Genomic DNA, 115343 nt, shown 5'->3' with positions numbered 1-115343 from the left:
AGTGAATACTACGATTTTTTTATATTACAGTCACTATTCCCCTCATAGTTTTCTCTCTATATGTGGACAATGACCATAAGAACAAACAAGATAGTAAGATAATTAAGGGAATAAACGAACATTAAACGTGCCCATTTAATATCATCCTTCATCTTAAAACCTGCTATCCCCAAGATTAACCACCCTACACCAAGTGCAGCAGCTACTATTGTATATACGAGGCCAAACGGTGCTAACATTAATGAAACTGGAATTAAAATAGTTACATAAAGGACCATTTGACGTTTCGTCATCTCAAAACCTGCAACAACAGGCAACATTGGGATACCTGCAGCGCGATACTCCTCACACCTCTTCATAGCTAATGCTAGGAAATGTGGAGGTTGCCAAAAGAACATGATAAAGAATAACAGCCAAGCATACGTGTGAAGTCCTGGGTCAAGTGCTGCCCAACCAATTAATGGGGGTACTGCTCCAGAAATACTTCCAATCACTGTATTTAACGAATGGGTACGTTTAGACCACATTGTATATAAAACAACGTATACAAATAAACCAATAATTCCAATGACAGCTGCAACGGAGTTGGCAAATGCTAGAAGCATAATACCTATCCCTGACTGGATAAGACCTACCCAAAGAATGTGATTCGCTTGAAATCTTCCATTAACAGATGGTCGTGCTTTAGTACGTTCCATAATTGGATCAATATCTCTATCAATAAAATTATTAAGTGTACATCCTCCAGCCATAACCAAGGCGGCACCTACTATTGCAAAAAAAACGATATGGAGATTATCTGCCAAACTTATACCCGAGTACTTTGCTGCTAGAAATAGACCAGCAAATGTAGTGATAAGATTAGATGTCACTATACCTACTTTACCAAGTGTTAAATAATCTTTCCATGACTTTTGTTGATCGGTTATTATGACACTTGATTCATTAGGAAGAACATTCGTAGCTTCTATCACCGTGTTGGTCTTATTCATCTCCCTTTCACCCCCTTTTTCGAGAACGGCTCATAACATAAACAGAGTAAATCAATATTCTATCGAGTTATAACCACATTATATCTTAAAATCTACTTTGTTTCATCAAAATCCAAAGTTTCACACTATCTTCACATTTTTATGTATCCATAAAATGTTCATTCTCTAGAAATTGACTAAGCCGTTCTTTTTACTTAAGATCAATAATAGCCTCATATATTTTAATACATCTAACTCAAAATGAAAAGAAGGTGAATGAATTGCATAGGTATTTAAAAATATTTGGTGTGATCACGTCCATTGGGATGTTAATTGTTCTACTACAAGGTGCACTGGTTACTAAGACTGGATCTGGTGAAGGCTGCGGGGCAACATGGCCTTTATGTTTTGGAGAAGTTATACCAACATCTCCAGCAATAGAGACGATTATTGAATATAGTCACCGCATTGTTTCAGCACTTATGGGACTACTCATTATTATCTTTGCAATTTGGGCATGGAGAAAACTTTCTCATATGCGCGAAGCTAAGTTTTTGGCAATTATGGCAGTATTTTTTATCCTTTTCCAAGGTTTACTAGGAGCTGGAGCAGTAGTGTTCGGTCAATCAAAAGCTATACTTGCCTTACACTTTGGTATTTCAGCTATCTCATTAGCAACTGTTGTACTATTAACCGTTTTAGCATTTGAAGATGGAAAGTCGAAAGTACCTGTACCTAATGTGTCAAAAGGATTTAGGAATTATGTCTTTTTTACCATCATCTATTGTTATTTAGTTATTTATACAGGTGCATATGTAAAGCATACTCAAGCAACATTAGCATGTTCAGGGTTCCCACTCTGTAATGGACAAATCTTCCCTGGTTTTGCAGGTCCTATCGGTTCTCATTATTTTCACCGTATCGTAGGCATAGCTCTCTTCCTTGTTATTTTAGCAATGTTTGTTTGGGCAGTAAGGCGCTATCGACATGAACCTACTATTATTTGGGGCACTGGGCTGTCTTTATTATTTGTCACTGGTCAGTTCATTAGTGGTGTAGCTGTTGTGTTTACGGCAGCATCATTATTTACGGCTATGCTTCATGCTCTTATTATTTCTCTATTGTTCACAACACTATGTTATTTAACAATGGTCGTTACTAGAAAAAAATATTAATAGAATGAAGGAACCATTCAGTAGTTGTATCCTAACAAACATGTTACTCTTCAAAAAACGAAAGACGGGAATGTAAAGTCATTCTCGTCTTTTCTTTTTATACTTCATTTTTTTACAAAGCCCTTAGAAAAAGTCAATAAATCCTGTTGGCTTATTGACAATAAGTTGTTCTAGTATATCTATTTCTTCCTGAGACCCTTTAATTTGTTGTACCTGTAATAAATTACTAGGTCGTTGATAATTTAATAGCATAGTTGTGAGGTAATTTATATTACAAATAATCCCTCGCTTAGGTTCTTGCTGGCAGACACCTTTACTTCTCGGTTCATGCCTTTTAACTTTTACTTCTTTTTCTTTAACTGTAATTTGATAAGTTACATTATTCCAAGGACAAAATTCATCTAAAACATGTAGGAACAAATTTCCATTTGTAGCAGGTTTAAAAGGATACTTTTTAAGAAACTTTTCAACATCTACAATTCTTGCCATAAAATATGGAACAACTTCTTTTTGTATTTTAGGATCCGGCAGCCAATAAGGGTAAGGTTCACTATCAGGAAGTTGTTGAATAATATAATCATCAGCCATCGAATCGTGATTAGCTATAAAATTCCAAATCCCTCTTCTACTCTCTTCATCGAGACAGACAAATTCTTTGATAGTCATTTTCCTATCTTTTACTTCATAAATTATGTAACCTTTAGGCGTACCAGCAGGATCGATATAAGCTGCAATTCTTCCTTTCTTTCGAAAAAGGACCCAATCCGTCCACCAATCAATATCTCGTTTAAGCATCCCTGTATAGGATTGCGCATATTTATCATAGATTTCTTTTAGAATAATAATAGAAGTATCGTCTACCTTTTTCATATGGCCAGTGACAGTTTTAAACCTGGGTAACTGCTCTCTAGTTAGTGTTAGTTTCTGGTAATCAACAAAAATTTCCCATCCATATTTTCTATAAAAAGGAATTGAGAATGGAAATAAAAAGGCTAGTACTTGCCCTTTTTCTTTCATTTCTTTTAACTCGTGTTGTAATAAATTTTTTACCAAACCACTACGTCGATATTCTGGATAAGTAGCAACCCCGGAAACTCCACCCATATCAAAAGAGACTCCATCAATTAAGATTTGGAACGGAAACGTTGTCATTTTTGCTAATAACTCTCCATCAGAAAAATAGCCTAATGAATACTCTGGACGTAAGACATTGAGACGGTGTTCACGTTCCTCACTTGTCAACTGATATTGAAAAGCGAATTGAGATAATTTTAAGCTTTCATCGATATCATCTGTTGTGAGCCTTCTAACTTCCATCTATTCTCCTCCTTTAAATAATGCGATTGCCTTTTGCCTTTGCAGCTGATGATCTATTGTCGGTGCTGGATAATCACTATCAATCTTAAATTTATATTTCATAGCAAGTTCCGATGAAAGCTTCCAAGGTTCATGGATGTATTGCGTAGGCAGGTACTTAAGTTCTGGAACATACCTCTTTATGTACTCACCTAAAGGATCAAATCTTTCTGATTGACGGATGGGATTGAATACTCTAAAGTAAGGGACTGCATCAGCCCCTATAGAAGCCGCCCACTGCCACCCTCCAATGTTTGTTGCTTCCTCATAATCGATAAGCATCTTCTCAAAATATCGTTCCCCCAACCGCCAATCAATTAAATAATCTTTTGTTAAGAAAGATGCTGTAATCATTCGAAGACGATTATGCATCCAGCCATCTTGCCTTAATTGTCTCATTCCAGCATCTATAATTGGGAAACCTGTCATTCCTTCTTTCCATTTGTTTAATCGTTCTTGATCTGTTTCCCATTCAAGAGTACGGTATTCTCCACGTAAAGCTTGTTGTTTACTTTCAGGATAATAATAATAAAGCATGTTATAAAACTCTCGCCATGCTAGTTCTTTTATGAATACATGAGCTCCTTCTCCTATATCCATTTGACATTCAAGAATTTTATGATATATTGTCCGAATAGATATAACTCCTGTTCTTAGAAAAGGGGATAGCTGACTTGTTCCATATTCTGATGGTATGTCTCTTTTTGTGTGATATGTATGTAAGATAGTAGTAAATCGTTCTAATCGATTAGCAGCCTCACTCTCACCAAGTTTCCCCCAATTGCGTTTTGAATTCATAATTATATTCGAAAAATATCTTTCACCGTTTGGATCGATATCGCTGTCCATTTGATAATGATATTGCTGTAATTCATTTAGGCTTATGTGCAGAGGTATAGGTTTTGCTATTTTAGACCAAGCTCGAAAGTAAGGTGTAAAGACCTTATAGGGGTGACCATCAGCTTTCACTACTTGTGTTGCTGATGTTAAGTGTGTATCTATGAATGAAATTGTTGATATTCCCCATTCAGCAAGTCGTTTTTTTACCGCATCATCTCTAATCTTTCCACTTCCGGCTTCATCTTTGTTAAAATATATAGTCGTTAATTCAGGTATGGCCTCCAACGTTTTCTTTATAAATTCCTCGATGGTCCCATAAATGATATGTAATCGAATTCCTATCGCTGCACACTTTTCTTTAAATTCATAAACGGTTTGAAAAAAGTACTCATAATGAGGACATAGTTCTTCAGAAAACTTTGGATCTAAATGAAATAAAGCAACCCACTTTTCACCTGATTTCTTAGAGCGTTCTAAACATTGAAAAAGTGCGGTTTGGTCATTCAATCTAAAGTCTCTTCTGAACCAAACACCTACTATTTTTGACATAGATTTCACCTCAAATTAACTGTTCATGTAAAAAAGAGGCTGACCTAGTAGCCAACATCTTCTTCATAAAAACTGGATAGACCAGAAATTACAAAGAAGGTGAATGCTTAAGTCAGCCTTGTATTTTCTATTTTTTACTTTGATAGTTCAATTAATAAGTCACCCGTTTGAATGGCTTCACCATTTTTAACATACACATCAACGATCTCTCCATCAAATGGTGCTTGAACCGTTGTTTCCATCTTCATAGCCTCCGTGATCATTAGGTGGTCACCTTTTTTGACTTTATCCCCTTTTGTCACTAACGTTTTCACAACAGTACCTGGCATTGAAGCGCCAATTTGATTAGGATTTCCTTTATCAACTTTTGGACGAACGACTACAGATGTTTTTACACTTTGATCTTTTATCAACACTTCGCGCGGTTGACCATTTAATTCAAAGTATACGATCCGTGTTCCATCATCTTGCGGTTTAGAAATGGAAACAAGTTTTACAATTAGTGTCTTTCCTTGTTCAATTTCAACTTCGATCTCTTCCCCTAAACGTAAGCCATAGAAGAATGTCGGCGTATCTAATACAGATACATCACCAAACTGCTGACTGAATCTCTCATATTCCATGAAAACTTTTGGATACAGGGCATAAGAGATGGCGTCAAAATCTGTTACTTGGCGGCCGATTTCATTAAATAATGTTTCTTTTACTTTCGCAAAATCCACCGGTTCCAATAACTCTCCTGGACGACAAGTTATTGCTTCTCTTCCTTTTAGAATAATATCTTGTAACTTCTTTGGAAAACCTTGATATGGTTGACCCAGGTGGCCTTGGAAGAATTCTACGACTGAATCAGGGAAATCAAGTGAAGCCCCACGCTCGTATACATCTTCTTCTGTTAAATTGTTCTGAACCATATAAAGAGCCATATCACCAACTACTTTAGAAGATGGTGTTACTTTAACAACATCACCGAACATATCATTTACTGTTCGATACATTTTCTTTACTTCATCCCAACGGTTTTTCAAGCCAACTGCCTTCGCTTGTTGTTGTAAATTACTATATTGACCACCCGGCATTTCATGCTCGTATACTTCAGTATGCGGTGCATTCATACCACTTTCAAAGCCACTGTAATACTTTCTAGTCCCTTCCCAGAACTCACTTAGCTTTTCAAGCGACTCAATGTTTACATTCGGCTGTCTTTCAGAACCTGTTAGAGAGTAGTATAAGCTGTTCGCACTCGGCTGTGATGTTAACCCAGCCATAGAGCTAATCGCAACATCAACGATATCTACACCTGCTTCAATTGCACGTGAATACGTAAATACCCCGTTACCACTCGTATCATGTGTATGGAGGTGAATTGGGATATCAATTGACTCTTTCAATGTAGAAATTAATTGATATGCAGCTTCAGGCTTTAATAAACCAGCCATGTCTTTAATTCCTAAAATGTGAGCTCCTGATTGTTCTAACTCTTTCGCTAAATTTGTATAGTAGGTTAAGTCATACTTTGTTCTTGACGGGTCTAATATATCACCTGTGTAACACATTGTTGCTTCCGCAATTTTCCCTGAGTCTCTTACAGCATCAATCGCAAGTCTCATACCTTCTACCCAGTTCAAACTATCAAAGATACGGAAAACGTCAATTCCAGCATTTGCAGACTTCTCTACGAATTCACGAATTAAATTATCAGAGTAATTTGTATACCCTACTGCATTTGATGCACGCAGAAGCATTTGTAAGAGCACATTCGGCATTTGCTTTCTTAAGGTTAATAGACGCTCCCATGGATCTTCGTGTAAGAAACGCATTGCAACATCATATGTTGCCCCGCCCCACATCTCAGCAGAGAATAAATTCGGTACTAACCTTGCTGTCGGTTCTGCAATTTTCTTTAAATCATGCGTACGAACGCGAGTAGCTAATAAAGACTGATGAGCATCTCGGAACGTTGTATCAGTTAAGAGAACTTCTTTCTGCTCTTTTACCCACTTAGCCAGCCCTTCTGCTCCTCGTTCATCTAAAATTTGCTTTGTACCAGACGGCATAGGCTCTGAGTATTTGACAGATGGAACAATTGGTTGATCGAAAACTGGTTTCTTCTCTTTATCTAACCCTGGATAACCATTGACAATTGTTTCTCCAATAAACGTTAACATTTTCGTTCCACGGTCTTTTCGTACTGGGAACACAAATAGTTCTGGAGTCGAATCAATAAAAGAAGTATTATATTCACCTGAGATGAAATTTTCATGCTGAACTACATTTTCTAAGAAAGGAATATTTGTAATAATTCCACGGATACGAAACTCTCTTAAGTTCCTTAGCATCTTAGCAGCTGCTTGTTCAAATGTAAGTGCCCAAGTTGAAACCTTAACTAGTAAGGAATCATAATAAGGTGTGATAACAGCTCCTTGGAAGCCATTCCCTGCATCTAAACGTACCCCGAAACCACCACCTGAACGGTAAGCGTTAATACGTCCAGTATCAGGCATAAAATTATTACTAGGGTCTTCCGTTGTTACACGGGACTGAATAGCATAACCATTACAAGCAATTTTCTCTTGCGTTGGTATCCCTAATTTAGCTCCATGTAATTGCTCACCATCAGCAATTAAAATCTGAGATTGAACAATATCTATTCCGGTTACCATCTCTGTAATTGTATGCTCTACTTGAACACGAGGATTGACTTCAATAAAATAGAATTCACCATTTTCACTTACAAGAAACTCTACTGTACCCGCATTGACGTAGTTTACATTTTTCGTAAGCTGAACAGCAGCATCACAAATGGCTTCACGTAATTGTTCGCCAATTGAAACACTTGGTGCTACTTCTACTACTTTTTGGTGACGACGTTGTACAGAACAATCACGTTCATAAAGATGAACGATATTACCATGTGTATCAGCCAGAATTTGAACTTCAATATGTTTTGGGTTTTCTACAAATTTTTCCACATATACTTGGTCATTTCCAAAAGCTGACTTAGCTTCTGATTTGGCACGATCATAGGCCTCTCTTAATTCACCTTCATTACGGACAATACGCATCCCACGACCGCCACCGCCTAATGCAGCTTTAATAATAAAAGGATACCCATGTTTGCCTGCAAATTCCTCGACTTCCTTAACACTTTCTACAGGTCCATCACTACCTGGTATAACAGGAATATTTGCTAGAATAGCTTGCTGACGTGCTTGTACTTTATCACCAAACATCATAAGATGCTCTTGTTTTGGTCCGATAAAAATAATACCTTCTTCATCACATCGCTTTGCAAATTCAAGATTCTCAGATAGAAAACCATAACCTGGGTGAATTGCATCCACACCATTACGCTTTGCAATCTCAATTATTCCTTCAATGTCAAGGTAGGCATCAATTGGCTTTTTACCTTCTCCTACGAGGTAGGCTTCATCAGCTTTATAGCGATGAAAAGATCCTGTATCCTCTTTTGAGTAAATAGCAACCGTACGAATATGTAATTCAGTACACGCTCGAAAAATTCGAATTGCAATCTCTCCACGATTTGCTACTAGTACCTTCTTAATGTTCTTTAAACTGTTCATATAAACCCCCTTGGAAAAATGAAAGAATATTCAGTTTTATTTTTACTATTTTAAAAAGGTTTTCAGTATAAAGCAAGAAGAAAGTTCAGGTTCACAACTTCTTCAAACGTCTGATAACCAGATGACGAACTCAATTTCAGTATATAACTTGTATTCATATCTTTCAAACAATTTTTATTATTGTATCATACTTTGACTATCATGCATTCTTCTATCTAAATAACTTTTTAGCTATATTATTCCTTAACTTGCTTATGTAAATTGCGACTTTAACATCATACGTAGCTTTACGATTTATAACAACAATACACTCGAAAATTACATAATAAAAAGGAGACTGACTCTGAGAGTCAAGCCCCTCGCGCGAAACATAGAGCTACCTATTAGCTACTACTTTCACAATTGAGGTACCTGACACTTCACCTTTGAGCCAGCCTCTCTATTATTTCTCATTCGTTGTTGCTTCATGTAATGCAGCAAGTCGACGTTCTAAGTCAGATAAAAGCTGCCTGCCTGTTTCTTCATTAATTAATTCTAAGCGGATTGCAAAATCAATTTCTCTTGAAAGTCCAAACATTTGTGTATCTAAAACTTCCTCATAAAGAGGACATTGGGGCATTGTTAAATTCTCCATCTGTACTTCTATGAGTTTTTGGATTTTTTCTGCATCCGATTTAAGAAGGGCATATGCTTTTTCGCTATGTCCTGTCATCGTCTCCATAGAACGTTGGTCCCTCCTTTAAATAAAACTCTTAGGGTCGTTTTTAGTAACTTACCACTAATACTATATTCTAAATAAAAAAAATGCAATGTTTTTAATCGGTTTAATAGAAGGAAATTAACCTAGAATTAAAAAATACTTAAATTATATTGTTTTGAAAGCAACTCTAATAGTCTTAAACCACCGATACTATTTCCTTTTTCATCTAGTGCGGGGCCATAAATTCCAATCCCAACTCCGTGCGGCACAGAACCAAGAATTCCACCGGACACACCGCTTTTTGCTGGAATTCCAACTTTTATAGCAAATTCTCCAGATGCATTGTACATACCACATGTTACCATAAATGTCTTCACAATTCTCGCTATTTCAAGCGGAATAATCGTTTGCTCTGAATTTGGATCTCTTCCCTCGTTTCCGATAACGTAACCTAACTTCGCTAAATCATTACAGTTCATTTCTATTGCACAATGTTTCGTATATAGATCGATTAGCATTTCAACATTAGACTCAATAATGCCATGTTGTCTCATAAAATAGCAAAGTGATCGATTTAAGTCAGCGGTCTCAAACTCTGATTGGGCAACCACAGGATTATAAGAGATATTCTCGTTTCCTGTTAGCTGCCGGATAAATTTAAGTAATCTTTCTAACTTATCTTCTACTGTATTTCCTACTAACATATCTGTAACAGCTAATGCCCCTGCATTAATCATCGGATTTAGAGGTTTAGACGGGACACTCGTTTCTAATTTAGAAATTGAGTTAAAAGGATCACCGGTTGGTTCCATTCCTACTCTTTGAAAAACGTAGTCAGTTCCTCGGTCCATGAGGGCCAATGCTAAAGTTAACACTTTTGATATACTTTGCAGGGTAAATCCTTCTTCGATATTGCCTGCATACATACATTCCTGTTCTCCTGTATATATGGCTACCGCTAATGTAGATGGATCGGCTTCACCCAATGCTGGTATGTAATCAGCTACTTTTCCTTTATGAGTTAAGCGATTTGCCTCTTCGACCATTTTTATTAAATCTTCTTGTTTATAACAACTCACTAGTTTCACTCCTTTTTTCGCTGCAATGTGACAAATTGCAACTGGCGCTTTATACTTAGGATAGTCAAAAGCACAAGGAGGATACATATGGAATTTATAGTATTTATCAGCGGTAAAGTTTCTCACCCTTTAACAATTGACCCTTCGGTTTGGATTTTTGATGAGAGAAAGGTCGATCTAAATACATTTTTTGACCTGCCAAAAGATGAGGAAGATGAACTTACAAAATACACGAAAGCGATCTCAAAGCAATGGGATAAAGAAATTACAGAAGGCTCTGAACCCCCAAAACCAACAAACGATAATGTAATCAAATATAAACGCCAAGAGCTCGAAAACGGTACATTTGGTATGTCATTTCTTCCATTTATTATGAATGCACAACCAGATGAAGATGTTTCTGAAGTAATTGTTGAAACACATGATGGAAGAAAAGAAACTTTTTCTCTTGATTTGGCCAAGCAGTTTATTTTACAATTTTCACAAGTTGGTAAACCATTAAAAGAGGATGGTCCTGTACACATCCTGTTCGGTGATGGTTCAAACCGTAATAATCCTATAAAAAATGTTAAACAATTTACATTGAAATAAGGCTGACAGTTGTCAGCCTTATCCTAACTATATTCATCAATTAGAGTAAATCAGCTGCAAGCTGTGCTAACCCTGAACGCTCACCTTTTTGCAGTTTTACATGTCCACTTATCGTTTGATCCTTGAACTTCTCAACAACATACGTTAATCCATTATTATATTCATCTAAATATGGATGATCAATTTGTTTTGGGTCACCCATTAAAACAATTTTACTTCTTTCACCTACGCGAGTAAGGATTGTTTTTACTTCGTGTTTTGTCAAGTTTTGTGCTTCATCAATTATGATGTATTGGTCAGGAATACTTCTTCCTCTAATATACGTTAATGCTTCTACTTGAATAGAACCCATTCCAGCTAATATTTGATCTAACTCTCCAGGCTTTTTTGTATTAAAAAGATATTCTAAATTATCATAAATCGGTTGCATCCATGGTCTAAGTTTTTCTTCCTTTTCGCCCGGTAAATACCCGATATCTTTTCCTACAGGAATGACAGGTCGAGCTACCAATAGCTTCTTATATAGGCCTAAGTCTTCTGTTTGAAGTAAGCCAGCCGCTAAAGATAATAACGTTTTCCCTGTACCAGCTTTCCCGATTAATGTTACTAGGGGAATATCTTGTCTAAGAAGAAGCTCAAGAGCCATTTTTTGTTGTACATTTCTTGCTTTTATCCCCCAAACTTGGTCAGGTTCAATTTGAAATGGTTTTACTTTTTTACCATCAGGTTCAACTTTCCCTATCGCTGAACTGGAACCTCCGAGCGCATCTTTCATAATAATAAATTGGTGAGGATAAAAGGGGTGCTTGGCTAATTCAGAAATCGCAATTTCATTATCAACAAAAAACTGGTTAACAACATCTTTATCAACATAAACTTCAACATAACCGGGATATACGTCATTAAACTGAATAACACGGTCACTCAAATAATCTTCAGAAGGTATTTTCAATGCATCGGCTTTCACACGCACTAATGCATCTTTACTTACAAGTACCACTTCTCTCCCAAACTCTTTTTCCTGTTCCTCAAGCATTAAATTAAGAGCAACAGCGATAATCCGATTATCATTTGTCATTTCTGCAAATAAGTCTTTTAATTTTGAAAAAGAGCGATGGTTTAGTTCAACTCTTACAGTACCACCTGTCTCAATAGCAACTCCTTCATGTAATTTCCCTTTTCCTCTTAGGCTGTCCATCATCTTAGAAAATTGCCTAGCATTTCGGCCAATTTCATCCATGTAACGCTTCTTTGAATCTACTTCCTCTAAAACCACGGCTGGAATGACTACTTCATTGTCTTCAAAAGCATAAATTGCACGAGGATCTTGTAGTAATACATTCGTATCCAAGACGTAAACTTTATTCAATATTTGCGCCTCCTGACTAAAAGTTCATTTGTCAACATTTCTTATAATCATTCTATGCACATTCGAATGAATTCGTTATCTAAGCAAACATGGCTTATAGTATAGATGTATGATAAACAGGCCCAAGATAGAAGAAAATTCAGTTAATGATCTCGAAATTTCTTAGACATGTTTTTTCGTTATTGAGAATAGAATTGAAATCAAAAAATTTAATCTATTCTGTCACATTCTATCTAACTTAACAATTAATTATTAAAATCTTTACAAAAAAAGCTTAGTCAGAGACTAAGCTTTTTTCATTGAATCCATAACTTGGCTATCTAATTTTGCAGCTGCGTTTGCATCGTATGTTTTTTCATACTTTGGTTCTACAGCAATACGAGCTCCATAGAACATAACATCACGAACTTCTTTAATATTAATTTCAACTAACGCAAGCTTTAATGGAACGTCGTCCATTTTTTCTTTAATTACTGAAGCATCGCCTACAATAGAATATGTAGATCCATTACCGATTAGGTTTAATGTTACACCACTATGATTGTTAATGTTTTCGATAATTCTTGAACGATTGTCAACTGCGAAACGAACTTTTTCTTGAGACGGTGCAAACACCCATGAAATTGCATTTACGTTTGGAGTTCCAGTTTCATGATCGACTGTAGCTATAGTAACGAATCGTTCAGATTGCAGTAATGGTAATAATTCCTCTGTTAGTTTAGGCTCTACCTGGTTTCCCATTTATATCCCTCCACTTTTTATAATTACATCTATACTATACCTATTTTTAATCTTCGTTAAAACATATATGCCTTATTTTTATTTATTTTTTCAAGAAATACGATAAAATGATAAAATAGTACAACGAAGGCTTCAGAAACACTAATTAACCCCTTTATATTAGTGTAAATAAATGGTATTCTATAACAATTAGACAATGTACCTTCGTCAAGTGTGAGGTGAAAGAGTTGAGAGTCAAATGTGTAATTTGCGATAAAATCGATAAAATTGACGATTATAGCCCGTTAGCAAAAAAATTACGAAACCGCCCGATTCACACCTATATGTGTGATGAGTGTAACGAACGTATTTCAGGGCGAACCGAAGAAAGAAAAGCATCCGGTAACTTCCGTCTATACCGCCCCCAAAAAACCGAAAACGATTGGTAGATAGAAAAGCGGAAGCGACCGTTGAGCGGCGTATGGACTGGAGCCCTCCGTATGAGATAAAGGATACACGGTGAGGAAACGAACCGATGTTGACTTATCGCAAGGAGGAGAGCGAAGTCCACTAGACGCTGGGAGCTGCAGCTAGAAAGATAGAAAAGCTGCAGGCGCCTGACTATCGGCGACAAGCGCTGGAGGGCCAGCATGAGTGTCCCGTTTTTGGACACGGTGTTGGACCGAAGCGACCTCGAGCCGATGGCGACTGCTATTAGGCAGCCAGAAAAGCGGACGTCGTGTTTAATACACACAAAAAATAGGCTGGTGAGAAAATACTCACCAGCCTATTTTTTTAATTATATTTCGGTTCTGATTCGATTTGAACTAATAATGCTTCAATTAGCTCTATAGGAAATTGTTTTTGTTCATCATTACCGTCTTTAACATATCGAACGATGTACATAGGATCTACCACTTCAACAACAATTTGTTCAAGTTTGTGATCCTCTGTTAGGATCGTCGAGAAAAATTCGTACGTATCTAACGCTGCCTGATCATCAGGCCTAGCCTCATGAACAACCTTTATTGATAACCAATTGTATAATGCATCTTGAAGATTCATCGAAAATTACCCTTCCGCTTCTTCACGTTTTCTTTGCAACATTCTTAGCTTATAAACACCTAAAACAGCTGTTGAGATCAGAAGTACCTCAACGATTGGAGCTCCCATTAACGCTAAGAAAAACATGACAATGCATCCTATAAAAAGAGCAATGTATACAATGACTAGCTTTAATACAGGTAATTTTCGAGCGAAGCCCAAATTAAATACAAGGATAGATAAGGCAACAATTCCTAGATATACCCATATTCCCATATCTGGGTTTTCAGCGACAATCCGCGGTAACCAAGATAATGATTCAACATCAATTTCTGGTCTTCCTTCCATACTGATCCTCTCCCTCTCAAGATAAGTAGTATGTGATTAGTTTGACTGATTAGCCAGCTTTTTCTTCTTAATAATACGCTCACGCTCATTTTTATCTAAAATCTTCTTACGAAGGCGAATGGATTCTGGCGTGATTTCACAGTACTCATCTTCATTTAAATATTCTAATGCTTCTTCTAATGATAAGAGACGTGGCTTTTTCATACTTACCGTTTGTTCTTTATTGGCAGAACGAATATTTGTAGCTTGTTTCACTTTTGTGATGTTAACCGTTAAATCATTTTCACGATTATGTTCCCCAACAATCATTCCTTCGTAGATTTCAGTTGCAGGTTCAACGAAGATTGTACCACGATCTTCTACACCCATAATACCATATTGCGACGCTTTACCTGTTTCCATTGAAACAAGCACACCTTGGCGACGGCCACCTACTTGTCCTTGGATCATGGGTTGATAAGAGTCAAATGAATGGTTAATAATACCGTATCCGCGAGTTTGTGATAAAAACTCTGTTGTATATCCAATCAGACCACGTGCAGGAACCATGAACTCTAAACGAACTTGTCCTGAACCTGTGTTCGTCATATTGATCATCTCACCTTTACGTGCTCCAAGCGATTCCATAACAGCACCCGTATATTCCTCAGGAACATCAATTTGAACTCTTTCTACCGGCTCACTTTTCACGCCATCAATTTCACGGATGATTACTTCCGGTTTCGAAACTTGAAGCTCATATCCTTCTCTACGCATATTCTCAATTAAAATAGAAAGGTGAAGTTCACCACGACCGGAAACTGTCCATGCATCAGGAGAGTCTGTATCTTCAACACGTAAACTAACATCTGTTTCCAACTGAGATTTTAAACGTTCTTCTAACTTACGACTCGTGACATGTTTTCCTTCACGACCTGCAAACGGACTGTTATTAACTAAGAAAGTCATTTGTAATGTCGGCTCGTCAATACGTAAAATTGGCAGAGCTTCCTGTTGATCAACAGGACATACTGTTTCACCTACATTAATTTCTTCCATACCTGAAACAGCTATCAAGTCTCCAGCTTGTGCTTTTTGAATTTCAATTCGCTTAAGGCCTAAAAATCCAAAGATCTTAGTCACTCGGAATTGTTTAACGGAACCATCAAGTTTCATAAGTGCTACTTGCTGACCTACTTCCATCGTCCCGCGGAATACGCGACCAATCCCAATTCGGCCTAGATAATCGCTATAATCTAACATCGTAACTTGAAATTGAAGTGGTTCGTGACTATTATCTACAGGAGCAGGAGTATGCTCAATAATCGCTTCAAATAAAGCTGTCATATCTTCATCTTGCTTTTCAGCATCAGCACTCGCTGTTCCATTAATTGCAGATGCATAGACAACTGGAAATTCAAGTTGATCTTCATCTGCCCCTAGGTCGATTAGTAAATCAACGACTTCATCAACGACTTCAACCGGACGAGCAGAAGGTTTATCAATTTTATTAACAACAACGATTGGACTTAATTTTTGTTCTAACGCTTTCTTCAAAACAAACCTCGTTTGCGGCATCGTTCCTTCATAAGCGTCAACAACTAGTAATACACCGTCAACCATCTTCATAATACGCTCTACTTCACCACCGAAGTCGGCGTGACCTGGTGTATCTAATATATTAATTCGTTTGTCATTGTAATTAATCGCAGTGTTTTTTGCTAAAATTGTAATACCTCGTTCTTTTTCCAAGGCATTGGAATCCATTGCTCTCTCGTCAACTTGTTCATTTTCACGGAAAGTTCCTGACTGTTTTAATAATTGGTCTACTAAAGTTGTTTTTCCATGGTCAACGTGGGCAATAATGGCTATATTTCTAATATCTTCACGTAAATTCATTCTAATTGAACGCTCCTATCCTTTTACAGGTTATTATAACTGTCTAATTATATCATAAATCAAAAATAATCGATAACTTATCCGAAATTTTTTCCACTATTCCGATGATGTTTAACTATATTGTCATATTATTGGTCTTTTTCTTTTGTCCAATTCAAGGTAAAATAAAAGTAATTATTATTTGAAATGAACAATTCAGGGGGAAATAGTGTGAAGAAAGAGAATATACTGTTTTTGACGCTTGCTATTGTAACCGTGATCGGGATTATGGCTATTGGTGTTGCGATCGCAGAACGTAGTATTCTTATCGGAGTACTTTCATTACTTGGCATAACAGCTGCTTGTGGAATGGGTTTTTCTTTAAGAAAAAAGCTAAGGGAACCAGAGGAAATATAAAAAATAGAGTCGATGAGTAATGTACTCTCGGCTCTATTTTTTTATTCCTTATCTTATTTCAAGCGTCTTACCTCTACTCCTACTTGTTGTTCAAGAGGACGAATTATGGCACAAACATCATTTTTACCATAGTTTTCCTTTGCTCGACGGACTATATTTTCGGAATGCTCTACTAGCTCCACCGGTACACCTAGACTTTCTGCTAAGTCAATAGCAAGTCCCATATCCTTATGTAATAAATTAATACTAAATCGTTGTTCAAACTGTCTGTCCATAATCGCTTCAACAGACCAGTCCATACTTTTTGAAAAACCAGAGCTTCGTTTCACAATGTCGTACAATACCTGTGGGTTGATTCCTGCCTTAGTTCCCATAACATATGCCTCTGATAATGCAGCTGTATGAACACCAACTAACATATTATTTATTAGTTTAATAACACTTCCGCTTCCGGTTGGTCCGACATGTACGACATAATCACCTATGATTTTCAAAACTTCGTAAGAATTATTAAATGCTTCTTCATTTCCACCGCACATAATAGTTAATGACCCTGCTTTTGCTCCCATCGGACCACCGCTTACAGGTGCATCCATAAATAAAGCACCTTTTCTTGCTAATTGCTCGTTCATTTGCTGATTTAGTTGTGGACTGACAGTGGAATGATCAATAATAATTTTTTCATTTGTTGCACCAGCAATAATTCCATTTTCTCCTTCATATACGTCAATAACATTTTCGGGTAAAGGAAGACAGGTTAACACGATATCACAGATTTCTACCAATTCCTTTGGACTATTTGCTTCTTTTGCCCCTAACTCTAACGCCTGCTCAATGGGAGGGCGACTTCTGCTCACTACATACGTGTCGTAACCAGAAGCTAATATATTTTTCGCCATTGGAAGTCCCATTGTCCCAAGACCTATAAAACCTACCTTCATAAATTTCATCTCCTATGTACAAACTCACTTATGACCGCCTCATGGAACTGAGGTCTTCCTACAAATACAGAACTTGACTGTAACATTGCTAAAGGCTCTCCATAAATCGTAGAATAACATCCACCTACTTCATTTAGTAATACGAGTGCAGCAGCAAAATCCCAAGGTGATAACTTTAAACTTATGTACCCATCTAACCGTCCTGATGCAACATAAGCCATTTCTAAAGCAGCGGACCCGTAGGAACGAACCCCTCTAACCTTTTGAACTAGATGAACGAGAATCGGTTGATACGGCTTATCCTCATTCAACAGCCATCGTGCATTTAAGCCTATTATGGCTTTATTAATATCAACTTCCGTTAACATTTCTAAGCGCTCATCATTCTTATATGCTCCTTGCCCTGCCACAGCATGATACATCACATCATTCATTACATCATAAATTAAACCAATCTTACCTTCACCTTTATGATAAACAGCCACACTTATAGCGAAGTTATATTGCTGATGAACAAAGTTTGTCGTTCCATCAATAGGGTCAATGATCCAAATCGTATCCTCATTTACATATTCCTCTTCACTGATGCCTTCTTCACCTAAGAAAGCATGGCTTGGAAAATGAGTTTGAATTTTTTTTAGAAAATATTGTTCTATTTTTCTATCCATTTCAGTAACAAGATCATCTGGACTGGATTTTGTTTCAACATGTATGGTTTCTAATAATGAAGCCTTTAATTGATTACTTGCTTCTTTTACCCATATCATAGCCATTTGCTTTATTTTGAGCCAATCCAATTCATTCATCTATATGAGACCCCCTGTTTGAGTACAGCAAGTAAGCTTATTTTTGTTATGTTATATTATGACATAAATACTCATTTCAAGAAAAGTTAAAAATCATGAACACATTCCGAAAATTACGAATACTATAATTGGGTGTGAGAGCTTACTATAGGCTAAGTCCACTTTTCGTACGTAAAAATTAAAAAAGTGCGGAAAATACTCCGCACCGTAATCATATTTAAACTTCTAATAAAATTAACTCTTGACTCAATCTCTTCAGCTTCCTCTTACATTTGTTCATTGTTTCTAAGTCTTCTGCTAACATAGCATCGTGTAGAGTTGCTAATTCATAATCAATTTCTAAACGAAGGACTGGGATTCTTAGTTCGGCATCCCTTCTCTTGAAGGCTTGAATGACTTGTTCCACAGAAACTCACACCCCTTATATCCCTAATTTTAACCGTGTCCAAAATGACTTAACCGAATATTCAGATTATTGTTTTGTATTATAGCATATGTTAGTACACAGCAAAATGGCACAACCTATTTCATATTTGTGGTAAACTAATTGAAAAATAAAATTGAAGGTGATTGTTGTTATGTCATTTAATGGATTTACAGAAGAAGACTTTAACGTATTTACAGTTGAGGGATTAGAGCCGCGCATGGATCAACTAAAAGGAAGAATACGACCTAAACTAGAGGAATTGGGCCATCATTTTTCTCCTACCCTATCTTCTTTAGTTGGTGACGAGATGTATTACCATGTGGCTAAACATGCTAGAAGAAAGGTTAACCCACCTAAAGATACTTGGGTTGCTATCGCTAACAGTAATCGTGGATATAAAATGCTTCCTCATTTTCAAATTGGATTGTTTGAAACGCATTTATTTGTCTGGTTCGCCGTTATTTACGAATGTCCAATTAAACAACAATTTGCAGATCAACTATTGTCACAAATGAATATCATTAAGCAACAAATACCTTCTCATTTTGTCTGGTCTGGGGATCACACAAAACCTGAAGCAACATCCCATCAGGATGCAGACCTGCAAGCTTTATTTGAGCGCCTTCGCGACGTAAAAAAAGCTGAAATTTTATGTGGGATACATATTGATCGAAACGATCCGATTGTTTCAAATGGCCCAGAATTAATTAAACGGATCGATGAAACATTTACAACCTTAGCTCCCCTTTATCGATTAACCAGTCCAATTAACAATTAAAAAAAGGCAAGCATAATTGCTTGCCCTTTTTTGATTACGAGTGCATAAAATTCGAGGCTGTCTAGCTGCAGCTCCCAGCGTCTAGTGGACTTCGCTCTCCTCCTTACGATAAGTCAACATCGGTTCTTTACCTCACCGTGTATCCTTTATCTCATACGGAGGGCTCCAGTCCATACGCCGATAAACGGTCGCTTCCGCTTTTCTAACTGTCTAGCTGCAGGCGCCTTCCGCTTTTCTTCGTTACATTTTAATTTTTTGAACCTGTTCTTCTTCACGCGCTTTTTTTACTGCATGATAACAGGATACGCCTGCTTCCTCGTCAAATTGCTTAAATAATTGTTTCTCTTCACTCTTTGAAGGAACAATCTCCTTAAAACGACGGTATAAAGATAATAACTTAGCTCGCTCTACTCCATTATCATGAGCTTCTTCAACTGCTTGAAAAAAAGCCATTATATCTATTACCTCTTCTTTACTCCAGTCTAAGGAAATTGGCATGTTCATATGTTCTTATTCCACCTTTATGATTATTTAGTCCAAGTTGTTCTTATCTCTTCCCCTTCTTTAATCATTCGATTAAAGAGTTCCTGTACAGTTGGGATATCTTTAATTCTCCCCATTACTTGTCCAGCCCAACCAAAACCTTCAGACTCATTACCTTCATAAATATACTTTTTATTAGCTTCGCCGCTAATTAAGTTTTTTAATGAGGCAAAGGTCGGATTTTCTTCTTCAGCTTGGATTATTTTTTCAGTCCATTCATTTTTGATGGCACGGCCAGGGGCTCCGATTGAGCGCTTAATCACCACGGTATCAGCTTCACTAGCGGTAACTAATTTTTGTTTATAAGACTCATGTGCGTGAATACATTCCTTTGTTGCAATAAAGCGGGTACCCATCTCTATCCCTTCAGCACCTAAAGCAAGGGCTGCCATTAAACCTTTTCCATCACCAATACCACCAGAAGCTATTACAGGAATTTTTACAGACTCTACAACTTGAGGAATTAACACCATTGTACCTGTATCGGCTCTTCCTAAGTGCCCACCACCTTCTTGGCCAACGACCATTACAGCGTCTGCACCAAGTTCTTCTGCTTTTTCAGCTTGTCTTCTCGCAGCGACAAGAACAAGTTTTTTCGTATTAACTCCTTTTAGCATATCAAAAATAGGTGCAGGATTACCACCTGTCATAGTGATAACAGGAACTTCTTCCTCTATTGCAACTTCTAACATATGTTCAAACGACCTTCCATGTTGACCGATTGCGTAATTTACACCATATGATTTATTAGTTTTTTTCTTTACAGCTTGAATTTCTTTCCTTAATTCTTCAGGTGTACTTAGGGACATTGCTGTAATTTGACCTAAACCACCTGCATTTGACACTGCAGCTGCTAAATCTGAATAAGCTAAGTAAGCCAAGCCACCTTGAATGATAGGGTATTTAATGTTCAACATTTTTGTTACTCTAGTTTCCCAATTCATGAAATCCCTCCTTACCTTGTATATCATTGCTTTCATTAACCAAACTAATAAATGATGATAAATAATAAAGTACCATTAATTTCAATGAAAGCGGTCTCTTATCAATTCGACAAGAGCTACATAAAACCCTACAGCCGCTAACGATTTATCAATGTCGAAAAAAGTAAAAATTTTCATTGCTTTTCATTTATTTTTTGATATACTCAATCTTGTTTTATATGCAAGGTGACAACTTGCAATTAGAAAGTAGAAGAGGTGAATCGGTTGTCGCAACAACGCTTAACTCCGCTGTATACCGGCGTAAAAGAACATGCAAAAAAAGACCCTATACAATTTCATATTCCTGGTCACAAAAAAGGGAATGGGATAGATCCTGAATTTAGAGAGTTTATTGGTGAAAATGCCTTATCCATAGACCTAATTAATATCGGCCCACTCGATGACCTACATCACCCTCACGGCATCATTAAAGAAGCACAATCCCTTGCCGCTGAAGCATTTGGGGCAGATTACACTTTCTTTTCTGTACAAGGTACAAGCGGTGCAATTATGACTATGATTATGAGTGTTTGTGGTCCTGGGGATAAAATTATTGTACCTAGAAACGTTCATAAATCCATTATGTCTGCGATTATTTTTTCAGGTGCGAATCCAATTTTTATACATCCTGAAATTGATAAAGATCTTGGAATATCGCATGGCATTACTACAGATTCTGTAAAAAAAGCAATTGAACAACATCCGGATGCAAAAGGATTGCTCGTTATCAATCCAACATACTTCGGCATTTCTGCCAATTTAAAAGAAATAGTAGAAATTGCTCATCATGCTAATATACCTGTATTAGTTGATGAAGCTCACGGGGTTCACATTCATTTCCATGATGAACTACCCTTATCTGCAATGCAAGCAGGTGCAGATATGGCAGCTACAAGTGTGCATAAATTAGGCGGCTCAATGACACAAAGTTCCGTATTAAATGTTAAAGAAGGGTTGGTGTCTCCAAAACGAGTTCAAGCCATCATAAGTATGTTAACAACAACATCTACGTCTTATTTACTTCTATCTTCTCTTGATGTTGCACGAAAACAATTGGCGACTGTTGGAAAGAAAATGATCGACAATTCTATTCAATTAGCTCAGAGAACAAGGGAAGCCATCAATACGATTCCTGGTCTATATTGTGTTGGAAAAGAAATATTAGGTTCGAAAGCTGCATACGATTACGATCCTACAAAATTAATTATTTCAATCAAAAACTTAGGAATTACAGGATACGAAGTTGAAGTTTATTTGCGTGAAAAGCATAATATTGAAGTCGAGCTCTCAGATTTATACAATATCCTTTGTATCATTACATTTGGTGACTCTGAAAAGGAAACATCTGCATTAGTTAACGCTTTACGTGAGCTTTCAGATTTACATCAAGATAAAATTGAAACCCGTGAAGCAGTTTCTGTATATGTTCCTAACAGCCCAACTCTTGCTTTAACACCACGCGATGCCTTTTATTCTGATACGGAAGTGATTTCTTTTGATTATTCGGCTGGAAGAATTATTGCTGAATTCGTGATGGTTTACCCTCCAGGTATTCCTATACTTATTCCAGGAGAAGTTATTACTGAAGAAAATATAAATTATATCCAGGAAAATTTATATGCAGGCCTGCCAGTTCAAGGCCCAGAAGATGCAACATTTAAAAAGATTCGTGTAATAAAAGAAAGACGACCAATACGATAAGCGTGCGTTCAAAAAACAAGTGAAGTGCCAGCGCCCGTTCAGCCGCACGTCCATCTTTGAATTTTATAGTTTATTAACTTTTTAAAAAGTCCCAACCTGTTCTAGGTTCGGGATTTTTTATATGTTAACGGTATACCACAGTCATAAATATACAGACAGAAAAAGGAACCCCTAACAGGAGTTCCTTTCATAATTATTTTAGTTTACTAGCTTTCTCTTTACACTTTTCACAACCTGAGCATTTTGCATATAAAGTTGTAACCTTTTCGCCTTCGAAATGTTCAATTGTTGTGTTGCAAGTTTGACATACGATAATCCCCACAATATCCATCTCCCTTGTCATATCATTATAGTTTTTACTGAAAACGTTTTCTGATCTCTATGTATCAATAATAATATGTCACATTAATATTGTCAACAACAAATTGTATAACACATTTAATTCTTTTTTTCTCAATTTGCGTATTAAATGTTTCATATTTCTTTAATTTTTAATATATATTACGCATTAATAAACAAGAGGCTGAATTGAGTATCAGCCTCTTGTTGAACCAAGTATATTTCTTTAGTTTAATATCAATATTGTGGCTCTAGCGGCATTGTCGGCAAGGTCTTTTCAAAGAACGTTGCAAGATCCTCTGCCTCTTTAGCAGATCGAATATGAAATACTTTTTGAATATGATCTACATTCCTTACATCGTCAGCACAAAGTAGTGCAGAACGTCCTGTTTGCATGCAGATCACAAGAGGTTTACCAAAGAACATGTTTGTGTAGACAATGCCAAAATCATAACGAACATCGTCAGTAGTAAACCCAATAAATTGCACCTTCACATTTTCTTGCTCGTCGTATAAACGCTCAAACAAATTCATTTAGTCCACCTCCATAATTAATTCATATATGACAACAATAAACAAAAAGGAGACGTCTTTTTATCTATTGCTATGTCCAAAATAGAAAACAATTTTTAAAATTTTCTGATATTAATAGTATAACCTCTTCACCTTGATTAATCAACCTACTTTTAGCCTAAATTGTGTAAATATTGTGAAAATTAATTTCTGATTAATTACTATAATGACTTTGATTCAATTCTATATGCCTACAAACTTCGTGAACAAAAATTATATCTTCTTCGGTTACCTCATATCCACTTTTAGGTAAACTAAATACAATGATCCCAATTAAATGATGCCCCTCATAAAATGGAGCTAGTAGACGGATCGTATTTTCTAACTCTATTGTAGAAATGCTACCTCTGATAGCACATATACTTAATGGACCTTTCCCAAAAAGTTCTATAACATCGTATGCCTCATCCCCCACACTTGCAATTAGTTCAAAAAAACGATCATGCGATTTATACATACCAGTACTAAATCCTTGTTTTATGTACTTACCAAACACTTGTATAATTCCATTGAAAAATTCATTTTGTGAGTTTGCGTACTCTGAAACAAGTCCCACCTCGAGTCGAAGTTCATCTAAGAATGCTGACTTATCCATATTGCTTCCCCCATTTTTATTACGGTATTTTCTTTTTATTTGGCACTATAAATTATTGTTAAAGTTTATATGCCTTCTACCATTACCTCCACGTCAGTCCATTTTATCTATATTAGTATTCCAATATATACAACTTTAACTATAAATTCATACATTTTAATTATATTATTTATAATACGAGATAATGATTCTTATTACCTTCGTTCTTTAATACTAATTTTAATTATGTTGTCAGCTTTCATGACTAATGCTAAGATAGAAATGGAATTGAAAACGTTTTAAAGTTGGGAGTAGATGTCTATGTCCGACCATGCATACATAAAGCTAGTGAAAAAGTCTACACAACAAGACATAACACTAGAAGAATTGAAGGATATTTTCAAGTATTATCAAACCATAACCACTAAAACTGGAGATCAATTAGATTGGGGATATGGTGACGCAGCTTTCCCATATGTGATCTCGGAAGTACCTGACAGTGACGATGATAACTGGTTTTATTTGAAAAGTAATGGATCATCAACAAGATACAAATACATTGTTTTTGGTGTAGGGAAAGAAACGATTGAAGATAGTGAAGGAAATGAGACGTTACAATCGTACATACAAGTTATTCTTCCTGAAGGTGCGACACATGGTGATAAAGGGAAAGCAAATGAATTCTGTAAATTCTTAGGAAAGAAATTACAAGCTGAAGTTCATTTATTTAATGGAAGAATTATGTATTTCTATAAGAGATAAGCACAGGCAGCTGCCTGTGCTTTCTTCATTTTATTCTTTAAAGATACTTTTAAGTACAGTTAGTACTTCATCTTGGTCTAATGGTTTCCAGAACAACTCACCATATATTAATAGATCCTGATGTAAATGTAATTCTGTTGAATCTTGATTAACCGCACCGCTCGTCCCAGAATTCCCAACGTATCCGATGATCGTATTTTCATCAATTTCTTGCCCAACTCGAATGTCTTCCGGAATATCAGATAAATGGGCAAAACGACTCATAACCCCATTCGGGTATTGCACCCATACTTGTCTACCCCGTAACCTATCAAAAATATATTCAGGCGTTGCACCCAAACTAGAAGTAAACTTCAAATCTGTATTTCTTACCTCAGGAGAAGCGTACTCTTCATAATTATGATCTGCTCGCACAACTATACCTTTTGCCATTCCATAGATCGGTGTCTCAAAACTAATATCACCGCCAGAAGCAAAGTCATACCAGTCTAACCCTTCGTGATACCCATTACGGTACGGACGCTTTGCCCCTGGCAAATGACTAGGTATTGTACTTACTTGAGCTTCTTTTATAGGCTTCTTTAGAAATGAAAGGTAATCAATCATTTGTTCGGCATTCCATGTTTCAAAATTGAAATCTTTCGGTGGTCCTCCTACTTTTTCAACAGGTCCATACCATTCAAACGATATTGCATCTTTTGTATACGTTGTACTCATTCCAAGTCCTAATTCCAGAAAAGATGAAGGTAAATATACTTGATCATCTTCAATGATCAAATATATGTCATTTTCAGCTAAATACTCACCATTTCTTTCTAAAACAGGGACACCGTCTATTAAGTAGAAATGATCATCATCTATAGTCAATCTTAACGTTCGATGGATCGGATCATATTCATATGACCCATTCATTTCAGCGACTAAATCATCTACTGAAAATTTTGCTTCATTAGATTTTATTTCTATTGGTAATTGTACTAAGTTAGCTGGATGTTTATTTGTTTTCTTTTCTGTCATTTGTTGAAATTCTTCATTGTCAGATTGACAGGCGGTTAAGACTAATACGATCAACAATACCAAATTAATTAACTTTCGTTTGTACATCTTCATCTCTACTTTCTCGAACGTTTCATACCTATTGTATCTCCTCTCTAAAAATATGACAAGGTTCTACAAAAATTAACAATATTCTCGTTGCAGTTGACTTATTGTTTATAGCAAATTAAAAAGCGACTAAGCTACATATCAGCCTAGACGCTTTTATTATATTTTATTCGGATTTACTGTATTTTTTTAGGGTCAACAATTTCATACCCTTTTTCCCTTAAACCAGTCACAATATCTTCTAAGGCTTCTTTTGTCCACTTTCTGTCATGCATTAAAAGATTGGCACCATTCATCAATTCTGGTGCATTTACCATAATATCTGCTAAAGCTTCGGCATTCGTATATTGTTGAAAGTAATCATAACCATATGTCCAGTTCATCCACTGCATTCCTTCTTCCTCAACTACCTGTTTAGATATGTCCGTGTTTACACCGTATGGGGCTCTAAAAAAACGTGGCCGCTCCCCTATAACTTCTTCAATCAGATCATTTAGTTCCACAATTTCTTTTCTTTGTTCTTCTGCAGATAGTTCACCCAAATTCTTATGGCTCATCGTATGATTACCTATTTCAAAGCCTAATTCATGTATCCTTTTTAATTGTTCTTTACCATCATTTTTATTTATAAAAATACCATTTACGAAGAAGATGGCATTTGCATCCAAATCAAAAAGAATTTGGGCCATCTCAGCTCCGAATTGATCGGGGGCATCATCAATTGTTAAAAGGACAACTTTCTCATTAACACCTTCTTTTTTAGGTTGAATAAGAAAGTTTGTTTTGTTTAGTTTATACTGCGGTACGACAACCTCTTCTATTTGTTCATCCTGCTCCATTTCTCTTGTTTCATGACTACTTCCTTGCTCTTCTTCTAGTTTCTCTTCGATAACATTTTGATCTTTTATCCCCGCTTCTACAACTATATCTTCTACATTCTCATCAATCGCGGCATGCTCCTTCTCAGTACTTTCAGAATTACATCCAGCCATTATAATAAGGAAACTACACAATAATACAGCGAACCATTTCATATACACACCAACCTAACTATAGTTATGATTTAACCTTGTCGAGAGACATCTTCTACTAGTGAATATATTAGCAAATTATTTTTTTAAATACACCTTTGTTTGTATATCTAATAAATAGCAATCCAATACTATGGATGGATAGTCAGCTAAGAAGGTGGTTTTATGAAAAATACAAAATGGGTTGGTCGTAGAGTTATAAAAACTGGACTTTCAGTATTTGTAACAGCTTTTATTTGTAAGTTACTTGATTTACCGGTTGTTTTTGCTATTATCACTGCAATTGTCACAACAGAACCAACTGCCGCAGATTCATTAAAAAAGGGACTAGTTCGCCTGCCAGCAGCTGCGATAGGTGCTCTTTTTGCTGTTTTAATTGATTTTTTCCTAGGGCAATCTGCATTAACTTATTCATTAGTAGCCATGCTAACGATCGTTGCCTGCGCTCGCTTAAAGCTAGATACAGGCACACTTGTTGCGACTTTAACAGCAGTTGCAATGATACCTGGTACAACGGATAGTATGTTACACGATTTTATTTTTAGGTTATCTGGCACTTCAATTGGGATTATTGTATCAACCTGTGTGAATTATGTGATTTTACCGCCTAAGTTTGGACCTATCGTTGTACAACAAATAGAAACACTTTATACAGAAGCAGCAAATAAGTTAATGTTACTCATTGATAACTCTATAGAGGAACACCCCTCTGTAACATACCGACCACTTTCACAACAGATAGAAAAGATCTATCAATTTACTCAGTTTCAAACTGATGAATGGAAATATCGAAATTTTGAAGAAAATGAATTTCGCTCATTTCAATACTTAATTAAAAAGCTTCATTTTATCGAACAAATAAATTTAAGAATCGGAAACTTAACTTACCAACAAATAAAGAGAAGTCATTTCTCAGAATTTGAATGGGACCTATTAAAAAAGTCAATAACATCTCTTGCTGAAATTTATAAAGATCCGTTACATCAAATGCATGAAAGTCATTTTGAATGGATTAATAAAATTAAGGAAAACTTACAGTATATTGAACCCAATACTAATGATGAACTACAATTTGTTCATCGCGTTTTTTATGAGCTATCTATTATTCAACAGTTGACAATCGAATTAGCTGAAGTAACAGAAAACGAAAGACAGTATTCTTTAACTGAGCAATCTTACCCAAGCTATGTATTTCCAAAAATACAGTACGATTAGTACATGTTATTTGTTTAGGAAAATTGGGTATGGTAATGTGGAACAGGAAAAACTTAATAGGGATCAACAAAGGAGTATGATAACTTGAAAAAACTTACACCTGTTTTTACTATTTCACTATTTATTGCAATTGCCTTCATTCTTTGGGGTGTCATTGCTCCGAACCATCTAGATGCAACTACTGCAGCTGTTCAAAGTTTTATAACCGAGAAATTTGGATGGTTTTATTTATTAGCCACTACAGGTTTTCTTATTTTTGCTATTTACCTTATTTTTAGTCCTTATGGTAGGATTCGCTTAGGAAAACCTGAGGACCGACCAGAATACAATTATTTAACTTGGTTTTCCTTTTTATTTACAGCAGGTATGGGGATTGGACTTGTCTTCTGGGGCGTCGCTGAACCAATGTATCACTTTTATTATCCGCCCAATCCAAACCTAGATTCCTATCAAGCAGCAAGTCAAGCGATGCGTTATGCCTTCTTCCATTGGGGTTTACATCCGTGGGCCATTTATGCCATTGTTGCTTTAATTCTTGCTTATTTTCAGTTTAGAAAAAATGCACCTGGGGTAATTAGTGCAGCTTTTAGACCCCTACTGGGTGATCGCGTTAATGGACCGATCGGTACAACGATAAACGTCATTGTTGTTTTTGCAACTATCTTTGGGGTTGCAACATCACTTGGATTTGGAACATTACAAATTTCCGGGGGAGCTTCGCACATAATTCCTGGTGTAGACAATAATATATGGACACAATTGGTCATTATATTAATTATCACCATCCTTTACATGCTATCTTCTCAAACCGGTTTAAATAAAGGTATCCGTATCCTGAGTAAAACTAATATATATTTAGCTATAGGCTTAATGTTATTTTTATTATTCTTAGGACCTACTACTTATATTATGGGCGTATTTACCCAAACATTAGGAAGTTACCTTCAAAATCTCGCTGGCATGAGTTTTAGAATTGATCCGTATAACCCTGAAACAAATTGGGTTCAAGGCTGGACAATCTTCTATTGGGCTTGGTGGATTGCATGGGCACCATTTGTTGGGACCTTTATTGCTAGGGTATCTAAAGGGCGTACCATTCGAGAATTTGTAGTTGGAGTTTTACTAGTTCCTACGATCTTTGGTGCTTTATGGTTTTCTGTATTCGGCGGAACTGCCATATCACTTGATCTACATAGTGATATGGGAATTATGAACGTCATTGAAGACCAGGGAATGGAACTTGCCTTATTTGCAGTATTAGACCAATTTCCATTAAGCATCATCATGTCAACAATTGCGATTTTATTAATATGTTCTTTCTTTATTACGTCTGCAGATTCAGCAACATTCGTTCTTGGTATGCAGACGACAAATGGAAATTTAAATCCGGCAAACTCAGTTAAGTTTGTATGGGGATTAGTTCAGTCTGCAGCAGCAGCGATATTATTAACTTCGGGTGGTTTAGGAGCGTTGCAAACCGCCTCTATCATCGCCGCACTTCCTTTTGCCATTATCATGATCTTAATGATTGTTTCATTAATGAAATCGTTACGCCAAGAAAAGCCGATACTCTATCAAGATAAATTGCGTATGAAGGATGAAAAGTTAAGATTGCGTGAAGAAAAATTAAAGCTTAAAGAAGAAATCGCTGCACTAAAAAAGAAAGTAAATGAACTAGATAAGAAAAAGAATGAAGAGTAAGACGGTTATTTATAACCGTCTTTTTATCATTTTTTTCTATTTCATTACATTTATGTTACTTCACGTACAACCATATAATGGCATGGTAAAATAATATCAATTAATTTATCCTTTATAGGAAGTGAGGTCAAAGGATGAGACATCATTTATCTTACTTGCTCTTATCGACCTTTTTAATTACTACAGGGTGTTGGTCATCAGAAGCAACTACTAATCCACTAGCGACAGATAATACAGAATACATGACTGTGCTGTTTTCAAATGAAGAATCAATTTTGGAAGAAGCAAGTTTTTACGATGCTTTATTAGAGATGCAAAGATTATTTCCAGAGCATCAATTCCCGTTTCAAATTGTATACGCGAGCGAACGAAACGTAATTCGCTATTTTAATGTAAATACATACCCAACTTTAATGGTACTTAGCGGTGACGATGTTCGTTTAGTAATTGAGGGAAAACATTCTAAAGAGGAAATTATTAATTTACTCACGGTCACTTTAAAAATGGATGAGCCTGAATTGTCTTATCATCATATTAAACATTAAATCGTTTTACCCATATAAATACAAAGAGGCTGACATCAAGTCAGCCTCTTCTTTATATAATCAGGGGAGAGAAATTCAAACTATTTTACAATGTGAATTGGCATACCGAGAGCAACCTCAGCAGTCTCCATCGTGATCTCACCTAATGATGGATGTGCGTGAATGGTTAATGCAATATCCTCAGCTGTCATACCTGCTTCAATTGCAACACACGCTTCTGAAATCATGTCTGACGCATTAGTTCCAGCAATTTGTACTCCAAGAACCAAACCATCTTCTTTACGTGTTATCATTTTCATGAAGCCTTCTGTCTCATCCATTGATAATGCACGACCATTAGCTGCAAATGGGAATTTAGATACAACTACATCATATCCTTCCTCTTTTGCCTCTTTCTCATTTAGACCGACAGTTGCTAATTCTGGACCTGAGAAAACAACCGCAGGAATAGCTAAATAATCTACTTCAGCAGGGTGGCCTGCAATAGCTTCAGCAGCGACTTTCGCTTCATACGATGCTTTATGAGCAAGCATTGGTCCAGGAACAATATCACCAATTGCATAGATCCCTTCAACAGATGTTCTGCACTGTTTATCTACTTTAATAAATCCACGCTCATCAATTTCAACACCGATTTGTTCTAGACCAATTTCCTCCGTGTTAGGACGACGACCAACTGTTACTAAAACGTAATCCGCGTCAAACGTTTTCGTCTCACCTTTCACTTCAGCTGTCACTGTAACCCCATTTTCTGTCTCTTCTACACCTTGCGCTAATGCTTCTAGGTAGAATTCTACACCGTTCTTTTTCATACGTTTAGTTACAAGTTGACTCATTTGTTTTTCGAAGCCCGGTAGAATTTGCTTTCCACCTTCTAGTACAACAACTTCTGATCCAAGATTAGAATATGCTGCGCCTAGCTCTATACCAATGTAACCCCCACCGATAACAATTAACTTCTTAGGAAGTTCTGTTAAGTTAAGCGCCCCTGTTGAACTTAAGATACGCTTACTGAATTTGAAAGCAGGAATTTCAATTGGACGAGATCCTGTTGCAATAATACAATTTTTAAATTTATAAGTTTGAGCTTGTTTATCATCCATAATACGTACGGAATCTTTATCCGCGAAATAAGCTTCACCTGTAACAATCTCAACTTTATTTCCTTTTAATAGCCCTTCAACGCCACCAGTTAATTTATTTACAACAGATGACTTCCATTCTTGCATTTTTGTAAAGTCTAAATTTACTTTATCTACTGTAATCCCCATATTTTCTGATGAGTTAGCATCATGAAAACGGTGACCTGCTTGAATTAAAGCTTTTGAAGGAATACAACCGACGTTTAAACAAACTCCACCGAGGTTGCCCTTTTCAACGATTGTTACTTTTTGTCCTAGTTGTGCAGCACGAATAGCTGCTACATAACCGCCAGGGCCTGAACCAATGACGAGAGTATCTACTTCTGTTGCGAAATCTCCAACTACCATTTGTTTATCCCTCCATTAATAACAATTGTGGGTCGTTTAATAAACGTTTTACGTGATTTAAAGCATTTTGTGCCGTTACTCCATCAATTAAACGGTGGTCATAACTAATGGATAAGTTTAGGACTGGAGCAGCTACAATTTCGCCGTTTTTAACGATAGCTTTTTCTTCAATACGACCAATTCCTAAGATTGCAACTTCCGGATGATTAATAACCGGTGTAAACCATGCACCACGTGCTGAACCTAAGTTTGAGATTGTGCATGTTCCACCTTTCATTTCATTCGGACTTAACTTTCCGTCACGTGCTTTTACTGCTAATTCACTAATCTCTGCTGCAATTGTATAGATCGATTTTCGATCAGCATCTTTAACTACCGGTACAACTAAGCCTTGCTCTGTATCAGCTGCAATCCCGATATTAAAGTAGTTTTTATAGACAATCTCCTCATTTACATCATCAATTGATGCATTTAAAGCCGGATATTTACGTAGAGCCGCAGTTAAAGCTTTAACTACATAAGGTAAGTATGTTAATTTAACACCTTGCTCAGCCGCAGCTTCTTTATACTGCTTACGGTGTGCAACTAGTGCAGTAACATCAATTTCATCCATATGCGTTACATGCGGTGCAGTATGCTTAGAATTAACCATTGCTTTTGCAATTGCCTTACGAATCCCTTTAAGTGGAACTCTTTCTTCATTTGCACCTTCTGGAATAGCAACAGGTGTTGTTTTTGGTGCTTGCGGAGCTTTTACTGCTTCCTCAGTAGATACTTCTACTTGTTCTTCAACTGCAGTTGTTTGTGTTTGTCCACCTGCTAAATAACGGTCAATATCTTCTCTTACGATACGTCCATTAGTCCCAGTTCCTTGAACAGCACGAATGTTAACGCCTTTTTCACGTGCGTATTTTCGTACAGATGGCATAGCAACTACACGACGGTTTTCATCTACTTCTGTTTCTACAGCAACAGGTGCAGCCTCTTTCGTTTCTTCAGCTTTTGCTTCTTCTTTTGCAGGTGCAGGGGCTTCCTCTTCATGATCACCGTGCGCTGATTGAGGAGCCTCACCATCATAATCGATCGTTACTAGAACATCACCAACAACAGCAACTGTTCCTTCACTTACTTTAAGGTCTAAGATTTTACCTTCAACTGGTGATGGAATTTCTACAACAGCTTTATCGTTTTGTACTTCAAGTAAAATATCATCTTCTTTTACTTCGTCACCTGGTTTAACAAACCATTTAACGATTTCACCTTCATGGATACCTTCACCGATATCAGGAAGTTTGAATTCAAATGCCACGAAAAGCGCCTCCTTTTTGTCCGTTAATTTTTGTCACTAATTACAGTTTTTATGCCAAATAAAATTAGACGGGTTCATTATTTGACCTATGATTTAGGTTAAAATTCGTGAAAAAAGACTGAAAAAGAAACCTGTAAGACTTCTTTTTCAGTACTACTAATTAAAAGTTAACGACTTGCTTCGCTTTCTCAACGATATCTTTATAGTCCGGAAGCCATACATCTTCAGCTGCAGCAAACGGGTAGACCGTATCCGGAGCGGTTACACGTAATACTGGTGCCTCCAAATGAAGGATTGCACGTTCAGTAATTTCAGCCATAACATTTGCAGCAACTCCAGCTTGTTTTTGAGCTTCTTGTACAACGATCGCACGATTTGTTTTTTCAATCGAAGCAATGATTGTATCAATATCTAGTGGACTCACAGTACGAAGGTCGATAATTTCCGCATCAATACCTTCTTTTTCAAGTTCTTCTGCAGCTTTTAGTGAAGAGTGAACCATTGCACCATATGTAATGATTGAAATGTCTTTCCCTTCACGTTTAACGTCAGCTTTACCAAGTGGAATTGTATATTCTCCTTCAGGCACTTCTCCACGGAAAGAACGATACAATTTCATATGTTCAAGGAATATAACAGGGTCGTTATCACGAATTGCAGAAATTAATAAACCTTTAGCATCATACGGTGTTGAAGGATAAACTACTTTTAGACCTGGAGTTTGAGCAACTAATCCCTCTAAGTTATCTGCATGTAATTCTGGTGTTTTTACCCCGCCCCCTAATGGCGAACGAACTGTAATTGGTGAATGGTACTTACCACCAGAACGATAACGCATACGTGCCATTTGAGCTGCTACCGAGTCAAATACCTCAAATACGAAACCGAAAAATTGAATTTCCATTACAGGACGGAACCCTGTTAAACCTAGTCCAATTGCTAATCCACCGATACCAGATTCAGCTAATGGAGTATCGAATACGCGCTCTTCACCGAACTCAGCTTGTAACCCATCAGTAGCACGGAATACTCCACCGTTTTTTCCGACGTCTTCTCCAAATACGAGAACATTCTCATCTCTTTTCAGCTCATTACGCATTGCATCCGTAATGGCTTGAATCATCGTCATTTGCGCCATGGATTATTTCGACTCCTTTGCTTTGTATTCTTCCATTTGTTCTTGTAAATTGTGTGGAAGTTCTTCGTACATAAATTCAATTAAATCTGTCACCTTTTGTTTAGGAGCAGCATCTGCTTGCTTAATTGCTTCTTTAATATCTTCTTTTGCTTTATCTACCATTTCGTTTTCCATATCCTCAGTCCATAAACCTTTTCCTTCTAGGAATTTACGGAAACGAACTAATGGATCTTTCTTTTCCCACTCGTCATCTTGATCACTTGTACGGTAACGAGTTGGATCATCACCAGCCATTGTATGCGGTCCATAACGGTAGCACATTGTTTCAATTAGAGTCGGAACTCCTTCGTTAATCGCGCGTTCACGAGCTTGTGACGTAGCAGCATAAACTGCTAAAATGTCCATTCCATCTACTTGAATGCCTTCAATTCCAGCAGCAACTGCTTTTTGTGCAATTGTCTTTGCAGCAGATTGCTTTTCAACAGGTACCGAAATTGCAAAGCGGTTATTTTGTACAACAAAAATTGCAGGGGCTTGGAAGGCACCAGCAAAGTTCATTCCTTCGTAGAAATCCCCTTGAGATGCACCGCCATCACCAGTATAAGTGATCGCTACATTCTTTTTACCTTTACGTTTTAGTCCAAGAGCGACACCTGCTGTTTGAACGATTTGTGCACCGATAATAATTTGAGGCATTAACACGTTAACACCTTCAGGGAATCTTCCACCTTCATAATGCCCGCGTGAATATAAGAAAGCTTTATATAACGGGAAGCCGTGGAATACCATTTGAGGCATATCACGATATCCAGGAAGGATCCAATCTTCCTTATCTAAGGCATATTGTGAACCTAACATTGAAGCCTCTTGTCCTGACACAGGTGCATAAAACCCTAAACGCCCTTGACGATTTAATGAGATAGCACGCTGATCCCAAATACGTGTATAGACCATACGACGCATCATTTCTTGAAGTTGCTCATCAGAAAGTTCTGGCATAGCAGCCTCGTTAACAACCTTACCTTCTTCATTTAAGATTTGAAACATTTCAAACTGGTCTTCAATTTGTTTTACTACTGTTTTTGTACTCAAGTTCTTCACCTCTTCCTTTCTAATAAAAAGCCGTTAAGGCATATTTTGTGATCAAATTTTGCTATCCCAAGCCTTGAATCTAATTGTATTTAAAAATCTAAAAACTAACATGAATACCCACTATTAGGATACCCATTTTAACTTGATTCCAATACACTGTTTCCAACGCTAGTTATAAGCAAATTACCATTTCTTTTTTAGTTAAGTTTTTTAGGTTTTAAATAATTAAAAAACATAGTCTATTCAAGTTTAGGTTTGTAAATATGTAATATATTGAATACCCTATGTTGTTCTAGCTTAACCAAAAATTTTAGATAACTTAAAATCTGTACTAGTTTTATAGAAAATAAACTAATACAATTTCTCTTTCAGGCTATAGTCTACATCACAAAGTTTTCTCCCGTCAATCCTTTTGCTTAACAATTTTTAAAAAGATAAATTAAAAGGTATTCACATATAACAAAAACATCTGTGTTATATAATAACGATAAACTGATTAGTACAGATTTAACATCCTTTGTCATAGAACTCCTAAAAAACTCTTCCTAGTAAAGGGGTAATAATGAGGACCAAAGTTTACAGGTACTATTCAGAGTAAATATCTTGAGAAAACTACCCACAAAAAAAAAGGAAATGCCATAAAACGGACACTTCCTTCTTTTCGTTAATCTACAAATGTAATATCTAATTCGGCCAGCGTATAAAATTCTTTTTTCTCTTCATTGTAATCCTCAGTGTATTTATTAAATACATCTTTGGCTTCCATTACTCTTTCATACGCTTCATTGATTTCATCAATTTTTTCTTGTAATTCATCAATGGTTAAGTCTTCTTGTTGTAACATTGTATATAACTCTTCGTCTAAACTAAGTGCCATATCATACTCATTGTATAGCACCTGATAGCTTTCATATCTTTTGGTCATTGTTTCCTTTAACTGGAGAGCGAAATTTTTAAGTTCCTCGTCTTTCAATTCTTCAATTTCAGGTTCAATTTTTAAAAATTCTTCAAACCCTGCTTCAATACTCATTTTTTCTTTGTCCATTAATTGCTTTCTTTCTTGTACAATAGCAATAGCCTGTTGTGAAAGGTCTACAATTTCTTCGTATTCAGACATACCCAATTTAATGATTTGTTCATACAGTTCATGCTCTTTCTTTTCAGCTACAATAAGCGGTTCTTGTTGTTGTTCAAAAACTTCTTCTAGTACAACCGCTTTTTCCATATGGGTGTACATATTTTCTGCTGGATTGTTTCCACAGGCAGCGAGGAACATCACCATTGTCATACTTAAAATCAAACCAAAATGCTTCAGTTTCAAACTGAAAACCTCCTATCCCCATAATCCCAATAATACATCTTCATTAATAAAAACACTATACGAAAACACCTCAGTTGACAATATTTATTTCAACGCGCTTGTACTTTTATAGGTAGTATATTGAGTTTGAAGAAATATAGTACTTCAAACTACATGAAAAATTTAATAATGAAAATTGGGTATATGACCAAACACGATTATATTGGCCTGCATAGGTTATTAGTGAGTCGCAAGAAAGCGATGCATTTTTAAAAGGAGGTCATATAAAATGTACGGACACGGATTCGGATGCTATGATCCTTGTGGATATGGTTATGGACCACAAGTTGCAGGTGCTTATGCTGCACCAGTACACGGCTATGGACGCGGAAGAGGCTTCGCTTTAATCGTTGTTCTCTTCATTCTATTAATTATCGTTGGTGCGTCTAAATACGGCTGCTAATATTTTTATAAAAAAACGGAAGTCAATAATGACTTCCGTTTTTTCCGTTTTACCTTTTTGGTATACTATAAGTACGAAATAATATATGTTTATTAAGATACATATGTAAATGCAAATAAAGGGGTTGTAAGAAGAAATGATCACGATGAAAGATGTTATACGGGAAGGGCACCCTGTTTTAAGACAAATAGCAAAAGATGTACCACTTCCACCATCAAAGGAAGACAAAGAAACTTTAGAAGGAATGCTTCAATTTGTTATTAACAGTCAAGACCCTGAAATAGCCGAACGTTATAATTTAAGACCTGGAATCGGTATTGCTGCACCGCAAATTGGAATTAGTAAACGAATGATCGCTGTTCATGTATATGACGAAAATGAGGAATTAGTAAGTTGCGGGATGTTTAATCCGAAAATTATAAGCCACTCAGTTGAACTAAATCACTTAGAGAATGGTGAAGGTTGTCTTTCTGTTGATCGAGACGTTCCTGGACTCGTCCCACGATACTCTAGGATAACGGTAAAAGGTACTACACTTGAGGGTGAAGAAGTTACAATGCGTTTGAAAGGACTAGTTTCCATTGTGTTCCAACATGAAATTGATCACTTAAATGGAATTATGTTCTACGACCGTATAGAAGGTTACCAAGATAAATTTACCAAATCACTTCCTAAGCTATAACACAAAGACGTGACTACAAATCGTGTGTCACGTCTTTTTCTAATCGTATTTATCTCAAGAGTCCAACCTTTTGAAGACCAACTAAAATCCCGTCATCGTCTACATGGTTCGTTACTATATTTGCGACATCTTTCACCTCTTCGTGGCCATTCCCCATCGCTACACCCGTACCTACATAAGACAACATCTCTTTATCATTTAAACCATCACCAAAAGCATACGCGTTTTCCACAGGGATACCCATCTGCTTTAAAAGGATTTCAATTCCTTTCGCTTTGGAACCTCCATTGGGTAAGACATCAATCGAATAACGGTGCCACCTGACATAATCAAAGTGGTCATGTCCATGCATGTAAATCTCTTCATGATGATCTTCACAGAAGATTAACGCCTGATATACTTCTTGTGAATGGTAAAAGTCTGGATTGTAGTCAGGTAAGTTCAGCTTTAAGCTGCTAATACATTCATGAATATAAGGGTGCTCTTTATAATTAGAATAGTGATTATTGTTGTCTAAAAAGATCATTGGATGTTCATTTGCCAAGGCGTCCTTCTCTAGTACTTTAAGTTTGTCTGTTTCTAACGGTGATTTAGAAATAACTTCATTGTTAAATATCACATAGGAACCGTTGAAGCTAATATATGTATCAATTCCTAATTCATCCCGCAACTCTGTATACATAAAAGGCGCTCTGCCAGTCGCAATAGCGACATGAACTCCATTTCGTTTCAACTCTTTAATTGCAGCTACTGTTGAACTAGGAATCATTTTGTTATGGTCATATAAAGTTCCGTCAATATCAAAAAAAACAATCTTTTCTTCTCTTCCCTTCATCATTTACATAGCTTCCTCTCTATATTTTTTACTTTTTTATAAACCTTATTGTCGCTCATATACCGTTGCTAAGCGATACTTCGCTCTTATCACTCTGGTCAAAGACCTAAAACAAAAAGCGATAAAGTTTTAATCAAAGTATATTCCAACTTACTCTTATCAGTATGAAGGATTTTAAACTGAGTTTAAAGAAAAAATGTTAATAGCCATTTATTACCTTGAAGTTTTTTTATAAATTTCCACATACTAAGACAAAACAAAATGTTAGGACCGTATATTTATATCACTTCCTAAAAGGAGGCGGATGACATGTTAAAAAAATTGAAACGAAAATTGGTCAAGCACTGTCGAGGAATACTTCCCAAAAAAAGACTTGCGCAAAGCCCACATTAAAACGTATAACTAACAAAGGGAAGATTTTCAAAAAGCTTCCCCTTTTTACATAAAAAATGAATATTATTGAAATAAATTGGCAAAGAAGAATAAATGCATGAAAATCTAACCAATTTAATTTATAATATGATAATAAATAAAAGGTTCAACACTTATTAAAGGAGAGGTATTATGATTTATAAAGTATTCTATCAACCAAGACCCGACCAAGTTCCTGTTCGAGAAAATACAAGATCTTATTATGTTGAAGCGAACAGTGAAAGAGAAGCTCGAAAAAAACTTGCCGACAAAAACATCAGCATCGAATTTGTTCAACAAATATCAGGTGTGTTTCTTGAGTATGAAAAACAAAATCCTAACTTTCAGATAGAACAGGGGTAAGACATGAAACAAGCTAAACCAAATCAAGCATCTGTTTTTGCATTAGGAGGCTTAGGTGAGATCGGCAAGAACACCTATGCAGTCCAATATCAAGATGAAATCATATTAATTGATGCGGGAATTAAATTTCCAGAGGATGAGCTCCTTGGAATAGATTATGTCATTCCCGATTACACATATCTAGTTCGGAATGAAGAAAAAATTAAAGGTCTATTTATAACGCACGGACACGAGGACCACATCGGTGGAATTCCATTTTTAATGCGAGACGTAAATATTCCCATATACGGCGGAAAACTAGCTCTTGGTTTAATCAAAAATAAATTAGAAGAGCACGGACTACTTCGCAAAGTAAAAATGCACGAAATTCATGAAGATCAACCGATTAAATTTGCAAATACATCTGTTGAATTTTTTAGAACCACTCATAGTATCCCTGATGCATATGGAATTGTAGTAAAAACACCAGCTGGTAGCATCGTTCATACTGGTGATTTTAAATTTGATTTTACACCTGTTGGTGAACCAGCCAATTTAACAAAAATGGCCAAAATCGGTGAAGAAGGCGTACTATGCCTCCTTTCAGACAGTACCAATAGTGAGATCCCTGACTTTACCATGTCAGAGCGTAAAGTCGGTGAAAGTATTGACAATATATTTAGAAAAGTAGAGGGGCGCGTTATTTTTGCAACCTTCGCTTCCAATATTCATCGTTTACAACAAGTTGTTGAATCTGCAGTTCAGTACGGTAGAAAAATTGCCGTTTTCGGGAGAAGTATGGAATCGGCTTTAACAATTGGACAAGAGCTTGGTTATATTCGCGCACCTAAAGGTACGTTTATAGAACCATCCCAATTAAATAAACTTCCTGACAACCAAGTAACGATTTTATGTACAGGAAGCCAAGGTGAACCAATGGCTGCATTATCACGAATTGCCTTTGGTACGCATCGACAAATCCAAATTATTCCTGGAGATACGGTTGTATTTTCATCATCTCCAATACCAGGCAATACTTTAAGTGTGAGTAAGACCATTAATCAGCTTTATCGTGTTGGTGCGAATGTCATTCACGGTTCTTTGAGCAATATTCATACTTCTGGTCATGGTGGACAAGAAGAACAAAAGTTAATGCTACGACTCATTAAGCCCCAATACTTCTTACCTATTCACGGGGAGTATCGTATGTTAAAAATGCATACGAAGCTCGCACAAGATTGTGGTGTACCTGAGAAGAACTGCTTTATTATGGATAACGGTGAAGTCCTTTCAATGAATAAAGAAGAAGCCATAATTTCTGGTAAAGTTCCTTCTGGTTCAGTTTATGTAGACGGAAGCGGTATTGGCGATATCGGAAATATTGTTTTGCGGGACCGTCGTATCCTATCGGAAGAAGGATTAGTAGTTGTTGTTGTAAGCTTAAACATGAAAGAATTTAAAGTGTCTGCCGGACCAGATATTATTTCTCGAGGCTTTGTGTATATGCGTGAAGCTGGAGATTTAATACAAGAAGCACAACAAATGCTTGCTAAACACCTTGATGAGGTTATGGATAGAAAAACGACGCAATGGTCTGAAATCAAAAATGAAATAAGTGATATTCTTGGTCCTTTCCTTTACGAGCGTACGAAGAGAAAACCAATGATATTACCTATAATTATGGAAGTATAAAATTCATAATAAAAAGAGTAGCGGCAATAGTTGTATGACCTCTACTCTCTTTATTTTGGTTAAAAGGAACCTCAGATGTTGCTTTAATTTTATTAAAATCGGCGGCGCTCTTCATCTTTCTTTAAACTTATTCTATAATATAAACCGCATTATCCTTCATCTAACAACTGTTTTTCAAAGCGGTCAATATCTCTATCGGCGCCGATAACAATTAATATGTCTCCTCTACAAATTTTTTCATAAGCTTGCGGAGAAACATTGATTTCTTCTTTGCGTTTAATTGCCATAATATTAATCCCATACTTAGCACGAATATCTAGGTCTATTAATGTTTTTCCGTGTATTCTTTCACCGGCAATCAACTCAACTATACTATATTCATCAGAAAGTTCTAAGTAGTCCAAAACATTTTTGGAGACAATATGATGTGCAATGCGAATCCCGATATCTCGCTCTGGATGAACAATTTCATGTGCTCCAATTTTTTCAAGCACTTTTTCATGATAGTCATTTTGTGCTTTTACTGTAATATGCTTAACACCTAATTCATTTAACATTAATGTTGTCAAAATACTTGATTGAATGTCATCGCCGATCGCAACAATTACATGGTCAAAGTTTCGTATACCTAAATTTTTTAAGGCCGTTTCATCCGTGGAATTAGCTACTACTGCATGAGTGACAATGTCTTTAAATTCGTCTACTTTTTCTGGAGAATGATCAATTGCCATAACTTCCATTCCAAGTCTACTCAGCTCTTTACAAATGCTGCCTCCAAATCTTCCTAAACCAATTACAGCAAATTGCTTTTTCATGAAGCCCCTCCTCACTCAAGCCTTATTATTTTATTTTAATTTTATCATAGAAAGAATTTTGAATGCCCCTAAAAAAACAAAGTGCCAGGTACCTCAACCTCAATATAAGGAACCGTTTTATTAGTCCTTCATATCAGTTAGAGGAGAACTGGCACATTGTTGCTAACTGTAAATTGGTTATGAAAATAAACGTGACCAAGTTTGCGGCCCGACAATTCCGTCGATTGTTATACCTTCCCTTCGCTGAAAGTTTCTAACCGCCTGTTCAGTAATTGGGCCGTATAAACCATCTACGGTAACATTTAAAGCACGTTGAACCCTTCTCACATCGGCTCCTCTCATAAATGGTGTTTGCAGAGAGAGTAAACGTGTATAACCGGGATGTTCATTCGGGCTGACACGATCCAACGCTCTCCATGTTTGCGGTCCGACTATACCATCTACAGTAAGATTTTCTCTTCGTTGAAAGTCTCTCACTCTTTGTGCTGTTTCAGGACCATACAATCCATCAACCATCGCTCCCACTTTTTGTTGAACTTCACGTACATCTTCCCCACGCATCATAGGTGTAATATGACGTAACATCCTTCTTGATTCACTTGTAAATATTTCCTCTCGCTCGTCAGGTTCATCTGTTGGTGAGCCGTGTTCAACAATTTCCATATTCTCATCAAAATCTCTTAACGCTCTACGTGTTTGAGGTCCTACAATTCCATCTACAGCTATACCTGCAGCTCGTTGAAAACGAACAACTGCATCAAACGTCTGTGGTCCAAAAATTCCATCGATTGGTCCTGGCTTGAAATTCAATTCATTTAGACGTTCTTGGAGTGCCATAATATCATCCCCTTGATCGCCTCTAGACAAAATCGTACGTTGTCTAGCTCCAGCAACATACGTAGGGGAAGGAATAGCTGAACGGTCAGTTTGACCCGTTCTCTCAGCTAATTGAGAGCGGAATTGCGTCATACTGATTGAAGGGCATGGTTTCCAAGAATACCCAGGAAATTCAATGTGGCCCCACACGTTATCTACAGGTATATTGAGCTCATTCATTAAAAACTGTGTTAGTTCTAAAGCTGCTTCACGTTGTTGAGATGTAGGAGTCTGAGTACGGAAATCTCCGACCATACAAACGCCAACAGCCATTCCATTACTGTTACCTACATGGTAACTAACAACTTCTAGATCATGGCACCAGCTAATAGACCCATCTCGATCTACTACGTAGTGATACCCAATTCCTGGCCAACCTAAATTGTTTACATGGTACCTCGCAAAAGCTTCTGCACTTCCTGAAGTTGTGGCACTATGATGAATAGCAATATTTCTAATAGCACCTCTAGAACGACGACGGTATCTTCTACTCGCGTGTCTCGCTAATGAATTACGCTTGTCTATAATATTCATCAAATCACCTCATTACTTATATATGGTAATAAGTGAAAAATGGTGATATACCCATAGTCATTTTTCTAATATACAGCCTTTTGTTACCTTAGAACTGAAACACAAAACGTAGTTAACCTAAGAATCTCTTAACATTCATACTTCAAATACGAAAAAAGAGCAGGCGAATTTTACACATTCGACTGCTCATAAATAGGTTTATTTATTTATATTTAAGGTTAATCTTCTTTGATTCCTAACACTCGATTAACACGTTTAGTTAACATCTTCATACCACTTCCACCTGCTTGGAAGTGTCGAAGTTGACCTTCGGCATCAAACACATAGTAGGCAGGGACATACTGATTTTCGAACGCATCCGTAATTTTATGTTCGTTATCAACAGCAATTAGTTGTGATATGCCATGCTCCTCAGCTACTTGTTTGATCTGCTCAATATCTGTATCTTTTTCAGAACGTGGCATGTGAATAGCAATTACATTTAACTGGTCCGCATATTTATCACGGAATTCATTAATATTTGGCATCGCATCTTTACAAAGACCGCATGAAACGGACCAAAAGTGAAATAGTGTCGGTTTACTTCCTAGTAATTCTTCTTTACTTATCCCACTGCCGTTTAACCACTCAGTTGCACCGCTTAGGTCAGGCATTGGTGAGCGTAACTTTAGTGCCATCCCTTTCCCTCCTTGATATATTAAAATAGTTGAAAAAGGTCTAACATAAATGCTAGACCTTTATTTTTTTATCATATGTACTTAAATTAAGCGTTTAAAGTTTCTTGTCCTGGTTTCCAGTTTGCTGGACATAGTCCACCCGTTTGTAGTGCTTGAAGTACACGTAACGTTTCATCAACATCACGGCCAATGTTATTGTGGTTAACTACAGAGTACATTAGCTCACCTTCTGGACTAATAATGAATAATCCACGAAGTGCTACACCAGCATCTTCAATTAATACGCCATAATCACGGGAAACTTGGTGATTTGTATCAGCAGCTAATGGATACTTTAATTCACCTAATCCATTGTCATCACGAGAAGTGTTAATCCATGCTTTGTGCGTGTGAATGGTATCAGTAGAAACACCAATTACTTCTGCATCTAAATCTTCAAACTCATCATAACGATCGCTTAGTGCAGTAATTTCTGTCGGGCAAACGAAAGTAAAATCCATTGGATAAAAGAATAGAACGGTCCACTTATCGTTTTTCATATTATCCTCAAGACTAACTTTTCCAAATTCTTTGTCGGGTAAAACAGCTTCCATTTCAAAACGAGGTGCTTGCTTAGCTACCATACGCTTATCTGACATATGTACATACCTCCTAAGTGGTTTTACGTTGAGATTTAAGAGAAGGTTATTTTTATTATATTTAATCTAAATTACTATCATATCCCTTCCTCTTGTCACACTATTGCTATTATACCCACAGTTTAATGAACTAAACTTTAATTTTACGTAAACAATTATTAAAGTTTTTCTACAAAAAACTCTCGGAATACATTTAAAAAATACTCATTTATCTTGTTAAATTTCAAAAAATCTTCTCCTTTTTTCTACACTTATCGTTTTACATTCAAATTTTCTGGGAATAGAATAAGGGGAGGTTTTCTTTAAATAGGTGAACTTCATATCTCGATGAATTTTTACTTAGAATAAACCCGTATAAAAATAAATATAGGAGTGGTTATGTGAATCAGTGGTTTGAAAATATTAATTGGACGTCATTTTTAGAAGGAGGCATAGAGATCCTTGGGCAAGCAGTAATTGCTATCATTGCGTTTATTATCGCTAAGTCTATTGGAAATAAAATAATTAAGACAGGCTTTACAAAGATGCAAGAGCAAAGAGATATATCGTTAGGTCGAGTTAAAACATTAGAAAAGTTAGCATTGAATGCTTTTTCATACGTCCTTATCTTTGTATTTATTACGATTGTAATTAGTATATTCGGGCTTGATGCGACCGGGTTAATTGCGGGTGCTGGTATTATTGGTTTAGCAATTGGTTTTGGTGCTCAAGGCTTGGTTAGTGATGTCGTTACTGGCTTTTTCATTTTATTAGAAAGACAAATTGATGTTGGCGATTACGTAACAGCTTCAGGGTTAGATGGCATTGTGGAGGAGGTTGGATTACGCACAACTTTAATTAGAGGTTTTGACGGGACTTTGCACTTTATTCCTAACCGAAATATCTCAAGTGTTAGTAACCACTCTAGAGGCAATATGCGTGCATTAGTAGATATGAGCATCTCCTACGATGACAATATCGATAAAGCTGTGAAAGTGATGCAAGCAGTATGTGATCGGATTGCAACTGAGGATGAAAGAATTGTAGAAGGGCCTAACGTTGTTGGTGTCCAAAGTTTAGGAGATTCTGATGTTGTTCTTCGTATTGTTGCGAAGACTGTTAATATGGAACAATGGGCAGTTGAACGTACTTTGCGTAAGGAGCTAAAAGAAGCTCTAGATGCAAATGGTATTGAGATTCCATTCCCGCATCAAGTTTATATTGAAAAGAAAAATACTTGAGGCAATTATAAGGGCTCTTTCTCGAAGTTCTTAACTTGGCCTATCAGATGTTTTATTGTCTTGTAAGTAAAGTCCAAAAGTCAAAGCAGACGTAACAGAATAGATTGATTAACCTTGCAAAAAAGTGGCTGATAACTTGTTATCGGTCACTTTTTATATTTATATTAAGAGATTCTTTGGCTGCCTACACCATTTCGGCATATTACCCATATGTTATTAATATCTTGTACGTAAAGAAAGGGAGATTCAAGATGAGTGAAAACTTCAATCCAAATAACCAAAAGAAATTAATGGAGTTAGTTGTAGGTCAAGTATTAAAGAAGCACGATGTCAGTCCTACAGATATAGACTTGTCTAGAAAAGAGAGAAGTCAAATTAGAGAGATTGTTGCAGATATTGAAAGTGAGGTGCAACAATTTCTTGAAAACCAAAATAAACGACTAACAGAACAAGACTTTTCAACTGAAAGCACATCAACACCTCAAACACCACAAGTAAATCAAGCACCCCAGCCAAGTACACCAAAACGTCAAACCTTCCAATCTGCTAATGATGTTACATCCGTAAAAACCTTTTTCAATCAATATCGAAGAAAGTAAGCCTAGCAGCTCCAAATTTGTTGGAGCTGTTTTTTTACATTTGGACGATTTAATCAGGGTATTTGTCCAAACAAGGTTCACTTGTAGTACATAAGTTGAAGTAGATACACGAAAAGGAGGAATAACTGATTATGAGCAACCAAGAAGTTTTCTATTCAACTGATAAGAAAAAGTCAGATTGGTCAGCATTAGATCCTAAAAAGAAACACCCATTATGCCCACCGAAAAAAGAAGATGATGTTACACAAGTAGCTGAACAGACGAATAAAACAATTCAGTTATCTGAAGAGCTTATTATGATTAAGGATTCTTGTGATGTTTCTGTAAATAGTACTGATACTAAAGCTGCACTATCTCTTCAAGCTTCATTACAAGCAGCTATTGCAATTGTAATTAGTATTTCAATTGCAGACAGTTCAAAAGCAGAAATGATTACGCAAGAATTACTTCAATCTTCTAAGATCAAGCAAGTAACGCAACAAAAAACGATTATTGAAAACTCACGTAACGTCAAAGTTACAACAACTGATACTCAAGTGGCAGCAAACATTCAAGTGTTACTTCAACTATTACTAGCGTTACTAGTTCAAATCGACATTCTTTAATAAGAAAAGCGCAAGGCGCAAAAAAGACTCTCCCTGGTACCAGGCACCTTTAATAAATTAAAGAGGTGTCGTGGTAAAGGGAGAGTCTTATGTTTATGCCAAATGCGGCGGGATATTATGATGATGGCCTGGCAGCATCGTGTTATGCATATAAGGCGGAGCTGGTTTAAGTTTAGGCTTTCTACCAAATGGAACTGGTTGCGCCACATACTGAAATTGCCCCATACTATCCATACTTGGTCCACTTGCCCATCGTCCTCTACTACTTTCTTCACCACGTGATAAATTGAAGAAGGTATATGAAACTTCTTGTTTTTCCAAATGCCGAGGGAACGTACTCGGAACAACAATATTTTCTTGAGCTTCTAGCTCAGCGATAGCAGCTTTCCACATATTTTGGTGCATCGTATCACGAGCAATTAACCATGAAAGCATATCCTTAACTCCACGATCATTCGTCATTTCATAAAGCCTTACTGCTTGAAGTCGTCCCTGAGACTCATAAGTTAGGTTCATACGAAAATCAGCTAATAAGTTCCCACTCGCATTAATATAGCTTGCTGTCCATGGGTTACCCACACTGTCAGCAGGCATGGCACCTAAGCCAGAAACAATTGCATGCTGTGGATTCATACCACCTAAGATTGCTCCAATGACAGGATCTTTTGCGGCATCCTCTAAATCCCCCACTGGTGCACCATCAAGTAATCTTGCAATCATCGTTGCTAGCATTTCAATATGTGCCAACTCTTCTGTTCCAGTGTCCATAAGTAGATCTCGGTACTTTTCGTCTCCTCTAAATGACCACCCTTGAAATAAATATTGTAATGCTACTGATATTTCGCCAAATTGGCCTCCTAAAATCTCTTGCAATTTTTTTGCAAAGACTGGATCTGGACATTCAGGTTTAGCAGGATGTTGTAACTCCTTTACATGATAAAACATGTTAATCACCTCCATACTTATTACATTCGGTGACTAGAATGTCCTATTCCAAAAAAAGGTGAGGACACTATAACAAGTGTACCTCACCTTTTTTATCATTATTGATTCAATTTTTGCTCGACCTGTTGACAAACTTCTTCAGCCGTCATTCCTTGTGCTGAAATAACAGATCCAGCTGTAACCACATTTTGAATCCCCATCATATCTTGGTCTTGGCCTGTAATTACGCAGCAATCGCAACCATTTGCATCTTGCTCTTGCTTTAATTGAACGACATCATAGCCTCTTGATTGAAGTTCTTGTTGTACAGCAGTTAACGATTGTTCCACACCAATTTTTGGCATGACATACACCTCCAAAAACATTTCAATTATTTGTTTCACTGTTAGGTTGTACAAAAAAAGGATTTTTATTCTAATTTTGTTATTATCTAAAGTATCCAAAGTCTCTAATTTTTGCTTCTACGTTACATGTAACATGTATCGTTGGGAATACCTCTCTCCAATCCATCTGTTTCCAGTCATTATAACTCATACTATTTCTAACATATCTCCCTATTCCAATACTATCTGCATTTAATTGTTGCATAGTCTTAATAATATCTTCGACTTCGTTTTTTATATAATTCTCAATCTCTCTCTCTAATCGATGTTGCCCTTCCTCACTCGCAACCTCTAACTTGCCATTATACTCCAGTAATTGACCACGTACCCAGATGTTCAGTACAATCTCAATATCATTCGGCCCATGATGTATCACGTTAATCTTTTTTCGATTTACGACCGAAGAATATAATACTTGTACAGGTCGTTCGACACCTTCCTCTTTAAACGACATTTGTAAGGCACCGCCAGTGAATTTTCCGCTTAAAAAAAAGAAAATGCGCGCTTGTTTAGGCTCAATTTTTCCTACATAACGATCGTCTTGAAAAAGAGCAATTCCATCAACGATAATATCATCTATGCCTTTTTTTAGAATAGGGGCAACAGGATCAATACCTTTATCCATCCAGTCCCTCGTAAATTGATAAATCCTAACTTCAGGTATCATATTTAAATTTGCTTCTTTTTCGAGTAGTTGATCCACATACCTGCTTGTCCTCGGATGTTGCTTGTAATCTTTGATTAATAAATCATGCGCTTTGCCGTTTACAACTGCAATTTTAACTCTTGGACCAAAAATCGGATCTCTATTCATCGTTTCAATATTCTCACCGATTCCATGTTCCGAAAGTTCTAATCCAAAAAACAATGTCCTTAATTGACCACTTACAATTTGTCGATTTGATTTACGAGAAATAGCGAGCATTGCCTCTTTATCACTATTTGCTAATGTTGTTAAAACTTCTCGCTTCGCACCCATTTCTGGGTCTACTTGAGGAATAGACACAGTTACAAGTAATCGATTGTCAGCTTCATGTTGTTTTGGATCAGCGATATCCAATGACATCCCTTGAATGAAACCTACCTCTTCAATAATTCTCTGGTCGGTACAACCAACTAACAGAACGACTAATAGAAGCCATTGAATTATCTTCATAGCTGCACCTTCCTTCTTGCAATCGGTAGGAGTAACAAGACGAGCAGGGGCAAACCGAACGCCACACCGATTTCAATCACTGCTAAATACGTTAACAACGTCTCTAATTCTGTATAGGTAGTGAAAAAGTAAGTAATTATATAAGCAAAACCAACTATTATAATAATACTTTTCTTCTCTTTGACTTTTGTACCCATATAACGAAACGCCTCTATTGCTCCCCATATAAAGAAAACCCCCGTTACAATGATTTTTATGATAAAAACAGGCACAATTAAATTGTCTACTCTTTCTAAGAACGGGGCCTCAATGTATGCAAAAAGCTCCAGAGTCGGAAACTGAATTTTAACTAATTGTTGTAGACTGTAAAATCCAAAACAAATTAACGAGGTGTATCCGTAAACGAAGGTTGTCACTAAATTACCAAGTATCATAGAACGAACTAATTTGGCACTCTTTTTTACATATGGTGTTAATAAGAACATAATTTCAAAACCAAGAAAAGAGGTATAAACGGATGAAATTTGAAATAGGGAGAGATCTCCGTCCTTAAACAAAAAAGAAGTTAATCGAACGAAATCGAATTCCCTAAAAAAAATCAAACCTAATAACAACGTCCATATCGAAAAATAAAAAAAGATTGTTGTTGCTTTTATCATGTTCGTTATTCCTAAATTCAAAAAAACAAAAACTATAATAAACATAGTTGTAATAAACCAAAAAACATGCGTTGTTGGAAAAAAGATAATTTGAATAATAATCGCAAACTGCTTTAATACAAGGGCAGCGATTGCACACCACAAGACAATGATGATAAAGAACAGTAGATAGTAAATCCACTTTGGCAATGCAATTGAAATCACTTCAAACATAGAACGTTCGCCAATTCTCTTATATACAAATGAAAATAAGCAAATATTCAATATAACAAAGGCTGAAAGAGGAAAAATTGCAATCCAGCCATTGGTTCCAAACACCTCTCCTAGAATTCGAGGAAGAGCGAATATGACGACGCCAGACTGAATCATATACGTTAATACAATTAAGTGAAATTGATACTCTCTTCCTTCCATTCTCTTTCACACTACTTTCTTATTTTCGTTTTAATTTTGTTCTTAGGAACAGCTTCTGACGTCCTTTCTTTGTCCGCCCAGAACGGCGCCCTTAGTATAGATGTTTTTAAATCTGAAACTACTACTGGTGCTACGGGTGTTAGATAAGACATTTGCAGACTTGTAACTTTTACTAAGTGCAGGAGGATGAAAATGATACCAATTAACAGCCCGAAATTCCCCAATGCTCCCGCTAGAATAATGAGGCCAAATCGAGCAATTCGTATCGAAGCACTTAACATATAGCTCGGTAGAACAAACGAAGCAATTGCCGAGATAGCTACAGCAATAATTAATGTATTACTAACTAAACCCGCCTGTACCGCAGCTTGTCCGATAACGATCCCGCCAACAATACCGATGGTTTGTCCAATCTTAGTCGGTAACCTTGCTCCTGCTTCTCGTAAAAGCTCAATCGTAATTTCCATAATTAATGCTTCTAAAAGCGGCGGAAACGGTACCCGGTGGCGTGACTCCGCTAACGATAAAAGCAACGTTTCCGGTATCATTTCATAGTGGTACGTTGTAACAGCAACATAAAAAGCCGTAAACGTAATTGTGATAACGATAGACAAATATCGTAATAATTTAGTTGCTGTTCCGATGGCCCAACGTTGATTTTTATCATCTGGCGAATCAAAAAATTCAAAAAAATTCGTCGGCGCAATAAATGCTGTTGGACTATTATCCACCAGACCGACTACCTTACCATTAACAAGTTGATTGACAACCACATCAGGACGTTCCGTGGTAATAAATTGTGGGAAGATCGAGTTAGGATGTTCATCAATTAATTGAACAAACATATCCGTATCGTATATCGCATCAATTTCTATTGCTGAAATCCGATCTTTTAGTGTATTAACAAATACTTCATTGGCAATGTCTTCCATATACAATATCAAAAGATCCGTTTTTGTCACTTCGCCGGCACGTAGTTTTATAACTTTTAACTTTGAGCTTTTAATTCTTTTACGAATGAGAGATAAATTCGGCTCTAACCCTTCAATAAAAGCATCGTGAGCACCAGTAATTGTACTTTCTGTCTCTGTCTGTTCAATTGCACGATTTTTCGGTTCATAGGCATCTAATAAAAACACTTGTTGATTATAAAAAATCACTACATTGCCATCTAAAATTCCTTCAACCACTCTTTCAGTGCTTTTTCCTATTTCAAATTGTTGACTAGTAAAAAGCTCAGAAGGTTCAAGATTATGATTAAGTGGGTTTAATATTTCTCTTTCAAAAATGTCCTTACTAATTAGAGACTTGAAATATAAAAAATCAATTTGTAGTGAGGGCATTGAATAATGTTTAATATCTGAGCAATTTTCAAACTCTTTTTGAATTTCCTGCAATGTAATTGGGTTATTGATTAAGTCCCTGGGTTCTTCTTGCTTTTGTTCATGTTGCTCTGATAAAAGCTTGTTTTTAACTCCTAGAAGTTTTTTCATCGAACGAACACCTCGGTACAATATGTGTTCATATTTTTTTCATTTATTAGAAGTTTATTCTGATTTTACATTGAAATAAAAAAGACCCTCACATATAGTGAAGATCTAGTTTTCTGATTTATAGTGCAAGTAATTAATTAAGTGTGTGACAGCAACTTCTATCGCCTGTTCACTTGGCTCCAAGCGGTTATCATGAAGGCCATATGGACTGTTGACTCCAAGCCAGAACATAAAGCCCGGAATTTCTTCTAGAAAATACCCAAAATCCTCACCAGTCATTGCTTCTGTACATTCAATCAACTCAAAGTTTGAATGATCACGAGTGAAATTAATAAACTCACGGGTTAACTTTTCATTATTATAAACTTGACAATAGTTTGCACCGTAATCAATTGTTGCGCTACATTCAAACCCTGCTTCTATTCCTTTAACAAGTGCTTCAATTCGCTGTTTGACTTTTTGCATCGACTCAATGGACAGCGTTCGTATCGTTCCTTCAATACGTGCCTTTTCCGCAATAATGTTCTGCTTTGTCCCACCTGTGATTTTCCCAATAGTAACGACGGCTGAATCAAGTGGATCGACATTTCGCGATACAATAGACTGAAGTTGAGTTACTAAATGGGCTCCGGCAACGATCATATCCCTTGTTGTATGCGGATAAGCAGCATGCCCACCTTGCCCTTTTAAATCAATAAATAATTCAGACGTATTTGCAAAAAGCAGCCCTTCTCTTGTTGCAATTGTACCTACAGGATACTCTGGAGCGATGTGTAAGGCAACCATTTGATCCGGTCGCCACTCTTTTAAAATATCTGATGCCAGCATTGGCTGTGCCCCGCCTGGACCTTCTTCTGCAGGTTGGAAAATAAATAAAAGGTTATCTTTAGGTTGTACTTTTGAAAAATAAGTAAGCACTCCTAAAGCAATTGTCATGTGGAGATCATGACCACAAGCATGCATTTTCCCAGGATGAGTCGAACGAAATGAATAAGATGTCTCTTCATCCATAGGCAACCCATCAATATCAGCACGATAGCCAATCATCTTTGAAGGGTCACTGCCTTGAACCTTTACGACGACCCCTGTTTTCCACGTTTTAATTTCTAGATGCGTCTTCGGTAATTGGTTGATATATTCTAATAGAAAAGCTTGTGTTTTCACTTCTTCAAACCCTAACTCTGGAATTTGATGAAGTGCCCTTCTTACTTCTACTAATTTAGCTATATCAATCATTGGTTAAGCTCCTTCTCCTGCACAAGCTCGAGTTTTGCTTCTAAAACTTTGGTGAATTCATCTATTTCTTCTTCCGTGAGCGTGAGCGGCGGGAGTAGACGAATGATCGTTTGTTGGGTCACATCGACTAAATAGCCTTCTGCCAACAGGTCTCGTTGCAACTTCTTTGCATCTTCAGGAGCAAGGAGTGTTACTATACCAACCATCATTCCTTTACCACGAATTTTTTCTAATACTTTAGGATTTTTGTCTTTTAAACGATTTAGTTTTTCATGTAAGTATTTTGAACGAGCCACTGATTTCTCCAGCTCACCATCTTCTAGTAAAACCTTGAACACTGTATTACCAAGGGCAGCACTTAATGGTGAAGGTGCAAAAGTTGTCCCGTGATCACCAGGTTTAAATAGATGACTTAATTCGTTTGAAACGATAATACCTCCAAGCGGTAAGCCACCACCAATTCCTTTAGCAAATAAAATTAAATCTGGTGAAAAACCTGCGTGTTGATAAGCAAAGATTTTTCCAGTACGTCCAATCCCTGTTTGAATTTCATCCATACAACAAAGCACACCATATTTTTTCGTCAAGTGAGCAACCTCACGTAAATACTCTTCGTCTAATGGTAAAATACCACCTGATCCAAGTACCGGCTCCATTAATACAGCTGCAGGATTTTTTGTCTTAATGATTTCTTCTAGCTGGTCAAGATTATGAGGTTCAACTTCATAAACCGGCATATCCGTTACAGGAAAATCTTGATAAACACCCGGTTGCCGAGTTAATTTTATTGCACCTAATGTTCTGCCGTGAAAACTCTTTTCTAGAACAACGACACCACGATTATTCTTTTCTCCATCTTTCGTCCACTTATGAATTAACTTAATCGCAGCCTCTGTTGCTTCAGCCCCTGAATTCGTAAAGAAAACTTTTCCGTCAATTGACTGCTCAACTAACGTTTTCGCTAATTGAATAGCTGGTTGATTTAAAAACACGTTTGAAATATGTAAAAACTTTTCACCTTGCTCCTTAATCGTTTTAACTATCTCTGGATGAGAATGACCGAGTACATTAACCGCTAAGCCGGTAAATAAATCAAGGTAGGCTTTTCCTTCCGTATCAATAAGATGATTTCCTTCACCTTTTTCAATCGTAATCGGTAAACGATTATACGTGGACATCATATATTGTTGATCAAGGCTTTGCCAATCTGTCATGAGTGGCCCTCCTTTTAGATAGAATTGAGGCATCCATCAAGCGGGAAGCTCAATGAATGCCGTAGTTGATTAGTTATCTTCGTTTAAGCGACGTAATTCTTGTTTAATTTCAGTTTTCCCTTTAGTTTTTTCATCAATCTCTTTAATTACACGAGCTGGAGTTCCAGCAACAACCGTATTTGGAGGAACATCTTCCGTAACAATTGCCCCTGCAGCTACTACTGCACCTTTACCAACAGTAACACCTTCAAGAATTACTGCGTTAGCTCCAACAACTACATCATCTTCAACTACAACTGGTTTTGCAGAAGGTGGCTCAATTACACCTGCTAATACTGACCCTGCGCCAATATGACAATTTTTCCCAACTGTAGCACGTCCACCCATTACAACGTTCATATCGATCATCGTGCCTTCGCCGATAACTGAACCGATGTTAATGCTTGCACCCATCATAATGACTGCATTATTACCGATTTCAACTTGGTCACGAATGATTGCACCCGGCTCGATACGAGCTTGGATATTTTTCATGTCAAGTAATGGGATCGCTGAATTGCGACGATCATTTTCTACTACATAATCTTCAATTTTTGCTTCATTTTGCTGAATTGCAGCTTCGATCTCTTTCCACTCTCCGAAAAGAACCCCTACATTTCCTGTAATAAATGCTTTTGTTTCAGAACCAAAGTCGATTCCTTCTAAATCACCTTTAATATGTACTTTAACTGGTGTCTTTTTCACACTATTTGAGATAAAAGAGATAATTTCATTTGCATCCATCATTTTCATAGTTTAAGCCTCCAATAATTTTCTATCTTTTTAAATAAGTATGAGAAAAATGTCGTTCTGTATCATAAACACATGACGAATTTTTCCGATAGTATGATTGTACCAAAAAAGCTAACAGACCTCTATTATAACATCCCACATTAATAAAAAAATTCTCTACATGTTTGAAATTCTTTATCAAAAAAGCAGGAATTTTAATAGGATATGACGAATATTTATTCATCAATAGTCTAGGAGGAGAAATTATGTCAATACAAACTGCTGACTTACACGATGCACATGGAGATCAACTACTACTCGCTGAACCAATCTTTCAATTTTGGGGTCAGAAAAAAACGTTTGAAGGACCGATTTGTACTGTACGTGTTTTCGAAGACAATGTATTAGTCAAAAAAGCTCTTCAAGAAGTTCCTGAAGGAAGTGTCCTCGTAGTTGATGGTGGCGGATCTAAGAAATGCGCTTTAATGGGTGATAACCTAGCTGAAATTGCTGTTTTACGAAATTTAGCGGGAGTTATTATTAATGGCTGCATTCGCGATTCTGCACAAATTAAAGAAATGAATATTGGAGTGTTTGCAATTGGAACAAATCCTATTCGCAGTATCAAAAAAGGTCTAGGCGATACAAACGTCCCTGTACAATTTGCAGGAGTGAACTGGGAACCTAACCATTATGTTTACGCAGACAGCGACGGCATATTAATAGCGGAAAAGAAAATTGACTAAACTTTGGTACAAAATTAATAACAGAACGAGCACATGGCATGTGCTCGTTTTTTTACGCCTTTAGAAGAAAAAAAAGAAGGCTGACTACAATTTGCAGCCAGCCTTTCAAAATTATATTTAAATTGATGAGAGAGTTTTGTTAGAAAACCGCTATATAACTTATTACTTTTGGAATTGTGCTTCTTCAGTTGAACCTTTAAGAGCTGTAGTTGAAGAAGTACCACCAAATACAGTTTGAGATACTTGGTCGAAGTAACCAGTACCAACTTCACGTTGGTGACGAGTAGCTGTGTAACCATGCTCTTCAGCAGCAAATTCAGCTTGTTGAAGCTCAGAGTAAGCACCCATACCACGAGTCTTATAGCCACGAGCAAGTTCAAACATGCTGTAGTTAAGAGAGTGGAAACCAGCAAGTGTAACGAATTGGAATTTGTATCCCATTTTCCCAAGTTCTTGTTGGTAAGTTTCGATTGTATCTTTGTCAAGGTTAGCTTCCCAGTTGAATGAAGGCGAGCAGTTATATGCAAGCATTTTCCCAGGGAATTTTGCATGAATAGCATCAGCAAATTGCTTCGCTTCTTCAAGGCTTGGTTTAGAAGTTTCGCACCAGATAAGGTCAGCATATGGAGCATAAGCAAGACCACGTGCGATCGCTTGATCGATACCAGCATTTGTACGGAAGAAACCTTCTGGAGTACGCTCACCAGTAATGAATGGAGCATCTAATGGATCGATGTCGCTTGTAATTAAGTCAGCTGCATCAGCATCTGTACGAGCAATTACTAGTGTTGGTACACCAGAAACGTCTGCTGCAAGACGAGCTGATACTAAGTTACGTACAGCTGTTTGTGTAGGGATAAGTACTTTACCACCTAAGTGACCACATTTTTTCTCTGAAGCTAATTGGTCTTCAAAGTGAACACCAGATGCACCAGCTTCAATCATACCTTTCATAAGTTCAAATACGTTTAACTGTCCACCAAATCCAGCTTCAGCGTCAGCTACGATTGGTGCGAAATAATCAACTTCGCCTTCGCCTTCCATATGTTGGATTTGATCAGCACGTTGTAAAGAGTTGTTGATACGCTTAACAACTTGTGGTACTGAGTTTGCAGGATATAAACTTTGGTCAGGATACATGTGACCTGCAAGGTTAGCATCAGCAGCTACTTGCCATCCACTTAAGTAGATTGCTTTTAGACCAGCTTTAACTTGTTGTACCGCTTGACCACCAGTAAGTGCACCAAGTGCATTTACATAAGGCTCTTCATTTACAAGCTTCCATAATTTTTGTGAACCTAAACGTGCTAATGTATGATCAATTTGAACAGAACCGCGTAAACGAACTACTTCTTCAGCTGAATAAGGACGCTCGATACCAGTCCAACGTGGATCATTATCCCACTGTTCTTGTAATTTCTTAGCTTCTTCTTGAATGTTTACTTTTGCCATAATCTCCATCTCCCTTTTCTTAAGAAAATTTTAATTTATGATTGAGGTATTATTTCTAGTTGATCAATGCTATGTAAGTTTGATTATAGAGAATAGTTGATTACTAGTTGACCAAAATCTTAGATAATAATAGGTCTCAATCACTGACCCCAACTTCTTTACTTCTTTTCTGTATTACTACAGTTTGTTGTTTACAGTTTTATAATATAACAGATAATTAGAAAACTCAACCACTTTTTTTCATTTTTTAAATCTTTTATAAATAGTCGTAATATTCAATCTTTTAACTTGTTAGTTAAAATACATATTGTCCTGAAATACTCTTATATTCCTGATGAACGCCTTAACTATAAGCAACTTTCTTAAAAACCATAAAACAATTACTCAAGATAAAGCCCGTCTAGTAAAAAATAATAATTTTAGGTCACTAATGCTCTCCTCATACTCGGATTTTCATCATAACTGTTACATAAATAAACTAACCTACAAAACTGTTATGAGACAGATATTCTTCATAAGACTTTATAGTTTCAATACTTTCAGATTTTTCGGTTGAGTTTCTACTGTAAGTGTGTTAATTTTGTACTCAGAATAGCAATATAAATAATTTTATTATGAAATATCCACTAGGGGTGCTTTTTAAAAGCTGAGACTGGCAAATGCCTAAACCCTTGTACCTGATCTAGATAATACTAGCGGAGGGAAGTGGATAGTCGGAACAGCGAATGAGCAATGTTGAACCATTAGTTCGTAACTGACTATTCAACCACTTCCCTTTTATAGGAAGTGGTTTTTTTATGCTATTTTGGAGTACGGTCAGTGTTTCATTTTAATATTGAAAGGAGTGAGTCTGTTGACTAAAACATCTATTGATCTACTACTTCATCAAATCGATGAGCGAAAAGAGGAACTTGTTGGTCTAGCCAAAACATTAATTCGCTATAAAACACCAAGCCCACCTGCTCGAAATACTGCTGATGCACAAGAATTCATTGCTACATATCTACAGGAATTAGGGTTCACGATTGATAAGTGGGATGTGTATGAAGGTGATCCAAATGTAGTTGGAGTTTTAGCTGGAACAAATTCTACAGAATTTAATAGCCTCCTTATTAATGGTCATATTGATGTCGCCTCTATTGAAGAAGGTGAAAACTGGGATCAAGATCCTTTCACCCCAGTTGTAAAAGATAATATCTTATACGGGCGTGGAGCTGCTGATATGAAAGGCGGCCTCGCTGGCGCTTTATTCGCTATCAAGCTATTAAAAGAAGCTGGGGTTGACCTTCCTGGAGACCTTACTTTCCAATCGGTCATCGGTGAAGAAGTTGGTGAGGCAGGAACACTTGAGTGTTGTAAAAAAGGGTATGATGCCGATTTCGCTGTCGTAGTCGATACGAGTGACTGCCAAATCCAAGGACAAGGCGGAGTCATTACTGGCTGGATTACAATACAAAGTGCACAAACGTTTCATGATGCAAACCGCCGAAGTATGATACATGCCGGTGGTGGTTTATTTGGAGCAAGTGCCATTGAAAAAATGACAAAAATTATTGAAGGGTTAAAAGATCTTGAGCAATATTGGGCAGTTACAAAATCATTCCCTGGATTCCCAGCTGGAATGACAACGATTAATCCAGCTGTTATTGAAGGTGGACGTCATGCAGCATTCATTGCTGATCGATGCTCCTTATGGATTACTGTACATTTTTATCCAAATGAAAACCATGAAGAGATTGCAAAAGAAATTGAGGAACATATCCTTAATGTCGCAAAAGCTGACCCGTGGCTTCGAGATAACCTCCCAACATTTCGTTGGGGTGGAACATCAATGATTGAAGATCGCGGTGAAATCTTCCCTTCTCTTGCAATTGATGAAGAGCACGCCGGCCTTCAAACATTGGCACATGTTCATCAGTCTGTCCTTCATGAAAAAGCGACAGTCGGAATGTCCCCCACAGTAACAGATGGAGGCTGGCTTGGAGAAGCAGGCATTCCTACCGTTATTTATGGACCTGGAAAGCTCGAGCATGCCCATGCCGTAAACGAACAACTTTCAATTGATCAACTCGTTCATTTTACAAAAGTAATGACACTATTCATTTACGAATGGTGTCATACCAGAAAGATGGAAGTACCTGTTTAGTGGCGTATACGAACAAAAAAATCAAGGAGTGATTTTAATGCAATTTACAGATCGTTTATACGAAAAAGCAAAACCGATTTGGAGAAAAAGCCATGACCATCCGTTTGTTCAAGGAATTGGCCACGGTACGTTAGATATTGAAAAGTTTAAGTTTTTTATGCAACAAGACTACTTGTATCTCATTGAGTATGCACGTTTATTTGCATTAGGAAGCCTTAAAGGAACTGACCTTAAAACGATGTCAACCTTTGCAAAATTACTAGACTCTACATTAAATGTAGAAATGGATTTACATCGTCAATATGCACGTCGTCTTGGAATTAGTGAGGCAGAACTTGAAGCAACAAAAGCCGCTCCAACTACTCTAGCTTACAGTGGTTATATGCTAAATGTTTCCCAACGCGGTTCATTAGCAGACCTCGTTGCCGCTGTCCTGCCGTGCACTTGGAGTTATTATGAGATTGGAACTGAGTTAAGTAAAATTCCTGGAGCACTTGAAAATGAAACATACGGTGAATGGGTAAAGATGTACGCCTCTGAGGAGTTTGGGGAACTAGCTGATTGGCTTATCAATTTAATGAATGAACTAGCAGGAGGAAGAACAGAAGCCGAACTAACGGCTCTTGAAGAAATTTTTCTAAATACAAGTCGCTATGAGTATATGTTCTGGGATATGTCTTACAAATTACAGATGTGGCCAACAGATGATGAGCAATAATGTCTTATCGTTTGACGGTGTTTCATTTTCCTATAAAGGAAAAAAGAAAGAAAAGGTAACACCCATTCTTGACCAATTATCTTTAAGCATCCAAGGTGGCGAATTTGTTAGTTTATTAGGACCGAGTGGATCTGGCAAGAGCACTATTTTCAGATTGATAACAGGGCTGGAACAACCGACAAAAGGCTCAATTTCTCTGTATGGAGAAGTGGAAAAGAAACGCTTAGGCAAAGTCGGTTACATGCCCCAACAAGATATGCTACTCGATTGGCGTAATATCCTTGATAATGCGTTTCTACCACTTGAAATTAATGGATTTACTAAAAAAGACAAAAAAGAACAGGTTTTGGAGTTACTTGAAGAATTCGGGCTCAAAGGACATGAATATGACTATCCCCATCAGCTGTCTGGAGGAATGAGACAACGAGTCTCTTTTTTGCGGGCCATGCTTGGCGGAGGGAACCTGTTACTTCTTGATGAACCTTTTAGTGCACTAGATGCAGTAACACGTCTATCCATGCAAGAATGGCTTCTAGATCAATGGCAGAAGCTTGAAAAAACAGTTATTTTTATTACTCACGATGTAGATGAAGCATTATTTTTATCAGACCGTGTGTTTCTTTTCTCGCAATCGCCACTATCTACTTTTAAAGAAATACAAGTGCCACTGTCGCGTCCTAGAAAAATAGAAGACTTACTTTCGCCTGAACTCGCAACAATTAAAAGTGAATTACTAAGGGAATTACGGCAGCAGGTGAAACTATGAAACAATTAAAGCATTATACAAGTTCAGTCGTCCTTTTACTCCTGCTGCTTATCGGTTGGGAAATAGGTGCAAATCAGGTGAATAAACCTTTTATATTACCATCACCTACATTAATACTAGCGAAGATGGTTGAATTGCATGACGTTCTTTTTAAAGTCCATTTACTTGCAACACTAGAAGTCATACTGATTGGCCTGTTTATCTCGATTGTTTTTGGGGTTAGCTTAGCCGTATGGATGAACATGAGCACACTTGCTGAAAAAACATTTTTTCCTATTGTGATTGCTTCTCAAACCATACCCATTATTGCTCTAGCACCTATTTTCGTGTTGTGGTTTGGCTATACCATTTGGAGTAAAGTGGTTGTTACTGTTCTTATTACATTCTTTCCAATAACGATTGGCGTATTTGACGGTCTTCGATCTACAAGTAAAGATCATATCGATTTATTACGAACAATGGGAGCTAGGCGCTGGCAAACTTTTTTTAAAATTCAAGTTCCAACTGCTCTGCCGTATTTCTTCTCTGGCTTAAAAGTAGCTGTTACTTTAAGCGTTATTGGAGCAGCAATCGGTGAATGGTTAGGAGCTAATGCAGGTTTAGGTTATTTTAGCCGCAGAATGATGACCCAATTTGATGGCGCCGGCGTTTTTGCCCCGATTGTCTGGTTATCAATTCTTGGCATTACTTTATTTTTAATCGTTAAAGCACTCGAAACTTATTTACTTAAATGGAGGAAAAAATCATGAAAAAACTATCGATGTTTGTTCTTTCTCTTGCAACCGCATTAAGCTTAGCAGCGTGTGGTGCTGGTGATCAACAACAAGAAGAAACCGAAGAGGCAACTGCTGGAGATCCAACAGGCACAACTGAAACAGAAGAATTGACTAGTATTGATATTATGCTCGATTGGTATCCAAATGCTGTCCACTCTTATTTATACGCGGCATTAGAGGAAGGTTACTTTGAAGAAGAAGGATTAGATGTAAAGATTGTGTTCCCTGCCAACCCAACAGATCCTATAAATTTGGCTGCTTCTGGGGGGGTGACACTAGGGATTACATATCAGCCTGATGTCATTATGGCCCGTACAAAAGATGTTCCAGTCGTTTCTATCGCTGCTATCGTTCGTTCACCTTTAAACCATATGATGGTAATGGCTGACAGTGACATTGAGTCTCCAGCAGATTTGGAAGGCAAAACGGTTGGTTACCCAGGGATTCCTGTTAATGAACCAATTTTAAAGACAATGGTCGAAGCTGATGGCGGTGATTACAATCAAGTAAATTTAATGGATGTCGGCTTCGAACTAGGTTCGTCGATAGTAAGTGAGCGCGTAGATGCTGTGATCGGAACTTACATTAACCATGAATATCCTGTGTTAAAGCACCAAGGACATGAAATCCGTTACTTCAATCCTATAGATTACGGTGTTCCTGCATATTACGAGTTAGTTATTGTAACCAATGAAGATCAATTAGAAGAAAAACGTGAAGAGATTGAGGCCTTCTGGCGCGCAGCTGTAAAAGGGTATGAGAAAATGAAAAATAACCCTGCAGAAAGTTTAGATATCCTATTTGCAAATCAAGACCAAGCCAATTTCCCTCTTATTCGTGAAGTTGAAGATCAAAGCTTAGAAATTCTGCTTTCTAAGATGGAAACTGAAAATGAAAGTTTTGGAAGTCAAACCAAAGATTCTTGGCAAGAAGTCATTGACTGGTTATTATCTGCTGGACTTATTGAAGAGGCTCCTGAAGTAACTACAATTTTTGAAAATATTACTGAATAACCATTTAGAAAAGTGCAAGCACCCGGTCAGTGATGTACGGACGACAGCCCAACGATAAGATAAAGGAAACACGGTGATCATTAGTGAGCCGATGTTGACTTATCGTAAGTAGGTAAGTGAAGTCTAGCTAGTCGCTGGGCGCTTCTTGCGCTAGACATCCCAAAAAGCGCAAGGTGCTTACGGTGACAAGCGCTGGAGGGCCAGCAATACGTGTCTTGCTCTTTAGACACGGTTGGTGGACCGAAGCGACCTCGAGCCGATGGCGCCTGGAGCTAGACTTCTTCGAATTTTATAGTTTTTCTTACAAAAAAGCTGCACTGTCGATGTGCAGCTTTTTCATTTCTTAATTTTTTTTTAAAAACTACGAACGTCACCTGTCCTATAACCTTTCTCTTAACCATGCAAATAATATTCTTCCATCCTCTTCTTCAGCTTCAAACATGAGAGAATATTTATCTAAATAGTATTCATACATCCATAGTCCTTCCATTTCATTGCGTTCACTTACATCTGGGTTCCCCAATACTTCTTTTAACTTTGCTGCATCTAGCTCATACCCTTCTGTAGAGAGTGCAATGGCTACTAAGCGGTCCGTCTCAGGATTTATAAAAAAGGTCGCATCATCATACCGAAAAAACTCTCCCCCTTCATAAAAGCCTGTATCAATGGCATCTCCTCTGCTCGTTAAAATGGTTTCTTTAGGAGTGCCTAGTTGGAACTCAATATGATCGAGGTGACCTTCCAATCCTTTTTCAATCCAGTTACTATTGATAATTTGTTTATCCGCAGCAAATACCGTCCCTGCTTCGCTGCTCTTTTCAATTGTCTCCTCAATATTGTAACCCCCATTACTATTAGAGAGTTGATCATTTAGAAAATCAATCGAAAAAATTGTCATAATCACAAACAAAGTCACAAGTGATAATTTAAAGGTAATCTGCTTCATAATCCGTACTCCTCCAAACTTAAAAAGTAAAATAACCATTCTTAAAAAGTCTCTAATTTTGGACTTTATTAAAGCCTGATTTTTAAAGGTTAACTACGTAACTTTTCAACTCCAAATAAATAACGTTCTATGAAATTTATAGCTTGTCCATATAACTGTTTGTTACATGTTTACCCTATGTAATTTAAAAATATGCATCATTTTCATATCAGTTTAATTAGAACAAATACGGTTTGAAAATTTACAAATTGTTATAGGCTAGCAATTATGTATATAATAGGTTTGAAAATATTAAAGTTTTTGAAAGGATTGAAACATTGTGAGTTGGAATGCTGAAGCAACATCTTTATTAGAAGAATTATTAGCACCAGTACCTGTATTTGTAAGACCAATGGCCAAAAAAGGCATAGAAGCAAAAATTAATGAATTAGCAAATGGTGAAGAAGTAACGAAAGACCATGTGATCCGCGGTTATATTTTAGCTTCTCCTGGTCCAATGCAAAAACGAGCTGTAGCTTTATTAAAAAGCAAAAATATTGATTTAACTCCATATGAAGATTTACTAAACTAAAGTATTATAGTTTAACTAAGGGAGAACGGTCTGCTTCTCCCTTTTTATTATAAAGGACCTTTCTCCCTTATCCGTTTATTTTATAAGTATATAATTCCTCATTGAAATCGAATTCCCTTCTTCCTATCCAAATTATTACCAGAAACTTTTTTACCTCTATGTTTTTTCTGAAAATTCCATTACAATATTTAGTATGAATTTTCAAAATAAATACTTAAAGGTTGGTTGGAAATGAAACAGTCTTCTTCTTTTCATAAAGGATGGTTCATGCTCATCCTTATCGTCCTCAGTGTATTAGCTTGTCTTGGCTTTGGCCGTTTTTCATTTGGAGCGATTCTTCCATTTATGAAAGAAGGTTTACTGCTAGATTATCGAGAGACAGGGTTAATCGCTTCATCTATTTTTTTAGGCTATTTAGTCGCAGTCTTGCTTTCTGGTTTTTTTGTCTTGAAATTCACAGCAAAAAGAGTCATTGTTGCTTCACTAATCGTCATTGCTATAGGAATGCTAATTACAGCAAATTCTTCTTCCTTTTTTATAGCCTACATAGGATGCTTTCTCACAGGCCTTGGGACTGGCGGATCCTACGTTCCATCATTAGGTCTTATAAGTCAATGGTTTTCACCTAAAAAAAGGGGAATGGCTATGGGGACAGCTATGGCAGGGTCGGGTATTGGTATGGTATTTAGTGGGTTCGTGGTTCCCACTTTAGTTGTCATCAATATTGATCAAGGCTGGCGCTTAAGCTGGTATTTACTAGCTTTTTTAGTCATAATTATCGCGCTTCTTAATTGGATATTTCTGAAAAATAAACCAGAGGATGTTGGACTACACCCAATAGGAGCAACTGACAGCCGAGTATCACAAATTCACTCACATGGACCATCAGTTGCTAAACCTAAAAATGTATATCGTAACAAAACACTTTGGTTTATTGGGTCGATCTATTTTTTATGGGGAGTAAGTTACTTAATTTTTTCAACATTCCTTGTAGACTACTTAATTACAGACGTTAAATTCACAAGTCAACAAGCTGGTAACTTTTTTGCAGCAGCAGGGATTGCTAGCATCATTAGCGGATTTGTTTGGGGAAGTGTCTCTGATAAAGTTGGGAGAATGGTCGCATTAATGATTGTGTTTTTTACGCAATTTTTAATGTTAATGGGTCTTAGTTTTTCCACAGACAGCTTTTTCATTTTTATGCAAGTGATTATTTACGGTTCAACGCTATGGGGCGTACCGACTATAATGAATGCAAGTGTAGGAGACTATATTGACGCGAAATACATTCCAGTCGCAATGGGCTTTGTAACGATATTTTTTAGTGCTGGGCAGCTCGTTTCTCCGATAGTAACCGGTATTCTAATTGATTATACTAATTCCTATTTAAGCGCTCACTTTTTATCAGCGATTACATGTTTAATTTGTGGAATTGGCTGCTACGGTCTATTTTACAACGAACGGAAAAAAGCTACTCTATTAAAAGTAGAATTATAATGTTATATCTCTTTTTTACCTGGCTTTAAATACGATTGAGCTACTGAACGAACAGAAGAATTCCAAAAGGAAATCGATTGGCACATCGCTTCTTGAACGGTTTCAGCGCCCTCCTCCTCCCAGTAGCTCAATGTTGTTTTTCCGTGAATTTCACTTACAAATTTGGTCCAAAATTGAATTACCTTCTCAGCATCTTCACCTTCAACCGAAATCATATATGACTCTCCAATTGTCGTCATTAACATAAACGACATTAATCCTAGCATACTCTTTCCATTGCATTGATGACTTTTCGTTTGAAAGTAGATCTTGCTGGAAAAACGTTCATTTACTGTTACAAGTTCGATTACTTTTCTTACCGTAAACCCTTTTGGAAAGATCAATTCCTTTTCAAGTTTCATGTAAATCCCTCCACACTTGTTGTATTGAGGGTTATTATAATAATAAACCAACAGATCTAACTACAATTATGTAACATTTGATAACAGAGAAAATGAAACATCTACAAAGCTGGTTATCTTATAGTAATCTCATGAGGGCTCTTCTTTACACATCTTCTACTGGTAAACGAAGTGCTTTTCTAAATTTCTTCTCTCGGAATCCTAGAATTAAGTTCCCATTAACTAAGGTTGCTGGTGTACCTATAATCTGTTTTTCTTTTAATTGATCATAATACTCTTTTACAACCGATACATTTCTTTCTTCGTATTCGATCCCCCACTCTTGTAACGACGTTTTTACCTTCTCGCAATAAGGACACCCTTTACTTGTATAAACAATAACTTCCATTCACTACCCCTCCACTTTTAAATTGTTACTCATTATAATCTGATTGACCTAGAAATAACTTCATGGGTAAGTAACGTTATATTGAAATCCAGGACTTTATTATTGTCTTTTTATATTATCATGGACAATTGCATGAAAAATTAGGAAATCAAGAATTAAATCGCACAAATTATTGGTAGAGTTATTATGGTACCAGGTACCTTTAGTTTACTAAAGCGTTTATTAATATAAAAAAAGAGGCTGACCTAGTGTCAGCCTCTTTTTTGTTGCTAGCTTTCTGTAGTAACTTCTTTACCTTTTGTTTCTTTCTCTACTGTTTCAACATATAAGGAACGGCTTGGGTAGGCAATAGATGCTCCTTCTTCCTCTAAAATCTCCATTATTTTTAAATTGATATCTTCTTTTACTTCTAAATACTCGCTCCAAATCGTTGTTTTCGTATAAAAATAAATAAACACATCTAAGCTGCTTTCATTAAATTTATCAAAACGAACCATAATCGTTTCAGGGTGAACCTCTTCATGATTTTGGATTAATTCATTTATACGGTCGACACATTTACGCATTTGTTCTCTAGTCGTTTGATAAGTTAAACCTAAGTTAAACATAATTCTCCGTTTACCCATGTTACTAAAGTTTTCAATTTCTTGATTGGCTAATGTTGAGTTTGGGACTATAATAACGGAATTAGCAAACGTACGAATTTTTGTACTTCTAAAACCAATGTCTTCAACAACACCTTCTACTGAAGGTGTCTTAACCCAGTCCCCAAGTGAGAATGGTTTTTCTGTTATAATTACGACCCCGCCAAAAAGGTTTCCTAATGTACTTTGGGCTGCAAGAGCAACAGCCAGTCCACCAATCCCTAAACCTGCAACTAAGTTGTTAATATTATGTCCCCACGCTTGGGCCACTAGACTTAAGATAACAGCGATAACTACAACTTGTACGACCTTTGAGAAAAATGGAATTAAAATATCATCAAATTCTACATCGAGCTTCTCTTTTAGTTTTTCAAACACTGCTGAACTCTTACTTGACAGCTTAACTAAACCCGATCCAATAACTAAAATAACAATCGTATTAAAAATACGGTCCACTAATAACTCGGTACCAATTGGAAGATCATGCGTTTTTATTCCAATATAGATCGGTAAAAAGATAAAAAAGGTCCGAAGCGGCTTTTCAAACGCATTTAAAACCGAAATGAAAAATTCATTATTCGTTTTATTAATCAATTTTGAAAGTAAATAGATTACAAGCTTTGATAACCATCGATTGATAAAAACAAAGAAAACGACAATGATAATCGTTGTAATTTCCCGATATTGCATAAAAAGTGCAATCAGTTGATTCATTAATTCAGGCAACGTATTATTCCCCCAATCAATCTTCCTTCACTTCAGTTCCCTGTGGTAATACTATAGTAAAAATTGTACCAAACCCTGGCTTACTTTCAACCGTAATTGTTCCACCATGAAGTTCGACAATATGTTTTACAATTGCTAGACCTAAACCACTTCCACCATTTTTAGATGTTCTCGATTTATCAACTCGATAGAACCTTTCCCAAATAAAAGGTAATTCACTTTCTGGAATGCCTTGTCCGTTATCTTCAATTGAAATCTCGAGATGTTGCAACTGTTCATTTTTTTCAATTCGTACTTGAATCTCACCATTTGGAGTATAACGAATACTATTTTCAATTAAATTTTTTACTACTTGTTTCATCTTTTCTTTATCAAAAAATGCAGACCACTCGTTATTCTCTATCTCTAGCTTTAATCTAATATTTTCCTGCTGCAGTTTCAAATCAAAATCTAGCTGTAAATCATGGAACCAAGAATATAAGTTTACAACATCCTTATGAAGTTGTATATTCCCCTCCTCGTATTTTGCCAGTTCAAACAAATCATTTACGAGTACCTCCATACTCTTAGCCTGCTTGTAGATCATCTCTGCTTGTTTTTTACACAATGTGTCGTTCTCTTCTCGATCCTTTAACAGTGCAGCATACGCTTTAACATACGTTAGCGGGGTACGTAAATCATGTGAAATATGAGATAGAAACTCTTTTCTTGTTTTATTATAACGCTTTAATTGATTTGACATTTGTTGAATATCTTGCGCTAGCCGGCCCACTTCATCATTAGCCGTCGTTTGAATTTCATACTCAAAGTTCCCTTGAGCAATTTGATTAGTTGCTTCCCCCATCTTTTGCAGTGGTTTTGTTAGTACTCTTGTTAAATATAAAACAAATAAAAGACCAACTATGAAAATGATAATACTCATAATAAATACAAGTTGGAGGATACTATTTTTTGTTGTTTCGAATTCCCTCATGTCTTGATCAATAAACAAATATCCTTTAACTCTTTCGTTTACGTAGATAGGTTTCATCGACCATATGTGCTGAATAGGATGTTCTCGTATTGAGACATAATCTGTAATCGGTTGTTTAATACTTGGGTGAAGCGTTGTTGTATTAATTATTTGTTCGATCCATAAATGGTACGCCTCAATTAGATCCGCATCAATGGGCTGTGCCATTACTAAGGGAGTTAAATGTTCATCAAAAAGAAGAAAGTTAACAGTATCTTCTTTTTCCATTTTTAATACATGCAATATCGTATCAATCACAAAGTGATTCTCAATACTTTCTGCATGAGCTACTAGTCGATGTTCTAACTGTTTCGTTAGGTGATCTCGATAAAATTCTTTGGACTGAATATAAAACGTAAAGCTCATCGTTAATATTGTGACTAATAGGGTAATTACTAAGAGCATCGCTAGTTTTGAAGAGAGCTTCATTTTGTCCTCCAATCATCAGGAAAGGTCTTCAACGACTTGATAACCAATCCCCCATACCGTTTCAATTACTTTTTGTGTGTATCCTGTTTTCTTTAACTTTTCACGAATGTTTTTAATGTGAGCATCAACATTTCTAGCATCGCCATCAAAAGAAAAATCCCATTCCAATTCAACTAATTGTTCACGTGAATAAACTCTGCCTGGATGACTAGCCAGCCGAAAAAATAATTGATATTCTTTTTTCGTTAGTGGAACAACTTGTCCATTGTAGGATACTTGATATTTTTCTTGATCAAATAGTAACCCATGAATTTCAAATATTTGTTCAGTAATTGTTGATCGTCTTATAACCGATTGGATTCTTGCAACCATTTCACGCGGTTCAAATGGTTTAACGATATAATCGTCTGCGCCTTTATTTAACCCTTTTACGATATCATCTGTATCGCCAAGTGCAGTTAATAATATGACCGGAATCTCTTTCATTTTCTCAATCTGTTTCATTTCAGTCAGTACGGAAAAACCGTCCATTATTGGCATCATTACATCAAGGAGCACAAGATCTATACTTTGTGAGTCAAGGATTTCTAATGCTGCTTCCCCGTTTTCTGCTTCTACAGTTTCATAGTCATTTTGTAAACATATACTAATCAATTCACGCATATCGCTTTCATCATCTACAATAAGAATGATCTTTTTTTTCATTGATTTGTCCTCCAATTTAATTTGTAACTATGTTTTATTTTTTGACGTCTATATAATGACAATTAAAAGGATGTGAATCATTTGGAACGAGAAGTTGAACAATATTTTAATGATGATATTTTACTTCAAGCAGCTGCTGTCTATCAAATCCCTTACTCCTCATTAAAAAAATTAGGAAGCTTTGAAAACTACGTGTTTCAAGGAATCAATTCTTACGGTGAAGAGGTCATCTTAAGGTTAACCCATAGCAGTCATAGAACGAAAGAACAAGTTGAATCTGAGCTTCACTGGGTATCCTACTTACATAAAAATAAGGCTCCCGTATGCGGCTGCTTACCTTCTGTTAACAATAGCTTTGTTGAAATGATCAAATCTGAAGATACAGCTTTTTTCGTTAGTCTATTTGAAAAAGCTATAGGTTGCCCCGTTAAAGTGACTGACGAAATATTTGATCAAACATTATTTTATAAATGGGGGAAAACGATTGGCCACTTTCATCGATTAACAGTCAACTATACGCGACCAGGTTTCATTACAAAACGTCCGGATCTAGTCGAAGAGTATGACAAACAGTTTGCACCTTTTTTACCTGAAAATCAAAGGTTGCTATCCAAGGTAAATGAAGTTTTACAGACGGTCAAGCAATTACCAAAGTCTCCGGTACGTTATGGGTTAATTCATTCTGATGTTCATTCAGGGAACTTCTTTTATGATGAAGCTACAGATAAGATTACTGTATTTGATTTTGATGATTGTTCTTATCATCATTTTATTAGTGATATCGCAATCCCCTTATACTATTCTGCTTGGTTAAAATACGACAACCAACAAGACAGAAATAATTTTGGTCATGAATTTCTTATGCATTTTGTTAAGGGGTATCAAACCGAACGTTCTATACACTTAGAAAGCCTTAAAGAAATTTCATTATTCTTTAAATTAAGGGACTGCGAACTATATGGTGTTTTTCATAAAAAATGGGATACACCTAACTTAGATGATCGTCAAAAAAGTCTTTTAAATGAAATTTATCAACGAATAATGAACGATCAGCCACTTATTCAACTAAACTTAGAGAAGATCATTCAATCCCTATAATTATAATTAACATACATCTAACAACTATAGACTAAAAGTATGTAGAAAATATAAAGAGATTGTTGAGAAAGCACAAAGAGGCTGACTTAAATGTCAACCTCTTTGTTCTCCTTCTATATTTTCAAGCATATCGTGGACGACATACCCTACATCACCGCCACCTTGATCCTCTTGCTTTAAAGTCGCCTGTTCTTCTTCTATTTCAAATAAATCCTGAGCCCATTCGCTGCCCATTTCTAAAATCATATGAGATAGCGGTTTATTTTCAGATGGTGTAACGTTCATTTTTTCAAAAAGATCTTGCCTCATCTCTTCTCCCCGTTTTGGTGTCAGTAAAAGTGCGCTCGTAGCGCCGATCATTCCACCAACAAGAGTTCCAATGACAAAACCTGGTCCTAAATTACTTTTTTTACCCACGACACCAACTCCTCCTAAGGCACTTTTGTTTTACGATTGTTATTACTTACCTTTTTTCCTTAAAGTTAACATACCCGTTTTTAATTCATATATGCCTTTTCCGATCTGAATGAGAATAAAGTCATATTCATTATTTTCACTTTCTTTTTGAACTTATAGCCACACATCGTTACAATAGAAGTATTCATTATTGAAAGGGCGTTGATGTAATGATTATTAGAGAAACTGAAGATGCATTTATAATGATTAAACAACATGACCACGCCTTTCTCTCAGGAAGAGTCGTTGAGCACTTCTCACCGGAATTACTCCAATCCAATCTTTTCATGGAAGATGTACGTTATGCTGCTTATGAGCATGACCGGAGTTGGATTGGTTTAGACGAAACTCCTATATGGAATGACCAAGCTCAAGTGCCCTACTCGTTTTCAGATTTTCCCCTTATTCCGAAGCTGGCATTTTACAAGATTGGACTAGATGAAATTGAACAAGTCAATCCATATGCAAGCTTATTATGTAGTCTCCACTATTGCTCGTTCTTTTCGAGATCTACTGATGAACGTACAGTTCAATTTCTAAATCATGAACGAAAGAGACAAACAAAAATTAAACAAAATATAAAAACTCTTAACCATGAATTACTTTTGGAGCATTTCCGCTTACTGCAACTTTCAGATGACCTATCATTGTATATTTGCCTTAACGAACCAGGAGTCGAAAAAAACATAGAACATCCTTGGTTTGTTGCTGGGTTTGCAAACTCGGAAATTTTTACAGGTAATAATAATCCTTTTGTAGCAAATTGGATTAATCAAAACGAAATAAGGGTTAGTTCATTTCCATTTGATACTGAATTTGAGTTAACATTAAAGTACAAGACTGTATTAAAAAGTGCTATAAAAGTCATGGGTATTGTAAAAGCCTATGAAAATAGTTTGTCAGAAGAGCATCAAGTCTTCATTCGGCAATAATATTGAAAGTTACACTTAAATTTAAATATGGAAAGAGGATCATTATGGAAAACATAGCAGAAAAGTTAGCACAGAAACAATTAGACTCTTATAATAATCAAAACCTCGAAGAATTCTTATCCGTTTATAGTGAAGATGTGGAAATTTATGAATTTCCTTCAACATTAGTTTATAAGGGGATTGAAAAAATGAGAGAACGTTATGACCAGCTATTTCAATCAAACCCAAATCAACACGCTGTCCTTCTTTCACGAATGGTTAATAACAATAGGGTCATTGATCATGAACATGTAACAGGTAGAGCAAATGGAGTTGACGTCTATGCAATCGCGATCTATGAAGTGGAAAACGACAAAATTACAAAAGTTTGGTTTATAAAGTAAAACTTTTCAGTAGGGATTTTCTCATCCCCACTGAAAATTAGTTGAACCAATCGGGTTGTTAATGGCGCTTATCTCCCACTTAGCCTTTTTTGCTTCCTTAAAGACTTGAAGTGGAAGTCTTAGTTTCAGTTAAACGGGATAAAATAAGAATAAAAAAACATCGTGAAACGAATGGCTTTCACGATGTTTTCATTTCCTATTTTAATTTGATTCCATAGATTTGACCACCACGAGAAGCGACGACTAATGTGTCATGAAAAACCGCCGGTGACGCTTCAATATTAGCCCCGACATTCATTTTACTAATCAACTCACCAGTTGCCCCGGATAGCAGATGGAGGTTACCAACAGAATCGGCTTGTACAATATATGACGTTCCAGACTTGCTATAAACATCAACTGGAGATGACCAAGCATAATTTGTCATTTCCCAACGCCAAACTTCTTCACCTGTTTGCTTATCTAAAGCAACCATAACACCACCGCTCATCGTTTTATAACGAGCCACTGTAAAAATAACTAGGTCTTGAATATCCTTTTTCCCCATAATCGGTGTAGCTAATAAACCACCATTCACACCGTCAAAGAAAAATGCTGGATAGTCTTTCTGCCAAACAATTTCTCCTGAAAGACCATTTATTTTTCTAAGCATCGCTTTCCCGTTATGACCTTGTTTATCAACTTCTGTTCCTGTATACAAATATGGGACATCTTCTTCAATTTCGAGGATGATCGTAGCATCGGTATCATCCGATCTACCTAAGGCCCATACTGGTTTATTTTTGGTTAAATCCATTGCTAGAACACTACCGCCATTATCGGCAAAGTAGGCTAGATTCCTATATATAGCTAAAGAATTTTCAATTCCTTGATATTGATTTCCATTGACTTTATATCTTAGCTTTATCGTTTCTGGCTGAATTGATATTTTTCCATTCTGCCTATCAAAATTCGTATGCAAATTCAGAGAATAAAACAAACCATTTTCTCCACCAACATATAGCGTATCCGTCATACGGTTAACGACAGCAGAACTATCAAACGCTCCCCAGTTTCTATAGGCAAATGGATCGATCCCAGGTATAAAATGAAGTAATTCTCCATCTATTAAACTATAAATCGAAAATCCAATTTTCCCAGATTGTGGGATGCCATGCCCGACATAAAGAAGTGGATATCCTCTAGGATCAACAGAGACACTTCCTTTAATGGGATTTCGAACATTTATCGGTTTTCTAGTGGACTCTCCAGTTTCTAAATCTAAAAAATAAACATGACCATCTAAAGAGCCTTGAATCACTTCTACAAACTCTTCTCTTTCCTTAAATGGATGTGACAAATTCATCACTTGTCTAACGTCATCTTCCCACTGGATCACTACAGGTTGGCCAGTCCAACCCGCTCCGCCTCCCCAATTTGGACTTGAAGATGTTTGGAAGTTCCAACTAATATCAAAAAAAGAAAGCCCTTCATTGACATTACCGAAAGTTGGAGCATTTCTTAAATGATTCCCCCTAAATGTTAATACACCTTTAATTTCTGAGTAAGTCTCTGGAAAAGTCATTGGCATTGCTTCGGTATGAAATGTCGTCTTTTGACTCGGCCCCATAAGATTAAAACTAATATTGTGATGATCATAATTCGGTAAATCAATTAGTACTGGATATTCAATCGGTTTCCTAAATCGAATATTTGAGTCAATTGATTTTTTAAAATTCTCTTTTTCCTTCATAGTATGGGAATTCATAAGATGGGTTTCGTCCATCAGTCTAAGAGTTGCCTCACTTTTTTCAAATGTAAGGAAATAGAAGAGAATACAAGCTGATAAAACAATCGTGAAAACTGTAAGACTTGAATAGATTATTTTTTTCATAACATTTCCTCTACTATTCATTTGTTTTCTTTATTCTATCAGACTTTTATCACAGACTGTCACACTTATTTTTTGTTACTTTTTTACACACACTACAACAAATTGACCTTATTTTTAACTAGTTAGTTTACTTTTGAATTTAGTTTTTCTAGAGTTTCTCTTTTTTTGCACTACATTAGTAAAATCAAATAAAGACCCTTAATATGATCCATAAATATATAAAACCACATAAGTTTTTCTATTGAAAATCTCATGTGGTTCACCTTTTTTATTTATTGTAAGTTTTTATTAATTTTATCGAGTACACGTAAGAAAACAACTAAATCATCTTTCGGTATTCCATCTGAAATTTGTTGTATTGTTTTTTGTGCCTGCTCAATGAGACCAATTTGCATCTTTTTTCCTTCAGAAGTCAAAAAGATAAGGTTGGTTCTTCCATCAACAGGGTGCTGCACTCGTTTAACTAATCCTCGCTTTACCAGGTTATTAATCAACCTTGAAACACTCGGTTGATCTTTACCGGTTAATGTCGCAAGTTGTTGTTGTGTCAGCCCGTCTTCTTCCCATAAGCGGATCATAATCGACCACTGGTCATGTGTAACAGGAAAATCGTTATCTTTAAAATTTTTATTTAATCGATTAATAACGAGTCGACCTGTGTTAGCAATTCTGTATCCAATCGATTCTTGCAAAACGTACTTTCGATAGTCCATATTGATCCCCTATTCATTCGCTCATTTAATACTTTGATCGTACAATAAGGGCACGTGTTGTTCAAGTTTTTCTTCAACGTCGTCCCGTTATAACAGTTCGACCACTTGATTAAGTAATTGTTGACCAGTTATTACGGCTTCACCGCCGCCCTGAGCTAATGCTTCGTTTCCACCACCCTTACCATTAACTAATGGTAACGTTTGTCTAATTATGCTATTCATACTTACTTCACTCGCAGCTCCTCGGCCAAATACGAATTGAAGCTTGTCTTCATTTTCTGCAACTAGGAACACATTAATGTCATTTCTTTCAGATGTCAGCAGTCGAACTAATTTTTGCAACTCTTGAATGGTGCGCCCTTGAAAAACGCTAGTTAAAATGGGAAGCCCATGTTGAAGGTTCGTCTTTTCAAGAAGTTCCCTCACCTCGTACTTCAGTAGAAGTTCTTGAGACTCTTCTAACGTTTTTTGAAGTTCTTTTTCATGATCTAGTAAACGATTAACAGCGAATACGATATCTTGTTCAGGTGCACTCAGCAATTGAGTTAACTGATTAACTACATTGTGCTTCGCTCGAAATTGAGTCAATACACGTTCTCCACAAACAAACTGAACTCTAATCTTCTTTTTTTGACGTTCCCAATTTAAAATTTGGATCGCTCGTACTTCTCCTGTTGATTTCGGATGCGTTCCACCACACCCGTTGTAATCCAATTCAGGTATGATGACAAGGCGGATATCATTTTGAACGCTTGGTACTTTCCGTAATGGGTATTGCCTTAACTCCGATTCAGTTACCCATTTTGTTTCAACCGAACGATTTTCAAGAATGACTTGATTAGCTAGAAACTCCACTTCACTCACTTGTTCTTCTAGAAGTTGATCAATGTCTAAATCAATCGTGACAAATTCTGATCCTAAATGAAAGCTTATGGTTGAAATATTGAACAACTCTTCAAAACAAGCAGATAAAATATGTTGGCCCAAATGTTGCTGCATATGATCAAAACGACGCTGCCAATTAATGACACCGAAGACTTCATCGACACCATCTAAAGGCTTTTCTATATAATGACGAACTTCTCCATCGATTTCTTCAACATTTATAACAGATACATCATTTAACGTTCCTACATCATGTGGCTGTCCCCCGCCTGTAGGATAAAATGCAGTTTCAGTTAAAACGGCATAAACGTTTCCTGTCTCATCTTTTTCTTGCTTTATAAGCTGTGTAGTAAATGATTGAATATACGCATCACTGTAATATAATCGTTCTATCAAACAAAACACTCCTTATGAACTCTTTACTTCATACACTTCTTTTGGTTAGTCTTTCTTGTTATTATACTATACTAAAAAACAGTGCGGCCGAATATGCCACACTGTTTTAAAAACTGCTTATTTTGTTTGAGCAGCAAATTTTGCTTTCGCTTCGATACGACGACGGTGCAAAATTGGTTCTGTATAACCACTTGGTTGCTCAATTCCTTTAAAGACAAGCTCGCACGCTGCTTGGAATGCAACCGAGTTATCAAAATCAGGTGCCATTGGACGATACTCTGCATCTCCTGCGTTTTGCTCATCCACAACTGCAGCCATACGCTTCATTGTTTCTAATACTTGTTCTTCTGTACAAATGCCGTGGTGAAGCCAGTTCGCCACATGCTGACTTGAAATACGTAATGTCGCACGGTCTTCCATTAATCCAACATTATTAATGTCAGGAACTTTCGAACAACCGACACCTTGCTCTACCCAGCGTACAACATAACCTAAAATACCTTGTGCGTTATTATCAAGTTCTTTTTGGACTTCTTCAGCACTCCATTGCGGATTGGACTCTACAGGGATTTGTAAAATTTGATCCTGTAAGTTTGTAATGCTATTTTTCAGTTCGTTCTGAATAGAAGTCACTTCAACTTGGTGGTAATGTAAAGCGTGTAATGTTGCAGCTGTTGGTGACGGTACCCAAGCTGTATTGGCACCCGCTTTAAGTTGACCGCCTTTTTGCTTTAACATTTCTGCCATTAAATCTGGCATTGCCCACATTCCTTTACCAATTTGCGCACGTCCTTGCAAGCCACACGCAAGACCTACATTTACATTTGACTTTTCATACGATTGTAACCATGTAGAAGACTTCATATCGTTTTTACGAATCATTGGACCTGCTTCCATTGATGTATGCATTTCATCTCCCGTACGATCAAGGAAACCTGTATTAATGAACACAACGCGTTCTTTTACTTCATTAATACAATTTTTTAAGTTTAGAGATGTACGACGTTCTTCATCCATAACCCCAATTTTTAATGTATGGCGCTCAAGACCAAGTAAGTCTTCGATACGGTTAAATAGTTTGTTAGAGAATGCAACCTCTTTAGAACCGTGCATCTTTGGTTTAACGATATAAATTGAACCTTTAGTTGAATTCGAGAGTTTCCCATTTTTCAACAAGTCATGCTTTGCTATTAAACTAGTAACTAACCCATCTAAAATACCTTCTGGAACTTCTTGACCATTCGCATCAAGTACTGCGTTGTTTGTCATTAGATGACCAACGTTACGAACGAACATAAGCGAACGACCACGTAAAGTTAATGTATTCCCAGAAAGAGCTGTATACTCACGATCTGAATTCAACTCTCGAGTAACCGTTTGATTACCTTTTGCGAATGTTACTGATAAATTACCTTTCATTAGCCCTAACCAGTTACGGTACACTTCAACTTTGTCTTCTGCGTCTACTGCAGCTACGGAGTCTTCACAATCCATAATTGTTGTAAGTGCCGATTCCATTAGGATATCTTTTACACCAGCTTGATCTGACTTACCGATTGGATGGTCACGATCAATTTGGATTTCAAAGTGCAAGCCATTATTCACTAACAAAATAGTTGATGGATCTTCAGGATGTCCCTGATAACCTACTAACTTTGTTTCATCTTGAAGTTCAGATGTTTTTCCACCACTATGTATAACAACTAATTTATTATTTTTGATTGAATAATTTTCAACATCTTTATGAGATGCACCTTCTAATGGCGCAGATTGATCAAGAAAGTCTTTAGCAAACGAAATAACTTTTTCACCACGAACTGGGTTATAGCCTTTTCCTTTCTCAGCTCCATTTTCTTCCGAAATAGAATCCGTTCCATAAAGTGCATCATATAAACTGCCCCAACGTGCATTTGCTGCATTTAATGCATACCTTGCATTATTAACTGGCACAACTAATTGCGGCCCCGCTTGAAGCGTGATCTCATCATCAACGTTTTCCGTTGTAATCTCGAAATCATTCACTTCAGTTTCAAGATATCCAATCTCTTGTAAAAATGATTTATATGCATCAAAAGAAAAGTCTTTATTTTCTTTATGCCAAGTACTGATTGCTGATTGCAATTCCTCACGACGTTGTAATAATTCCTTGTTTTCTGGAGCTAATTCAGTGATTAACGTTTCTAAATTTGACCAAAATTGCTCACTTGTAAGCCCGCTTTCTGGCAGCGCTTCGGAATTAATAAAGTCATAGAGTACAGAAGCCACTTGAAGATTTCCTACTTGTAAATAGTCTTTCATATTTATTGCCTCCTTCATAAGATCACATTGTACAATTAGTCAAAACAGCTATAAAACTGTTATATAACATTATGAACTTATTATATAACATACAGACCAAAAAAGAAACAATTCTGAAAAAACTAACCGAGAATTTTCAAAATGTACCTTACGAAAAATATATGTAAACTAGGTTGCCCCATTGCTCTAATACAAAAAATATTTGAAACAATTTATTATTATGAAAATAGAGCTACAAATAATGAGCTTTAGAGCTCCAATCTACCTTTTTATGGAATTATTTGATCCTAAGTCTGGCTTTAGAACATTATTCTACCTTTATATGGTAACATTCCATTCTAAGTCTGGCTTTAGAGCATTATTCTACCTTTATATGGTAATATTCCATTCTAAGTCTGGCTTTAGAGCATTATTCTACCTTTATATGGTAATATTCTATTCTAAGTCTGGCTTTAGAACCCTATTCTACCTTTATTTGATAATATTTCATTCTAAATCTAGCTTTAGAACATTATTCTACCTTTATATAGTAATATTTCACTCTAAATCTGGCTTTAGAACCCTATTCTACCTTTATTTGGTAATATCCCATTCTAAATCTGGCTTTAGAACCTTATTCTACCTTTATTTGGTAATATTTCATTCTAAATCTAGATTTAGAACCTTATTCTACCTTTATATGGTAATATTTCATTCTAAGTCTGGCTTTAGAACCTCAATCTACCTTTATATGTAAATATCACATTCTATTATTACCTTTAGGAGCTTACGGTGATTAAAAAACCAACACACTCGAAATCTCGTTTAAACCCTTCTCATCGACAGCTGATTTCAACCCTTCTTTTTAAGCGTTGTTACGACTTCGTTTTCGTACCTTTTACTTTATAAGACTAAAAATAATATTTATCCATTACGAAAAACCGTCTTTAGACCAGACGGTTTTTCTTTGAGTTAATGTCTTTTTCTATGCTTTTTCTTTCATTACCTGTTGTTGAAGCACTTTAATTGCCAGGCGATATTCTTTTACCTGTTCCTTAGAAATCTCGTTATGTCCGTACCTTACTCTTTGGTAGGTTGTAGTTATGATCTCTTTAATATCTTTATCTACCTCAAAAGGACGAAGCCATTCCTCAATCGTTTGGCCTTGGTTTCTTCCCATCCCTTTTTTAGCAAGATTCCTATCTAAATCAAATAGCATGCGCCTAATCTCGTTTTTAGGCTTTTTTCGTCGCCAAAATCGATTAGAATGGTTATTACCTTCTGATTTTAAACTGTCAACTACCAAAGTGTTCGAACCCTCTTGCACTATTGGTCGTAACTTTTTCTTAACGATTATAGAAATGATCCAAATGACAAGACCAATCCCAACAAGTGCCAAAAAGACATTTCCAATAATTGAAGCTAAATCAAAAATAGGAAACTCTCTTATGTCCTCTAGAGGGTCCACGAGTTCACTACTTCCTGCTTCTCCTTCTTGTTCGATCATATTTGGATCATAAAAGCTTAGTAAATAAAAAAATGGATAGGCAATCAAATAAAACAAATAGGCAATAGCTCGGATGATAAAAGATAAAATGATGTTTAATACAGGGAATCCAAACCATCCTAAAGCAGCTACCGCACCTAAAAGAAGTAGAACTCCTATCTGCCAAAAAACCTCTCCAGTAGTTTTTATATCTGCTCCTTTACTTTCAAAGGAGAACTTAAATAACTTAATTGAAACCACTAAGAGAAATTGGATGACAATGATTAAAATAAAAACATCTCTATTCTCCAACGTAAAAAAGTGTAGAAAATAAAGTAATCCAATAACAAACGTACTCAAAAAGATATTCCATGGCTCATTCGTTTCTTCTACGACTGAGAGAACCCGCCAAAATATATAGCCTGCTAGTAAAAAAGCCAATAGATAATGAAAACCGAGAACAATTGCTAATATCGAAACTAGCGGAATACAAAGCATCCCTAACTTTTTATTTTTTGTTTTAAACAACACAAGTATGTAAGTGACAACAGCTAGTATCATTAAGACAGCAGAAGTCAACGGCGGATATTCACCGTGAATGATATAGAGGGGAAGAATAATCAAATATAGCAAAAGTACTTCGATACTAAATTGAAGAAAATGAATGACTTTACGTTCCTTGAGCTTCATCTACTTCACCCCCCATAGATAAAACTTGACCAGCATCTTCATGAGAAGCAACACGGTAAACGGTCGCTCCCGCTAGTTCCCACTGCTTGTAATTAACCTTTACTTTTTGATTTACAGCTCCAAAGTGAAGATAAAACATTTGATTTTTTGTATTCGATTGAATATAGTGAAGCATCTCTTGACAGTCAGTAAGTACCGTACTCTTACTCACTCTTGCTAATAATTCAAGTGCTTTTAAGAGATGATCCTTTCCTGTTCCGGTTGGTAAATGAATAAATGGTCCGCTTGGCCCTCTCATATTAATAAACAACTCAAACGAGATTTGATTTTCAATGGCAAATTGACACGTATATGCGACATGGCTTAGGACTTGTTCTAGTTTTTCAATGGTTTGATGCTTAATTTCTGTACTTTGGATATTTACAATTAGACACCATTTCGAAATCGTCGTTCTTTCATATACTTTGGTTTGTAGTGATTGGGTCCTTGCGCTAGCTTTCCAATTAATCTGGTTAAATGGGTCGCCTGAAGTGTAGTCTCGAGTCCCCATGGCCATCATCATATCTTCATGGAGTGAATGATTTCTCGGGTGTTCTCCTTGGTAATGTTGTAAAATTTGCTGTAGACCACGGACAGGAACTAAGGAAGGATATACGATAAGCTCTCCCCTAAATTGACCTCGATACCCTAGTCGAACTTTCCCTAGATGCATCATATCTGAAATTGTGTATTCGATTGTTCTTAACTGAACAATCCCTCGTTTACGTGCTTTTACATTCGTACGGTGAATGACTGTTTGCTGACCTAATACAACGATTGAAAACGAATAGACCCCTTGCTTATTCGTTGGTTGATCAATCATTGTTATCGCATCATCCCGGTCATAAAGGAAAAGGGTTAACTCCCCTTGAGTTATTGGCAATTTCGTTATGTTTACGATCGGAATTTTAAGAACCCCTTCGTCTTCTGGAAACATCCGAACAGTAACTTTCTCACTAGGTATCGATAGATTATTACTTATATATTTTAAATAATAATGGTTAAGCAGCAGAAGCATGATAAACAGCAAAAAAACACCAAATAGAATGGCTGATTTTGAATAAATTAAAATGACAAATAAGATAGGCAATGACCATAACAAGTAATTATATAGCTTAGGAACAATATATTGCTCGGTCCAACTCATGATCGATCAGATCCTGCTTCAACAGGAACATCGACTTTAGCTAATATCTCTTCTAGTGCCTCTTGTTTCGTTTTTCGCATCGAACCTTCTATTGAAAGAACTAGTCGATGAGCGAGAACATACCGAGCCATTTCTTTGATGTCTTGTGGTGTCACATAATCACGACCAGATACATAAGCTTTAGCTTGTGATGCTCGCATTAAAGCAATGGTTCCACGTGGACTTACACCAACTTCAACATATGGTGAACTTCTCGTTTCCTTAATGATATGTAAAATATACATTTCTACTTCATCTGTTATCTTCACCTTTTTAATGTTTTCTTGCATTACCTTAATATCATCTAACGTTAAAACGACCTCAAGTGAATCAATCGGTTCATTTTCACGATACATCTTCAGCATTTTCTGTTCTTCTTGTAAATTCGGATAGCCGACTTTTATTTGAAGTAAAAAGCGATCCATTTGGGCTTCTGGCAGGGCGAATGTTCCTTGTTGGGAGTCAATCGGATTTTGGGTAGCTATTACAATAAATGGAAAAGGTAATTGAAGGGTTTCTCCATCAATCGTTACTTGCCTTTCTTCCATTACTTCAAGTAAGCTCGCTTGTGTTCTCGGCGTTGCTCGATTGATTTCATCAGCTAATAAAATATTTGTCATGACAGGACCAGGTCTTAATTCAAAAGCTTGTTCCTTTGGATTGAAAAATTGGATTCCTGTCACATCACTAGGTAACACGTCTGGTGTAAATTGAACTCGTCGGAAGGTAGCATCAAGACATTTTGCCATCGACTTCGCAAGCATCGTTTTTCCTGTACCAGGTACATCCTCTAGTAGTACATGCCCTCTACTTAATATAGCGATCACCATTAATTCAGTCATTTCTTCTTTCCCAACCAACACTTTGCCAATTGAGGATTTTAGCTCGTTTATTTTTTCTAATCTATTCATTTAGCTTCCTCCTTTTAGTAAAAACATTACAATACTTCCTTCTATTAAAAAAACGTGGTGATAACATCATCATTTCCACCTAGCTCATATTATACTAATCCTTCGTTCTATAGTTTCATTTTTTTCATCTTTTCGACATATTTTAAAAAAATTTATAAAATTTCTTACAACTCCTCAATAGTTACAGTTCTATACTACCCCTCCTTTATTACCATTAATTTCAAAAGTTTATTTTCGAAATCTTTTAATTGTAGTAGTTTTTGTCCTAAATTATCCTCAAATATTTCGAATTCCGAATATATAACTCAAATAATAAGTTTCACCATCAATTTCGACATGGAAATCTTAAGTCTTTTGCACTAACTTTCTTTACTAGAATGTTAAATAATATGTCATTTAGGAATATTCTCTCGTTTTAGAAAATTAAAAAGGTTATTAACTGAATGTAACGAATTTTTAAAAATATTGTGGGAAATCGTGTGAAATTCGGAGGTGAACATAAGAAAAATAGCTACTATCCACTAAAAAACTCAATAAGGGGTGTTTTATTAAATGTGTCGTAAATTTAAAACGCTTGTCGTTTATTCACTAATTTTCGTATTGGCACTTTCAAGTTTTAGCACTTTTGGTTCATCTGTTAATGCTAATCAATCTTCATCAAATTTTGCAAATATCCAACTTGACTTTGATGGAAGCTCTTCTGAAATAACAACAGTAATCGTAGAGTTAGAAGAAGAGTCAATCGTTGAAGCAAAACATAAAGGAAAAAAACAAACAAAACAAAAATTAGAAGCTGAGCGTAAGGCAGTGATTGCAGATATTAAAAACGCTGTAAGTTCTGTAGAAGTAAACCAAGAATATGATTATGTTTTCTCTGGTTTTTCAATTGAAATTGCAGAAAACGAGATTGCTAATCTTGCTGCAGTACCTGGCGTAAAAGCGGTCTATGCAAACCAAACGTATCAAGTGACTTCAGTAGATGAAGGTGAACTGTTAGAACCTGAAACATTCAGTCCTGCAATGATGGATAGTGCACCACATATTCAATCGGACCTGGCTTGGGATGCTGGTTTCACTGGTAAAGGTGTGACTGTAGCTATCATTGATACGGGTGTTGACTATACTCACCCAGACTTAGTTGATAACTTTGGTGATTATAAAGGGTGGGACTTCGTAGATAACAATGATGATCCACAAGAAACACCTCCAGGCGACTCTCGCGGTGGCGCAACTAACCACGGTACACACGTTGCGGGTACAGTTGCAGCAAACGGTGCTATTAAAGGAGTAGCTCCTGAAGCAACACTTCTTGCTTATCGTGTATTAGGTCCTGGTGGTAGCGGAACGACTGAAAATGTTATCGCAGGTATTGAAAGGGCTGTTCAAGATGGTGCTGATATCATGAACCTATCATTAGGTAACAGAACGAACGACCCTGATTTCGCTACAAGTATTGCACTTGACTGGGCAATGGCTGAAGGTGTAGTTGCTGTTACTTCTAACGGTAATAGTGGTCCAAACAACTGGACAGTTGGTTCACCTGGTACTTCTCGTGAGGCGATTTCTGTAGGTGCAACACAACTTCCTTACAACTTATTTAGTGCAGAAATCTTTACTTCTGAAGGGGTAAACTATCCTAGTGCTGAAGTAATGGGGCACCCAAGTGAAGAAGAACTTATTAAATTAGATGGGCAAACATTAGAATTTGTAGATGTTGGTCTTGGTGCAGTTGCTGATTTTGAAGGAAAAGATGTTCAAGGAAAAATCGCTTTAATTAGCCGTGGTGAATTTGCATTTGTTGACAAAGCACAAAATGCTAAAAATGCAGGTGCAGTCGGTGCGATTATTTATAACAATGTAGCTGGTGTTCAACCTCAAATCCCTGGAATGGCTGTTCCTACGATTATGACAACACAAGCAGATGGTCAAAATCTTTTAGCTGAGCTTGCTAAAGGTAACAACGAAGTTACATTTTCAATCGCATTTGATAAAGCTGTTGGCGAAACAATGGCTAATTTCTCATCTCGTGGTCCAGTTATGAATACGTGGATGATTAAGCCAGATGTTTCAGCTCCTGGTGTAGCGATCGTAAGTACAGTTCCTACACATAACCCAGCTAATCCTCATGGTTATGCTTCTTTACAAGGAACCAGCATGTCGGCTCCACACGTTGCAGGTGCAGCTGCTTTAATTTTACAAGCAAATCCAGACTGGAGTGTAGAATTTGTTAAAGCTGCGTTAATGAACACTGCGGAAGACTTATATGATGCAAACGGAAACCTTTATCCACATAATAGCCAAGGTGCAGGAAGTATCCGTGTACTTGATGCTATTAATGCTGAAGTATTAGCCACACCTGGAAGTCATTCTTTTGGTATCTTCTCAAATGAGGAAGACAAAGAAGTAAGACGTCAAAGTTTTACCATTCATAACCTTTCTAATGAAAGAAAAAGATTTACAATTGAATTTACAGGTCATGAAGGAATTAAAGTACAAACAAGCAATAACTTACAAGTACAAGCTGGGCAAACACAAAACTTAAACTTTGGGGTTCAAGTTGATGTAGCTAATCTTAAACCTGGCTACCACGAAGGTACTTTCCTAATCAGTGACGGAAAAGAAACAATTAAAGTTCCGACAATCATTTTTGTACAAGAGCCTGATTATCCGATGCTTTCCGGATTATCTCTTGGTCTTTCAGGTGGTAACTTAGTTGGAACAGTTAATGTCCCTGGTGGCGCTGCAGAATTTAACTTAAGAATTCGTAATGCCGATACAGGTGAATTGCTAGCTGAGCCTGCAAAAGCAACAAACATCTCACCTGGAATCCATAGCTTTAGCTGGAATATGACGATCAATGGCCAACCACTTACACCAGGTCGTTATCAAATTAACGCTTATGCTAAGACTGGTCCAAATGAAATGGAATTAGTAGGTGGCGTATTAACAATTACATCTGAAGAAGAATAAAATTTATGAACAAAAACGATGTGCCTATAGCAGACACATCGTTTTTGTCATTTAAGAATGGTTTCATTCTGGTGCTTTATTTCCGAATAACCTCTCCCATAATCACTGCTAACAACTCAACATTGGCGCCTTCATTATATAGATTTCCTTCAATGGGACCTCGGATTGAAGCTTGAGAGTGCTTTTTTAAGTTTATATCACCTTTTACTCTAGCTAGTAAATCCAGTTTCGCACCTGCTAATACCGTTACATTCCCCACAACCTCACCTAGCAACATCGTGTCTACTTCGATGATTACCTCTCCAAATTGTTTTTCACTCACAATTTTCAATCGTACTCCCCCCTTTTGGTTTCTATTACTTATACGACTTATTCTTTTAGAAAGTTTCAATATTTTCTCATTGATCTTCTCCTCTGGTCTCTTAATTTCTCTCTACTTTCTAAAAATCAATCAACTAATCGACTAGACTTTGATTTTTCATACGTATTTTGAATTCTTGCAGCCAGCTTCGGTTTTAACAAGAAACCGATCGTAAGTGCGAGCAACCAGAACCCTCCTAGTATTAATAAATTCTTCCAAACAAGGATGGCAATTGCACCACCTACGGCTTCACGTAACAGATTTATAGCGTAGGAAAACGGCATGAATGGATGTACCATTTGGAAAAACGGTGGAGCTACTTCAATTGGAAAAGTCCCTCCTCCACTTGATAGCTGTAGTACAAGTAAAACGATTGCTAATGCTTTTCCGATATTTCCAAGAATGGAAGCAAGTGTATAAACCATCGTCATAAAAACGACCGCAATAATGACCGAAAATAAGATTAATAACCCAGGATGAGCTGCGTAAATTCCTAGTATTGTTAAATTCCCGATACTAACAATTAGTCCTTGTAACACGCCAACAATTAAAAATAAAAACATTCTTCCAAAGTAAATTTGACGCAATGTATAATCTTCTCTTCGATCAGCAGCATGTAAGTTTGTGCTAATCAAATTCGATAATAGTAATGCTCCAACCCAAAGACTTAAAGTTGTATAGAAGGGAGCATTTGCTGATCCATAGTTAGGGATCGGGAACAACTCCTCTTCAATTAAATCCACAGGACTCGCGAAAAATTCACTCTCTTCATCTAAATCATTTCGAAGTAACATGATCATTTCATTCATTCTGTCGTCTTTTTCAATCGTACGAAGTCGATCTGCGGCCTCAATAATGTTCTCTTCAACTCCCGGAAGCTGCATGCGTCCGAATTCAGCTAGTTCACCTATTGACCGCTGAATATCTGGTAAGTGTTCTTCAATAGAATGAGCTATCCTTAAATAATCTTCTTCTACACCCGGCAAGTCTTCTCTAATTAACCTCGACATACGAATTACGTTCTTTTCAAGTGCGGGTAAATCATTTCGGATAAAATGACTTAAAGTTTCTATAACATCAATGACGAGTGGTAGATCACTTTGGATTTTTTCCGTTAATTCATTTATTCTTCGTTCTACTTCAGGTAACCGATCAATCAATTGAGCAATATTTTCTTCCCCTTCAACTGCTATGATTTCAGCATGGATTAATACCTCTTCAACCGACTTGAGATCAGCGTATACTTTATCCAATGAATGAATATTATCGTTCAATTTAGTTTCAATGCTACTTATTGCATGTTCAATACGATAAGCTCCGTCCCCCTTTAATGAGTGATGGAGTTCTTTAGATAGACGTTCTACTTCTTGTACACTTTCTCTAGTCGATGTTATTTTATCAATTCCAATACTTTCTCCTGCTTCCATTCTTTCAATAACTATTTGTACATCTTTTTGAAGTGATTCCATTGCTTCTTTCGTTCGAGTCAATTGATCGATAACAGTAAGAAGCCCGTCATCTTGTGAAGACTCGTATAAAAGAGTGTACATCGTAATACTGTTTTCTAGCAATCTAATATGAGTATTTAACTCATCATTTAGTGCATTTAATCTTTCTAGTACTTGTTGTTCTGCTTGTTCGTCTTCAAGCATAGCTAATGCTTGGTCAATAGAAGCCGTCGTTTGACTGAAGAAAAGTACCTGTTGCGCAAGTACATCTATTACAAAAATAGAAGATTTTTGTGCTTCATCTAAATAGTTATCGAGTGCAACCATATATTCTTCTATCGATGAAGCTCTTTGTTCAACGCTAGGAACTACCTCTTGTGCATTTTTTATAGTTTTTTGTGCTAACCTCACAGCTTCTAATGCTTCTTCTAAGTAGTCCGCTATATTAGAATAATGAGCATTGATACTATCCAATTCATTTACTGCATTTTCAATTTCTGGAATAACTGCTTCTAACTGAAGTATTCCTTCTCCTAATTTATAGATTTGAGGAAATTCATTTTCAATCCGAACAATGTGCTCCGCGCTCTCTTTAATTTGAGGAATAAACTCTTCTAAGACTAAAAATTGATCGACATGCTCCTCAACCTTAAACCAATTATCATCGATATCAATTATCCACTGAGCAAATTCATTCACTTCAGGAAAACGTTGCTCTAAATCATAGATCACTTGTTTAACTCTTCGCAGTGTTGGGAGTTCTTCTTCTAACCTCAAGCCCAACCTATCAAACTCTTGAAATAATGTTTTTGATGTTTCAGCAACAAACTGATCATTAATTTCTTTTACGATCGTAGACGCTCCAGCTGAAGTCATCTTAGGAGCAATTGCATTTATTTTTTCATTAACTTGATAATAGACTTGAGCCTGAATTGGTTCTCCTGTAAGAACATGGGCTAGATCTTCTGAAAAATGAGGATCAATAAAAATACTTGCATAATAGTCGCCGTATTCAACCCCTTTTTCTGCTTGTTCCCTTGAAATAAAAGCCCACCCTAAATTATCGTTACCCTTTAAATTATCAACTAATTCTTCTCCTATATTTATAGCTTCACCGTCAATCTCAGTTCCTTGATCCTCATTGACAACAGCCACCTGTATTCCTTGAGTATTTGCATAAGGATCCCAAGCAGCGCCTAAGTTAAACCACGCATAAAGAGACGGTAAAATAGCTAATCCAATTAAAAGAATGCCGACAAGCGGGACCCGCTTAATATTTCGAAGGTCCTGCTTGAAAATACTCCATATATTCCCCATTAACTTCCTCCTTTATTGCTGCGTATCAATCACTCATTAATCCTCACTTAAACAAAAGGCAATTCTGGATCTATCACTCATTAGTTCCTTAAAACGTCCTTATTATAAAAGATCAGTATGAACTGTCTATGAACTGATTGCTCAATACGGGTTGTACAAGAGATCATTAAAAACTATATGAGAATAACAGTTTTAACATTCCATATTAGTATGGAAAACCTGAACCAAAATAGATGGTATGAATATTATGTATAATGAACGATCCATTACTTACTTCAAATGACTGAAACTTGTAGAAAAGAACATCCACTAACACAATAAAAAAATAAGGGGAATAAACATAGATTTTCAGGTTATTCCCTGATAAATTTGTAGACTTGGCCCATGTTATGATGTATCCAAGGGAGTAAATCTAATATAGAGAACTAGACTACTGTACTAGGCAACAAGAAAAGGCTTTAAAGAAAAAATAGAGAATGGAGCCTTATATTCGGCTCCTGTTCTGTTACCTAGTACAGAAAAAAAAATAGGGAGAGAAGTTTTGAACTTATAGAATACACCTCATCTTCACTTTCAATTTTGAGGTGATAACAAGCTGGATTTATGAGATCTAGCGAAAAGAGGAGATAAATATGTTAAAAGAAACTATTTTAGTTTGTATTAGTCACCCAATTCATGCAGAAAAATTAATCCAACGAGGAAAGGCATTAGCTAAAGCATTTGATGGGGAATGTTTAGTCCTTTCTGTTGATACGAAAGCTTATGACGAACTTAATTTTAGTCAATTACAAACAAAATATCTTTTTGAGAGCTTAGCAAAAAAATATGAGGTAAAATTAATTACTCGAAATACAGACGCTAAAAATATTGCCACGGCTATTGCGGAAACTGCACTAGAAAAGAATGTTACACAAATTGTAATTGGTCAATCTATACAAACGAAAATCCAATTATGGACAAACGAACCTATTATTAATAATTTATTAAAGAAGATTGCTGGAATAGATATTCATATTGTAGAAGTAAACAGGGATTTTTATTATGAGGGCGACTCATACGAAAAAGGAAATCATGCTCACTTAATAGAGGAAGACGGGCACTACATTCTCTCTTTTGATAGTTTAACTAATGATCATTTAAAAGGGATTTTCTTTAAAGAACATTCTACTGATTTCTCAAACGGCTTCTTCGTTATCGTAGAACCTAATGAACTCAAAGTTATTCGTATACACGAGGGGATTGCGCAAAAAGATGATGTACTTGCTAATACTAAAATCTAATTGTGCTACATACAACCAGCCTAGGTTTTATATAACCTAAGTTGGTTGTTTTTATATGCTTTACACTTTAAAGACCTATTATCGATTAATAACTTCGCCTCTTACACCACGGATAAGTTCAATTCTAGCTCCTTCATTATAAAGATTGCCATTGATTTGACCTCTTATGGATGCTACTGAGAACTTCTTCAATGTAACATCTCCTGTGACCTTTGCTTCTAGATCTAACTTAGCTCCAGGTAACACAATCACATTGCCATTCACTTCTCCCATTAGCATCGTATCGGTTTCGATAACGACTGTTCCTGTTTGATGGACCGTAGATAAATTCATAAAAAGTTCCCCCTCAAAGATCCTTATTTATACTAGTTGATTTTTCGATTTCTTTTGTAGTTAATTGTTTTGTATATCATTAACTGCATCCTTTTTGTATACCTAGCTGTTAGAAACTTCCTAAAACTCTGTCTTTAATGTAATAATACTTTTATAACCAGTTTATTGTTATCAGGAGAAATCCTGAATTAACTATAAAAACTCCCTGAACTATTGTTAGAAAAATCAGGTGAAAGGTTATAAAATTTGGTGCCACCGGTGAAAACAGACAATGGAACTATTGTTAACCAAAGGATCAAAATAAAAAGACGACCTAGATTCAGATCGTCTTTCCCAGTACCTTCAAACATAGTCCTTCTATTTTTTCTGCTTAGTAGATTGCTAATCTTATATTCCAAGTAAATCTAATTGGGCATAACCCAAATGATTTCTTGAATCCTAACAAAAAAAGATGAATCATTAGTTGATAACACTATGTGATCAGGCTTCACATCGGTTAAATTTCCACGAATACTCCCGCGACTTGTTTCAACAATAAGTTCTTTACCCTTTACGGATTGTAACACTTGAACGACGTATGGATCATAAAGCGTAACCATTTGTTGTTGCACAGTTTGGTGGTTTTGATGCTGGTGATTTCTAGTATAGTCTATCCCATTGTAATACATTGCTTCCCCTCCAAATCGGTTTAAACAATGTATCATATGCCTAGAGTAGGTTTTGTTGTGGGCTAATGTCATAACCGGTTTTGATATTCATAAAAGGTCTTTATAAATGAAGGAAGAGTCAATCTAAAGCTTTTACCTATATCCATTTTAATTTTTTCTAATTGTAAATTTACTGTAGCTTTTAGTATTTTGTTGCTGTATTACTTCTAAACGTTTCACTTTTGATCTATGTGTTCCTTCTAGTTACTTTCTCTAAAAATTATTCATATTTTCATGCAAGCCTTGTGCAATAATTTCAACTGTACCATCTTCTTTATTACACACCCACCCTTTTATTTCATTTAAAATAGCATACTTTTTTGTATGTCGCCGGAAGCCTACACCCTGAACTTTTCCATATAGTTTAATATAATAATCTATCAAACTCTGTAGCTCCTTTTTGTTCTTTCGATATCTTTCTTTTTAAATAGTAAATGGAAATAAAGAGCTACTTGTGACTAGTTCTTCAATTTTGTTGAAAATAAGTAAACCGTTAGTGTCGTTTATGGGTTAACATTTTGAATAAAAATTAAATCAAAAAAGGTCTAGAACTAGACCTTTTAACCATTATGCTCCACTTATCTTTACTTACATTCGCCCAAGCAAATCAAAATGCTAAATACTTTCTATAAAAGCAAAAAGCTCTTCCAACAATAATTCAGGTACTTCTTCTGGAATAAAGTGACCACAAGGCAGGGATTTTCCTTTTACATTGTTGGCAAACTTCTTCCACTCTTCTAAAGGCTCAAAGCATTTATCGACAACACCGTTCTCTCCCCACAGCACTAATGTCTCACATTCTATCTTTCGATTTGCCACAAGATCTTCACGTTCATGAACAAGGTCTATACTTGCCCCTGCTCGGTAATCTTCACACATCGCGTGAATTGCATTAGGTTTCTTGAAACAACGGAGATATTCTTCGTATGCTTCCATACTAAAAGGTGACTCACTAATGGATGGATATCGTGCAAGTTTAATTAAATTTGTCTCTAGGAAATAGGATGAATTTTGAGAGATTAGTTCTTCCGGATACGGAGCGTCTTGAATTAAGAAAAACCAATGATAGTAATATCGTGCAAAGATCATATCCGTTTTTTCGTACATGAGAAGTGTCGGGATCACATCTAATGCGACAAACTTTTTTACTCGTTCGGGGTGATCTAAAGCTAGACGATACCCTACCCTCGCTCCGCGATCATGGCCAACTAAATAAAATTCATCAAAACCTAACTCTCTCATCACTTCGACCTGATCCTCGGCCATTACTCTCTTCGAATAATTACTATGATCTGAATTTCCTTTAGGCTTACTACTATCACCATATCCACGGAGATCGGTAGCCACTACAGTAAATCGCTCAGCTAATTGATCAATCACTTTATGCCACATCACGTGCGTTTGAGGATAACCGTGCAGTAATAAGAGCGGTGGACCTGAACCCCCTTTGACTCCATTAATCGTAACACTGTTCGTATGTACCTTAAACTTTTCGTATTGGTTTAGCATAAGAACCCCCTATTTATTTTTGATGCTTATGTACAAGTGCTTAGAAGTTGGAAAAAGCATAGTGATCACGTACCTTGCGAAAATACTTAAATACTAGAAAAATATAAGAAACTAGAAATTCAGTAATGCAAGATACGTGGACACCTCACCTACTATTTAATTAATTACTAGTTGCATAACGTAAAGGATCATATACTCGATAACCTCTAGTAAACTGACTTCCGAATAATGGATGAGCGACAGCTTCAGGGTTTAGGATGTCATCACCTAATGGTCGAACACCTTCTTCAACCCATTTTACAAGACCATCAAATGCTTCCTGCTCTTCAGAAGGAGTGAAACCACAATGTTCTACTGAACGACTTACTCTTGTGACAAGTAAGTCATCGTTTCCGTTAGCTTGTGCTCTTTCCGCGTGAAGTTGTTGCATATGGAAAGGAACAAATAGGTCTCCAATATTATGGATAGAAACCATTGGTATCTTGTGATTACCTTTTACTTTTGGAACTCCTGTTAACCCTTGTTGTTTCGTTTGAGGATCAGCTGAAATCCGACGTACAGCATCATTTAACGCTTGCTCTTCATCGGAAATGGTGCTCATGTCTTCATCAAATTGATATACTGACTTTGTCGTATCAATGACGTTACCTGCTGCCACCATAAACGTTGGGTCAGGAGTTAATTGACCAAATAAAAAGTTTTTATAACTTTCAAATGCTACATCATACAAAGGACGTTCTCCGCCTGATAAATTCATTGTAACCGCTTTCAGTATTTCACCTTCTGTAGTCAGGTTTTTCTGGTTAATGCCCAATGTACCTATAATATAAGGAACAGTATTATTCGTGTAAATGTCATCACCAGGAAACTTCTGGTCTTCTTTATTAATCCCTACTAAAGCCTGTGCTACTAAGTTATAATCTGTAAAATAATCAAATAAAGCGGTATCTCCAGTTACACCACACATTGGTAATGCGCCGTCATATGCATTTCTGTATTGCTCTGCAAGCACTGCTGTAATATGTCCTCCCATCGAATGGCCTGTGATATACGTCCGCTTTGGTTTTTTCACAATACCGTTGAATAGAGTTCCTAAAGCATGTGTATCTTTTACTCCTTGTGCGACATCATAACCATTCGTACTATAAGAAGACGCTGCCCAAGCATAGCCATTTTTAAGTAAATATTCTCTTAAACTTGGATTACTAACAGTTAATTCAAGGCCTGTCCCACGATACCCATGAGCATAAAGAACAAGTTCACCGTTCCAATTCTTTGGAACTTCAATACGGTACCCAGCTCCTTTATGTACACCCCAATAGCGGTCTGTTTCAAAACCAGCTACAGCATCAAAAGGTAACTTTGACTCATCGACATAGTATGGTATCGTCGCTTGATTTTGTAGTTGATTTGAATTTCCTTTACTATTTTGCCCTGGCGCAGCCCCAACTGCAGAAGAAGAAAAAACTAATGCTGCCCCCAACGTAACTGCAAGAATTGCTTTTTTTGTCCGTTTCATTAAATCCCCCCTAAAATAAATTGAACTACACTTCAATTATTGAATTTTCTGTCATTTTAATCAACTATTACTTGTACACAAATAACAGCAATCTTAGACAAGTTTTGCATTTATATAGGACAGTTTTAAAATAAATTAAAAATATTGAAATAGTAATTTGCTAGATTTTTTCCCTAGGCTGGACTAATTATTAATATTACTGTTCCCTCCTAGTTCTTTCCTCTAGCGTACACCATTCTCTCCCTTTGGTTTCTACTTCCTCTTTTTTTCCTAATAAATTCAGCAAAGGAACTTGCACAAAAACGAACACATCTAATTTTAATAAATAAAAAGAACAAAGAACAAGCCTAAACTTGTTCATACCGAATACATATGTTTTTGCTGAGCAACACACTCACCTTTGGTTTTAGCGAGATTGAAAGTTCCCTTATTGAAATAAGAGTTAAGAATGAACTTCTGGACTCGCTCATGGTCATTGTCTAAATAAGTTATATTAAAGTAACCTGTCTCCTTGACTTTACAAGGGTTCAGTTTCTTTTTACAAAATGATTAAGTTTGTACATAAATGTCTCGCGTTTTATCTCTGTTTTTAACAATAATCTGTTCCATGTATAACGCCCATTTCATGAGGTCAACCTAACTTCGTGTCAATTACACTTATTAATTAAGTGTTTCTATTGATCTAAATATAGGAGTGGACATGGTGGATAATGTTTTTGATTATGAGGATATACAATTAATTCCGGCTAAAAGTGTGGTAAAAAGCCGGTCGGAATGTGATACGTCCGTAACCTTTGGTAACCGCACTTTCAAATTACCTGTAGTACCTGCTAATATGCAAACCATTATTGACGAGAAGATTGCGATATACTTAGCACAAAATGGCTATTTTTATATCATGCACCGTTTTCAACCTGAAAAGCGTGTAGATTTTATTAAAGATATGAAATCAAAGAATTTATACGCATCCATAAGTGTAGGCGTCAAAGAGGAAGAATATCGTTTCGTACAACAACTAGCTGACGAGCGGTTAGTACCTGAATACATTACGATTGATATTGCACACGGTCATTCTAACGCTGTCATTGAGATGATTCAGAATATCAAGAAGCTTATACCTGAAAGCTTTGTGATTGCTGGAAATGTCGGTACACCTGAAGCTGTTAGAGAGCTGGAACACGCCGGTGCAGATGCAACCAAAGTAGGTATTGGCCCCGGGAAAGTTTGTATTACGAAAATTAAAACGGGGTTTGGGACAGGCGGTTGGCAATTAGCTGCCCTGCGTTGGTGCGCAAAAGCTGCCACTAAACCGGTAATTGCAGATGGTGGAATTCGCACACATGGTGATATTGCTAAGTCCATTCGCTTTGGAGCTACAATGGTTATGATTGGCTCTCTCTTTGCCGGCCATGAAGAATCTCCGGGAGAAACAACGGAAATAGAAGGAAAGCTATGCAAGGAATACTTTGGATCAGCTTCAGAGTTCCAAAAAGGCGAAAAGAAAAATGTAGAAGGTAAGAAAATGTACGTTGAACATAAAGGTTCTCTCGGTGACACCTTAAAAGAAATGGAAGAAGATCTTCAATCTTCTATTTCTTATGCGGGCGGCAACAAATTAGACGCCATTCGCCATGTTGATTACGTTGTAGTAAAGAACTCCATTTTTAATGGGGATAAAATTTACTAAAAATATCTAATATTCGCTTCATTTCATTTCAAAACGCCATAAATTTTACAATTTGTGTCTATAATAAAATAAATAGGTGTTTTCTCTTGACTAGAAAAGATTTCTTATATAATAATATTTACTGTATTAGAATTATTATAGATAACTTTTTATCCTATTAATAATTCGTAAAAATCATATATTAAATTTTAGGAGGAAGATTAATTATGTCATTAATCGGAACTGAAGTTAAACCATTTAGCGCAAAGGCATTCAAAGATGGAGAATTTATCGATGTAACAAACGAAAGTATTAAAGGTAAATGGAGCGTATTCTGCTTCTACCCAGCAGACTTTACATTCGTATGTCCTACAGAGCTTGAAGACCTTCAAAACGAATATGCTACTCTAAAAGAGCTTGGTGCAGAAGTATACTCTGTATCTACAGACACACACTTTACACATAAAGGCTGGCACGACAGCTCAGAAACAATCGGAAAAATTACTTACGCAATGATCGGTGACCCTTCTCAAGCGATCTCTCGTAACTTTGAAGTTTTAGACGAGGAGTCTGGTCTTGCTGATCGTGGTACTTTCATCATCGATCCAGACGGTGTTATCCAAACAGTTGAAATCAATGCTGGTGGTATCGGCCGTGATGCAAGTATCCTTGTTAATAAAATTAAAGCTGCACAATATGTTCGCAACAATCCAGGTGAAGTTTGCCCGGCTAAATGGCAAGAAGGCGGCGAAACGCTTAAGCCTAGCCTAGACCTTGTTGGAAAAATCTAAGGAGTGTCCTAAATGGTACTTGATGCTGAAATTAAGTCACAGTTAAATCAATACCTACAACTAATGGAAGGCGATATTTTGCTTAAAGTTAGTTTAGGTTCCGATAAAGTATCAAATGAGATGGAAGCATTAGTCAACGAACTTACTTCTATGTCATCTAAAATCAGTGTCCGTAAAACAGACTTGGAAAGAACACCAAGCTTCAGCGTCAATCGTGTCGGCCAAGAAACAGGCGTCACATTTGCAGGTGTTCCTCTAGGGCACGAATTCACTTCATTAGTGCTGGCACTTCTCCAAGTTAGTGGAAGACCACCAAAAGTGGACCAAAGCGTCATTGAGCAAGTAAAAAATATAAGTGGGGAATACCACTTTGAAACGTATGTCAGCTTAAGTTGCCATAACTGCCCTGATGTTGTACAAGCTCTTAACATGATGAGTGTACTAAATCCTGGCATTACTCACACAATGATTGATGGTGCAGCTTTTAAAGATGAAGTTGAAAGTAAAAATGTCATGTCTGTCCCGGCTATTTTCCTAAACGGTGAGTTCTTCGGCGGCGGTCGTATGACACTCGAAGAAATTCTTGCGAAAATGGGCAGTGGTCCAGATGCATCTGAGTTTTCTGATAAAGATCCTTATGATGTACTTGTTGTTGGGGGCGGTCCAGCGGGTGCCAGTGCTGCCATTTATGCGGCTCGTAAAGGAATCCGCACAGGTATCGTTGCTGAACGTTTCGGTGGACAAGTCTTAGATACAATGAGTATTGAAAACTTTATCAGTGTAAAACACACCGAAGGACCTAAGCTTGTAGCAAGTCTTGAAGAGCACGTGAAAGAATACGGAATTGATATCATGAATTTACAACGTGCTAAAGGCTTAGAGAAAAAAGATCTCTTTGAACTAGAACTAGAAAACGGAGCTGTTCTTAAGAGTAAGACTGTCATTATTTCAACGGGTGCTCGTTGGCGTAATGTTGGCGTTCCTGGTGAACAAGAATTCAAAAACAAGGGTGTAGCATACTGCCCTCATTGTGACGGTCCATTGTTCGAAGGGAGAGACGTAGCGGTTATTGGCGGCGGAAACTCTGGTATTGAGGCAGCGATTGATCTCGCAGGTATTGTTAATCATGTAACTGTCCTTGAGTTTAACCCAGAGTTAAAAGCAGATGCTGTCTTACAAGACCGTCTATACAGCCTTCCTAACGTAACGGTGTTAACGAACGTTCAAACGAAAGAAATTACAGGTACAGACACTGTCAACGGTATTACTTATATGGACCGTGAGACAGAAGAAGAAAAACATGTTGAATTACAAGGTGTTTTTGTTCAAATCGGACTTGTACCAAATACCGATTGGTTAGAAGGCATGGTTGAACGCAACCGCATTGGTGAAATCGTCACTGATAAGCATGGAGCTACAACATTACCAGGTTTATTTGCAGCTGGTGATTGTACAGATAATCCATACAACCAGATCATCATTTCAATGGGATCAGGTGCTAATGCCGCTTTAGGTGCGTTCGACTATTTAATTCGTAATTAAAATTGTTTGTAGTAGTATGATTTCACGTTTGAATTATACTGCCTGCACTAAGAAAGTCGCTTACTACTTTAATAGTAGTTAAGCGACTTTTTTCAAGCTCTAAATGATTTTAACTTTTTATCTACCTTTTTTCTTTCCGATACTCGATTTTGAAGCTTCATTTCTTATAATTTGTGCATCTTCCTTTACAATAAAACCTGATTGTAAATTTTCGTTCACTGATTTGTTAACTGCAGAAACGTATATGCCATGATTAGGATATAGAGTATTTAGAGTTTTTTGATCAAAAGGCTCATGCGATCCGAAAAGAAAACAAAATCCTTCACCAAAATTTATCCCTGTGTTAGTAGCAGTAGGAACAGCATGTTCTGGTAAGCGAATACCTCCAAGTGCGTTTCCGTAGATATCACGTTCCGCATCTTGAGAGATTGAATTAAGTTTAATTGGTTCTGCTTTTGGAGGCTCAGTACCATCCTTCACCCAGCGAACAAGGTGCTCATAGGCTGCATTTACTGCATATCCAGTTTGTACTAAACTTAATGCTGGTCTTGTACAAACAGTGGTATCTGCAATTGGCAAACTGTCTCGAATTAATATCTCAGTACGCGGGTTTATCCCTCTTGAACCACCAACATGCGATGTACCAGCTACTTCCCAAGTGCGAAGACGATTTGAGTCAAGTTGACGTGCTGCAGCTTCACCTAATAACAACACATCTGTTTCTGTATTAACTTTAAAAACTTTTGGACTAAGGTCTTCACGTAATTTATCGCCAATTCCAATGTAGATCATATAGGCATCAAACATTTCCGTCAAAGGATGAATTGAGTTATGGTACCTTACAAGAAACCTTGCAGATTGGGATGCACCTGCTGCAATGACTTGATCTGGACTTAGGTTTCCAAGAGGTTTCACTTCCCCTGGGTTGATAACCACTTGAGTTGCTTGGGAAAAAATATCATAAGATAGTGAATCATCCATAATCGTTCCACCGTCCGTTACATCAAGCGTCCCATACCTTGTTGGGCTCCAGCTGATAAGGCCTGTCCCTGGTGCGTGAACTCCTACTCTTTGAGCAGACACTCCAACATAAGCATACCCTTCACGTAAGAAATGATCACTTGAAGTCAACCACATTGCATCAAGATTGTAACCACTTGTTACATTTAACCACTCAACAATAACAGTACCATTAAAGTCCTTATCTGATACAGGTCGACGAACGACCATGCGGGTCTTATATGGATGATCTGTTGAAGTAACAGTCGCATCGGCCATTTCTGGTGTACTATAGCTTGTTGCTGTTCCTTCGAAAAAGAACTCCTCTTCAATGTAACCATGCTTTCCCAAATCATTAACTGATGCAAACTGTGGATAGTCACGTGATGGGTCTCCCAAAGGCTCAGAAGGTACTGGTCCTGTAACTATTGGATTGGTCACAGTATATTCATTGCTACCCTCTTCGTTTGCTTGAACAACATTACTTGAATATAAACTCCCTAGAACTAAAGCTGTAGCCATCGTGAGACCGAAGATACCTTTGTAAAGCTTCTTCAATAGATATTCCTCCTCTATTTTAATAGATTTGATTGTATTATTTTAAAAAGTCTACCTCTGTTTGAATGTAAAATTGTTATTAACACAAAATTATTTACCAACTTGTGATTGAGCAGCTTTTTCACGAGTGATTTGGGCATCTTTCTCCAAGATAAATCCTTGTTTTAAAGCGTTATTTGTAGCACGATTAATAGCCGACACATAAGAACCATGGTTACGATACAATTTTTTTAATGTAGCTTCATCAAATGGTTCATGTGATCCAAACAAGAATTCAAATCCAGGACCTGTGTTATCTCCCGTATTTACAGCTGTTGGCACCTCATGTTCTGGTAAGCGAATCCCACCTAATGCATTTCCAAACTCATCTCTAGCTTTCACTGTATTAGATGCCCACTCTAATCGAGGTGCAATTGGTGGGGCTTGTCCTGTCTTGATCCAATTCACAATATGTTCATAGGCCGCATTTTGAACGTGATGGAACGGAATGTGACTAAACGGTGGTCGTACCGCATGTACAGGAGTGACTCCACCGATATCTCTCGTTAATGTCGAAACATAAGCTTCTCTTTGTTTCAAGTCAACATGTGATGTTCCTGCCACTTCCCAACGTCTAAAATGATTGGTATCTCCCTCATCGCTGTTATAAGCACTAGCCGTGCTCGAATATTGGCGAACGTCTCCTTCGGCCATGGTTCTGATTATGTTGACATCTAAGTCTTTACGAACCGGTGTAGCCGCTCCACGGATCACGTAACCATCGATAAGCTCATGAAGGAGATGAATGGAATTATAATAGTTTGCTAGATATCTCGCAGATTGAGAGTGACCTGTTGCCACAATGAGTTCTGGGGTTAACGCCCCTAATACATTCACTGCTTCTGGTTCGCGTATTGCCTTTGCTACTTGCGAATAAATGTCATAGGAAATATCATTATTGGCAACATTTAATGTGTGGTATCTGGAACTCCACCCCTTTAGGTAATCGACACCAACTGGTTGAGCAGATACTCCGACCCAAGCATAACCTTCACGTACAATATAATCATGTGACAAAAGCCAATCAAATTCTAGATCTAATGATGAGGTTACGTTATACCATTCCAATAGGACCGTTCCATTAAAGTCTTTTTCCTTAGCAGGACGCCGGACAACTATTCGTGTTTTATATGGTGTAGAACCTTCCTTTATTACTCCTGTTCTCAATAATGGCATTACAAATTCTCGAGCAACACCTTTAATAAAAAACTCTTCTTCTATATATCCGTTACTGTCGAGATCAACGTCTGTGGCTCCAAAGACATAATCTCTAGAGAAATCACCCGTAGGTGCAGATTCAAGCGGACCAACTACTTTTGGAGAGGGCACAGTTCTATTTGTTTCTGCTGAAACTGTTGATAAAATTGAGAGAGACAATACGCATACAGCTAAAAGTGAAACGGATTTTTTGAATACGCTCATAATAACCTCCTTTTTTAGATGCATCATTTTGGACTCTTCATAAACCACAACCTTTATACCATTGAACTATGATGTTTCTACAACTTTCTCCCCTCCCCTAATTGTTCTGACCCTGTTGAAAGCACCTAAGAAGGACTATTTTGTTTACCCGAAGAGATTAGTATAATACAGGAAAATAGTTAGTATTCTAACCGGTCAGTATTTTGAAATCGCTTACAGTATTTATGTTAGTGGATTTTTCTGGTCAAATCGATTCCTAAATCTGTAGGGGGGAGAAATGTCGATGCTTGATGAAAAAGTACAGCTATATTTAAATAGAATGAGTAAAACGGATAAACAAAGCAGTAATATAAACTTCATATTACACGGATTTATTAAATTCTTTCCTTTTCAGCGTGTATCTTTCTTTTCATACTCTCCTTTCAATAAAGTTATTCACGGTGTTCTACAAATTAATAATGGACAAGTTACTTCAATTGAATCAATTTTTGGTAAGGTACTAAACATTCCAGTAATTAATAAGGCAATTCAACATAATAAGCCGCAGTACATTTACTTTAAAGATGAAAATGAAATGTTTTTTCCAGGTTGTTATATTGAAAAATATAATTTGACTTCTTTATTTATCATTCCTGTGAGTATTTCCAATACAGTGCTAGGTGTAGTCTTCATCGATAGATTTACCGGTAAACATTTATTTAACGTTCAAGAAATGAAAAGTTATTTTGATATCGCGATTGACTCAATGCTCTCTAAATATGACCAGCGAGTACTAAGTCAACGTGAGTTACAAACATTGAAACCTCTTTCTAATGGGTATAGTACAAAAGAAATTGCAGTCATGCTTAATATCAGTGAATTTACAGTTAGAGACTATATTAGTACCGTGATGAGAAAATTAGGAGCAAAAAACCGAACTGAAGCTGTTTCTATTGCAATACGTACAGGAATAATAGAATAATACTTGAATGCGCCTTGAGGAAGACTTTATGGTAGCATTTAAATAAAGTTCTTCGAGGGGAGGTCCACTTTAAAGGGTTAGTTATTAACCATCATTTAAATCCCATTAGATTAGACTTAGAAAATGGTTTTGCCTGTGAAAATAATTTGTACTTACTACATTGGGCAACATGTCCTTTTTTAACATCTTCCTCTTTTACCTTCTTAATTAAGCCTTATGGACACCACGGTCAACAATTACGCCATCTTGGCTCCGTTCAAGACCTACTAGTTCAATAAGCTTTTCATTCTCCAAAAACGACTTTCACCTGTATTCTATTTAACAAAAATGAGAAGTTAGATTTCTGTTTATTAGAAAACGCATTATTTCCAGTGTTTTTTATAAATCCCTTTATTTTTTCTGTATAAAAACGAACAATAATCATTTACATACAATTAAAGTTCGGTTATAATCATTTTTGTGTTGAAGTAAATAATTTATTAGCATTCGTATATTCTTAGAAATATGGTCTAAGAGTTTCTACTAGGAGCCGTAAAATCCTAACTACGAATGGGTGAACTCGTCTACCCATTTATAGTTAGGATTTTTTTGTTTTTTAGTTTAGAGAACAATACATTAAAAATTATCGTTTAGGAGTGTACATCATGGAAAATGTTTTTGATTATGAAGATATTCAGTTAATTCCTAATAAATGTGTCGTTAACAGCCGTTCTGAGTGTGATACGACAGTGACACTAGGAGGTCGTGAGTTTAAACTTCCTGTTGTTCCTGCTAATATGCAAACCATCATTGATGAAAAAATAGCGCTTTATCTTGCTGAAAATAATTATTTTTACATTATGCATCGTTTTGAGCCAGAAAAACGTCTGTCATTTATCAAGGAGATGCAGGCAAGAGGTCTCTACGCATCCATTAGTGTTGGAGTGAAGGAAGAAGAATATCAGTTCATCGAAGAGCTGGCAGCGGCAAATCTTATCCCTGAATTCATCACCATTGACATTGCACATGGTCATTCAAATCCGGTCATTCATATGATTCAGCACATAAAAAAGTACCTACCTAACAGCTTTGTCATTGCTGGTAATGTAGGAACCCCTGAAGCTGTACGTGAACTTGAACATGCCGGTGCTGACGCAACAAAGGTTGGGATTGGGCCTGGTAAAGTATGTATCACAAAAATTAAAACCGGATTCGGTACTGGAGGCTGGCAACTGGCTGCCCTTCGTTGGTGTGCAAAGGCTGCAAGTAAACCGGTAATTGCAGATGGTGGAATTCGAACACACGGTGACATCGCGAAATCGATTCGTTTCGGTGCAACGATGGTCATGATTGGCTCCCTATTTGCCGGGCATGAAGAATCACCAGGAGAAACGATTGAAATTGATGGAAAGGTAGTGAAAGAATATTTCGGATCTGCCTCTGAATTTCAAAAAGGAGAAAAGAAGAACGTCGAAGGTAAGAAAATGTACGTTGAGCATAAAGGTTCCTTACAGGATACACTGACTGAAATGGAGCAAGATCTGCAATCATCTATTTCATATGCTGGTGGAACTACGCTAGATTCCATTCGTCATGTAGATTATGTCATTGTGAAAAACTCTATTTTTAATGGGGATAAGGTATATTAAGGTAGGTCTTAACAAAGAGCTCTCCTTTTATGGAGAGAGTTAAAGAGACAAGCTTGACAGCATACGTAATCGACAGTGATTACGTATGCTGTTTTTTCATTAAACTAACCATCGTTTATGACAAATACTTTCATAATATTATTTTCTCCTTTCACTAATCTCCTCTCCAACAACAGGAATTGCCAGTACAACAGCTTCTCTACTAGCCACCTGTTAGCTTAAGTTCTACGCCCTCACAATTTTTCTAAATTCAGAAAAACTTTAATGCACGTTATCATCTTCAACCTCTTGTTCATTATTGTTAACTTTGTCTGCTTGAACTTCTTCGCCCTCAGATCCACAAGCTGTTAATAAAAGAATAAGAACTATTAAACTTACAAAGAACTTATTTTTTTCATAATAACCTAATTCCACTTCCATATATTATCAACAAAAATATCAGGTATTTTGTTCTATACTATGGAAATTTAGAGAAGAAAAATAATAAGCCCTCACATTCTGATTACAGTCATCGAAATATACCATCTCTGACATAGCATTTACCACCAAGTAACAAAAAGTGCACCAAAGAATGACAGCCTGTTTACCACACAATTGCAATCGTGCTAGTAATAGGAGATACGTAGTAGACTAAATACTGTGCAGCAATATAAATTCGTATAATTAACCTATGCTTTTGGTATTATTTCTTTAAGAAGATTCGTTAATTTTTGGAGTTTTTCTCTTAAACGAGCAGAAGACTTTAAGAAAGTAATTATTTGGAGGTGAAAAAGTTATGAAAATATATTATAAAGCTAACTCTTTATTTTTAGTTTTATCTGCTTTAATGATTGCATGTAGTGATAAGGAGGTATTGTATACTATATAAGAAGCTTTTGAAACATATAATCAGGTATATACAAAAATAAAGGAATAATAGAAATCACAAAATTTGATATAGAAGCACATAACTTAAAAACTCAACATGCACATATATTTTTTATTTGGGATTATAGGGAGTGGAGAAAAGGAAAATCTGGGAGTTGCTGAATTTAAAAATAATGGTGACGGGTGGGAGTTAGTTGAAATATATACTGCGGGAGCGTTATATGGTCACAACATTGGTTAAATTATTAAAGCAACAGGTATGAAAGGGTTAATAGAAGAAGTAGGTGTAGTTCCAAAAGCGGCGAATGAACAAGCGCTTATGACAGCCATAGCACAGAACATAAAGCAGATAGCAAACCAACTCACCAGAGGGTAAGATGGTTTGCTATCTTATTATAGATTAGATTTATTCTTGTACGAATAGTAAGTGTTTGTATAAAGAAAAAACCCCACTTCGAAAAAAAGTGGAGTTTCTCAAAAATCGGAGAGGGACTGTGTCCTTCTCCGTGTTGTTGAATAAAGAGCTAATACCTTGGTCGGGTATGATTATTCTTATCCTATTGAACTGGTAGGCTTGAGTGGTGAACGTTGATTCTTACATCACCGTTTGCGTCTCTGTAATAGCCGAACGTTTTATCGACAGTGACTACTTCACCTTTGTCGTTTGTAATATGTACATTACCCATCCAAGTAGTGCTATCCGCTTCTATAATAAATTGTCCGTTGGAGTCAAACTCTACAGCAGTCCAAGGTTTTAGGGCAAAACCGTCTTGCGAGCGCTCTGTGCCGATAAAGTAGGCCGCTGCGCCATCTTCAGTAAATCTGAATGTATGTGGTGCTTGCGTAAGAGTTGGCTTAAACAAAACAGTTCCGTCTACATAGCCATACAGACTATCCAGGACACCTTGAGCGATAGTAGCGTAGTCCTCGCCTGCGGCATAAGCAGTGCTAATGTCAACAAGTCCTTTACCCCATGCAGCTTGTACTTCGGCAATTTCTGCAGCTGTAATTTGTTCAACTTCTTGTACTGGCAGGCTTGAGTGGTGAAGGTTGATTCTTACATCACCGTTTGCGTCTCTGTAATAGCCGAACGTTTTATCGACGGTGACTATTTCGCCTTTGTCATTTGTAATATGTACATTACCCATCCAAATAGCGCTATCCGAGTCTATAAAAGATTGTCCGTTAGAGTCGAACTCTACAGCAGTCCAAGGTTTTAGGGCAAAACCGTCTTGCGAGCGCTCTGTGCCGATAAAGTAGGCTGCTGCGCCCTCTTCAGTAAATCTGAATGTATATGGTGCTTGCGTAAGGGTTGGCTTAAACAAAACAGTTCCGTCCGCATAGCCATACAGACTATCAAGGACACCTTGAGCGATAGTACCGTAGTCCTCGCCTGCGGCATAGGCGGTGCTAATGTCAACAAGTCCTTTACCCCATGCAGCTTGTACTTCGGCAATTTCTGCAGCTGTAATTTGTTCAACTTTCTCTTCCATAGGTGCTGACTCAGCAGGTTTTGCTGTTTCCTGCGAACATGCAGTTAATGCTAAGGCTAAAGATACAGCTCCTAAAATTGATCCTATTTTTTTGAATTTTCTCATAAATAATTTCCCCTTTTCAATACTTTTGTATTAATCTATTTTACTCACAAAAATTAGTATAGTTAACCATGTGTTAACAGTCAATAACTTTTTATCCAAAAGATAACTTTTTTACTAAGATAACTCATAGTTAACTAATTTTTATTACAATGGTATAATTAACTAGAAGCACACTGTTTTAATAAGGAGGAACGCTATTCATGCCGGACTTTAAATCGAGGTTTAAACGTTTAAGAAAAGAAAACGGATTAACCCAGCAAGAAGTAGGAGATAAACTTGGTGTTTCAAAGGTCGCTGTCTCAGGTTACGAAAACGGTATTCGTTCTCCAGAAACTGAGACATTGAAAAAAATTGCTACTACATTTAACGTTTCCATTGATTATTTAGTAGGGTGTTCGAATAGTCCTATCCTTGCCGATGATAAAAATTCCGATGCTTATTACCTAATATCTGATATAGGACTACTGCAAGGAACGTACAAACTCATTATTGAGGATGAAATCGTAGACGAGGCGTTACTAAAAGAAACATTTAATTTTATAAAAGCTAAAAGAATAATGAAGAATATGCAATAATTTATGTATAAATTATTTTATTATTTAGCATATTAAATTATTTTACTATAATCTCTTTTGTTATTAAATATTATCCTTAAAAAATATATTTAAAAAACTACAGTTATGTACTAGTTTTTAATGCGCAGTACAACCATACTACGAATTAAAACAACCTCTACTTTTACTAGCTCTGTGAAAGAATGTACTTCAAGTAAGTAGAGCATTATAAACAATTTAAATTTAAACCCCGTTTCCAAGCGTTTTTTTATATTAATTATATGTCACTAAGATTATAAGTGAGTTTAGCTATTAATTTTCATCACATTTATCGTTACTACTAGGTATATTAAATTGCCATTTTATCAAATTCCACTTTACCCCACTAAAGGTTTGCAAATCGCCTTCTCAGTCTCATTTTAAAAAATATAGAAATTTGCATATAACAAAAAAACCCCTTGCTACGCAAGGGGTTTAAGCTTCATATGTATGGTGACCCGTGGGGGGCTCGAACCCTCGACCTCCACCCTGTCAAGGTGGCGCTCTCCCAGCTGAGCTAACGGATCATAGATCGCTTTATTGGCGACAAAATAAATATACTACATACGCGCTGCGATGTCAACTACTTAAAAACAATTCCGTCCAATAGGAGAACTCCATTTTATTAAATGAATTCCACTCCTTTACTCTGCTCTATCTAGTATATCCACTTAAGGGCCTATTATAAAGACGAATTTTTATTATTACTATAAAATTTTCATAGAAAACAGCCAGAAAAAGGTATATCATTAATAAAAAGGTAAGTATTTTTCCCTTCAACAAGGAGGAACAGCAGGTGGGTATCGAAGAACTTCTACTCAATTTTTTATTTATTGTAGTGACTATTTTTTTCTATCAATTTTTCTTAGTTGAAAAGCTTCAACAATTTAAATTTAGCATACAACCGCTTATTATTGGCGTTATTTTCAGTATCCCTGCCTTTTTTTGTATGTTGTTTCCGTTTTTAATAGGAGATAATCTTTTCTTTATTGATATGCGGGCTGTTCCTTTAATTCTGAGTTACCTATACGGCGGCTTACCTGCTGGGATTGTAACGAGTATACTTATCATTCTCTCTCGTTTATTCCTCGGTATTAATTATGGCCTTATTGCATTTTTGATTATCGAATGTATTATTTTTATTACTATGATCTATCTTCTGCCATTTTACCGAAAAGGAAATTTTAAACAGCGATTAGTATATGGAACGATTTTTTCCTCTATATTTGCGATGATTATTGTTGCTTCAGGGGTATTCCTTTTACATATTCATAGTTCTGTAGATATTTCTGAAATCTTTCATTATTATACACTGGCTATTATGTTTATCACCTTTACGATATGGGGAGCCATTTATTTTATAGAACATCATCAACGCCATATGCTTCTAAAAAGGGAAATGGAAGGTATGGAACAAATGAAATTAGTCAGTGAACTTGCCGCCTCCATTGCTCATGAAATCAGAAATCCGATGACGGTAGTGCGAGGGTTTATTCAAATGTTTCAAAATGATGAAAAAGTAGATTCCAAAAACCGAAATTACTATGGTATTATGCTTAAAGAGTTAGATCGTGCCCAATATATAATTACTGATTACCTCTCTTTAGCTAAGCCACAAAAAGAAGAAGAAGAAGTCATTCAGGTGAATCAGATCGCTAGTGCAGCTATTGAAGTTATTACTCCTTTTGCTAATTTGAATTCTATCTGTGTAGATAAAGAATTTGAGGATGCCCCAGTAATCTATGGAAATGTAGGCAAGCTTCAGCAATGCTTAATCAATATTTTTAAAAATGCGATTGAAGCAATGCCTAATGGCGGAACCTTACATGTCTCTACATCTGTTAAAAAAGACAAAGCGGTTATCGAGATAACCGATACAGGTATTGGAATGACTAAAGAAGAGCTAGATCGTCTTGGAAAACCTTTTTATACGACAAAGTCTAAAGGAACGGGTCTTGGAATGATGGTTTGTTTCAGCATTATTTCCAATATGGAAGGCTCCATACTTGTTGATAGCAACGTTGGTTCAGGAACTACTTTTCAAATCGTAGTTCCTTTATATGAAAACTAATATACTTGTTTCACCCAATTAACCAAATAAAGCGCTGACATTTAGTGGTCAGGCTTTTTTCTTTTTTCCTCGTATTTATTTTTATTACAACACTTCACTAGTCATAGTACAACACTTCTACCGATATGATATAAAATAGATGTTCTTCGATAGTAAACCGTATTAGAAGTTAGGAGTGATTAGATGGCAAGAAGTATTTGGGGTGTTGATTCAGCAGCGGCCGTAACTCCTGCCTTATATGATTGTGTCCTTGAAAACTTTGGTAAGCCCGAATATTGGGGCAGATACTTAACAACTATACCGAATGTAAGTGATGGATTAACTAAAGAAGAAATTCAACGATTAAGAGAAAACGGGATAAGAGTGATGCCCATTTATAATGAATTTTTAGAAGCAGTTGGCTATCGTACCGGAGAAATAACAGCTGCCAATGCAATATTCCATGCGAGAAGACTTGGCTTCCCTACCGGAGTTCGAATTTTTGCCAATATAGAAAATTTCTTTGATGTTGATGAAGCCTGGATACGCGGATGGGTGGATGCGTTTTATCCGAGTGGCTATAAACCTGGCCTTTATCATGACCCTGTCGAAGGACCTTTTAGTGATGCGTATTGTGACGCTGTCGCCAATAGTGAACGAGTGAAAGTCCAGTCTGTTCTATGGAGTGCAGAACCAGAACCTGGAACGACAACGAAACAAAATCGACCCCAACGCTTTACACCAGCCAAACCACCATGTGAAGCAAATGTATGGGCGTGGCAATATGGTCGCGATGCCGAAGATTGTCCGATTGATACCGTCTTAGCTGATCGCCGTTTGTATGAAGATATGTGGTGATTACTTCCTAACATTTCGAGTTCCACTATGGTTTTTCTTTCGCTTCTTAATCCACTTGATTCGGAACATCCAAAAGGCTGGCTCTGTTCTCTTTAAATATTCCAAATAAAGTTCATTAAAACACTTAATCACAGGATGTCAGCCTTTGTTATGAAAAATAGGCCATCCGTGTAGGATGACCTGTTTAGAAAATTTAATGGCCTGAAGACATGCCGCCAATTTTGTTCATTAGGTTTGTGCTATCTTTATTTAGTCCGATGAACTTCACATCGATATCATTTTGTTCAAACTTATATTTGATTTTATCGATGGCTCCAACTGCTGAGTCGTCCCATAAATGAGATTGACTTAGATCAATAATAACTTCTGTCACGTTTTCTTTATAGTCAAATGCAGCAACGAAGTCAGTCACAGAAGCAAAGAAAATTTGGCCTTGCACATAGTATGTTTTCTTCTGATTAATGACTTCTGCTGAAACGTTAACTTTTGAAATTTTTCCTGCGAAGAAAATTGCACTTAGGATTACCCCTGCGAATACTCCGATTGCTAGGTTATGAGTAATGACAACCGTTCCAACTGTAACGACCATAACAGCAGCATCCGTTCTCGGCACTTTATGAAGCGTTCGTACAGAGTTCCAATCAAACGTACTAATCGAAACCATAATCATAACCCCAACAAGAGCCGCCATTGGAATTTGTACAACAAGTTTTCCTAAAGCTACAATAAGGATCATGAGGAACACACCGGCAACTAATGCTGATAATCTTCCACGACCTCCCGACTTCACGTTAATAACCGATTGACCAATCATCGCACAGCCGGCCATTCCGCCGAAAAAGCCAGTAACAATATTTGCAATACCTTGTCCACGACTTTCTTTATTTTTATCACTTTCAGTATCTGTCATATCATCTACAATTTGAGCAGTTAGTAAAGACTCTAGAAGACCTACAATAGCTAGAGCTAATGCATATGGGAATATAATCATTAATGTTTCTAACGTTAATGGAATTTGCGGAATTAAAAACATTGGAAGAGCTTGAGTCAATTCACCCATGTCCCCTACCGTTCTAACACCTGTTCCTGTTAAAATAACGAAAGAAGTAATAACTATAATAGCAATTAAAGTAGAAGGAACGACCTTTGTGAATCTTGGTAATACATAAATAATAACCAATGTGGCTACAACTAATGCATACATAACCCAAGTTGCATCAACGAATTGGTCTAACTGGGCCATAAAAATTAAAATCGCTAATGCATTGACGAATCCGATCATTACAGAACGCGGGATAAACTTCATGTAGCGAGCTAGTTTAAAAACACCAAATAGGATTTGAATAATACCCGTTAAAATTGTAGCTGCTAATAAGTATTGAAGCCCGTGCTCTGCCACAAGTGTAACCATTAATAATGCCATTGCTCCTGTTGCTGCGGAAATCATCCCTGGTCGTCCACCGACAAATGCAATAACAACAGCAATACAAAAAGAGGCATACAACCCAACCATTGGGTCAACACCAGCGATAATTGAGAACGCAATCGCTTCTGGGATCAACGCGAGGGCAACTACTATACCTGCAAGCACATCACCTCTCACATTACCAAACCATTCATTTTTTATTGTCTCGATATTCATTTTACACCTCTATCTTAGATTGTTGATTTTCCTTCTTTAGAAAATCAGGTCCGCCCATAACGAAGTGCATTGTATCACGATTTTTAAAATACTCAAACACCCATGTAAGCGCATTCTCTTTGAGTTTCTCCTTAGTTTCCTCCACTTTTCTTTAGAAATCTAACTTTTTCACATAAAATTCATATTTACATGGTAAAGGTCACCAAAAAAAAGAGACTGATGTAATGTCAGTCTCTTAAATCATTATTCTTTTTTAGAATTCCCCTCATCTGTTTCTATTTCTTCTAGAATTTCCTCTTTCATCTCTTCATATATTTCTTCCTTAAACTCCTCTAAGACTTCTTCTTTAATTTCATCTCTAACTTCTTCTAGCATCTCTTCTTTTAGTTCATCGTAGATGTCTTCTTTCATTTCTTCCCGAACTTCCTCTTTAATTGTTTCAATTTGTTTCGTACGTTTCTTTTTTGTTATGGCTCGATAATCCTTACTTATCATTAAGAACATCGACACAGCCATGGTGAGCATAATGACAGCAAACGGTAGAGCGGCAATAATGGAAGCAGTCTGTAAGCCTTGTAAGCCCCCGCTTAATAAGAGAACACTTGCCGTTGCTGCAATTAATAAGCCCCAGATCAACTTAACATACAATGCAGGTGCTAAGCTTCCTCTAGAAGTCATTGCTCCTAATACATATGAAGCTGAGTCTGCAGAAGTAATGAAGAAAATAATGATTAACAACACAGATAGAACACTCATTACAGCACCTAACGGTAACTCGGCAAGCGTTGCAAATAATGCTACTTCGACATTATTCATGACGATTTCAGCAATGTTGCTTCCTGTCTCTCGTTGTAGGTGCAGTGCTGTTCCACCGAAAGCTGTAAACCAAATTAACCCAAGAAGCGATGGTACAAATAGGACGCCAAAGACGAACTCACGTATCGTTCGTCCTCTTGAAATTCTGGCAATAAATAGACCCATAAAAGGAGCCCATGAAATATGCCAAGCCCAAAAGAAAATGGTATATGCCCCTAACCATACACTGTCAGCAAATGGAGTCATCGTTAAACTCATTGGGATAATATTGGATATATATCCTCCTAATGTCGTTACAACCCCTTCAGCAATAAAGAGTGTTGGGCCAAAGATGATCATAAATAATAATAGAATAGCCGCAATGGTTAAGTTCGTTATACTTAAAATTCGAATCCCTTTATTTAATCCAGTCCCAGCTGAAAACATAAATAATATAGTCACGATAAGGATAACAACTAGCTGTGTCGTCGTATTATTTGGAATTGGTGTTAAGTAGGATAGTCCCCCTGTAATTTGCATCGCACTTAAGCCAAAAGTGGTTGCGACACCAGTAGAAGTAGCTAGAACGGCCAAAATATCGATACCACGCCCAAACCAACCGTTAATCCGGTTACCTAAAATAGGATAAAACGCAGAACTAATGAGGGCTGGCTGATCTTTACGATATTGAACGTATGCTAATGTTAAAGCAACTAAACCAAAGATTGCCCACGGGTGCAACGCCCAATGATACACTGCATATCGTAAACCGATATTAGCTGCTTCTACCGTTTCAGGGTTTACACCGTATGGCGGGTCCATATAATAAAGTACGGGCTCAGCAACTCCCCAGAAAACAAACCCGACACCGATACCTGCTGAGAATAACATTCCTATCCATGTATAATAGGAATATTCTGGTTTATCATCCGGCTTCCCCAGTTTCATTTTGCCAAATGGACTAATCGCTAAAAACAATACAAATGCAATAAAGATCGCTGTAACAATCATGTAGAACCAACCGAAATTTTGGATGGTTGATGCTAATAAATCGCTTGCTGTTTCTTCTAATCCACCAGGTGCAAATACACCCCATAAAACAAATAAACTTACTAAAACAGCTGATATGACAAAAACACTGCCTGGCTTTTTAGTATTGTACGTATACTTTTCCATGTTCCCCTTACGAACAAGTCATGCTTGAAACGTAAGGTCCCTCCCTTCAATTTCAAAACCTTCATCTTAATAACTGCAACACGATATCCGCAGCTATAAATCGTTTAAAAAGTTAACAAAACCTAATTATTACCGTATGTGGTTACTTTTATCGGTTTCTCTTACGTTTCCTCACCTTTTTTTCATTTATACAAGATGAGCCAGCTTTCTCTTCCCCAACCCCTCCTAGCACAAAGTAACAAAAATTATATCACTATATAAATGCCATTTAAAGAAATCGACATTCTTCTATCGAGTTTATAAGGTAATAGAATGTCCATATTACAGGTGTTTCGACCTCTTTTTATTTCCCGTATATGATTTTTTAAAACCATAATAATATGAATTTCACTTTCTTCGTATTGATATTACAATTTTTCACAATATCTAGGTCCAGTAGGATTATGGTCTCAAAATATAGCTACTTTAGAACTCTTTTCATGATATATTACAATGTTTCTTAAACCTAGCTTGTTTATTAAATTTCTGGAAAGTGACACATACTAACATTACTAATCCTTATACTTAGCGAGAATAAATTTAACTAACAGGAAAAATTAAAGGAAGAGGAAATACTTAAATGAGAAAACAATTTGCCGTCATTGGTCTCGGTCGATTTGGCAGTAGTGTTTGTAAGGAACTTTATAAACTCGGACATGACGTTCTAGCCATTGATAATAACGAGGAAAAAGTGAATAACATGACTGATCATTCAACTCATAGTGTCATTGCAAGCGGTACAGATGAAAATGCATTACATTCACTTGGGATCCGTAACTTTGATTACGTTATAGTCGCAATT

The 115343-nt window shown here is 36.7% G+C and carries 106 protein-coding genes, 1 tRNA gene and 2 riboswitches (1 of these 109 only partly in view); of the genes, 39 read left to right on the top strand and 68 right to left on the bottom strand.

Features of this window, described 5'->3' with window-relative positions; translation table 11 throughout:
- Window positions 1–56 precede the first annotated feature (56 nt).
- Window positions 57–992, bottom strand: coding sequence for a heme o synthase (gene cyoE / locus AC2VNP_RS17585; protein WP_486918583.1), 936 nt, complete (start codon window positions 990–992; stop codon window positions 57–59).
- Between the two features lie 260 nt (window positions 993–1252).
- On the opposite strand from cyoE, the gene AC2VNP_RS17580 reads away from it, so the two are divergent.
- Entirely contained in the window at window positions 1253–2146 is an 894-nt protein-coding gene (locus tag AC2VNP_RS17580; protein WP_486918582.1) for a COX15/CtaA family protein, read from the top strand.
- A gap of 123 nt (window positions 2147–2269) precedes the next feature.
- Here the strand turns inward: AC2VNP_RS17580 and AC2VNP_RS17575 are convergent, their stop codons facing one another.
- From AC2VNP_RS17575 to glsA, 5 genes are all read right to left on the bottom strand, one after another.
- Window positions 2270–3463, bottom strand: a complete 1194-nt coding sequence (locus tag AC2VNP_RS17575; protein WP_486918581.1) for a GNAT family N-acetyltransferase — start codon at window positions 3461–3463, stop codon at window positions 2270–2272.
- Window positions 3464–4891 carry a cryptochrome/photolyase family protein gene (locus AC2VNP_RS17570; RefSeq protein ID WP_486918580.1) on the bottom strand — a complete coding sequence of 476 codons (1428 nt, stop codon included), beginning with the start codon at window positions 4889–4891 and terminating at the stop codon, window positions 3464–3466. It lies immediately after the preceding gene.
- Window positions 4892–5025: 134 nt separating this feature from the next.
- Window positions 5026–8475: a pyruvate carboxylase gene (pyc, locus tag AC2VNP_RS17565; protein ID WP_486918579.1), complete on the bottom strand. Its 3450-nt coding sequence runs from the start codon at window positions 8473–8475 to the stop codon at window positions 5026–5028.
- Window positions 8476–8917: 442 nt separating this feature from the next.
- A complete protein-coding gene (locus tag AC2VNP_RS17560; protein WP_486918578.1) occupies window positions 8918–9196 on the bottom strand; it encodes an Fpa/YlaN family protein in 279 nt (92 codons plus the stop codon).
- Between the two features lie 128 nt (window positions 9197–9324).
- Window positions 9325–10254: a glutaminase A gene (glsA, locus tag AC2VNP_RS17555; protein WP_486918577.1), complete on the bottom strand. Its 930-nt coding sequence runs from the start codon at window positions 10252–10254 to the stop codon at window positions 9325–9327.
- 87 nt (window positions 10255–10341) lie between these two features.
- On the opposite strand from glsA, the gene AC2VNP_RS17550 reads away from it, so the two are divergent.
- On the top strand, window positions 10342–10845 hold the full coding sequence (locus AC2VNP_RS17550) for a peptidyl-prolyl cis-trans isomerase (protein WP_486918576.1): 504 nt from the start codon (window positions 10342–10344) through the stop codon (window positions 10843–10845).
- A 40-nt stretch (window positions 10846–10885) separates the two neighbouring features.
- Here the strand turns inward: AC2VNP_RS17550 and AC2VNP_RS17545 are convergent, their stop codons facing one another.
- Both AC2VNP_RS17545 and AC2VNP_RS17540 read right to left on the bottom strand, forming a co-directional pair.
- Window positions 10886–12214, bottom strand: coding sequence for a PhoH family protein (locus tag AC2VNP_RS17545; protein ID WP_486918575.1), 1329 nt, complete (start codon window positions 12212–12214; stop codon window positions 10886–10888).
- Between the two features lie 285 nt (window positions 12215–12499).
- Window positions 12500–12955, bottom strand: coding sequence for a pyridoxamine 5'-phosphate oxidase family protein (locus tag AC2VNP_RS17540; RefSeq protein ID WP_486918574.1), 456 nt, complete (start codon window positions 12953–12955; stop codon window positions 12500–12502).
- A gap of 227 nt (window positions 12956–13182) precedes the next feature.
- Here AC2VNP_RS17540 and AC2VNP_RS17535 point away from each other — a divergent pair, with 227 nt between their 5' ends.
- Window positions 13183–13383, top strand: coding sequence for a YlaI family protein (locus AC2VNP_RS17535; protein WP_486918573.1), 201 nt, complete (start codon window positions 13183–13185; stop codon window positions 13381–13383).
- A 346-nt stretch (window positions 13384–13729) separates the two neighbouring features.
- Here the strand turns inward: AC2VNP_RS17535 and AC2VNP_RS17530 are convergent, their stop codons facing one another.
- Genes AC2VNP_RS17530 through typA form a run of 3 tightly spaced genes read right to left on the bottom strand, consistent with a single transcriptional unit; the run spans window position 13730 to window position 16204 of the window.
- Window positions 13730–13999, bottom strand: a complete 270-nt coding sequence (locus AC2VNP_RS17530; protein WP_275117734.1) for a hypothetical protein — start codon at window positions 13997–13999, stop codon at window positions 13730–13732.
- A gap of 6 nt (window positions 14000–14005) precedes the next feature.
- The gene (locus AC2VNP_RS17525; protein ID WP_275117735.1) at window positions 14006–14326 is read right to left on the bottom strand and encodes a YlaH-like family protein; all 321 of its coding nucleotides are present in this window, start codon (window positions 14324–14326) and stop codon (window positions 14006–14008) included.
- A gap of 36 nt (window positions 14327–14362) precedes the next feature.
- Entirely contained in the window at window positions 14363–16204 is a 1842-nt protein-coding gene (typA, locus tag AC2VNP_RS17520) for a translational GTPase TypA (protein WP_486918572.1), read from the bottom strand.
- Window positions 16205–16414: 210 nt separating this feature from the next.
- On the opposite strand from typA, the gene AC2VNP_RS17515 reads away from it, so the two are divergent.
- Complete coding sequence (locus tag AC2VNP_RS17515) at window positions 16415–16600, top strand: DUF5325 family protein (protein ID WP_486918571.1); 186 nt, start codon at window positions 16415–16417, stop codon at window positions 16598–16600.
- 53 nt (window positions 16601–16653) lie between these two features.
- Here AC2VNP_RS17515 and AC2VNP_RS17510 read toward each other — a convergent pair whose 3' ends face one another.
- The 3 genes from AC2VNP_RS17510 to AC2VNP_RS17500 all read right to left on the bottom strand — a co-directional run bounded on the left by AC2VNP_RS17510 (window position 16654) and on the right by AC2VNP_RS17500 (window position 18753).
- On the bottom strand, window positions 16654–17541 hold the full coding sequence (locus tag AC2VNP_RS17510; RefSeq protein WP_486918570.1) for an NAD(P)-dependent oxidoreductase: 888 nt from the start codon (window positions 17539–17541) through the stop codon (window positions 16654–16656).
- Window positions 17542–17546: 5 nt separating this feature from the next.
- Complete coding sequence (locus tag AC2VNP_RS17505) at window positions 17547–18347, bottom strand: inositol monophosphatase family protein (protein ID WP_486918569.1); 801 nt, start codon at window positions 18345–18347, stop codon at window positions 17547–17549.
- 217 nt (window positions 18348–18564) lie between these two features.
- The gene (locus tag AC2VNP_RS17500) at window positions 18565–18753 is read right to left on the bottom strand and encodes a hypothetical protein (protein WP_275117740.1); all 189 of its coding nucleotides are present in this window, start codon (window positions 18751–18753) and stop codon (window positions 18565–18567) included.
- A 172-nt stretch (window positions 18754–18925) separates the two neighbouring features.
- On the opposite strand from AC2VNP_RS17500, the gene AC2VNP_RS17495 reads away from it, so the two are divergent.
- Window positions 18926–19552, top strand: a complete 627-nt coding sequence (locus tag AC2VNP_RS17495; RefSeq protein ID WP_486918568.1) for a YktB family protein — start codon at window positions 18926–18928, stop codon at window positions 19550–19552.
- A 240-nt stretch (window positions 19553–19792) separates the two neighbouring features.
- Here the strand turns inward: AC2VNP_RS17495 and AC2VNP_RS17490 are convergent, their stop codons facing one another.
- Window positions 19793–20056, bottom strand: coding sequence for a UPF0223 family protein (locus AC2VNP_RS17490; RefSeq protein ID WP_486918567.1), 264 nt, complete (start codon window positions 20054–20056; stop codon window positions 19793–19795).
- Window positions 20057–20079: 23 nt separating this feature from the next.
- A complete protein-coding gene (locus AC2VNP_RS17485) occupies window positions 20080–21066 on the bottom strand; it encodes an NAD(P)H-dependent flavin oxidoreductase (RefSeq protein ID WP_486918881.1) in 987 nt (328 codons plus the stop codon).
- A 237-nt stretch (window positions 21067–21303) separates the two neighbouring features.
- Between AC2VNP_RS17485 and AC2VNP_RS17480 the strand changes: the two genes are divergently transcribed.
- Entirely contained in the window at window positions 21304–22779 is a 1476-nt protein-coding gene (locus AC2VNP_RS17480) for an aminotransferase class I/II-fold pyridoxal phosphate-dependent enzyme (protein WP_486918566.1), read from the top strand.
- Window positions 22780–22972: 193 nt separating this feature from the next.
- Here AC2VNP_RS17480 and AC2VNP_RS17475 read toward each other — a convergent pair whose 3' ends face one another.
- From AC2VNP_RS17475 to AC2VNP_RS17465, 3 genes are all read right to left on the bottom strand, one after another.
- The gene (locus AC2VNP_RS17475; protein ID WP_486918880.1) at window positions 22973–23110 is read right to left on the bottom strand and encodes a GapA-binding peptide SR1P; all 138 of its coding nucleotides are present in this window, start codon (window positions 23108–23110) and stop codon (window positions 22973–22975) included.
- 245 nt (window positions 23111–23355) lie between these two features.
- Window positions 23356–23652: a DUF3055 domain-containing protein gene (locus AC2VNP_RS17470; RefSeq protein WP_486918565.1), complete on the bottom strand. Its 297-nt coding sequence runs from the start codon at window positions 23650–23652 to the stop codon at window positions 23356–23358.
- Between the two features lie 193 nt (window positions 23653–23845).
- The gene (locus tag AC2VNP_RS17465) at window positions 23846–24286 is read right to left on the bottom strand and encodes a hypothetical protein (protein WP_486918564.1); all 441 of its coding nucleotides are present in this window, start codon (window positions 24284–24286) and stop codon (window positions 23846–23848) included.
- A gap of 300 nt (window positions 24287–24586) precedes the next feature.
- On the opposite strand from AC2VNP_RS17465, the gene AC2VNP_RS17460 reads away from it, so the two are divergent.
- Window positions 24587–25027, top strand: coding sequence for a DUF1885 family protein (locus AC2VNP_RS17460; protein WP_486918563.1), 441 nt, complete (start codon window positions 24587–24589; stop codon window positions 25025–25027).
- A 30-nt stretch (window positions 25028–25057) separates the two neighbouring features.
- Here the strand turns inward: AC2VNP_RS17460 and AC2VNP_RS17455 are convergent, their stop codons facing one another.
- Both AC2VNP_RS17455 and AC2VNP_RS17450 read right to left on the bottom strand, forming a co-directional pair.
- A complete protein-coding gene (locus AC2VNP_RS17455; protein WP_486918562.1) occupies window positions 25058–26131 on the bottom strand; it encodes a M23 family metallopeptidase in 1074 nt (357 codons plus the stop codon).
- A gap of 176 nt (window positions 26132–26307) precedes the next feature.
- Window positions 26308–27123, bottom strand: coding sequence for a polysaccharide deacetylase family protein (locus AC2VNP_RS17450; RefSeq protein ID WP_486918561.1), 816 nt, complete (start codon window positions 27121–27123; stop codon window positions 26308–26310).
- A gap of 204 nt (window positions 27124–27327) precedes the next feature.
- Here AC2VNP_RS17450 and AC2VNP_RS17445 point away from each other — a divergent pair, with 204 nt between their 5' ends.
- The 3 genes from AC2VNP_RS17445 to AC2VNP_RS17435 all read left to right on the top strand — a co-directional run bounded on the left by AC2VNP_RS17445 (window position 27328) and on the right by AC2VNP_RS17435 (window position 30623).
- Complete coding sequence (locus AC2VNP_RS17445; protein ID WP_486918560.1) at window positions 27328–28377, top strand: FUSC family protein; 1050 nt, start codon at window positions 27328–27330, stop codon at window positions 28375–28377.
- Window positions 28378–28461: 84 nt separating this feature from the next.
- Entirely contained in the window at window positions 28462–30078 is a 1617-nt protein-coding gene (locus tag AC2VNP_RS17440; RefSeq protein WP_486918559.1) for a glycine betaine uptake BCCT transporter, read from the top strand.
- A 134-nt stretch (window positions 30079–30212) separates the two neighbouring features.
- Window positions 30213–30623 (top strand): hypothetical protein, encoded by a 411-nt coding sequence (locus tag AC2VNP_RS17435; protein WP_486918558.1) that lies wholly within the window; start codon window positions 30213–30215, stop codon window positions 30621–30623.
- A gap of 80 nt (window positions 30624–30703) precedes the next feature.
- Here the strand turns inward: AC2VNP_RS17435 and lpdA are convergent, their stop codons facing one another.
- The 5 genes from lpdA to AC2VNP_RS17410 form a co-directional block, all read right to left on the bottom strand.
- A complete protein-coding gene (gene lpdA, locus AC2VNP_RS17430; RefSeq protein ID WP_486918557.1) occupies window positions 30704–32113 on the bottom strand; it encodes a dihydrolipoyl dehydrogenase in 1410 nt (469 codons plus the stop codon).
- 4 nt (window positions 32114–32117) lie between these two features.
- Entirely contained in the window at window positions 32118–33422 is a 1305-nt protein-coding gene (locus AC2VNP_RS17425; protein WP_486918556.1) for a dihydrolipoamide acetyltransferase family protein, read from the bottom strand.
- Window positions 33423–33582: 160 nt separating this feature from the next.
- Window positions 33583–34560, bottom strand: a complete 978-nt coding sequence (locus AC2VNP_RS17420; protein WP_486918555.1) for an alpha-ketoacid dehydrogenase subunit beta — start codon at window positions 34558–34560, stop codon at window positions 33583–33585.
- A gap of 3 nt (window positions 34561–34563) precedes the next feature.
- Window positions 34564–35607, bottom strand: coding sequence for a pyruvate dehydrogenase (acetyl-transferring) E1 component subunit alpha (gene pdhA, locus AC2VNP_RS17415; protein WP_486918879.1), 1044 nt, complete (start codon window positions 35605–35607; stop codon window positions 34564–34566).
- Window positions 35608–36316: 709 nt separating this feature from the next.
- Window positions 36317–36973, bottom strand: coding sequence for a YkyA family protein (locus AC2VNP_RS17410; protein WP_486918554.1), 657 nt, complete (start codon window positions 36971–36973; stop codon window positions 36317–36319).
- Between the two features lie 268 nt (window positions 36974–37241).
- Between AC2VNP_RS17410 and AC2VNP_RS17405 the strand changes: the two genes are divergently transcribed.
- Window positions 37242–37415 carry a YjcZ family sporulation protein gene (locus AC2VNP_RS17405; protein ID WP_486918553.1) on the top strand — a complete coding sequence of 58 codons (174 nt, stop codon included), beginning with the start codon at window positions 37242–37244 and terminating at the stop codon, window positions 37413–37415.
- Between the two features lie 136 nt (window positions 37416–37551).
- Window positions 37552–38097: a peptide deformylase gene (gene def, locus AC2VNP_RS17400; protein WP_486918552.1), complete on the top strand. Its 546-nt coding sequence runs from the start codon at window positions 37552–37554 to the stop codon at window positions 38095–38097.
- Between the two features lie 49 nt (window positions 38098–38146).
- On the opposite strand, the gene AC2VNP_RS17395 is transcribed toward def, so the two are convergent.
- Complete coding sequence (locus AC2VNP_RS17395; protein WP_486918551.1) at window positions 38147–38935, bottom strand: Cof-type HAD-IIB family hydrolase; 789 nt, start codon at window positions 38933–38935, stop codon at window positions 38147–38149.
- A gap of 561 nt (window positions 38936–39496) precedes the next feature.
- Here AC2VNP_RS17395 and AC2VNP_RS17390 point away from each other — a divergent pair.
- Both AC2VNP_RS17390 and rnjA read left to right on the top strand, forming a co-directional pair.
- Window positions 39497–39706, top strand: coding sequence for a DNA-dependent RNA polymerase subunit epsilon (locus AC2VNP_RS17390; RefSeq protein WP_275117760.1), 210 nt, complete (start codon window positions 39497–39499; stop codon window positions 39704–39706).
- 3 nt (window positions 39707–39709) lie between these two features.
- Entirely contained in the window at window positions 39710–41377 is a 1668-nt protein-coding gene (gene rnjA, locus AC2VNP_RS17385; RefSeq protein ID WP_486918550.1) for a ribonuclease J1, read from the top strand.
- 149 nt (window positions 41378–41526) lie between these two features.
- Here the strand turns inward: rnjA and AC2VNP_RS17380 are convergent, their stop codons facing one another.
- From AC2VNP_RS17380 to AC2VNP_RS17365, 4 genes are all read right to left on the bottom strand, one after another.
- On the bottom strand, window positions 41527–42192 hold the full coding sequence (locus tag AC2VNP_RS17380) for a potassium channel family protein (RefSeq protein WP_486918549.1): 666 nt from the start codon (window positions 42190–42192) through the stop codon (window positions 41527–41529).
- 177 nt (window positions 42193–42369) lie between these two features.
- Entirely contained in the window at window positions 42370–43602 is a 1233-nt protein-coding gene (locus AC2VNP_RS17375) for a peptidoglycan-binding protein (protein WP_486918548.1), read from the bottom strand.
- 218 nt (window positions 43603–43820) lie between these two features.
- Complete coding sequence (locus tag AC2VNP_RS17370; protein WP_486918547.1) at window positions 43821–44279, bottom strand: TlpA family protein disulfide reductase; 459 nt, start codon at window positions 44277–44279, stop codon at window positions 43821–43823.
- Window positions 44280–44365: 86 nt separating this feature from the next.
- Window positions 44366–44917, bottom strand: a complete 552-nt coding sequence (locus AC2VNP_RS17365) for a peroxiredoxin (protein ID WP_486918546.1) — start codon at window positions 44915–44917, stop codon at window positions 44366–44368.
- A 380-nt stretch (window positions 44918–45297) separates the two neighbouring features.
- Here AC2VNP_RS17365 and AC2VNP_RS17360 point away from each other — a divergent pair, with 380 nt between their 5' ends.
- From AC2VNP_RS17360 to AC2VNP_RS17350, 3 genes are all read left to right on the top strand, one after another.
- Window positions 45298–46137 (top strand): mechanosensitive ion channel family protein, encoded by an 840-nt coding sequence (locus AC2VNP_RS17360; protein ID WP_486918545.1) that lies wholly within the window; start codon window positions 45298–45300, stop codon window positions 46135–46137.
- A 251-nt stretch (window positions 46138–46388) separates the two neighbouring features.
- The gene (locus AC2VNP_RS17355; protein ID WP_486918544.1) at window positions 46389–46736 is read left to right on the top strand and encodes a hypothetical protein; all 348 of its coding nucleotides are present in this window, start codon (window positions 46389–46391) and stop codon (window positions 46734–46736) included.
- Window positions 46737–46867: 131 nt separating this feature from the next.
- Window positions 46868–47341, top strand: coding sequence for a spore coat protein (locus AC2VNP_RS17350; protein WP_486918543.1), 474 nt, complete (start codon window positions 46868–46870; stop codon window positions 47339–47341).
- A 93-nt stretch (window positions 47342–47434) separates the two neighbouring features.
- Here the strand turns inward: AC2VNP_RS17350 and AC2VNP_RS17345 are convergent, their stop codons facing one another.
- The 8 genes from AC2VNP_RS17345 to dapD all read right to left on the bottom strand — a co-directional run bounded on the left by AC2VNP_RS17345 (window position 47435) and on the right by dapD (window position 55633).
- Complete coding sequence (locus tag AC2VNP_RS17345) at window positions 47435–48286, bottom strand: manganese catalase (RefSeq protein ID WP_486918542.1); 852 nt, start codon at window positions 48284–48286, stop codon at window positions 47435–47437.
- A gap of 98 nt (window positions 48287–48384) precedes the next feature.
- Window positions 48385–48630, bottom strand: coding sequence for a YkuS family protein (locus tag AC2VNP_RS17340; RefSeq protein ID WP_486918541.1), 246 nt, complete (start codon window positions 48628–48630; stop codon window positions 48385–48387).
- An 82-nt stretch (window positions 48631–48712) separates the two neighbouring features.
- Complete coding sequence (locus AC2VNP_RS17335) at window positions 48713–49825, bottom strand: Ger(x)C family spore germination protein (RefSeq protein ID WP_486918540.1); 1113 nt, start codon at window positions 49823–49825, stop codon at window positions 48713–48715.
- Entirely contained in the window at window positions 49822–50898 is a 1077-nt protein-coding gene (locus tag AC2VNP_RS17330) for a GerAB/ArcD/ProY family transporter (protein ID WP_486918539.1), read from the bottom strand. The genes AC2VNP_RS17335 and AC2VNP_RS17330 overlap by 4 nt, the downstream gene beginning before the upstream one ends.
- Before the next feature lie 11 nt (window positions 50899–50909).
- Window positions 50910–52391: a spore germination protein gene (locus AC2VNP_RS17325; RefSeq protein ID WP_486918538.1), complete on the bottom strand. Its 1482-nt coding sequence runs from the start codon at window positions 52389–52391 to the stop codon at window positions 50910–50912.
- Window positions 52392–52496: 105 nt separating this feature from the next.
- A complete protein-coding gene (locus AC2VNP_RS17320; protein WP_486918537.1) occupies window positions 52497–53627 on the bottom strand; it encodes an N-acetyldiaminopimelate deacetylase in 1131 nt (376 codons plus the stop codon).
- Window positions 53624–54841 carry an aspartate aminotransferase family protein gene (locus AC2VNP_RS17315; RefSeq protein ID WP_486918536.1) on the bottom strand — a complete coding sequence of 406 codons (1218 nt, stop codon included), beginning with the start codon at window positions 54839–54841 and terminating at the stop codon, window positions 53624–53626. The genes AC2VNP_RS17320 and AC2VNP_RS17315 overlap by 4 nt, the downstream gene beginning before the upstream one ends.
- Before the next feature lie 69 nt (window positions 54842–54910).
- A complete protein-coding gene (dapD, locus tag AC2VNP_RS17310; protein WP_275117774.1) occupies window positions 54911–55633 on the bottom strand; it encodes a 2,3,4,5-tetrahydropyridine-2,6-dicarboxylate N-acetyltransferase in 723 nt (240 codons plus the stop codon).
- Between the two features lie 245 nt (window positions 55634–55878).
- Between dapD and rraA the strand changes: the two genes are divergently transcribed.
- Entirely contained in the window at window positions 55879–56358 is a 480-nt protein-coding gene (gene rraA, locus AC2VNP_RS17305) for a ribonuclease E activity regulator RraA (protein WP_486918535.1), read from the top strand.
- 162 nt (window positions 56359–56520) lie between these two features.
- Here rraA and aceA read toward each other — a convergent pair whose 3' ends face one another.
- Window positions 56521–57810 carry an isocitrate lyase gene (gene aceA / locus AC2VNP_RS17300; protein WP_486918534.1) on the bottom strand — a complete coding sequence of 430 codons (1290 nt, stop codon included), beginning with the start codon at window positions 57808–57810 and terminating at the stop codon, window positions 56521–56523.
- A 618-nt stretch (window positions 57811–58428) separates the two neighbouring features.
- A riboswitch (TPP riboswitch) is annotated at window positions 58429–58531 on the top strand.
- 132 nt (window positions 58532–58663) lie between these two features.
- Here aceA and AC2VNP_RS17295 point away from each other — a divergent pair.
- The 5 genes from AC2VNP_RS17295 to AC2VNP_RS17275 are packed head-to-tail and all read left to right on the top strand — an operon-like array spanning window position 58664 to window position 63229.
- A complete protein-coding gene (locus AC2VNP_RS17295; RefSeq protein WP_486918533.1) occupies window positions 58664–59956 on the top strand; it encodes an acetylornithine deacetylase in 1293 nt (430 codons plus the stop codon).
- Window positions 59957–59993: 37 nt separating this feature from the next.
- On the top strand, window positions 59994–60674 hold the full coding sequence (gene tenA, locus AC2VNP_RS17290; protein WP_486918532.1) for a thiaminase II: 681 nt from the start codon (window positions 59994–59996) through the stop codon (window positions 60672–60674).
- Window positions 60664–61440 (top strand): ABC transporter ATP-binding protein, encoded by a 777-nt coding sequence (locus AC2VNP_RS17285; protein ID WP_486918878.1) that lies wholly within the window; start codon window positions 60664–60666, stop codon window positions 61438–61440. Before tenA ends, AC2VNP_RS17285 begins: the two co-directional genes overlap by 11 nt.
- The gene (locus AC2VNP_RS17280; protein ID WP_486918531.1) at window positions 61437–62189 is read left to right on the top strand and encodes an ABC transporter permease; all 753 of its coding nucleotides are present in this window, start codon (window positions 61437–61439) and stop codon (window positions 62187–62189) included. Before AC2VNP_RS17285 ends, AC2VNP_RS17280 begins: the two co-directional genes overlap by 4 nt.
- Entirely contained in the window at window positions 62186–63229 is a 1044-nt protein-coding gene (locus AC2VNP_RS17275; RefSeq protein WP_486918530.1) for an ABC transporter substrate-binding protein, read from the top strand. Before AC2VNP_RS17280 ends, AC2VNP_RS17275 begins: the two co-directional genes overlap by 4 nt.
- 379 nt (window positions 63230–63608) lie before the next feature.
- Here AC2VNP_RS17275 and AC2VNP_RS17270 read toward each other — a convergent pair whose 3' ends face one another.
- Entirely contained in the window at window positions 63609–64175 is a 567-nt protein-coding gene (locus AC2VNP_RS17270; protein ID WP_486918529.1) for a hypothetical protein, read from the bottom strand.
- A gap of 319 nt (window positions 64176–64494) precedes the next feature.
- Between AC2VNP_RS17270 and AC2VNP_RS17265 the strand changes: the two genes are divergently transcribed.
- Entirely contained in the window at window positions 64495–64746 is a 252-nt protein-coding gene (locus AC2VNP_RS17265) for a DUF2621 family protein (protein WP_275117781.1), read from the top strand.
- A gap of 231 nt (window positions 64747–64977) precedes the next feature.
- On the top strand, window positions 64978–66243 hold the full coding sequence (locus AC2VNP_RS17260) for an MFS transporter (RefSeq protein WP_486918528.1): 1266 nt from the start codon (window positions 64978–64980) through the stop codon (window positions 66241–66243).
- Between the two features lie 2 nt (window positions 66244–66245).
- Here AC2VNP_RS17260 and AC2VNP_RS17255 read toward each other — a convergent pair whose 3' ends face one another.
- From AC2VNP_RS17255 to AC2VNP_RS17235, 5 genes are all read right to left on the bottom strand, one after another.
- On the bottom strand, window positions 66246–66644 hold the full coding sequence (locus AC2VNP_RS17255) for an HPr family phosphocarrier protein (protein WP_486918527.1): 399 nt from the start codon (window positions 66642–66644) through the stop codon (window positions 66246–66248).
- Between the two features lie 145 nt (window positions 66645–66789).
- Entirely contained in the window at window positions 66790–67032 is a 243-nt protein-coding gene (locus AC2VNP_RS17250; RefSeq protein ID WP_486918526.1) for a glutaredoxin family protein, read from the bottom strand.
- Between the two features lie 269 nt (window positions 67033–67301).
- Complete coding sequence (locus AC2VNP_RS17245; protein WP_486918525.1) at window positions 67302–68402, bottom strand: mechanosensitive ion channel family protein; 1101 nt, start codon at window positions 68400–68402, stop codon at window positions 67302–67304.
- A 16-nt stretch (window positions 68403–68418) separates the two neighbouring features.
- Entirely contained in the window at window positions 68419–69843 is a 1425-nt protein-coding gene (locus AC2VNP_RS17240) for a sensor histidine kinase (RefSeq protein ID WP_486918524.1), read from the bottom strand.
- Window positions 69844–69858: 15 nt separating this feature from the next.
- The gene (locus tag AC2VNP_RS17235) at window positions 69859–70548 is read right to left on the bottom strand and encodes a response regulator transcription factor (protein WP_486918523.1); all 690 of its coding nucleotides are present in this window, start codon (window positions 70546–70548) and stop codon (window positions 69859–69861) included.
- 81 nt (window positions 70549–70629) lie between these two features.
- On the opposite strand from AC2VNP_RS17235, the gene AC2VNP_RS17230 reads away from it, so the two are divergent.
- A complete protein-coding gene (locus AC2VNP_RS17230) occupies window positions 70630–71646 on the top strand; it encodes a phosphotransferase enzyme family protein (protein WP_486918522.1) in 1017 nt (338 codons plus the stop codon).
- A gap of 93 nt (window positions 71647–71739) precedes the next feature.
- Here the strand turns inward: AC2VNP_RS17230 and AC2VNP_RS17225 are convergent, their stop codons facing one another.
- On the bottom strand, window positions 71740–72063 hold the full coding sequence (locus AC2VNP_RS17225; RefSeq protein WP_486918521.1) for a YtxH domain-containing protein: 324 nt from the start codon (window positions 72061–72063) through the stop codon (window positions 71740–71742).
- Between the two features lie 209 nt (window positions 72064–72272).
- Between AC2VNP_RS17225 and AC2VNP_RS17220 the strand changes: the two genes are divergently transcribed.
- Together AC2VNP_RS17220 and AC2VNP_RS17215 are read left to right on the top strand one after the other, a co-directional pair.
- Window positions 72273–73034: a DUF3891 family protein gene (locus AC2VNP_RS17220; protein WP_486918520.1), complete on the top strand. Its 762-nt coding sequence runs from the start codon at window positions 72273–72275 to the stop codon at window positions 73032–73034.
- Window positions 73035–73078: 44 nt separating this feature from the next.
- Entirely contained in the window at window positions 73079–73417 is a 339-nt protein-coding gene (locus AC2VNP_RS17215; RefSeq protein WP_486918519.1) for a nuclear transport factor 2 family protein, read from the top strand.
- A 196-nt stretch (window positions 73418–73613) separates the two neighbouring features.
- Here the strand turns inward: AC2VNP_RS17215 and AC2VNP_RS17210 are convergent, their stop codons facing one another.
- The 7 genes from AC2VNP_RS17210 to AC2VNP_RS17180 form a co-directional block, all read right to left on the bottom strand.
- Window positions 73614–75290, bottom strand: a complete 1677-nt coding sequence (locus AC2VNP_RS17210) for an outer membrane protein assembly factor BamB family protein (RefSeq protein ID WP_486918518.1) — start codon at window positions 75288–75290, stop codon at window positions 73614–73616.
- A gap of 272 nt (window positions 75291–75562) precedes the next feature.
- Complete coding sequence (locus AC2VNP_RS17205; protein ID WP_486918517.1) at window positions 75563–76003, bottom strand: MarR family winged helix-turn-helix transcriptional regulator; 441 nt, start codon at window positions 76001–76003, stop codon at window positions 75563–75565.
- A gap of 87 nt (window positions 76004–76090) precedes the next feature.
- Window positions 76091–77284, bottom strand: a complete 1194-nt coding sequence (locus AC2VNP_RS17200) for an alanyl-tRNA editing protein (protein WP_486918516.1) — start codon at window positions 77282–77284, stop codon at window positions 76091–76093.
- A gap of 117 nt (window positions 77285–77401) precedes the next feature.
- On the bottom strand, window positions 77402–79582 hold the full coding sequence (locus AC2VNP_RS17195; protein WP_486918515.1) for a malate synthase G: 2181 nt from the start codon (window positions 79580–79582) through the stop codon (window positions 77402–77404).
- A 964-nt stretch (window positions 79583–80546) separates the two neighbouring features.
- Complete coding sequence (locus tag AC2VNP_RS17190; protein WP_486918514.1) at window positions 80547–81737, bottom strand: DUF4129 domain-containing protein; 1191 nt, start codon at window positions 81735–81737, stop codon at window positions 80547–80549.
- Window positions 81718–82923, bottom strand: a complete 1206-nt coding sequence (locus AC2VNP_RS17185; protein ID WP_486918513.1) for a DUF58 domain-containing protein — start codon at window positions 82921–82923, stop codon at window positions 81718–81720. The genes AC2VNP_RS17190 and AC2VNP_RS17185 overlap by 20 nt, the downstream gene beginning before the upstream one ends.
- Window positions 82920–83873 carry an AAA family ATPase gene (locus tag AC2VNP_RS17180; RefSeq protein WP_486918512.1) on the bottom strand — a complete coding sequence of 318 codons (954 nt, stop codon included), beginning with the start codon at window positions 83871–83873 and terminating at the stop codon, window positions 82920–82922. Before AC2VNP_RS17180 ends, AC2VNP_RS17185 begins: the two co-directional genes overlap by 4 nt.
- A gap of 552 nt (window positions 83874–84425) precedes the next feature.
- Here AC2VNP_RS17180 and AC2VNP_RS17175 point away from each other — a divergent pair.
- Complete coding sequence (locus tag AC2VNP_RS17175; RefSeq protein WP_486918511.1) at window positions 84426–86843, top strand: S8 family serine peptidase; 2418 nt, start codon at window positions 84426–84428, stop codon at window positions 86841–86843.
- Between the two features lie 76 nt (window positions 86844–86919).
- On the opposite strand, the gene AC2VNP_RS17170 is transcribed toward AC2VNP_RS17175, so the two are convergent.
- On the bottom strand, window positions 86920–87174 hold the full coding sequence (locus AC2VNP_RS17170) for a hypothetical protein (protein WP_486918510.1): 255 nt from the start codon (window positions 87172–87174) through the stop codon (window positions 86920–86922).
- A 116-nt stretch (window positions 87175–87290) separates the two neighbouring features.
- Window positions 87291–89969, bottom strand: coding sequence for a YhgE/Pip domain-containing protein (locus AC2VNP_RS17165; protein WP_486918509.1), 2679 nt, complete (start codon window positions 89967–89969; stop codon window positions 87291–87293).
- 632 nt (window positions 89970–90601) lie between these two features.
- On the opposite strand from AC2VNP_RS17165, the gene AC2VNP_RS17160 reads away from it, so the two are divergent.
- Window positions 90602–91249 carry an adenine nucleotide alpha hydrolase family protein gene (locus AC2VNP_RS17160; RefSeq protein ID WP_486918508.1) on the top strand — a complete coding sequence of 216 codons (648 nt, stop codon included), beginning with the start codon at window positions 90602–90604 and terminating at the stop codon, window positions 91247–91249.
- Window positions 91250–91327: 78 nt separating this feature from the next.
- Here AC2VNP_RS17160 and AC2VNP_RS17155 read toward each other — a convergent pair whose 3' ends face one another.
- The 5 genes from AC2VNP_RS17155 to AC2VNP_RS17135 form a co-directional block, all read right to left on the bottom strand.
- Entirely contained in the window at window positions 91328–91582 is a 255-nt protein-coding gene (locus AC2VNP_RS17155; RefSeq protein ID WP_486918507.1) for a hypothetical protein, read from the bottom strand.
- 404 nt (window positions 91583–91986) lie between these two features.
- Window positions 91987–92250 carry a YuzF family protein gene (locus AC2VNP_RS17150; RefSeq protein WP_486918506.1) on the bottom strand — a complete coding sequence of 88 codons (264 nt, stop codon included), beginning with the start codon at window positions 92248–92250 and terminating at the stop codon, window positions 91987–91989.
- 252 nt (window positions 92251–92502) lie between these two features.
- Window positions 92503–92673: an acylphosphatase gene (locus tag AC2VNP_RS17145; RefSeq protein WP_486918505.1), complete on the bottom strand. Its 171-nt coding sequence runs from the start codon at window positions 92671–92673 to the stop codon at window positions 92503–92505.
- A gap of 231 nt (window positions 92674–92904) precedes the next feature.
- Entirely contained in the window at window positions 92905–93798 is an 894-nt protein-coding gene (locus AC2VNP_RS17140; RefSeq protein WP_486918504.1) for an alpha/beta fold hydrolase, read from the bottom strand.
- A 160-nt stretch (window positions 93799–93958) separates the two neighbouring features.
- Entirely contained in the window at window positions 93959–95317 is a 1359-nt protein-coding gene (locus AC2VNP_RS17135) for a hypothetical protein (RefSeq protein ID WP_486918503.1), read from the bottom strand.
- A 703-nt stretch (window positions 95318–96020) separates the two neighbouring features.
- Here AC2VNP_RS17135 and guaC (AC2VNP_RS17130) point away from each other — a divergent pair.
- The 3 genes from guaC (AC2VNP_RS17130) (at window position 96021) to ahpF (ending at window position 99316) form a co-directional block, all read left to right on the top strand.
- A complete protein-coding gene (guaC, locus tag AC2VNP_RS17130) occupies window positions 96021–97004 on the top strand; it encodes a GMP reductase (protein WP_486918877.1) in 984 nt (327 codons plus the stop codon).
- Between the two features lie 206 nt (window positions 97005–97210).
- Window positions 97211–97774 carry an alkyl hydroperoxide reductase subunit C gene (gene ahpC / locus AC2VNP_RS17125; RefSeq protein WP_486918502.1) on the top strand — a complete coding sequence of 188 codons (564 nt, stop codon included), beginning with the start codon at window positions 97211–97213 and terminating at the stop codon, window positions 97772–97774.
- Between the two features lie 12 nt (window positions 97775–97786).
- Window positions 97787–99316 (top strand): alkyl hydroperoxide reductase subunit F, encoded by a 1530-nt coding sequence (ahpF, locus tag AC2VNP_RS17120; protein ID WP_486918501.1) that lies wholly within the window; start codon window positions 97787–97789, stop codon window positions 99314–99316.
- A 117-nt stretch (window positions 99317–99433) separates the two neighbouring features.
- Here ahpF and AC2VNP_RS17115 read toward each other — a convergent pair whose 3' ends face one another.
- Both AC2VNP_RS17115 and AC2VNP_RS17110 read right to left on the bottom strand, forming a co-directional pair.
- The gene (locus AC2VNP_RS17115; protein ID WP_486918500.1) at window positions 99434–100873 is read right to left on the bottom strand and encodes an alpha/beta hydrolase domain-containing protein; all 1440 of its coding nucleotides are present in this window, start codon (window positions 100871–100873) and stop codon (window positions 99434–99436) included.
- Window positions 100874–100963: 90 nt separating this feature from the next.
- Window positions 100964–102334, bottom strand: a complete 1371-nt coding sequence (locus AC2VNP_RS17110; protein ID WP_486918499.1) for an alpha/beta hydrolase domain-containing protein — start codon at window positions 102332–102334, stop codon at window positions 100964–100966.
- Between the two features lie 277 nt (window positions 102335–102611).
- Between AC2VNP_RS17110 and AC2VNP_RS17105 the strand changes: the two genes are divergently transcribed.
- Both AC2VNP_RS17105 and guaC (AC2VNP_RS17100) read left to right on the top strand, forming a co-directional pair.
- Entirely contained in the window at window positions 102612–103295 is a 684-nt protein-coding gene (locus AC2VNP_RS17105) for a response regulator transcription factor (RefSeq protein WP_486918498.1), read from the top strand.
- 466 nt (window positions 103296–103761) lie between these two features.
- Window positions 103762–103861: riboswitch (purine riboswitch) on the top strand.
- Window positions 103862–103939: 78 nt separating this feature from the next.
- Entirely contained in the window at window positions 103940–104923 is a 984-nt protein-coding gene (gene guaC / locus AC2VNP_RS17100; RefSeq protein WP_486918497.1) for a GMP reductase, read from the top strand.
- Window positions 104924–105184: 261 nt separating this feature from the next.
- Here the strand turns inward: guaC (AC2VNP_RS17100) and AC2VNP_RS17095 are convergent, their stop codons facing one another.
- Both AC2VNP_RS17095 and AC2VNP_RS17090 read right to left on the bottom strand, forming a co-directional pair.
- Entirely contained in the window at window positions 105185–105343 is a 159-nt protein-coding gene (locus AC2VNP_RS17095; protein ID WP_486918496.1) for a hypothetical protein, read from the bottom strand.
- A gap of 1004 nt (window positions 105344–106347) precedes the next feature.
- Window positions 106348–107388 (bottom strand): hypothetical protein, encoded by a 1041-nt coding sequence (locus AC2VNP_RS17090; protein ID WP_486918495.1) that lies wholly within the window; start codon window positions 107386–107388, stop codon window positions 106348–106350.
- Window positions 107389–107588: 200 nt separating this feature from the next.
- Here AC2VNP_RS17090 and AC2VNP_RS17085 point away from each other — a divergent pair, with 200 nt between their 5' ends.
- A complete protein-coding gene (locus tag AC2VNP_RS17085) occupies window positions 107589–107963 on the top strand; it encodes a helix-turn-helix domain-containing protein (protein ID WP_486918494.1) in 375 nt (124 codons plus the stop codon).
- 469 nt (window positions 107964–108432) lie between these two features.
- Here the strand turns inward: AC2VNP_RS17085 and AC2VNP_RS17080 are convergent.
- Window positions 108433–108508, bottom strand: a tRNA-Val gene (locus AC2VNP_RS17080).
- 269 nt (window positions 108509–108777) lie between these two features.
- On the opposite strand from AC2VNP_RS17080, the gene AC2VNP_RS17075 reads away from it, so the two are divergent.
- Together AC2VNP_RS17075 and AC2VNP_RS17070 are read left to right on the top strand one after the other, a co-directional pair.
- The gene (locus tag AC2VNP_RS17075) at window positions 108778–110052 is read left to right on the top strand and encodes an ATP-binding protein (protein ID WP_486918493.1); all 1275 of its coding nucleotides are present in this window, start codon (window positions 108778–108780) and stop codon (window positions 110050–110052) included.
- A 183-nt stretch (window positions 110053–110235) separates the two neighbouring features.
- A complete protein-coding gene (locus AC2VNP_RS17070) occupies window positions 110236–110889 on the top strand; it encodes a glycoside hydrolase domain-containing protein (protein ID WP_486918492.1) in 654 nt (217 codons plus the stop codon).
- A gap of 193 nt (window positions 110890–111082) precedes the next feature.
- Here the strand turns inward: AC2VNP_RS17070 and AC2VNP_RS17065 are convergent, their stop codons facing one another.
- Together AC2VNP_RS17065 and AC2VNP_RS17060 are read right to left on the bottom strand one after the other, a co-directional pair.
- A complete protein-coding gene (locus AC2VNP_RS17065) occupies window positions 111083–112531 on the bottom strand; it encodes a SulP family inorganic anion transporter (RefSeq protein ID WP_486918491.1) in 1449 nt (482 codons plus the stop codon).
- Window positions 112532–112774: 243 nt separating this feature from the next.
- Window positions 112775–114502: a BCCT family transporter gene (locus tag AC2VNP_RS17060; RefSeq protein ID WP_486918490.1), complete on the bottom strand. Its 1728-nt coding sequence runs from the start codon at window positions 114500–114502 to the stop codon at window positions 112775–112777.
- Between the two features lie 619 nt (window positions 114503–115121).
- On the opposite strand from AC2VNP_RS17060, the gene AC2VNP_RS17055 reads away from it, so the two are divergent.
- Window positions 115122–115343 carry the start of a potassium channel family protein gene (locus tag AC2VNP_RS17055; RefSeq protein ID WP_486918489.1) on the top strand. 435 nt of this gene lie beyond the right edge of the window, so the window shows 222 of its 657 coding nt (coding positions 1–222); its start codon is at window positions 115122–115124; the stop codon falls past the right edge of the window.

This window comes from Alkalihalobacterium sp. TH-98 (assembly GCF_057473385.1).
Note: the sequence above shows the minus strand (reverse complement) of the source record. Positions and strands in the feature narration are given on the sequence as shown.

Coding starts and splice junctions, on each gene's coding strand:
- cyoE (WP_486918583.1), bottom strand. CDS start 992: ATGAATAAGACCAACACGGTGATAGAAGCTACGAATGTTCTTCCTAAT.
- AC2VNP_RS17575 (WP_486918581.1), bottom strand. CDS start 3,463: ATGGAAGTTAGAAGGCTCACAACAGATGATATCGATGAAAGCTTAAAA.
- AC2VNP_RS17570 (WP_486918580.1), bottom strand. CDS start 4,891: ATGTCAAAAATAGTAGGTGTTTGGTTCAGAAGAGACTTTAGATTGAAT.
- pyc (WP_486918579.1), bottom strand. CDS start 8,475: ATGAACAGTTTAAAGAACATTAAGAAGGTACTAGTAGCAAATCGTGGA.
- AC2VNP_RS17560 (WP_486918578.1), bottom strand. CDS start 9,196: ATGGAGACGATGACAGGACATAGCGAAAAAGCATATGCCCTTCTTAAA.
- AC2VNP_RS17550 (WP_486918576.1), top strand. CDS start 10,342: ATGGAATTTATAGTATTTATCAGCGGTAAAGTTTCTCACCCTTTAACA.
- AC2VNP_RS17540 (WP_486918574.1), bottom strand. CDS start 12,955: ATGGGAAACCAGGTAGAGCCTAAACTAACAGAGGAATTATTACCATTA.
- AC2VNP_RS17530 (WP_275117734.1), bottom strand. CDS start 13,999: ATGAATCTTCAAGATGCATTATACAATTGGTTATCAATAAAGGTTGTT.
- AC2VNP_RS17525 (WP_275117735.1), bottom strand. CDS start 14,326: ATGGAAGGAAGACCAGAAATTGATGTTGAATCATTATCTTGGTTACCG.
- typA (WP_486918572.1), bottom strand. CDS start 16,204: ATGAATTTACGTGAAGATATTAGAAATATAGCCATTATTGCCCACGTT.
- AC2VNP_RS17510 (WP_486918570.1), bottom strand. CDS start 17,541: ATGAAGGTAGGTTTTATAGGTCTTGGGACAATGGGACTTCCAATGGCG.
- AC2VNP_RS17505 (WP_486918569.1), bottom strand. CDS start 18,347: ATGAATGAATTGGATTGGCTCAAAATAAAGCAAATGGCTATGATATGG.
- AC2VNP_RS17495 (WP_486918568.1), top strand. CDS start 18,926: ATGTCATTTAATGGATTTACAGAAGAAGACTTTAACGTATTTACAGTT.
- AC2VNP_RS17490 (WP_486918567.1), bottom strand. CDS start 20,056: ATGAACATGCCAATTTCCTTAGACTGGAGTAAAGAAGAGGTAATAGAT.
- AC2VNP_RS17485 (WP_486918881.1), bottom strand. CDS start 21,066: ATGATATACAAGGTAAGGAGGGATTTCATGAATTGGGAAACTAGAGTA.
- AC2VNP_RS17475 (WP_486918880.1), bottom strand. CDS start 23,110: ATGGATATTGTGGGGATTATCGTATGTCAAACTTGCAACACAACAATT.
- AC2VNP_RS17470 (WP_486918565.1), bottom strand. CDS start 23,652: ATGAATTTGTTTGAGCGTTTATACGACGAGCAAGAAAATGTGAAGGTG.
- AC2VNP_RS17465 (WP_486918564.1), bottom strand. CDS start 24,286: ATGGATAAGTCAGCATTCTTAGATGAACTTCGACTCGAGGTGGGACTT.
- AC2VNP_RS17460 (WP_486918563.1), top strand. CDS start 24,587: ATGTCCGACCATGCATACATAAAGCTAGTGAAAAAGTCTACACAACAA.
- AC2VNP_RS17455 (WP_486918562.1), bottom strand. CDS start 26,131: ATGTACAAACGAAAGTTAATTAATTTGGTATTGTTGATCGTATTAGTC.
- AC2VNP_RS17450 (WP_486918561.1), bottom strand. CDS start 27,123: ATGGCTGGATGTAATTCTGAAAGTACTGAGAAGGAGCATGCCGCGATT.
- AC2VNP_RS17445 (WP_486918560.1), top strand. CDS start 27,328: ATGAAAAATACAAAATGGGTTGGTCGTAGAGTTATAAAAACTGGACTT.
- AC2VNP_RS17435 (WP_486918558.1), top strand. CDS start 30,213: ATGAGACATCATTTATCTTACTTGCTCTTATCGACCTTTTTAATTACT.
- lpdA (WP_486918557.1), bottom strand. CDS start 32,113: ATGGTAGTTGGAGATTTCGCAACAGAAGTAGATACTCTCGTCATTGGT.
- AC2VNP_RS17420 (WP_486918555.1), bottom strand. CDS start 34,560: ATGGCGCAAATGACGATGATTCAAGCCATTACGGATGCAATGCGTAAT.
- pdhA (WP_486918879.1), bottom strand. CDS start 35,607: ATGTTTCAAATCTTAAATGAAGAAGGTAAGGTTGTTAACGAGGCTGCT.
- AC2VNP_RS17405 (WP_486918553.1), top strand. CDS start 37,242: ATGTACGGACACGGATTCGGATGCTATGATCCTTGTGGATATGGTTAT.
- def (WP_486918552.1), top strand. CDS start 37,552: ATGATCACGATGAAAGATGTTATACGGGAAGGGCACCCTGTTTTAAGA.
- AC2VNP_RS17395 (WP_486918551.1), bottom strand. CDS start 38,935: ATGATGAAGGGAAGAGAAGAAAAGATTGTTTTTTTTGATATTGACGGA.
- AC2VNP_RS17390 (WP_275117760.1), top strand. CDS start 39,497: ATGATTTATAAAGTATTCTATCAACCAAGACCCGACCAAGTTCCTGTT.
- rnjA (WP_486918550.1), top strand. CDS start 39,710: ATGAAACAAGCTAAACCAAATCAAGCATCTGTTTTTGCATTAGGAGGC.
- AC2VNP_RS17380 (WP_486918549.1), bottom strand. CDS start 42,192: ATGAAAAAGCAATTTGCTGTAATTGGTTTAGGAAGATTTGGAGGCAGC.
- AC2VNP_RS17375 (WP_486918548.1), bottom strand. CDS start 43,602: ATGAATATTATAGACAAGCGTAATTCATTAGCGAGACACGCGAGTAGA.
- AC2VNP_RS17370 (WP_486918547.1), bottom strand. CDS start 44,279: ATGGCACTAAAGTTACGCTCACCAATGCCTGACCTAAGCGGTGCAACT.
- AC2VNP_RS17365 (WP_486918546.1), bottom strand. CDS start 44,917: ATGTCAGATAAGCGTATGGTAGCTAAGCAAGCACCTCGTTTTGAAATG.
- AC2VNP_RS17355 (WP_486918544.1), top strand. CDS start 46,389: ATGAGTGAAAACTTCAATCCAAATAACCAAAAGAAATTAATGGAGTTA.
- AC2VNP_RS17350 (WP_486918543.1), top strand. CDS start 46,868: ATGAGCAACCAAGAAGTTTTCTATTCAACTGATAAGAAAAAGTCAGAT.
- AC2VNP_RS17345 (WP_486918542.1), bottom strand. CDS start 48,286: ATGTTTTATCATGTAAAGGAGTTACAACATCCTGCTAAACCTGAATGT.
- AC2VNP_RS17340 (WP_486918541.1), bottom strand. CDS start 48,630: ATGCCAAAAATTGGTGTGGAACAATCGTTAACTGCTGTACAACAAGAA.
- AC2VNP_RS17335 (WP_486918540.1), bottom strand. CDS start 49,825: ATGAAGATAATTCAATGGCTTCTATTAGTCGTTCTGTTAGTTGGTTGT.
- AC2VNP_RS17330 (WP_486918539.1), bottom strand. CDS start 50,898: ATGGAAGGAAGAGAGTATCAATTTCACTTAATTGTATTAACGTATATG.
- AC2VNP_RS17325 (WP_486918538.1), bottom strand. CDS start 52,391: ATGAAAAAACTTCTAGGAGTTAAAAACAAGCTTTTATCAGAGCAACAT.
- AC2VNP_RS17320 (WP_486918537.1), bottom strand. CDS start 53,627: ATGATTGATATAGCTAAATTAGTAGAAGTAAGAAGGGCACTTCATCAA.
- AC2VNP_RS17315 (WP_486918536.1), bottom strand. CDS start 54,841: ATGACAGATTGGCAAAGCCTTGATCAACAATATATGATGTCCACGTAT.
- dapD (WP_275117774.1), bottom strand. CDS start 55,633: ATGAAAATGATGGATGCAAATGAAATTATCTCTTTTATCTCAAATAGT.
- rraA (WP_486918535.1), top strand. CDS start 55,879: ATGTCAATACAAACTGCTGACTTACACGATGCACATGGAGATCAACTA.
- aceA (WP_486918534.1), bottom strand. CDS start 57,810: ATGGCAAAAGTAAACATTCAAGAAGAAGCTAAGAAATTACAAGAACAG.
- tenA (WP_486918532.1), top strand. CDS start 59,994: ATGCAATTTACAGATCGTTTATACGAAAAAGCAAAACCGATTTGGAGA.
- AC2VNP_RS17285 (WP_486918878.1), top strand. CDS start 60,664: ATGAGCAATAATGTCTTATCGTTTGACGGTGTTTCATTTTCCTATAAA.
- AC2VNP_RS17280 (WP_486918531.1), top strand. CDS start 61,437: ATGAAACAATTAAAGCATTATACAAGTTCAGTCGTCCTTTTACTCCTG.
- AC2VNP_RS17275 (WP_486918530.1), top strand. CDS start 62,186: ATGAAAAAACTATCGATGTTTGTTCTTTCTCTTGCAACCGCATTAAGC.
- AC2VNP_RS17270 (WP_486918529.1), bottom strand. CDS start 64,175: ATGAAGCAGATTACCTTTAAATTATCACTTGTGACTTTGTTTGTGATT.
- AC2VNP_RS17260 (WP_486918528.1), top strand. CDS start 64,978: ATGAAACAGTCTTCTTCTTTTCATAAAGGATGGTTCATGCTCATCCTT.
- AC2VNP_RS17255 (WP_486918527.1), bottom strand. CDS start 66,644: ATGAAACTTGAAAAGGAATTGATCTTTCCAAAAGGGTTTACGGTAAGA.
- AC2VNP_RS17250 (WP_486918526.1), bottom strand. CDS start 67,032: ATGGAAGTTATTGTTTATACAAGTAAAGGGTGTCCTTATTGCGAGAAG.
- AC2VNP_RS17240 (WP_486918524.1), bottom strand. CDS start 69,843: ATGAAGCTCTCTTCAAAACTAGCGATGCTCTTAGTAATTACCCTATTA.
- AC2VNP_RS17235 (WP_486918523.1), bottom strand. CDS start 70,548: ATGAAAAAAAAGATCATTCTTATTGTAGATGATGAAAGCGATATGCGT.
- AC2VNP_RS17220 (WP_486918520.1), top strand. CDS start 72,273: ATGATTATTAGAGAAACTGAAGATGCATTTATAATGATTAAACAACAT.
- AC2VNP_RS17215 (WP_486918519.1), top strand. CDS start 73,079: ATGGAAAACATAGCAGAAAAGTTAGCACAGAAACAATTAGACTCTTAT.
- AC2VNP_RS17210 (WP_486918518.1), bottom strand. CDS start 75,290: ATGAAAAAAATAATCTATTCAAGTCTTACAGTTTTCACGATTGTTTTA.
- AC2VNP_RS17205 (WP_486918517.1), bottom strand. CDS start 76,003: ATGGACTATCGAAAGTACGTTTTGCAAGAATCGATTGGATACAGAATT.
- AC2VNP_RS17195 (WP_486918515.1), bottom strand. CDS start 79,582: ATGAAAGACTATTTACAAGTAGGAAATCTTCAAGTGGCTTCTGTACTC.
- AC2VNP_RS17190 (WP_486918514.1), bottom strand. CDS start 81,737: ATGAAGCTCAAGGAACGTAAAGTCATTCATTTTCTTCAATTTAGTATC.
- AC2VNP_RS17185 (WP_486918513.1), bottom strand. CDS start 82,923: ATGAGTTGGACCGAGCAATATATTGTTCCTAAGCTATATAATTACTTG.
- AC2VNP_RS17180 (WP_486918512.1), bottom strand. CDS start 83,873: ATGAATAGATTAGAAAAAATAAACGAGCTAAAATCCTCAATTGGCAAA.
- AC2VNP_RS17175 (WP_486918511.1), top strand. CDS start 84,426: ATGTGTCGTAAATTTAAAACGCTTGTCGTTTATTCACTAATTTTCGTA.
- AC2VNP_RS17165 (WP_486918509.1), bottom strand. CDS start 89,969: ATGGGGAATATATGGAGTATTTTCAAGCAGGACCTTCGAAATATTAAG.
- AC2VNP_RS17160 (WP_486918508.1), top strand. CDS start 90,602: ATGTTAAAAGAAACTATTTTAGTTTGTATTAGTCACCCAATTCATGCA.
- AC2VNP_RS17155 (WP_486918507.1), bottom strand. CDS start 91,582: ATGAATTTATCTACGGTCCATCAAACAGGAACAGTCGTTATCGAAACC.
- AC2VNP_RS17150 (WP_486918506.1), bottom strand. CDS start 92,250: ATGTATTACAATGGGATAGACTATACTAGAAATCACCAGCATCAAAAC.
- AC2VNP_RS17140 (WP_486918504.1), bottom strand. CDS start 93,798: ATGCTAAACCAATACGAAAAGTTTAAGGTACATACGAACAGTGTTACG.
- AC2VNP_RS17135 (WP_486918503.1), bottom strand. CDS start 95,317: ATGAAACGGACAAAAAAAGCAATTCTTGCAGTTACGTTGGGGGCAGCA.
- ahpC (WP_486918502.1), top strand. CDS start 97,211: ATGTCATTAATCGGAACTGAAGTTAAACCATTTAGCGCAAAGGCATTC.
- ahpF (WP_486918501.1), top strand. CDS start 97,787: ATGGTACTTGATGCTGAAATTAAGTCACAGTTAAATCAATACCTACAA.
- AC2VNP_RS17110 (WP_486918499.1), bottom strand. CDS start 102,334: ATGAGCGTATTCAAAAAATCCGTTTCACTTTTAGCTGTATGCGTATTG.
- AC2VNP_RS17105 (WP_486918498.1), top strand. CDS start 102,612: ATGTCGATGCTTGATGAAAAAGTACAGCTATATTTAAATAGAATGAGT.
- guaC (WP_486918497.1), top strand. CDS start 103,940: ATGGAAAATGTTTTTGATTATGAAGATATTCAGTTAATTCCTAATAAA.
- AC2VNP_RS17095 (WP_486918496.1), bottom strand. CDS start 105,343: ATGGAAGTGGAATTAGGTTATTATGAAAAAAATAAGTTCTTTGTAAGT.
- AC2VNP_RS17090 (WP_486918495.1), bottom strand. CDS start 107,388: ATGAGAAAATTCAAAAAAATAGGATCAATTTTAGGAGCTGTATCTTTA.
- AC2VNP_RS17085 (WP_486918494.1), top strand. CDS start 107,589: ATGCCGGACTTTAAATCGAGGTTTAAACGTTTAAGAAAAGAAAACGGA.
- AC2VNP_RS17070 (WP_486918492.1), top strand. CDS start 110,236: ATGGCAAGAAGTATTTGGGGTGTTGATTCAGCAGCGGCCGTAACTCCT.
- AC2VNP_RS17065 (WP_486918491.1), bottom strand. CDS start 112,531: ATGAATATCGAGACAATAAAAAATGAATGGTTTGGTAATGTGAGAGGT.
- AC2VNP_RS17060 (WP_486918490.1), bottom strand. CDS start 114,502: ATGGAAAAGTATACGTACAATACTAAAAAGCCAGGCAGTGTTTTTGTC.